The 115,343-nt window shown below is 62.0% G+C and carries 95 protein-coding genes, 1 pseudogene and 1 CRISPR repeat array (2 of these 97 only partly in view); of the genes and pseudogenes, 39 read left to right on the forward strand and 57 right to left on the reverse strand.

What is annotated here, in order from left to right:
• The 4 genes from NUH19_RS02580 to NUH19_RS02595 form a co-directional block, all read right to left on the reverse strand.
• On the reverse strand, nt 1-162 hold the beginning of the coding sequence (locus tag NUH19_RS02580) for an SGNH/GDSL hydrolase family protein (RefSeq protein WP_262315003.1). It extends 495 nt beyond the left edge of the window; only the first 162 of its 657 coding nucleotides appear in the window; its start codon is at nt 160-162; its stop codon lies off the left edge, out of view.
• Between the two features lie 266 nt (nt 163-428).
• Complete coding sequence (locus NUH19_RS02585; protein WP_262315004.1) at nt 429-2,177, reverse strand: extracellular solute-binding protein; 1,749 nt, start codon at nt 2,175-2,177, stop codon at nt 429-431.
• Between the two features lie 71 nt (nt 2,178-2,248).
• Nucleotides 2,249-3,163 carry a carbohydrate ABC transporter permease gene (locus NUH19_RS02590; RefSeq protein WP_262315005.1) on the reverse strand — a complete coding sequence of 305 codons (915 nt, stop codon included), beginning with the start codon at nt 3,161-3,163 and terminating at the stop codon, nt 2,249-2,251.
• A 17-nt stretch (nt 3,164-3,180) separates the two neighbouring features.
• Nucleotides 3,181-4,146, reverse strand: coding sequence for an ABC transporter permease (locus tag NUH19_RS02595; protein ID WP_262315006.1), 966 nt, complete (start codon nt 4,144-4,146; stop codon nt 3,181-3,183).
• Nucleotides 4,147-4,241: 95 nt separating this feature from the next.
• Here NUH19_RS02595 and NUH19_RS02600 point away from each other — a divergent pair, with 95 nt between their 5' ends.
• Nucleotides 4,242-4,853 (forward strand): YesL family protein, encoded by a 612-nt coding sequence (locus NUH19_RS02600; RefSeq protein WP_262315007.1) that lies wholly within the window; start codon nt 4,242-4,244, stop codon nt 4,851-4,853.
• Between the two features lie 83 nt (nt 4,854-4,936).
• Here the strand turns inward: NUH19_RS02600 and NUH19_RS02605 are convergent, their stop codons facing one another.
• The 3 genes from NUH19_RS02605 to NUH19_RS02615 form a co-directional block, all read right to left on the reverse strand.
• The gene (locus NUH19_RS02605) at nt 4,937-7,597 is read right to left on the reverse strand and encodes a glycoside hydrolase family 3 N-terminal domain-containing protein (RefSeq protein ID WP_262315008.1); all 2,661 of its coding nucleotides are present in this window, start codon (nt 7,595-7,597) and stop codon (nt 4,937-4,939) included.
• Nucleotides 7,594-9,114 (reverse strand): glycoside hydrolase family 43 protein, encoded by a 1,521-nt coding sequence (locus tag NUH19_RS02610; RefSeq protein ID WP_262315009.1) that lies wholly within the window; start codon nt 9,112-9,114, stop codon nt 7,594-7,596. Before NUH19_RS02610 ends, NUH19_RS02605 begins: the two co-directional genes overlap by 4 nt.
• Before the next feature lie 215 nt (nt 9,115-9,329).
• Entirely contained in the window at nt 9,330-10,214 is an 885-nt protein-coding gene (locus NUH19_RS02615) for a helix-turn-helix transcriptional regulator (protein ID WP_262315010.1), read from the reverse strand.
• A gap of 128 nt (nt 10,215-10,342) precedes the next feature.
• Between NUH19_RS02615 and NUH19_RS02620 the strand changes: the two genes are divergently transcribed.
• From NUH19_RS02620 to NUH19_RS02655, 8 genes are all read left to right on the forward strand, one after another.
• On the forward strand, nt 10,343-12,340 hold the full coding sequence (locus NUH19_RS02620; protein WP_262315011.1) for a glycoside hydrolase family 31 protein: 1,998 nt from the start codon (nt 10,343-10,345) through the stop codon (nt 12,338-12,340).
• Between the two features lie 196 nt (nt 12,341-12,536).
• A complete protein-coding gene (locus NUH19_RS13100; protein WP_262315012.1) occupies nt 12,537-13,679 on the forward strand; it encodes a GGDEF domain-containing protein in 1,143 nt (380 codons plus the stop codon).
• Between the two features lie 276 nt (nt 13,680-13,955).
• Entirely contained in the window at nt 13,956-14,996 is a 1,041-nt protein-coding gene (locus tag NUH19_RS02630; protein ID WP_262315013.1) for a zinc-binding dehydrogenase, read from the forward strand.
• Nucleotides 14,997-15,176: 180 nt separating this feature from the next.
• Nucleotides 15,177-16,115, forward strand: coding sequence for an ABC transporter ATP-binding protein (locus tag NUH19_RS02635; RefSeq protein ID WP_262315014.1), 939 nt, complete (start codon nt 15,177-15,179; stop codon nt 16,113-16,115).
• On the forward strand, nt 16,108-17,637 hold the full coding sequence (locus NUH19_RS02640) for an ABC transporter permease/substrate-binding protein (protein WP_262315015.1): 1,530 nt from the start codon (nt 16,108-16,110) through the stop codon (nt 17,635-17,637). Before NUH19_RS02635 ends, NUH19_RS02640 begins: the two co-directional genes overlap by 8 nt.
• A gap of 2 nt (nt 17,638-17,639) precedes the next feature.
• Complete coding sequence (locus NUH19_RS02645) at nt 17,640-18,524, forward strand: NAD(P)H-binding protein (RefSeq protein ID WP_262315016.1); 885 nt, start codon at nt 17,640-17,642, stop codon at nt 18,522-18,524.
• Entirely contained in the window at nt 18,521-18,958 is a 438-nt protein-coding gene (locus NUH19_RS02650; RefSeq protein WP_262315017.1) for an Rrf2 family transcriptional regulator, read from the forward strand. The genes NUH19_RS02645 and NUH19_RS02650 overlap by 4 nt, the downstream gene beginning before the upstream one ends.
• 590 nt (nt 18,959-19,548) lie before the next feature.
• Complete coding sequence (locus tag NUH19_RS02655; RefSeq protein WP_262315018.1) at nt 19,549-21,252, forward strand: hypothetical protein; 1,704 nt, start codon at nt 19,549-19,551, stop codon at nt 21,250-21,252.
• 145 nt (nt 21,253-21,397) lie between these two features.
• Here NUH19_RS02655 and NUH19_RS02660 read toward each other — a convergent pair whose 3' ends face one another.
• The 4 genes from NUH19_RS02660 to NUH19_RS02670 form a co-directional block, all read right to left on the reverse strand.
• A complete protein-coding gene (locus tag NUH19_RS02660; RefSeq protein WP_262315163.1) occupies nt 21,398-22,366 on the reverse strand; it encodes a ribose-phosphate diphosphokinase in 969 nt (322 codons plus the stop codon).
• A 667-nt stretch (nt 22,367-23,033) separates the two neighbouring features.
• On the reverse strand, nt 23,034-24,425 hold the full coding sequence (gene glmU, locus NUH19_RS02665; protein WP_262315019.1) for a bifunctional UDP-N-acetylglucosamine diphosphorylase/glucosamine-1-phosphate N-acetyltransferase GlmU: 1,392 nt from the start codon (nt 24,423-24,425) through the stop codon (nt 23,034-23,036).
• A gap of 374 nt (nt 24,426-24,799) precedes the next feature.
• The gene (locus NUH19_RS13150) at nt 24,800-25,189 is read right to left on the reverse strand and encodes a S1 family peptidase (protein ID WP_420844660.1); all 390 of its coding nucleotides are present in this window, start codon (nt 25,187-25,189) and stop codon (nt 24,800-24,802) included.
• 58 nt (nt 25,190-25,247) lie between these two features.
• Nucleotides 25,248-25,511, reverse strand: a complete 264-nt coding sequence (locus NUH19_RS02670; RefSeq protein WP_262315020.1) for a hypothetical protein — start codon at nt 25,509-25,511, stop codon at nt 25,248-25,250.
• 61 nt (nt 25,512-25,572) lie between these two features.
• On the opposite strand from NUH19_RS02670, the gene NUH19_RS02675 reads away from it, so the two are divergent.
• Complete coding sequence (locus NUH19_RS02675) at nt 25,573-26,214, forward strand: toxin Cry1Ac domain D-VI-related protein (protein ID WP_262315021.1); 642 nt, start codon at nt 25,573-25,575, stop codon at nt 26,212-26,214.
• Nucleotides 26,215-26,593: 379 nt separating this feature from the next.
• Here the strand turns inward: NUH19_RS02675 and purR are convergent, their stop codons facing one another.
• From purR to NUH19_RS02725, 10 genes are all read right to left on the reverse strand, one after another.
• Nucleotides 26,594-27,454, reverse strand: a complete 861-nt coding sequence (purR, locus tag NUH19_RS02680) for a pur operon repressor (RefSeq protein ID WP_262315022.1) — start codon at nt 27,452-27,454, stop codon at nt 26,594-26,596.
• Between the two features lie 272 nt (nt 27,455-27,726).
• A complete protein-coding gene (locus tag NUH19_RS02685) occupies nt 27,727-28,602 on the reverse strand; it encodes a cation diffusion facilitator family transporter (protein ID WP_262315023.1) in 876 nt (291 codons plus the stop codon).
• A gap of 234 nt (nt 28,603-28,836) precedes the next feature.
• Nucleotides 28,837-30,036: a DUF2075 domain-containing protein gene (locus NUH19_RS02690; RefSeq protein ID WP_262315164.1), complete on the reverse strand. Its 1,200-nt coding sequence runs from the start codon at nt 30,034-30,036 to the stop codon at nt 28,837-28,839.
• 136 nt (nt 30,037-30,172) lie between these two features.
• The gene (locus tag NUH19_RS02695) at nt 30,173-30,649 is read right to left on the reverse strand and encodes a DUF805 domain-containing protein (RefSeq protein ID WP_262315024.1); all 477 of its coding nucleotides are present in this window, start codon (nt 30,647-30,649) and stop codon (nt 30,173-30,175) included.
• 221 nt (nt 30,650-30,870) lie between these two features.
• Nucleotides 30,871-31,719, reverse strand: a complete 849-nt coding sequence (ispE, locus tag NUH19_RS02700; RefSeq protein WP_262315025.1) for a 4-(cytidine 5'-diphospho)-2-C-methyl-D-erythritol kinase — start codon at nt 31,717-31,719, stop codon at nt 30,871-30,873.
• Between the two features lie 108 nt (nt 31,720-31,827).
• Nucleotides 31,828-32,877, reverse strand: a complete 1,050-nt coding sequence (locus tag NUH19_RS02705) for a Gfo/Idh/MocA family protein (RefSeq protein WP_420844661.1) — start codon at nt 32,875-32,877, stop codon at nt 31,828-31,830.
• 28 nt (nt 32,878-32,905) lie between these two features.
• Nucleotides 32,906-33,886, reverse strand: coding sequence for a sugar phosphate isomerase/epimerase family protein (locus NUH19_RS02710; protein ID WP_262315026.1), 981 nt, complete (start codon nt 33,884-33,886; stop codon nt 32,906-32,908).
• A complete protein-coding gene (locus NUH19_RS02715) occupies nt 33,883-34,632 on the reverse strand; it encodes a sugar phosphate isomerase/epimerase family protein (RefSeq protein WP_262315027.1) in 750 nt (249 codons plus the stop codon). The genes NUH19_RS02710 and NUH19_RS02715 overlap by 4 nt, the downstream gene beginning before the upstream one ends.
• The gene (locus NUH19_RS02720) at nt 34,632-35,348 is read right to left on the reverse strand and encodes a ThuA domain-containing protein (RefSeq protein WP_262315028.1); all 717 of its coding nucleotides are present in this window, start codon (nt 35,346-35,348) and stop codon (nt 34,632-34,634) included. Before NUH19_RS02720 ends, NUH19_RS02715 begins: the two co-directional genes overlap by 1 nt.
• A gap of 504 nt (nt 35,349-35,852) precedes the next feature.
• Complete coding sequence (locus NUH19_RS02725; RefSeq protein ID WP_262315029.1) at nt 35,853-36,920, reverse strand: Gfo/Idh/MocA family protein; 1,068 nt, start codon at nt 36,918-36,920, stop codon at nt 35,853-35,855.
• 113 nt (nt 36,921-37,033) lie between these two features.
• On the opposite strand from NUH19_RS02725, the gene NUH19_RS02730 reads away from it, so the two are divergent.
• Nucleotides 37,034-37,909: an AraC family transcriptional regulator gene (locus tag NUH19_RS02730; protein WP_262315030.1), complete on the forward strand. Its 876-nt coding sequence runs from the start codon at nt 37,034-37,036 to the stop codon at nt 37,907-37,909.
• A 104-nt stretch (nt 37,910-38,013) separates the two neighbouring features.
• Here NUH19_RS02730 and NUH19_RS02735 read toward each other — a convergent pair whose 3' ends face one another.
• The 4 genes from NUH19_RS02735 to NUH19_RS02750 all read right to left on the reverse strand — a co-directional run bounded on the left by NUH19_RS02735 (nt 38,014) and on the right by NUH19_RS02750 (nt 43,849).
• Nucleotides 38,014-38,697, reverse strand: coding sequence for a YczE/YyaS/YitT family protein (locus NUH19_RS02735; protein ID WP_262315031.1), 684 nt, complete (start codon nt 38,695-38,697; stop codon nt 38,014-38,016).
• 272 nt (nt 38,698-38,969) lie between these two features.
• On the reverse strand, nt 38,970-41,246 hold the full coding sequence (locus NUH19_RS02740; protein ID WP_262315032.1) for a glycoside hydrolase family 3 N-terminal domain-containing protein: 2,277 nt from the start codon (nt 41,244-41,246) through the stop codon (nt 38,970-38,972).
• A 94-nt stretch (nt 41,247-41,340) separates the two neighbouring features.
• Nucleotides 41,341-42,747: an ABC transporter substrate-binding protein gene (locus NUH19_RS02745; RefSeq protein WP_262315033.1), complete on the reverse strand. Its 1,407-nt coding sequence runs from the start codon at nt 42,745-42,747 to the stop codon at nt 41,341-41,343.
• A gap of 121 nt (nt 42,748-42,868) precedes the next feature.
• On the reverse strand, nt 42,869-43,849 hold the full coding sequence (locus NUH19_RS02750; protein ID WP_262315034.1) for a sialidase family protein: 981 nt from the start codon (nt 43,847-43,849) through the stop codon (nt 42,869-42,871).
• Nucleotides 43,850-44,245: 396 nt separating this feature from the next.
• Between NUH19_RS02750 and NUH19_RS02755 the strand changes: the two genes are divergently transcribed.
• From NUH19_RS02755 to NUH19_RS02770, 4 genes are all read left to right on the forward strand, one after another.
• The gene (locus NUH19_RS02755; protein WP_262315035.1) at nt 44,246-45,811 is read left to right on the forward strand and encodes a BglG family transcription antiterminator; all 1,566 of its coding nucleotides are present in this window, start codon (nt 44,246-44,248) and stop codon (nt 45,809-45,811) included.
• A 106-nt stretch (nt 45,812-45,917) separates the two neighbouring features.
• Nucleotides 45,918-46,325 carry a MerR family transcriptional regulator gene (locus NUH19_RS02760; protein ID WP_262315036.1) on the forward strand — a complete coding sequence of 136 codons (408 nt, stop codon included), beginning with the start codon at nt 45,918-45,920 and terminating at the stop codon, nt 46,323-46,325.
• Nucleotides 46,318-47,508, forward strand: a complete 1,191-nt coding sequence (locus NUH19_RS02765; RefSeq protein ID WP_262315037.1) for a MalY/PatB family protein — start codon at nt 46,318-46,320, stop codon at nt 47,506-47,508. Before NUH19_RS02760 ends, NUH19_RS02765 begins: the two co-directional genes overlap by 8 nt.
• Nucleotides 47,495-48,352 (forward strand): DUF3737 family protein, encoded by an 858-nt coding sequence (locus tag NUH19_RS02770; protein WP_262315038.1) that lies wholly within the window; start codon nt 47,495-47,497, stop codon nt 48,350-48,352. The genes NUH19_RS02765 and NUH19_RS02770 overlap by 14 nt, the downstream gene beginning before the upstream one ends.
• A 114-nt stretch (nt 48,353-48,466) precedes the next feature.
• Here NUH19_RS02770 and NUH19_RS02775 read toward each other — a convergent pair whose 3' ends face one another.
• The 5 genes from NUH19_RS02775 to NUH19_RS02795 all read right to left on the reverse strand — a co-directional run bounded on the left by NUH19_RS02775 (nt 48,467) and on the right by NUH19_RS02795 (nt 54,524).
• Nucleotides 48,467-49,012, reverse strand: coding sequence for a GNAT family N-acetyltransferase (locus NUH19_RS02775; protein WP_262315039.1), 546 nt, complete (start codon nt 49,010-49,012; stop codon nt 48,467-48,469).
• A 9-nt stretch (nt 49,013-49,021) separates the two neighbouring features.
• Nucleotides 49,022-50,035, reverse strand: a complete 1,014-nt coding sequence (locus NUH19_RS02780) for an aldose epimerase family protein (protein ID WP_262315040.1) — start codon at nt 50,033-50,035, stop codon at nt 49,022-49,024.
• 323 nt (nt 50,036-50,358) lie between these two features.
• Nucleotides 50,359-50,813: direct repeats of the CRISPR family, unit length 28 nt; unit sequence GGATCACCCCCGCACATGCGGGGAACAC.
• Between the two features lie 109 nt (nt 50,814-50,922).
• Nucleotides 50,923-52,077, reverse strand: coding sequence for a PIN/TRAM domain-containing protein (locus tag NUH19_RS02785; protein WP_262315041.1), 1,155 nt, complete (start codon nt 52,075-52,077; stop codon nt 50,923-50,925).
• Nucleotides 52,078-52,506: 429 nt separating this feature from the next.
• Nucleotides 52,507-53,883, reverse strand: coding sequence for a DNA repair protein RadA (radA, locus tag NUH19_RS02790; protein WP_262315042.1), 1,377 nt, complete (start codon nt 53,881-53,883; stop codon nt 52,507-52,509).
• 101 nt (nt 53,884-53,984) lie between these two features.
• Nucleotides 53,985-54,524, reverse strand: a complete 540-nt coding sequence (locus NUH19_RS02795) for a dCTP deaminase/dUTPase family protein (protein ID WP_262315043.1) — start codon at nt 54,522-54,524, stop codon at nt 53,985-53,987.
• Between the two features lie 132 nt (nt 54,525-54,656).
• Between NUH19_RS02795 and NUH19_RS02800 the strand changes: the two genes are divergently transcribed.
• The 3 genes from NUH19_RS02800 (at nt 54,657) to NUH19_RS02810 (ending at nt 57,313) form a co-directional block, all read left to right on the forward strand.
• Nucleotides 54,657-54,944, forward strand: coding sequence for a GNAT family N-acetyltransferase (locus NUH19_RS02800; RefSeq protein WP_262315044.1), 288 nt, complete (start codon nt 54,657-54,659; stop codon nt 54,942-54,944).
• A 190-nt stretch (nt 54,945-55,134) separates the two neighbouring features.
• On the forward strand, nt 55,135-56,475 hold the full coding sequence (locus tag NUH19_RS02805) for a C1 family peptidase (protein WP_262315045.1): 1,341 nt from the start codon (nt 55,135-55,137) through the stop codon (nt 56,473-56,475).
• Nucleotides 56,476-56,734: 259 nt separating this feature from the next.
• A complete protein-coding gene (locus tag NUH19_RS02810) occupies nt 56,735-57,313 on the forward strand; it encodes a hypothetical protein (protein WP_262315046.1) in 579 nt (192 codons plus the stop codon).
• 265 nt (nt 57,314-57,578) lie between these two features.
• On the opposite strand, the gene NUH19_RS02815 is transcribed toward NUH19_RS02810, so the two are convergent.
• The 8 genes from NUH19_RS02815 to NUH19_RS02850 all read right to left on the reverse strand — a co-directional run bounded on the left by NUH19_RS02815 (nt 57,579) and on the right by NUH19_RS02850 (nt 69,383).
• Nucleotides 57,579-58,532 (reverse strand): LacI family DNA-binding transcriptional regulator, encoded by a 954-nt coding sequence (locus NUH19_RS02815; RefSeq protein ID WP_262315047.1) that lies wholly within the window; start codon nt 58,530-58,532, stop codon nt 57,579-57,581.
• A gap of 153 nt (nt 58,533-58,685) precedes the next feature.
• Nucleotides 58,686-59,543, reverse strand: a complete 858-nt coding sequence (locus tag NUH19_RS02820) for a sugar ABC transporter permease (RefSeq protein ID WP_262315048.1) — start codon at nt 59,541-59,543, stop codon at nt 58,686-58,688.
• Between the two features lie 2 nt (nt 59,544-59,545).
• Nucleotides 59,546-60,904 (reverse strand): carbohydrate ABC transporter permease, encoded by a 1,359-nt coding sequence (locus NUH19_RS02825; RefSeq protein ID WP_262315049.1) that lies wholly within the window; start codon nt 60,902-60,904, stop codon nt 59,546-59,548.
• Nucleotides 60,905-61,335: 431 nt separating this feature from the next.
• The gene (locus NUH19_RS02830; protein WP_262315050.1) at nt 61,336-62,571 is read right to left on the reverse strand and encodes an extracellular solute-binding protein; all 1,236 of its coding nucleotides are present in this window, start codon (nt 62,569-62,571) and stop codon (nt 61,336-61,338) included.
• 144 nt (nt 62,572-62,715) lie between these two features.
• The gene (gene pgmB, locus NUH19_RS02835; protein WP_262315051.1) at nt 62,716-63,381 is read right to left on the reverse strand and encodes a beta-phosphoglucomutase; all 666 of its coding nucleotides are present in this window, start codon (nt 63,379-63,381) and stop codon (nt 62,716-62,718) included.
• The gene (locus tag NUH19_RS02840; protein ID WP_262315166.1) at nt 63,374-65,638 is read right to left on the reverse strand and encodes a glycoside hydrolase family 65 protein; all 2,265 of its coding nucleotides are present in this window, start codon (nt 65,636-65,638) and stop codon (nt 63,374-63,376) included. The genes pgmB and NUH19_RS02840 overlap by 8 nt, the downstream gene beginning before the upstream one ends.
• Before the next feature lie 76 nt (nt 65,639-65,714).
• The gene (locus NUH19_RS02845; protein ID WP_262315052.1) at nt 65,715-67,604 is read right to left on the reverse strand and encodes a glycoside hydrolase family 13 protein; all 1,890 of its coding nucleotides are present in this window, start codon (nt 67,602-67,604) and stop codon (nt 65,715-65,717) included.
• 51 nt (nt 67,605-67,655) lie between these two features.
• Nucleotides 67,656-69,383, reverse strand: coding sequence for a glycoside hydrolase family 13 protein (locus NUH19_RS02850; protein ID WP_262315053.1), 1,728 nt, complete (start codon nt 69,381-69,383; stop codon nt 67,656-67,658).
• Between the two features lie 51 nt (nt 69,384-69,434).
• On the opposite strand from NUH19_RS02850, the pseudogene NUH19_RS13155 reads away from it, so the two are divergent.
• A pseudogene (locus NUH19_RS13155) lies at nt 69,435-69,629 on the forward strand (hypothetical protein); the annotation flags it as partial.
• A gap of 3 nt (nt 69,630-69,632) precedes the next feature.
• Here the strand turns inward: NUH19_RS13155 and NUH19_RS02855 are convergent.
• The 3 genes from NUH19_RS02855 to NUH19_RS02865 all read right to left on the reverse strand — a co-directional run bounded on the left by NUH19_RS02855 (nt 69,633) and on the right by NUH19_RS02865 (nt 75,801).
• Entirely contained in the window at nt 69,633-72,155 is a 2,523-nt protein-coding gene (locus NUH19_RS02855; RefSeq protein ID WP_262315054.1) for a cytochrome c-type biogenesis protein CcmH, read from the reverse strand.
• Nucleotides 72,156-72,375: 220 nt separating this feature from the next.
• Entirely contained in the window at nt 72,376-74,895 is a 2,520-nt protein-coding gene (locus tag NUH19_RS02860) for a DUF4381 domain-containing protein (RefSeq protein ID WP_262315055.1), read from the reverse strand.
• A 225-nt stretch (nt 74,896-75,120) separates the two neighbouring features.
• The gene (locus NUH19_RS02865) at nt 75,121-75,801 is read right to left on the reverse strand and encodes a 2,3-bisphosphoglycerate-dependent phosphoglycerate mutase (RefSeq protein WP_262315056.1); all 681 of its coding nucleotides are present in this window, start codon (nt 75,799-75,801) and stop codon (nt 75,121-75,123) included.
• Between the two features lie 147 nt (nt 75,802-75,948).
• On the opposite strand from NUH19_RS02865, the gene NUH19_RS02870 reads away from it, so the two are divergent.
• A complete protein-coding gene (locus tag NUH19_RS02870; RefSeq protein ID WP_262315057.1) occupies nt 75,949-76,752 on the forward strand; it encodes a GHMP family kinase ATP-binding protein in 804 nt (267 codons plus the stop codon).
• A gap of 289 nt (nt 76,753-77,041) precedes the next feature.
• On the opposite strand, the gene NUH19_RS02875 is transcribed toward NUH19_RS02870, so the two are convergent.
• The 4 genes from NUH19_RS02875 to proB form a co-directional block, all read right to left on the reverse strand.
• The gene (locus NUH19_RS02875; protein ID WP_262315058.1) at nt 77,042-77,284 is read right to left on the reverse strand and encodes a hypothetical protein; all 243 of its coding nucleotides are present in this window, start codon (nt 77,282-77,284) and stop codon (nt 77,042-77,044) included.
• A 67-nt stretch (nt 77,285-77,351) separates the two neighbouring features.
• Nucleotides 77,352-77,600: a hypothetical protein gene (locus tag NUH19_RS02880; RefSeq protein ID WP_262315059.1), complete on the reverse strand. Its 249-nt coding sequence runs from the start codon at nt 77,598-77,600 to the stop codon at nt 77,352-77,354.
• 110 nt (nt 77,601-77,710) lie between these two features.
• The gene (locus NUH19_RS02885) at nt 77,711-78,952 is read right to left on the reverse strand and encodes a glutamate-5-semialdehyde dehydrogenase (protein WP_262315060.1); all 1,242 of its coding nucleotides are present in this window, start codon (nt 78,950-78,952) and stop codon (nt 77,711-77,713) included.
• Complete coding sequence (proB, locus tag NUH19_RS02890; RefSeq protein ID WP_262315061.1) at nt 78,949-79,761, reverse strand: glutamate 5-kinase; 813 nt, start codon at nt 79,759-79,761, stop codon at nt 78,949-78,951. The genes NUH19_RS02885 and proB overlap by 4 nt, the downstream gene beginning before the upstream one ends.
• A gap of 282 nt (nt 79,762-80,043) precedes the next feature.
• Between proB and NUH19_RS02895 the strand changes: the two genes are divergently transcribed.
• Both NUH19_RS02895 and NUH19_RS02900 read left to right on the forward strand, forming a co-directional pair.
• Nucleotides 80,044-81,297, forward strand: coding sequence for an MFS transporter (locus NUH19_RS02895; RefSeq protein WP_262315062.1), 1,254 nt, complete (start codon nt 80,044-80,046; stop codon nt 81,295-81,297).
• Nucleotides 81,298-81,454: 157 nt separating this feature from the next.
• Nucleotides 81,455-81,763: a hypothetical protein gene (locus NUH19_RS02900; RefSeq protein WP_262315063.1), complete on the forward strand. Its 309-nt coding sequence runs from the start codon at nt 81,455-81,457 to the stop codon at nt 81,761-81,763.
• A gap of 167 nt (nt 81,764-81,930) precedes the next feature.
• Here the strand turns inward: NUH19_RS02900 and NUH19_RS02905 are convergent, their stop codons facing one another.
• Nucleotides 81,931-82,446, reverse strand: coding sequence for an NUDIX domain-containing protein (locus NUH19_RS02905; protein ID WP_262315064.1), 516 nt, complete (start codon nt 82,444-82,446; stop codon nt 81,931-81,933).
• 96 nt (nt 82,447-82,542) lie between these two features.
• Between NUH19_RS02905 and NUH19_RS02910 the strand changes: the two genes are divergently transcribed.
• Together NUH19_RS02910 and NUH19_RS02915 are read left to right on the forward strand one after the other, a co-directional pair.
• On the forward strand, nt 82,543-83,388 hold the full coding sequence (locus tag NUH19_RS02910) for a metallophosphoesterase family protein (RefSeq protein WP_262315065.1): 846 nt from the start codon (nt 82,543-82,545) through the stop codon (nt 83,386-83,388).
• Entirely contained in the window at nt 83,385-83,699 is a 315-nt protein-coding gene (locus NUH19_RS02915; RefSeq protein WP_262315066.1) for a hypothetical protein, read from the forward strand. The genes NUH19_RS02910 and NUH19_RS02915 overlap by 4 nt, the downstream gene beginning before the upstream one ends.
• A gap of 228 nt (nt 83,700-83,927) precedes the next feature.
• Here NUH19_RS02915 and NUH19_RS02920 read toward each other — a convergent pair whose 3' ends face one another.
• Both NUH19_RS02920 and NUH19_RS02925 read right to left on the reverse strand, forming a co-directional pair.
• A complete protein-coding gene (locus NUH19_RS02920; RefSeq protein WP_262315067.1) occupies nt 83,928-84,644 on the reverse strand; it encodes a hypothetical protein in 717 nt (238 codons plus the stop codon).
• A gap of 2 nt (nt 84,645-84,646) precedes the next feature.
• Entirely contained in the window at nt 84,647-85,405 is a 759-nt protein-coding gene (locus NUH19_RS02925) for a hypothetical protein (protein WP_262315068.1), read from the reverse strand.
• A 689-nt stretch (nt 85,406-86,094) separates the two neighbouring features.
• Here NUH19_RS02925 and NUH19_RS02930 point away from each other — a divergent pair.
• Complete coding sequence (locus NUH19_RS02930) at nt 86,095-89,205, forward strand: alpha-mannosidase (protein WP_262315069.1); 3,111 nt, start codon at nt 86,095-86,097, stop codon at nt 89,203-89,205.
• A gap of 178 nt (nt 89,206-89,383) precedes the next feature.
• On the opposite strand, the gene NUH19_RS02935 is transcribed toward NUH19_RS02930, so the two are convergent.
• The 4 genes from NUH19_RS02935 to NUH19_RS02950 are packed head-to-tail and all read right to left on the reverse strand — an operon-like array spanning nt 89,384 to nt 92,803.
• Nucleotides 89,384-90,457 carry a hypothetical protein gene (locus tag NUH19_RS02935; RefSeq protein ID WP_262315070.1) on the reverse strand — a complete coding sequence of 358 codons (1,074 nt, stop codon included), beginning with the start codon at nt 90,455-90,457 and terminating at the stop codon, nt 89,384-89,386.
• Nucleotides 90,458-90,468: 11 nt separating this feature from the next.
• Nucleotides 90,469-91,596: a hypothetical protein gene (locus NUH19_RS02940; RefSeq protein WP_262315071.1), complete on the reverse strand. Its 1,128-nt coding sequence runs from the start codon at nt 91,594-91,596 to the stop codon at nt 90,469-90,471.
• Nucleotides 91,593-92,285, reverse strand: a complete 693-nt coding sequence (locus NUH19_RS02945) for an ABC transporter ATP-binding protein (RefSeq protein WP_262315072.1) — start codon at nt 92,283-92,285, stop codon at nt 91,593-91,595. The genes NUH19_RS02940 and NUH19_RS02945 overlap by 4 nt, the downstream gene beginning before the upstream one ends.
• Before the next feature lie 53 nt (nt 92,286-92,338).
• Nucleotides 92,339-92,803: a hypothetical protein gene (locus NUH19_RS02950; protein ID WP_262315073.1), complete on the reverse strand. Its 465-nt coding sequence runs from the start codon at nt 92,801-92,803 to the stop codon at nt 92,339-92,341.
• A 718-nt stretch (nt 92,804-93,521) separates the two neighbouring features.
• Between NUH19_RS02950 and NUH19_RS02955 the strand changes: the two genes are divergently transcribed.
• The 7 genes from NUH19_RS02955 (at nt 93,522) to NUH19_RS02985 (ending at nt 98,968) form a co-directional block, all read left to right on the forward strand.
• On the forward strand, nt 93,522-93,968 hold the full coding sequence (locus tag NUH19_RS02955; protein ID WP_262315074.1) for a LytTR family DNA-binding domain-containing protein: 447 nt from the start codon (nt 93,522-93,524) through the stop codon (nt 93,966-93,968).
• Nucleotides 93,968-94,717, forward strand: a complete 750-nt coding sequence (locus NUH19_RS02960; RefSeq protein ID WP_262315075.1) for a LiaF domain-containing protein — start codon at nt 93,968-93,970, stop codon at nt 94,715-94,717. Before NUH19_RS02955 ends, NUH19_RS02960 begins: the two co-directional genes overlap by 1 nt.
• 75 nt (nt 94,718-94,792) lie before the next feature.
• A complete protein-coding gene (locus NUH19_RS02965) occupies nt 94,793-96,319 on the forward strand; it encodes an MFS transporter (RefSeq protein WP_262315076.1) in 1,527 nt (508 codons plus the stop codon).
• A 244-nt stretch (nt 96,320-96,563) separates the two neighbouring features.
• Nucleotides 96,564-96,710 (forward strand): hypothetical protein, encoded by a 147-nt coding sequence (locus NUH19_RS02970; protein ID WP_262315077.1) that lies wholly within the window; start codon nt 96,564-96,566, stop codon nt 96,708-96,710.
• A gap of 109 nt (nt 96,711-96,819) precedes the next feature.
• Nucleotides 96,820-97,494 (forward strand): helix-turn-helix domain-containing protein, encoded by a 675-nt coding sequence (locus NUH19_RS02975; protein ID WP_262315078.1) that lies wholly within the window; start codon nt 96,820-96,822, stop codon nt 97,492-97,494.
• Entirely contained in the window at nt 97,491-98,384 is an 894-nt protein-coding gene (locus NUH19_RS02980) for an IS3 family transposase (RefSeq protein ID WP_262315079.1), read from the forward strand. Before NUH19_RS02975 ends, NUH19_RS02980 begins: the two co-directional genes overlap by 4 nt.
• A 101-nt stretch (nt 98,385-98,485) precedes the next feature.
• Nucleotides 98,486-98,968 (forward strand): hypothetical protein, encoded by a 483-nt coding sequence (locus NUH19_RS02985; RefSeq protein ID WP_262315080.1) that lies wholly within the window; start codon nt 98,486-98,488, stop codon nt 98,966-98,968.
• A 112-nt stretch (nt 98,969-99,080) separates the two neighbouring features.
• On the opposite strand, the gene NUH19_RS02990 is transcribed toward NUH19_RS02985, so the two are convergent.
• Nucleotides 99,081-99,935, reverse strand: a complete 855-nt coding sequence (locus tag NUH19_RS02990; protein WP_262315081.1) for a helix-turn-helix domain-containing protein — start codon at nt 99,933-99,935, stop codon at nt 99,081-99,083.
• Between the two features lie 577 nt (nt 99,936-100,512).
• Between NUH19_RS02990 and NUH19_RS02995 the strand changes: the two genes are divergently transcribed.
• From NUH19_RS02995 to NUH19_RS03015, 5 genes are all read left to right on the forward strand, one after another.
• Nucleotides 100,513-102,495 (forward strand): peptide ABC transporter substrate-binding protein, encoded by a 1,983-nt coding sequence (locus NUH19_RS02995; RefSeq protein WP_262315082.1) that lies wholly within the window; start codon nt 100,513-100,515, stop codon nt 102,493-102,495.
• Between the two features lie 100 nt (nt 102,496-102,595).
• Complete coding sequence (locus NUH19_RS03000; RefSeq protein ID WP_262315083.1) at nt 102,596-104,086, forward strand: ABC transporter permease; 1,491 nt, start codon at nt 102,596-102,598, stop codon at nt 104,084-104,086.
• Between the two features lie 2 nt (nt 104,087-104,088).
• Nucleotides 104,089-105,021, forward strand: coding sequence for an oligopeptide ABC transporter permease OppC (gene oppC, locus NUH19_RS03005; protein WP_262315084.1), 933 nt, complete (start codon nt 104,089-104,091; stop codon nt 105,019-105,021).
• A 34-nt stretch (nt 105,022-105,055) separates the two neighbouring features.
• Nucleotides 105,056-106,126 (forward strand): ABC transporter ATP-binding protein, encoded by a 1,071-nt coding sequence (locus NUH19_RS03010; RefSeq protein ID WP_262315085.1) that lies wholly within the window; start codon nt 105,056-105,058, stop codon nt 106,124-106,126.
• The gene (locus tag NUH19_RS03015) at nt 106,098-107,060 is read left to right on the forward strand and encodes an ATP-binding cassette domain-containing protein (protein WP_420844662.1); all 963 of its coding nucleotides are present in this window, start codon (nt 106,098-106,100) and stop codon (nt 107,058-107,060) included. Before NUH19_RS03010 ends, NUH19_RS03015 begins: the two co-directional genes overlap by 29 nt.
• A 981-nt stretch (nt 107,061-108,041) precedes the next feature.
• Here NUH19_RS03015 and NUH19_RS03020 read toward each other — a convergent pair.
• A complete protein-coding gene (locus NUH19_RS03020; protein WP_262315087.1) occupies nt 108,042-108,809 on the reverse strand; it encodes a CPBP family intramembrane glutamic endopeptidase in 768 nt (255 codons plus the stop codon).
• Nucleotides 108,799-109,659: an AraC family transcriptional regulator gene (locus tag NUH19_RS03025; protein ID WP_262315088.1), complete on the reverse strand. Its 861-nt coding sequence runs from the start codon at nt 109,657-109,659 to the stop codon at nt 108,799-108,801. Before NUH19_RS03025 ends, NUH19_RS03020 begins: the two co-directional genes overlap by 11 nt.
• 124 nt (nt 109,660-109,783) lie before the next feature.
• Between NUH19_RS03025 and NUH19_RS03030 the strand changes: the two genes are divergently transcribed.
• Both NUH19_RS03030 and NUH19_RS03035 read left to right on the forward strand, forming a co-directional pair.
• Nucleotides 109,784-111,292: a glycoside hydrolase family 1 protein gene (locus tag NUH19_RS03030; protein WP_262315089.1), complete on the forward strand. Its 1,509-nt coding sequence runs from the start codon at nt 109,784-109,786 to the stop codon at nt 111,290-111,292.
• The gene (locus NUH19_RS03035; protein WP_262315090.1) at nt 111,285-112,487 is read left to right on the forward strand and encodes a PTS transporter subunit EIIC; all 1,203 of its coding nucleotides are present in this window, start codon (nt 111,285-111,287) and stop codon (nt 112,485-112,487) included. Before NUH19_RS03030 ends, NUH19_RS03035 begins: the two co-directional genes overlap by 8 nt.
• Nucleotides 112,488-112,549: 62 nt before the next feature.
• Here NUH19_RS03035 and uidA read toward each other — a convergent pair whose 3' ends face one another.
• Nucleotides 112,550-114,343 (reverse strand): beta-glucuronidase, encoded by a 1,794-nt coding sequence (gene uidA, locus NUH19_RS03040; RefSeq protein ID WP_262315091.1) that lies wholly within the window; start codon nt 114,341-114,343, stop codon nt 112,550-112,552.
• Nucleotides 114,336-115,343, reverse strand: the final stretch of a protein-coding gene (locus NUH19_RS03045) for a glycoside hydrolase family 95 protein (protein ID WP_262315092.1). The gene runs 1,404 nt beyond the window's last position; 1,008 of the gene's 2,412 nt are visible here — the last part of the coding sequence; its start codon lies beyond the right edge, outside the window — the gene reads right to left on this strand; its stop codon occupies nt 114,336-114,338. The genes uidA and NUH19_RS03045 overlap by 8 nt, the downstream gene beginning before the upstream one ends.

A 115,343-nucleotide genomic window follows, 5' to 3' on the forward strand; every position in this document is an offset into this window, starting at 1 on the left:
CAGCCGCGCGTCCGGGCGGCCGGCGGTCAGGGCCGCGTTGAGCAAGGCGACGTAGCCTTGGCCCCAGGAGTCCCAGCCGGCCGGCTCGGCCTGGTAGTTGCGGCCGGCGTCGGTGACGGAATCGCCGGCGCAGACAATCGTGGCATTTGGTTCAAACAGCATGTTTTTCCCCTCCGTGGCGGCGCCGACCAACATAAAAGGGTGCAAGACCGCACACACCGTCTTGCACCCTATTCATGTCCACACGATCCGTTGTGGCCGTCGGCTCAGCCTATTTGTTCTTGTTGGTGGTCTTAGCGAATCGCGGTGATGCGCTTCACCCGGGTCGCCCGCCTTACGAATAAGGCGGGTCAACCGGATGAGGCGGGTTGCACGACTTTGTGCAACGGCCTCACACCGAAAGTGACTGCGATTCAGAATTCAGGTGGTTACTTTTCTTCCTTGTACTGCTTGATCAGCTTGGCGCGAAGGGCGTTTTTGGCCTTGGAGTTCTTCAGGTCAACCTTGTAGACCTGATCGTAACCCAAGCCCTTGACCGTCTTTTGCATCCCGGCCAGCAGGCTGTTGAACTCGGAATCGCTCTTGGCCATCGCCAGCTTCCAGCTGGTGTTCTTGACCTGGGTGCCGATGGTGCCGCGCATGGTGCTGATCTGAGAGGAATCCTCAGGCGCGGTGTAGGAGACGCCGGCACCGACCAGCAGCTTGTTGTTCTTGGTCAGGTAGTCCATGGAGCTGGTGGCGCCGCCCATGTGCTCGCTCCAGTCCTTGGAGAGCTTGGTGGCGTTGAGCTTCAAGACAGAAGGCCAGGTGACGTAGCCGTACTTGTAGCCGGTCGAAGGATCCTTGTCGTATTGGTTGACCGCGACGAAGTTCAGCGTGGAGATGCCGTCCTTCCAAGTGCCGCCACCGTATTCGGCAGGCATCTTGACGGTGCCGCCTTCAAGGAAGGCCTTCTTACCAAAGGCGGTCAAAACCGGCTTGCCGTTTTGCATCTTCCAGGTCAGGCCCTTGATGCCGGCGGAGTAGCCGGTGGATTGCGCCTGTTGAACCTGGACGCCTTCTGGGCTGTACAGCCAGTTGATGAACTTGACCAACCGCGCCTTGTTCTTGGCCTTGGAACCGATGCCGATGAAGGTGCTGTTGCCGTCTGGCATGGAGCCGACACTGTAAATCTTGGCGTTTTCAAGCGGTGCGAGCTCGAAGCCCTTGCCCGCTGCCGTGTGAGCCGCGGTGTTGTAAGCGCCTTGGCCCTGGAAGGCCCAGTAGGAGAACAGAACCTTGCCGTTTTGGTACTTGGAGTACAGGGTGTCCCAGTTCTGGGTGGTCGATTCAGGGTCAACCAACCCGGCCTGCTTGGCCTTGTTCAGGAAGCGCAGGCCCTTGACGTACTGACTGTTGGAGTCGATGACGCTTTGGTACTTGTTGCCCTTGCTGAGGACGAAGCCCTGGTTGACTTCGTAGCCGTAAAACGCGAGGTTTTGGCCGGCGTTTTGCATGATCGTGGAATCCCAGTCCTTGAACAGGGAGATCGCGTAGATGTCGGTCTTGCCTTCATCCTTACGTGCCTGGGCCTGCATCTTCTTCAAGACGTTGATCAAGTCGTCGGTGTTCTTAATCTTCGGGTAGCCGATTTCCTTGTAAAGATCCCAGCGGATGTATGGCGCCGTGGTTGGTTCCAGGCCTTCGGAAGGCGTGGTCGGCGAGTTGGAGGAGACGCTGGAGTTGATGCCCCAGATGCCCTTCTTGTTGGCGAGCTTGGTGATCGAGTCCGTCGCACCCTTGTACTTCTTCAGGTAGGTCTTGCCGCTCATGTAAGGCGTCATGTCGGTCAACAGGCCGGCCTTGGCCAGCTTGGCGACGTGGTTGGTACCGGTGATGATGATGTCGCCCAAGTTGCCGGCCGCCGTGCGGGTGTCGTACAGCGTGTTGCCGCCGCCGGCCACGTTAGGTGCGACCATGTTGAGCTTGATCTTGAAGTTCTTTTCCACGTACTTTTCGAACCAACCCTTGGGCGTCCCCTGGTAGTTGGCCAGATCATCGTAGACGGTGACGGTCATCATTTTGCCGTCGTCTTTTTCCGCCTTGCTGGTGGTCTTGGAACCCGAGTTGCTGCTGCAGGCAGCCAGAAGCAATGCGCTTGCGGCAACCAACGTGTACAAAACGCGTTTCTTATTCATAATTCTTTAGTCCCCCTCTTTGGCGTGTCGCGCCAAATTTATGAATTAAAAGCGGTGAAACATCATTGCAATCAGCCTTTAACGGCACCAAGCATGATCCCTTTAGTGAAGTAACGCTGGAACATTGGGTAGATGAACATGATCGGCAAGACGACGACGATCGAAACGGTCATGCGAATCGAGGTCGGGGTCTGCGCCGTGGCAACCGCCGCGACGGAGCTCAGGCCACCGCCCGAGTTCTTGACCATGGCGGCCAGCGAGCTGGCCTGGTTGATGTACTGGTACAGCAGGTACTGCAGCGAGTAGAGCTTCTGGTCGGTGATGTAAATCAGCGTGTCTTGGAAGGAATTCCACTGACCAACGGCGGAGAAGATCGCGACGGTCGCCAGGATCGGGGTGCAGCTTGGCAGGATAATCTGCCAGAACACCTGCCAGGTTGAGGCCCCATCCAGCTCGGCCGCCTCTTCAAGCGAACGCGGCAGGCTTTCGATGTAGGTCTTCACCAGGATGATGTTGAACGGCGCCACGATGCCAGGCAGCACGTAAACCCAAAAGGTGTTGGTCAAGGCCAGGTTCTTCATGGTGATGAACATTGGAATCAGGCCGGCGTTGAAGTACATGGTGATGATGACGAAGCGGTACCAGAACTTGCGCTTCCACATTTTCTCACGGGTGAACATGAAGCCCATGAAGGCGGAGGCGAAGACCGTCAGCGCCGTGCCCAGCACGGTTCTGGCGACGGAGACCAACGCCGCGGTGCCCAGGCCGTCGAGCTTGAAGACCTGCACGTAGTTTTCGAACTGGATGTGCTTAGGCCACCAGTTGATCAGGCCGTTGGCCGACAGGTTGTTGGCCGAGATGCTGTTGATGATCAGGTAGTAGAACGGGTAGATGCACAACAGCGTGAAGATGATGAAGAAGATCACGTTGAACACGCGGAACACGCGCTCGCCGCTCGTGACTTCGTTTTTTTCGATATTACTCATGATGTGCTCCTTTCCGACTAGATGATCGACTCGCCACGCGTCTTTTGCGAGACCTTATTCACAATGAACAGCAAGGCCACGGAGACCAGACTCTTGAGCATTGAGATCGCCGTCGCATACGACAGACTGTTTTGGCCCATCCCGACGTTGTAAACGTAGAGGTCGAGGACCTGGATGTGGGTCTGGTTGAACGCGTTTTGGAAGACGAAGTACTGATCCATCCCGTTGTTCAGGAAGTTGGACACGGCCAGCATCAGCATGACGAAGTAGGTCGGCATCAAGGCAGGCACCGTGATGTAGCGAATCAGCTGCAGGCGGTTGGCACCATCGACACGCCCGGCCTCGTAAAGCTCCGGGTCAATGCCGGTGATCGCCGCCAGGTAGATGATCGAACCCCACCCTAGGCCTTTCCAGGTGCTCCACAAAAGCATCTTGAGCCAGACGTGGGAGTCGGAATCCAGGAACTTCAGCGGTTCCGTGATCAGGTGCAGGTTTTGCAGCAGGTCGTTGACCATCCCACCCGAGGAGAACATCGCAAAGGCGATGGAGTAAACCAGCACCCAGGAGATGAAGTTTGGCAGCGTGGTCAGCGTCTGGATGATGTTCTTGAAGTGCTTGTTGCGGATTTCGTTCAGGCCGATGGCGAACAGCACCGGGAAGAACGAGGTGACGATGTTCAACAGGCTCATCGCAAACGTGTTCAACAGCACCTGGAAGATCTGGTGCATCTGCGTCTGGTTTTGAACCATCATCTTGAACCACTGCAGCCCCACAAACTCGCTTTGGGACAGTGGAATAGGTGGCTCATAGTCGAAAAAGGCGTATACCCAGCCGAAAAGTGGTAGGTATGAGAATAATACAACGAGAATCAGGAACGGGGCGAGCAGCAACCACATCTGCTTCCCGCGCTTAGCGGCGGCCTTTTGGTGCCGCTTTTGACGCTCCTTATCTGTGATCGGTTGATCCGCGGTGACGTTTTGCATGATGATCCCCCTCGAAATAAATAGACTTGCCAGGTACGAAATTAGTAGGCTATGATGGACAGCGTTATCACAAATCTAGAAAACAGGTGATTGTTTTGAAGTTTAACCCGAACAGTTCGTTCTTCCGCTTCATGGGTACGTTGGCCAGCTTCGCCTTGCTCAACTGGGTGTTTCTGCTCACGTGCCTGCCGATCTTCACGATCGGGGCCGCCCTCACTGCCATGCACGCGACGCAGCAGCGCTACCTGCGAATCGAGGCGACACCGCTTACAAAAACGTACCTTCAAAACTTTAAGCGAAACTTCTTGCAGGCCACCGGCGCTTGGCTCATCGTGCTGGTGCTAGCCGCCGTGTTCGGCTTCAACATCGCCTTTTGGCGGGGCAATGCCAACCTGCTGGCGACGCCGGTGCTGGTCTTGATGGTGCTGGCCGCCGTGGTGCTGGTGCTGGTGGTCGAACTCGTCATGCCTTTGATCGGCCTGTTCCAAAACACCGTGCGGCAAACCTTCAAGAACGCCGTGCTGATGATCATTCCCAATTTCTTTTGGGTCCTGCTTCTGATTGCGATCGACGGATGCGCGTTCGCCATCTTTTACCTGACTAATATTGGTCGCGCCATGTTCCTGATTTTCGGCTTCGCCTTCTGGCAATACATCAAGGCCTTCGCGTACCGGCGGATCCTGGCCAAATACACCGACGAAATCTGAAAAAAAGCTGTAAGCGCTTCAACATCAAGTATTATAAATCGCTTTCGTTGATTTGTAAATATAATTTACTAACCAATTTGAATTTAGGCCGTAACGCCAGTGTTCATGCGGACTAGTGTTACCGGCACATCGGTGCTCAGCCGCAGCGTTTGGTCTAGCCCACCGGTCAAAGCCAGGCTTATTGGTTGCAACCAACCTGCACCCTCAAACACCGTTTCGGCCGTCTCGTTCCCCGAGGCGGCTTTTAGTTTGCCGCCCTGCTCGGCATACGCCCAAACGGTCACGGCACCGTCAAAGCGCAGGTGATCGTAGGTGACCGAACCGCCGGCTTCAAGCGCCACGGCCTCGTAGTGATCGGCCTTGGTGGTCAAGGTGGCGCCGGTGCTTGCGTCAAAGGCCTTAGCCGCCAGCGGCTGGGCCAGGTCGTAAGGCGCAACGGCCTGCCCGAGGTGCGGCAAGCCCAGCACGGCGGCGTGGTCGAAGGCGTCAAAGCCGACGCTAAGCGTGTAGTCCCCGACCGGGAAAAGCGGCCGGCGGCGCTTGGCGTCGTACCAGGCGAAGTCCCTGAGGTCGGCAGCCAAGGTCAGCTGGGCCGTGGCGCCTGGTTCAAGCGTCAGCTTCTGGAAGGCCACCAGTTGACGGCGGTCGGCGCGGCCGGCCAGGTTGCTTGCGTTCAGGTAGGCCTGCACGGTGTCGGTCACCGCAAAGTCCTCGTGGTTGACGACATCCACGCTGATGGTCAAGGCGGTGCCGGCGCGGTGAACCGCGGCCTCAAGCAGCCGCAGCTTACCGTAAGTCAGGCCGTAGCCGAACGGGTAAGACACCTGGGCGGGGTCGGCATACTGGTAGGTCAGCCGGCGCTTTTCGATGTCGTACTCGCGCATGGACCCACCCTGCCAGGCGGCGTTGTACCAAGTCTGGGCGAGCTTGCCCGTCGGCGGCGTCACGCCGGTCAACACGTTGGCCAGGGCCGTGCCCAGCGACTGGCCGGCGTAACCCACCGTCAGCAAGGCGTCGCAGCGCAGCTTGGAGACGTCGAAGGGGTAGCCGGCGATCAGTACCGCCGCCGTCTTCACCCCGGCGTCATGCACCGCGTCGATCAAGGTCTCCTGGGCCTGGGGCAGCGCGATGTCCGGTCGGTCCTCGGTTTCCCGCGCGATCAGCAGCGGGTGGTTCCCCGCGGCGACCACGGCCTTGGTGTGGCCCGGCAAGGCCGCAAGCACCCGGGTGAGGCCCGGGTCCACCACGGTGATCTGGCCGATGCGCCGGCCGCGCCCACCGGCCTGAAGCGAGTTGCGGTCGCTGGCGGCAAAATCATGCGCCACGGCGAACAGCTGCCCGTCTCCGTCCAGCACAAAGGCCTCGCGGATCACCCAGTCGTAGACCTCGGTGCCGTTGAGTTCAAGCTGACCGTCCTCGGTGAAGCGCAGGTAGCGGTGGCTGGCGCGGTCGCGCAAGAAGACCTGGCCTTGCTGCAGCCGCTCGATTTCGTAGGTCAACCCGCCAAGCCCCGGCTGGGCCGGCACGGCCAGATCAAGCGCCAGCGTCGCAAAGTCGTTGCTGTTGACCACGTCGAGGCGTGAGCCCAAGGCCTTTTGCATGCCCTGGGCCAAGGTCTCGGTGTTTTGCGGCAGGGTCGCGTACCAGTCCCGCACGAAGCGGTCGGCGGCAGGCCCGGTCAAAAGCACCCGGTCTTGGGTCGTCAGCGGCAGCGTCTTGTCGTGGTTTTCAAGCAAGACCGCGCCGCCGGCCGTGACCGCCTGCACCACCGCGTCGCTGGCGGCGGTGCCGATGGTCGCCTGGTCGTACTCGGCGAAGGGCTCGACGTCTTCGAGCTGCCCCAGCCGGGCGCGAACCTTCAGCGTGTTGGTGACGGCCCGGGTGATGTCTTGAACGCTGATCTGGCCCTCGGCCAAGGCGGCGAAAGCGGCGGCCTCGACCTTATCGGGCTCGTCGACGAAGCAGTCGATGCCCTTTTTCAAGGCGTCTGCCAGCGCGTCTTCGAAGCGGTCGTAGTAGTGGTAATCCTCGACGTTCAGGGTCAAGGCGCCGCCGTCGGTCACGATGCAGCCGTCCATCCCCCAGGCCCCCTTGACCGTCGCCAAAAGCTCCGGCGACTGCATCATCGGTACCCCATTGACGCCGTTGTAGCCGGTCATCATCGACTGGGCGTGGTGGTCGCGAAAGGCGAACTTGAAGGGCCGCAGGTAGTACTCGTGCTTCATGTGCGGGGTCAGCGAGTTGGACTCGCTGCCGCGATTGGCCTCGGTGTTGTTGGCCATGAAGTGCTTCGGCGCCGCGGCGACCAGCAGGTAATCGCCGGTGCCTTGCATGCCGTCGATGTAGCCGCCGGCCACGCTGCCGGCCAGCCTCGGATCCTCGCCGTAAGCCTCTTCGTTGCGGCCCCAGCGCGGATCGCGCTCCATGTCGATGGTCGGGGCCCATGGCATCAGCCGTCCCGTTCGGCCGGTGATGTTGTACAGGGCCCGGGCCTCGGTGCCGACCACGTGGCCGGCCTTTTGGGCGAGCTCCGGATCCCAGGTCTGGGCCAGCGTCAGGGGAATCGGCAGGCTGGTCAGGTGGTAGTGCTCGCGATCGACGATGCCGTGAGCCGCCTCGCCGCCGATGTTAAAGGCCCCCAGGTGCAGCCGAGGGATCGGCTTTTGCTGCCGCGACAACAGGCCGATTTTCTCGGCCAAAGTCAGCTTGGCGACCAGCGCCGTGGCCTTGTCTCGTGCGTTCATTGCGCGTCATCCTCCTTAGGAAACGTCAGCGAAAAGTCCGTGAAGGTGATCCAATCGGCATCCGGGGCGTCGGTTTGCTCGGTGAACAAGCCGAGCATCACGCCGGTGAAGTTACCGGCCAGCTCGGACGACAGGTACTGGGCCTGGGCCTCGCCGAGGTCGTAGCGCTTGCCTTGGGCCTCCGCGAAGAAGTGGTAAGTGTAGTTGGTGGTTTCAAGGCTCAGGGTCACCGGACCGGCCGGTAACAGCTGCACGTGATCCAGCGTCGTGGCCGGGCCGACGCGCAGGCGCCGGGCGACTTTCACTTGGTCCCCCACCCGCTCGACGATCGCGTCGTAGTGCTGAGATTCGGTCATGTAGGCCGTCAGCCCCGCGGCGTTGGCCGGGACGTCCACGGTCACTTGCACCGTCGAGAAAAAGGCGCGTTGGCGCATGAACAAGGCGGTCGGGCTGACCTGCGTCTCCTCAAGCAAGGCCTGGTTGGGCCGCATCGCCAGTACGGTCTGGTCGAAGCAGTAACGGTCGTTGTCCGGCTCGCGCAGGGTCACCCATTCGCGGCCGATGGTCGTGTTGTGGAAACTCAGCGGCACCAGCGGTGAGTGCTGCTGCACGTTTTCCAAGCCAGGGGCCGTCATCGTCGCCCGGGTAGTGCCGTGGTCGCCGGCGGTGAACCAGCCGTCTTGGTCGAAGGTGACCGGCGTCAGGTAGGTCTCGCGGCCCATCGTGTGCTGCTGAATCCAGCGGTCCAGCTGCCGAAACGCCAGGTGGATCAGGAACCAGTGGCCGTGGCCGTCGTCGACCAAGTCGGCGTGACCGGTACCTTGAATCTGGTAGCCGCCGAGGTTGCGGTTGGTCAACACCGGATTGTGGGCGTAGTTAACGAATGGGCCGAACGGCGCGTCGCCGCGAGCGTAGACCATCATGTGGCCGTACTCGGTGCCGCCTTCGCTGGCCAGCAGGTAGTAGCGCCCATCAGCCTTGTACAGGTGCGGCCCTTCCAGGTAGCGGCCGCCGGCGCCGGTCCAGATCACCTTGGACGGCGTGAGCTTCTTGCCGGTTGCGATGTCGATTTCGCACTGGGTGATGCCGTGGTTGCCGGCGTCGTCGTCGCCGTTGCTCATGAAGTAGGTCTTGTCGCCTTCAAAGTACAGGGACGGGTCGATACCGCCTTGCTCGACTGGAATCGGGTCGGACCACTCGCCGTGAATATCGTCGGTGTAGACGTAGAAGTTGCCGTTGTGATCGACGTTGGTGGTGACCATGTAAAAGCGCCCGTCGTGGTAGCGCAAAGTCGGGGCGTAGATGCCGCCGCTGGTGTTGGAGCCGCCAAGCGGCAGCTGGCTCGGCCGCGTCAGGACGTGGCCAATCTGCGTCCAGTTCACCAGGTCGTGGCTTTCAAACAGTGGCACCCCGGGAAAGTAGTTGAACGAGCTGTTCACCAGGTAGTAGGTGTCGCCGACGCGAATGGCACTCGGATCCGGGTAAAAGCCCGGCACAACAGGATTTTGATATGTCATCATGGCCTCCTAAAGGTTCGTTCGTATAGCTTACGAACAAGATTCAGGTTCATCATAACGTATTTTGCGGCGAACGCAAGCGCATTCATTTTGGGGCGGCGACACAAAAAACGCGCCCCTTATTGAAGGAACGCGCGAAAAATATTGTGGCAACCGGCCGCCACCGTGCCCGACCCGCACCGGCCGCCACCGGCTTGCGCCAGACATCGCGCGGCTCACCCCTTGTGCTGCGTCGCGGCGCGGTAGGCGCGAGGCGTCTGGTGGCAGCGGCGCAAGAAGAGCTTGTTGAAGTAAGAGATGTTGTTGAAGCCGACCTGCCCGGCGATTTCCCCCACCGCAAGCGACGTGTCGCGCAGCCGGGCCTGGGCCTGCTCGATGCGCTGGTCGTTGAGGTAATCCGTCACCGTCGCCTTGGTCGCAGCCTTGAAAATTCGGCACAGGTGGCTCTTGCTCAGGCTGAATTCGTCGGCCAGCCCCGCCAGCGTCAAGGGCTCCGCGTAATGGGTGCGAATGGTCGCCATCACGGCCTTGGCCAAGTCGACATGGGCGCTTGGCACCGAAGCGGCCGGGGTCACGCCCAGCCGCGCCGCCCACAGCGCCGCCCAGACCAAGTAGAGCTGGGCTTTCACCGCCAGCTCAAAGCCCGGCTGCTCCGCCGTGCCGCTGACGCGAATCGCATCGAGGGCCCGGCGCAGCGCCCGGTAAGCGGCATCGGCCGGGGCGAATCGCACCGGCAGCGTCACCCGCCGCTGCAGCACCGGATCCAAGTAGCGCTGCTGTACCGCGTCGGGGGCCGCCGAGCGGATGAACACCGGGTCAAAGACGATCGCGTAAAAACCAAAGGGGGTGCCGACCGGGGCGGTGATCGCATGGAGCTGATCGGGCAAGAGCAGCGCGATGTCACCCAGGCCAAGCGCCACCGTCTGGCCGTCGACGTGCAGCGCCGCTTCCCCTTCCATCACCACCAGCAGCTCGCACTCCGGGTGCCAGTGGGCCGGCACCCGCTCGCTGCGCAGCGCATCGGTGGTGAATTCATGCACCCGCAGCGGGAACAGCGCGGTACCGTGGGGTTCTTGTTCGCGTAAGGTCAGATTGGGCATGGCGGCCTCCTCGTCAATATCGTGTTAGAAGTGGTCAATTTCATTCAAGTCTCTCGCCACTTCATGCCTTATATTAGCACTATAAGTGATTTCGCGAAATCATCAACGTGTTAATACGGAGGCAAATCATGCAATACACCAACGATAACGGGGCCCTTGTGATCGGCCACCAGAACGAAACACTGCGGCTGGAGGCCTGGGGCCAAGATGCCCTGCGCGTTCGCGTCACCGAGTACCCGACCTTCACGCCCAACGACTGGGCGCTGAGCGAACCGGTGCCGGCTGCCCAGCGCCAAGCCGACATCACCATCGATGAGGCGGCCGGCACCGCCGTGATCGAAAACGGGCGGCTTAAAGCGACGGTCAACGCGGCCGGGGTCCTGAGCTTTTTCAAGGACGGCAAGCTGATCTTGCGCGAGTACTACCGCTCGTACTTTGGCACCGAAAGCGACGAGTCGCGTTGCCTGAAGATCATCGCCCGCGACTGGAAACCGATTGTCGGCGGCGACTACGGGCTGACCTTGCGCTTTGATTCCAACGACGGCGAGAAGATTTTTGGCATGGGCCAGTACCAGCAAAAGTACCTGGACCTCAAAGGCTGCACCCTGGAGCTTGCCCAGCGCAACTCCCAGGTCACCGTACCCTTCGCCGTGTCGAGCCTGGGCTACGGCTTCTTGTGGAACCACCCCGGCGTCGGTTCCGTCACCTTCGGCAAGAACATGACCGAGTGGCACGCGGATGCGACCAAGCAGCTGGACTACTGGCTGACCGTCGCCGATGACCCGGCCCACATCGTCGAGAACTACACGGCCGTGACCGGCCGGGCCCCGGCCGTGCCGGACAAGCTGCTCGGGCTGTGGCAATCGAAGCTGCGCTACCGCACCCAAGACGAGGTGCTGGACGTCGCCCGTAAGTACCAGAAGCTCGGCATTCCGCTGGACATCATCGTCATCGACTTCTTCCACTGGACCCGCCAAGGCGATTGGCACTTCGACCGCGACTACTGGCCGGATCCCAAGGCGATGTGCGACGAGCTGCACGCGATGGGCACCAAGGTCGTCGTCTCCGTCTGGCCATCGGTGGACCGCAAGTCCGAGAACTTCGGCGAGATGTACGACAAGGGCTACCTGATTCGCACCGAACGCGGCTCGATTCAGACCTACGACTTCCAAGGCGACTGCCTGGAGATTGACTGCACCAACCCGGCGGCTCGCAAGTTCATCTGGGAAAAGTGCAAGCAAAACTACTACGATTTTGGCATCGACGCCTTTTGGCTGGACAACGCCGAGCCCGACTACGCGGTCTACGACTACGACAACTACCGCTACTACCTCGGCCCAGCGCTTGAGGTCACCAACATCTACCCGCAGCTGTACGTGCGGGCCTTCGAAGACGGCATCGAGGCCGAGCATCCCGGCCAGCCGCGCCTGCACCTGGTGCGGTCCGGCTGGGCCGGTAGCCAAAAGTACTCGACGTTGATCTGGTCCGGTGACGTGCCGAGCACCTTCGCCGCGCTTGAAGACCAGGTGGCCGCCGGGTTGAACATGGGCCTGGCCGGCATCCCTTGGTGGACCACCGACATCGGCGGCTTCATGACCGACGACGTCAAGGATCCGGGCTTCAAGGAGCTGCTGTTGCGGTGGTTCGAGTTCGCCGTATACACCCCGTTCGTGCGGATGCACGGCGACCGCGGTCCCCACGACATTCCGGCGCTGTCCGACTCCGATCACGGCGGCGGCAGCCTTTACACCGGGCATCCCAACGAGCTGTGGAGCTACGGCGACGACGCCTTTGCCATCATGAAGGACCAGCTGAAGATTCGCGACGGCCTCAAGCCTTACGTCGCCGACCTCTTCAAGCAGGCCACCGCCACCGGTGCCCCGCTGTTGCGGACCATGTTCTACGAGTTCCCGGATGACCCGAAGGCCTGGGAGCTGCAGGACCAGTACATGTTCGGTGCCGACTACCTGGTGGCGCCGGTGCTTCACGCCGGTGAGCGCAGCCGCAGCGTCTACCTGCCGGCCGGTTCTTGGCAAAACGTCGACGACGGCCAGACTTACGCCGGCGGCCAAACCGTCACGGCGGCCGCCCCGCTCGAACGCATTCCGGTGTTCAAGCGCCTGTAACCCGCAGCTTAACGTCTGATTCGCCCCTTCGCCCCCTCGCGAAGGGGTTTTGGCGTGAGCGAAATCTTCTATATAAATAGACACATTGTGTCCGACGCCGCTTGCCCCTGTTATCGCCGGCGTGAATCAAGTAGAATGAAGTTATACAACCGCTGGCGGCCGAATCGGTCGCCGCTTGGGGAAAGCGGGTCGTCACGTGAGCGAAGCCACATGGGTCACCTTGAGTTTTGCGTTCAGCACGGTCACCAACCTGGTGGTGCTGTTCGGTATTTTATCTTTCATCTACTGGATTTGGGGCAACAAGACCCCGCTGGTCGCCAAGTACCACGACCTGCTAGAGATCCTGCTGGCCGCGGCCTACACCGGCTACGCGCTGGTGCTGGCGGCCTTGAACAGCCACTTCACTACACCGCTGCTCGGGCTGCACTGGACCGGGCTGAACCTGCTGGTGGTCGCGATCTTCATCTTCGATCTGCTGTTGGCCAACCGCTGGCAGTTCGCCATCGGGGTGCTGGAGACGCTGGGCTACGCCTGGTTCATGGGCGGCCGACCGACGCCGGCCGTCCTGGCGCTGCTCGCCGGGCTGATTCTGGTGCAGGCCTTCGCCAGTTTTGGCGGCTACCGCTTCTGGCGCAACCACGCGGTGATGCTGGGCAGCCTGGCGCTGGCCGGGGTCCTGGCGATGGGGCTGATGTGGGTGATCGGCGGCAGCCTGGACTTTGCCGGCTTTTGGTCGCGGCAGATCATCGCCTTCGTGGTGATCGCCGTCGGGGCCTACGAGTACTTCCGGATGCTGCTGGTGAGCCAGCTGCGCGTCGAGTCGCAGATCGAGCTGGACGAGCTGACCGGGCTGAAGAATTTTCGCACCTTCGACCACGACATGCACACCCGCTACGCCGGCTACCGCCAAAACGGCACCGGCCTGACGCTACTGGAGCTTGACATCGACTGGTTCAAGCGGATCAACGACACCTACGACCACCTCGTCGGCAACGCGGTGCTCAAGGGCGTCGGCCAGGCCACCGCGGCCTTCGCCCAGGCCCTGCCGCAAACCGCCGCGGCCTACCGGCTGGGCGGCGAGGAGTTTTGCATCGCCGTCACCGCCCTGCCCCAAGACGCAGCGCTTGGGGTCGCCCAGGCGCTGAAGGCCAAGCTCGACGCCTTGACCTTCACGGCAGACGGCGCCGCCTTTTCGATCACGGTGTCCGTCGGCCTCGCCGAGGCGATTCCCGCCGACCTCAACTACCTGGATGTCTACAAGCGCGTCGACCACTTCCTGTACGAGGCCAAACGCGCCGGCCGCGACCGGCTGAACATCGGGGGGCGGATTGTGGCGTGAGCCCACACCCACACCTGAACAACAAGCAAACGCGCCTGACCACAACCGGGGTCAGGCTTTTTGTCGCCGGCCGAAAAAAGCGCAATTGCCGCTTGCCTTAGACCCGCTCCAAGGTGCTATGCTAACGGCAGTCGGTGTGGTGGGGCAAGACACGTCCCCCGCATCCTCGCCGCGCAATGCCGACGCCGGCCGAAGCCCGGTCGGCGCTTCACGACGGCGCGGCGCCGCAACAGCATACCCGCACCATTCCAACACCCAAAACACGGAGGTCGCACGATGAAAGACACCATTTTTGTTAAACCCGGTCAGGTCGCCATTGAGGACGTCGCCAAGCCGACGCTTCAAGCCCCGGACGACGTGATCATTCGCGTCGTTCGGGCCTGCGTCTGCGGCTCCGACCTCTGGGGCTTCCGCGGCCAAGACGACGTGGCCGCCCACTCCCAAAACAGCGGCCACGAGGCGATCGGCGTGGTCGAAGCCGTCGGTGACGCCATCACCACGCTGGTGCCCGGCGACTTCGTAATCGCGCCGTTCACCCACGGCTGCGGCCACTGCGCCGCCTGCCGCGCCGGGTTCGAGGGCGGCTGCCTCAGCCACGCCGACAACTTCAGCGACGGCGCCCAGGCCGAATACATGCGCTACCAGCACGGCGAGTGGTCCCTGATCAAGGTGCCGGGCAAGCCGGAGGACTACAGCGAGGCGATGCTCAAGTCGCTTTTGGCCCTGGCCGACGTGATGGCCACCGGTTACCACGCCGCCCGGGTCGCCCGGGTTCAGGCCGGTGACACCGTGGTGGTCGTCGGCGACGGCGCGGTCGGGCTGTGCGGCGTGATTGCGGCCAAAATGCGCGGCGCCAAGCGCATCATCGCGATGAGCCGCCACGCCGACCGCCAGGCCCTGGCGCAGGAATTCGGCGCCACGGACATCGTCGCCGAACGCGACGACGCCGGGGTCGCTCACGTAATGGCCTTGACCCAAGGCGTTGGCGCCGATGCGGTGCTGGAGTGCGTCGGCACGGAACAAGCCGTCGCCACCGCCGTCAAGTGCGGCCGCCCAGGCGCCACCGTCGGCCGCGTCGGGGTGCCGCACAACCCGAAGATGGACCTGACGCCGCTTTTCTACCGCAACACCAGCATCGCCGGGGGCCCGGCCTCGGTCACCACCTACGACAAAAAGCTGCTGCTGGACGCCGTGCTCAAGGGTGAGATTCACCCAGGCAAGGTCTTCACCAAGTCCTTCAAGCTGGCCGACATCCAGGCCGCCTACGAGGCGATGGACCGCCGCGAGGCCATCAAGTCCTACATCATTGTCGCCTAGCGCCGCAATCGGGGGCTTTTGACCACCACCCACCCACTGCGCCCGACCGCAATCAACGAGATTGCGGTCGGGCGCTTTTTGGGCCGCTTCAACCAGTTATTTTCAAAATAACTTGCAACGCGCGACGTGGGTGTTAATATTAAAACAACAGGTTCGAAAAAGACAAGCGAGGCAGACAACGTGATCGAATTCATCAACATTACCAAGCAATACACCGAAACGGCCGCCCTGCAGGCCGTCAACCTGCGCGTCGACTCGCACGAGCTGTTCGTGCTGGTCGGCCCGTCCGGCAGCGGCAAGACGACGCTGCTCAAAACGGTCAACCGGCTGGTCGTGCCGACCAGCGGCCAAGTGTTGCTCGACGGCGTGGACGTCGCCGCCGGCAACCTGCAGACGCTGCGCCGCCACATCGGCTACGTGCTGCAATCCAGCGCCCTGTTCCCCAACATGACCGTGATGCAAAACGCGGCGGTGCAGCTGGAGGCGCTGGGCTGGCCCAAGGCGAAGATTCGCCCGCGCCTCGAGCACCTCTTGCGGCTGGTGGATCTGGACCCAAAGCTTTACGCCGACCGCCGCCCGGCGCAGCTGTCCGGCGGCGAGGCCCAGCGCGTCGGCATCGTTCGCGCCTTGGCGGCCAACCCGACGCTGATGCTGATGGACGAGCCCTTCTCGGCGCTGGACCCGGTGGCCAAGCGCCAGCTGCAGGCCCTGATTTTGCGGCTGCACCAGCAGCTGGACACCACCATCTTGTTCGTGACGCACGACATGCAAGAGGCGTTGCGGCTGGCCGATCGCATGGCCGTTTTGCACAACGGCCAGCTGCAGCAGGTCGGCGAGCCCCACGCCATCTTGGCGAGACCGGCCAACGCCTTTGTCGCCGACTTCTTCAAGGACGTGAGCGCAAGCGAGCGCGACTTGGCCCAGGTGCTGGCGGCCGGCTTCGGGGTACCGCGCTCAGGCGGCGGCGAGCCCTGGGCCGCTGGCGCTTCGATCTACGATTGGGCGGCGGCGCTGCAGGCGAATCCGACCCTGGTCGTGCAGGTCGCAGGCCGTGAGCTACGGTCCGGCGACCTGATCGGCTACCTGGCCACCCTGGCCAAGGAGGCGGCGCATGCTTAACCAAACGCTAGAATACATTCACGCCAACGGCCACGAGCTGCTCGTCGCCTTGGGCCAGCACGTCGCAGTGGCGCTGATCGCCACGCTCATCACCATCGTCATCGCGATTCCCCTGGCGATTGCCTTGATGAACCACCGCCGCGCCGGCGAGTTCGTGCTGCAGGTCGCAAGCATCATCCAGACCATCCCCAGCCTCGCGATTCTCGGTCTCTTGATCCCCTTCGTCGGCATCGGCACGGTGCCGGCGATCATCGCGCTGGTGCTGTACGCGATCATGCCGGTTTTCCAAAATACATACGCCGGGCTGACCAACATCGACCCGCTGTTGATTGAGGCCGCCGACGCGATGGGGGTCTCCCGCCGCTACAAGCTGCTGCGGGTTCAGCTGCCGCTGGCCGCCCCGATGATCATCTCCGGCATCCGCATCGGGGTCGTGATGATCATCGGTACCGCGACGCTGGCCGCCTTGATCGGCGGCGGCGGCCTGGGGACCTACATCCTGCTGGGGATTCAAAGCAACAACAACGCCGCGCTTTTGATCGGCGCGGTGCTGTCGGCGGCCCTGGCCCTGATCGCCAGCGGCCTGATCAAGCTGCTCGCCCGGGTGAAGCTGCGCCACCTTTTGGCTGGCCTGGCGGCGCTCGTGGTGGTGGGCGGCGGCGCTTACGCCACCGTGGCCCTCACGGCGCCGCGAACCGAGACCATCACGATCGCCGGCAAAATGGGCGGCGAACCGGAGATTTTGATCAACCTGTACCAGGACCTGATTGCGGCCGACCAGCCGCACCTCAAAGTCGTGCTCAAGCGCAACTTCGGCGGCACCAGCTTCTTGTTCAAGGCGCTGAAGGCCAAGCAGATCGACATCTACCCCGAATTCACCGGCACCGTGCTGCAGTCTTTGGTCAAGCACCCCAAGGCGATCAGCCACGACCCGACTCAAGCCTATCAAGACGGCAAGGCGGCGCTTGCCGAACAGTTTGGCATGACGCTCCTGCCGCCGATGGCCTACCAAAACGGCTACGGCCTGACCGTCACCGCCCAGACCGCCGCCCAGTACCACCTCAAGACCATCGCCGACCTGGCCGCGCATCCCGAGCTTCGCGCCGGCTTTGACCCCGATTTTTACCAGCAGTCGGACGGCTACCCCGGCCTGCAAAAGGCCTACCACCTGGCCTTCACGAACGTCAAAACCATGGAGCCCTCGCTGCGCTACCAGGCGCTGGCCCAAGGCGACCTCGACGTCACCGACGCCTACACCACCGACCCGCAGATTCAAAAGTACCACCTAGTGCTGCTCAAGGACACCCAGGCCTTTTTCCCGCCGTACCAAGGGTCGCCGCTGATGCTGACCAGCTTCGCCAAGGCGCATCCGCAGGTGGTGCGAAGCCTCAACCGCCTGAAGGGCCGCATCTCGACGCAAGACATGCAGCGGATGAACTACCAGGTGACCGTCGAGCACCAAAAGGCCGCCACCGTCGCGCGGCGCTACCTAAAGACGCACCACTTACTAAAGGAGGACTGACCATGAACTATCTTGTCACCGGCGCCACCGGCCACCTCGGCTCGCGGGTGGTCGAAAGACTCAGCGAACGCGTTGGCGCAGGCGCCGTCACCGCCGCCGTTCACACCCCGGCCAAGGCGACTGCGCTGGTCGCCCGAGGCGTTCGCGTGGTCGCCTGCGACTACCTGAGCGTCGCTGGCATGACGGCGGCCTTCACGGACCAAGACGTGGTGATCGTCATTCCCAGCAAAACCTACGATCTCGTGCAGCGCATCCAGGAGTTCGAGAACACGATTCAGGCGCTAACCGCCGCCAAGGTCGCGGGGGTCGTGTTCGTCAGCTTTTTTGCCGACCAGGAACGCAACCCCTTCGTCATGTCGCCCTACTACGCGTACGCGCCAAGGCGCCTGGCGACCAGCGGCCTCACCTACGCCGTGGTCAAAAACGCGCTGTACGCCGACCCCTTGGTGCCGTATTTGCCCGAGCTGATTCAGCGCCAGGCGCTGATCTACCCGGTCGGGTCACAGAAGCTCAGCTTCATCACGCTGGCCGACAGCGCCACTGCGATCGCCGCCTTGGCGACCCAGCCGGCCCTGCGCGACCGGGGCCAAAGCTACCTGCTGAGCCAGTCAACCGCGCTGAGCATGCCGGCCTTGGGTCGCATCATGAGTGACGTCACCGGCCGGCCGATCGGGTATCACCCGGTGTCGAACCGCGAGTTTGGCCGCATCTACGCGGCGGAAGGCGACGGGGCGGAGCTCGCCAGCATGTACGCCGCCGGGGCCCTGGGCCTGCTCGGTGGGGTGAGCGCCGATTACCGCCGGCTGACCGGCTACGAGCCGGAAGGCATGGCCGCGTTTTTGACCCGCGAATACCGGCCGCGACCGGCGGGAGGGGACCGCGCATGAAGTATTCGCACAAGCTGAGCGACGCGGTTCACATTCTCGCCTTCGTCGAGATCTACGCCGGCACCGACCTGTCCAGCACCGCGATTGCCAGAAGCGTCGAGGCCAACCCCAGCGCGGTGCGGCAGCTGATGGCCAAGCTGGTCAAGGCCGGCCTGCTCAACAGTCAGCCGGGCAAGGTCGCCCCGACGCTGGCCAAGCCACCGGCCGCCATCACCCTGCTGGACGTCTACCGCGCCGTCGAAGGCCGCCCCGACCTGCTGCACATCGACCCCAAGACCAACCCGCTGTGCCGCGTCGGCGGCAACATCCAAGACACACTCACCGGCCTTTACGCTTCGGTGCAGCGAGACGCCGAGGCCAGCATGGCCACGCACACGCTGGCCGAGATCATCGCAGACCTCCTCAAGCGCGACGCACAGAAGCGGCGCAAGTAGCAGCACCCGGCCGGATTGCGGCCGGGTGCTTTTGGGTTGCCTTGGGCCAATCAAAAAACGCCCGGCGCAACCGTGACGTTGCGCCGGACGCGCCGAAGCCACCCAGCGACGGGCGCTCGGCGGCTAAGGCTTGCTGATTGGTGATTGACGCTGGTTTCGCCCCCGCGAGCCGGCACAGGTCGACTCGTGGTACATGCTGGTACAAGCTCCCTGTCAGTTCGGCACCGCAGCTACCTCGCGTTGCGAGTAGGCACCGGACTGTGCGGCAGGAAGATGGTGGTCCACACCCTGGTGGTCGGTCCCAATCGGAGGGGACCGTTGCGCGAAAACGTCGGCGTTGTTGCCTGGTACGGCATGGCATGAGTGGGGGTACTGGAGATGCTTATGCTCCGGACCTTCCCCCTAAGCAGTAGAGACACAATCGCTGCGGCCGCAGTGATTTCCCTGCCCGTTGACAATCATCTGAAGCTAGTGTAAGCCCTGCCATTTGAACCGTCAACTTTAAAGCTCACGCGTTCTCCTCAGGCAGATTTCGTTACATTTTGGCCGCTGCCGGTTATACTGGCGAAAACGGGAAGGTCGGTGCTTCAATGACACAATTACCCCTGCGATTAACTGCAACGATTATCGGTGGCTACTCCGGTTCCTTACTCACACCTTCATTCGAACCGGTACAACGCCCCTGGCTGGCCGTTCGAGTCTCCGCGATTACACTGGCAAATGATGCCGTGTTCGAAATCTCGGCGACGCCAGCATATCTCGCCTTTCAACCCACCGCCGCCCCCTTAGGCCTGCTGTGGCGAACCGGGGACCAGCTGCAGATTACCAGCACCCTTGAAATGTGGCGCGAACTCCCGACCGTCGCCGCATTGACTGCCATTCGTCGAATCGTCGACTCGGCACGACTAACCACTGGCCGTGCAGCCGCCAACTGGTTAACGTGGGTTCAGGAGCCGGCACGGCGACGCACGATTGCCGACCTCGTCACGGACTATCAAGCCGGGCGGCTATCCTTCGCCGTTTTTCAGGAACGCGTCGCGGCCTTAGCCCGACCGCTACCGTCAAAAATTCGCCTCCAGCTCGCCCATGTTCAGCAGGCCCAAATCGCCTTGATGCGCCAGGTCTACGCCGAACTCGACGCCTTGGCGCCGGAACACTTGGTGATCGCCGCACCGACCCAGCTGCGGCTGCTTCAAGCGGCGCCACCGGACGAGCGGCCGGCGTATCCCGTCGACTCGGCCAGGCTGGCCGATCCGGCCTACCAGGCGGCGCTGCTCGCGACCATCACCCCAGCCGCCGACACCGATCCCGGCCTGCCGCTGGATCCCCCGAGTACCGCACCGTCGCCGCTCACGCCGTACCGCATCCGGCTTCGCACCACTGTGGCGCAGACCCGGCCGCGGTCGCAGCGCCAGCGGCTTGAGGTCACGGTTGACCGCGCGACCACCGCTTTAGTGCTCGATGACCGCGACCACCCCCACGCCCAAGACGGCCTGCTGGCGACGGTCGCGGCCGCCACCGCGGTGGAAAAATTCAACGCGCAGGAAGAAAGCTTCAGCGGCGACCTGCACCTCCAGCCACACGTCCCGGTGCTGCTGGTCTTTGACGCCGCCTTGATTCGCCTGCAGCTCAGCCTGGGCTGGCAGGGCAGCCTGACCGGTCGGCTCCGGCTGGTTCGCGTGATCGCGGCCAAGCGCGTCTCCGACCTGCGCCACGCCCGGGCGGCGGCGGTGGCCAAAATCACCGCGCTGACCCGGCGGCAGGCCAAACAGGTCGCGGCGGCCACCGCTCGCCTCAAGTCGGCGCAGCAGGCAGCCACGTCAACTGCCGGCCAAGCGGCCAGGTCGGCCACCGGCCAGGCAATCACGTCAATCGCCGGCCAAGCAGCCGCGTCGGCCACCGACCAGGCGGCCACGTCAACTGCCGGTCAGGCCGCGGTCCGGGCAGCGGCGGGTCGGGCCGTCGCCTTCCAGGCCCCCCTGACCGAGCTGGCCAAGCAGCTACAAACCGGCCGCCTGCCCTTCGCCGCCTACCAGACCCAGGTCGCGACGCTGCTGGGCGAGAATACCAAGCTGGCCAACGCGCGTCAGGCCGCGTGGAACCGCTACGTGAGCAGCCGCGAGGCGCTGACGCGGCCGGTCTACCTGTTGTCCGGCGTTTCCGCTCATCAGTTCACAGCCGGTGGCGCGATGATGCGCCAGTTGACCATCGAACCCGCCGGCCTGAGCCGGGCGAGCTACCGCCACCAGCTGTTCGCGCAGTGGCAGGCCAACGCGCAACACGCGGTGTGGTGAGCGGCCGGTGGCACCGGCCGGCGACCCAGCGACTGCGCATCCACGGGGCAGCGCGGTCGGCCAAGCGGCAAGCGAGCCGTTTTCGCTCACAACCAAAACACCCCGCATTCCAGCGACTGGAATGCGGGGTGTTGGCTTGTCTGGCTTACTTGGTGAAGCGGTTTTCGAACAGCGGGGAAACCGGCTTGTTCTCCTGGATGCGGGTGATCGCGCGACCCATCAGGGGGCCGACGGAGACGATGACCAGCTTGTCCATCTTTTTCTCTTCCGGCAGGTTGATTGAGTCGGTCACGACGACCTGCGAAATCACGGAGTTTTCGAGGCGTTCGACGGCCGGGCCGGAGAAAATCGCGTGGGTCGCGGCGACCAGCACCTCGGTGGCACCGGCGTTCTTCAGCGCCTGGGCGGCCAGGGTGATCGTGCCGGCGGTGTCGATCATGTCGTCGATGATGATGCAGCGCTTGCCGTCAACCTTCCCGACGATGTTCATGACCTCGGCGACGTTCGGCCGCGGCCGGCGCTTGTCGATGATGGCAATCGGCGCCTTGAGGAATTCCGCCAGCTTTCGGGCCCGGGTCACGCCGCCGTGGTCAGGGGAAACCACTACGGTATCGGCGTTGGCGTAGCCGTTGCGGATGAAGTAATCCGCCAGAAGCGGCGCCCCCATCAAGTGGTCAACCGGAATGTCGAAGAAGCCCTGAATCTGGGCGGCATGCAGGTCCAGCGCCAAGACGCGGTCGGCGCCGGCGCGTTCGAGCATGTTGGCGACCAGCTTGGCCGTGATCGGCTCGCGCGACCGCGCCTTGCGATCCTGACGGGCGTAACCGTAGTAAGGCATGACCACGCTGATGGTGTGGGCGGAGGCCCGGCGCAGCGCGTCGATCATGATCAACAGCTCCATCAGGTTGTCGTTGACCGGGGCTGAGGTGGACTGGATCAGGTAGATATCGTCCCCACGGATACTTTCTTCGATGTTGATCTGAATTTCGCCGTCGCTGAACCGGTTCACGGATGACTTCCCGAGTTCAACGCCAACTTCGGCCGCAATTTTTTCAGCCAGCGGCTTGTTCGAGTTCAAGGCAAAAATCTTCAACTTTGGGTCAGAGTAAGGCATGGTTTCCTCCATGATGTTTTGAATGAGTGCCATCAAAATAGCCGCAAATCCCCAGGCGGCCGCGGCGGCCAGTCGGATTCTGGGCATTGATACCTTGATTATAACAGAGATTACGCCTTTTGCGGGTTTTTCCCGCAGGCTGCGTGAAAAACCACCGCTGTGTCACCACCGGGCGGCAAACTGTGTTCGCCAGCCCATGGCGTGACGTACCCACCGGTCGCGGGTCGGAGGGTTTTCAGAAAACATTTTAGGCGATGGCCCCCGGCGATCAATCCAGACGTTTCAGCGACACGGCACCCACTCTGATCCGCCGGCGCCAAGCCCGGGCCGGAGCCCGTCCCGCTAACTGCGCGGCCATCCGCTCTGGTTTCGTCGAGCTCCTGGCCGCAACGCGGGAGCGGTTAGCTACGCCGCGTCACTTGAGGCCAAGCCCGGGCCTCAAGCGCCACGACTAGGCTACCCGTCCCGCTAACTGCGCGGCCATCCGCTCTGGTTTTGCTCTGGTCTCGTCGAGCTACGCCAGGCAACACGGAAGCGCATAGCTACGCCGCGTCACTTGAGGCCAAGCCCGGGCCCCAAGTGCCACGGCTAGGCTACGCGTTCCGCTAAACCCGCCTGGCTTCGCTCTGGTTCCAAAAAGGCCGCGGTTCTCCGCGGCCTCACCTTGTCACTTATTCCATTCGGCGTCGTCGGCCAGGGCCGTGCGGGACCAGAAGTCTTCCTTGTTGACCTGCCGGGCCCGGGCGATGCCCATCGCGTGGAACGGCACATCGTCGGTGATGGTCGAGCCGGCGGCCACGAAGCTGTGGTCGGCCAAGGCGACCGGGGCGATGATGTTCGAGTTGCTGCCGACGAAGCTGTGGTCGCCGACGGTGGTGTGCCACTTCTTGACGCCGTCGTAGTTGACGAAGACCACGCCGCAGCCGACGTTGATGTCGGATCCCAGCGTCGCATCCCCGACGTAGGTCAGGTGGCCGACCTTGGTGCGAGGGCCAATCGTCGCCTTTTTGATTTCGACAAAATTGCCCAGATGCGCGTCTTCGCCGATGTCCGACTGCGGCCGCAGGTGGGAGTTCGGGCCGATGTCTGCGCCCTTGTGCATCACCGATTCCTCGATGGTCGAGCTGGTGACGGTGACGCCGTCTTCAAGCGTCGAGTCGACGATCTTGGAGTGGGCCCCGATCACGCAGTCTTCGCCGATCACGGTGTGGCCGATCAGCTGAACGCCGGGCTCGACGGTGGTGTCGGCGCCGATCACGACGTCGGCGTCGATGTAGGTCGTCGCCGGGTCGATCAGCTTCACGCCGTTTTGCATGTGGCGGCGGTTGATCCGCGCCTGCATCACGCGGGTCGCCTCGGCCAGCGCGACGCGGTCGTTGACGCCGATGGACTCGCTGAAGTCGGGCATCTTGTAGGCCGCGATCACGGCGCCTTCGCGCTTGAGGATTTCGATCACGTCGGTCAAGTAGTACTCACCCTGGGCGTTGTCGTTTTTCATCTGGTGCAGGGCCTCGAACAGGCGCTTGTTGTCGAAGCAGAAAACGCCGGTGTTGATCTCTGTCACCTGCGCCTCTTCGTGCGTCGCGTCCTTTTGCTCCACGATGCGCTGCACGGTGCCCAGGTCGTTGCGAATGATGCGGCCGTAGCCGGTCGGGTCCGGCGCCTGCGCCGTCAGAATCGTCGCCGCGGCGCCCTTGTCTTGGTGGTAGGCGAAGAGCTTCTCAAAGGTCTCGGCGGTCAACAGCGGCGTGTCGCCGGACACAATCAGGGTCACCCCGTCCTTGCCGCCAAGCATCGGCTCCGCCTGAAGCGCCGCGTGGCCGGTGCCCAGCTGCTTCTCCTGCAGCGCGTACTGGCTGCGGTTGCCCAGGCTTGCCCGCACCGCGTCGGCGTCGTGGCCGATCACGGTGACGACCTCCGTCGGGTGCATTTTCTCGACTTCGGTCAGCACGTGGTCCACCATGGTCTTGCCGCACAGGGTCTGCAGCACCTTGTGAACCTTCGACTTCATCCGCGTCCCCTTGCCCGCGGCCAGAATGATCGTGTATTTTTCTGCCATAATCTGCTCCTTTGGTTTGCTTACCTGAACACTATAAGGCGGATCCGCTGAACTTGCAATTCACCGTACCATTAACTTAATTGTAAATAAAAAGGTGCGTTCCCCGCACCTTTTTGCGCTTATACCGTTTGCCGCTTCGCCAGGTCGGCGAAATGCGCCGCGTTTTGGGCCAGGTAGTTGCCGGCCACCGCGTGAAGCGTGTTGGCCTTGGTGTCGACCTCGTCGACGCGAATCAGGCTGTGGTACCCAGTCTTCTCGTATCAGAGCCTAAAGTAGAACCGCTGACTCACAAACTGGATAGTAGTCACATCATCAAATGCGCGTATAAAAAAACGTCTGTATCTCAGCGAGACGCGGAATCAGAAATCACCGGTCTATATCGAAAATAGGAAGGTGTATACGTTAGAGGTAATCCTTCGAAATCCCCAGCGGCACTCTACTAAAGTTGTTTTATCGTGCCATTCATACGAGTTAATCCCAATGACGTGATTTTCTGCATTCAGTAGCGGCCCACCAGACATGCCATGATGAGCTCGAATACTATCAGATTCGTAAAAATTCAGGGAATTGTATTTTGAGGTGTCCTCAGTTGCCGGCACAATACTGCCAGTTGATTCTTTGAGCATCCAGCTGTCTCCATAAGGATCACCAGGGTATCCTAACGAGCGAGCACTAGATGACCCGCTGAGATTTGCTTGACTCACTGTGAGTACTTCTGGTACATTGCCTACTGGTGTAGACAGGTCAGCGGTTGCAAAGTCCAAAGCCGAATCCGCTGAGCTCTTCCAACCCGTCGGTATCGATGTACGCGTTTGATTTGCCCTAGAGCATTTTCTTGTACTGGCTCACTGCGTAGGCCGTAATTGGTCCCTCATAATTTGGATATGCATACTGATACTGCCGAGCAATTTCATGGTACGTCTGGGTCGCCGACATTTGCGGCGAGAACTTGGCAGCGTTTTTCGGTAGCGTGACGGTTTGGTAGCTCACTTGGTTATCGGTCTCGGCGACCTGAACGGTTTTCGATTCGGCCAGAACGCCCTCGACAAGAGTTGCAAGCAGAACCACTTTGAACGAATTTCTCATAGTAAGGTTCCTCCTTTTGAACTGAGTTGGCACTAGCCAGCAGGAAATCAAGGTGTGGATTATGAAAACAGCTAAAGGGTTACTATTACTTGGCCTAACTGGCGTGTTTTTTGCCGTTACTGGCTGCGATCAGACGCAGAATTCGTTTGTGAACACCATTCAAGAAAGTCGCCAAATTTTTCATCAGGTCAGAACCGAGCCAGTAACCTCGAAATCGATTATTAATCAGCTTTGGAATCTTGAACAACTTGATCGCAAAGCACTATCTACAAAGCAGAAGCGTCGTCTAGAAGCGACGCGAAATCAGCTTCTCTATTCCCTAGACGTTTCCAGACTAAGGTCACTAGAAAGCCGGATGATGAATTCATCATTTGACAGTCACTGGGTTCCACGAACTCAACGTTCAAGCGCGTATTTTGAGGCGATTAGCCTGCAGAAACTGATTGCGGCACAAAACTATCCGCAACCAGAACTATCACTGTCTGGCAAAAAACTTCAAGAGCGGTACCGGGTTCTCCTGAAAGTCGAACCACTATTTACTGACCCGTCCTCAACCGCGGTGAAGAAAACGACCTCTAAATCAGACATTGACGACGCATTCGAAGCCGTAGGTACACTTCCTGACTCTCGCTTTAAAAGCTGGTGCATAAGCCGAGTGCAGTGGGCCTATAGGCAGCTCACAACAACGAAAACATCATCATAATAAGAAAACGTCTCACTGATAGATACAAATTGCGTTCGACGTACGTAGCCGACCGCTGCGCTCACCCCCTGTTAACGATTCGTATTCATATGGTTAACGGGAGGTGAGCGCAGCGGTTGATGGTCAAGTTTACGCTGAGGCTAATCAATACGCAGTCCTCACTGACAGATACATCTACTGAGACAGCCCCAGATTTGACCAATAATCCAAATCTGGGGTTTTGCTTTGGTCAGAATTCGCGCGACATTTTCGCATGGGCATCAGGGCAAGCAAAAAGGGCAAGCCCCCAGTTGAATACCGAAGACTTGCCCTTTAAGGGGCCGCATAACCGAATGAGTTAATTGTCCAGGCTCATTGGTGTACCGCACCCTTTTTGCGCTTATACCGTTTGCCGCTTCGCCAGGTCGGCGAAATGCGCCGCGTTTTGGGCCAGGTAGTTGCCGGCCACCGCGTGAAGCGTGTTGGCCTTGGTGTCGACCTCGTCGACGCGAATCAGGCTGGTGTAGTCGGTCACCATGCGGTCGCCCGAGAAGTTGCCCTCGGCGAACACGGAGATGCCGACCAGGTTGGCGTCGAACTCCGCGATCAGGCTGCGCATCCCGTTGACGGTGCCGCCGCCCTTCATGAAGTCGTCGACGATCAGGACCCGCGATCCGGCCGGCAGGCTGCGCTTGCTCAGCTCCATTTTCTCAATGCGAGCGGAGCTGGCCGACACGTAGTTCACGCTGACGGTCGAGCCCTCGGTGATCTTGGAGTCGCGCCGCACGATCACGAACGGCACGTTCAGGTACTGGCTGACGCTTTGGGCGATCGGAATGCCCTTGGTCGCGACGGTCATCACGGCGTCGACATGCGCCCCCAGGTACTGGGTGGCGATCAGGCGGCCGATCTGGCGCAGCACATCCGGGGTCCCGAGCAGGTCAGACAGGTACACGTAGCCGCCGGGCAAAAGGCGATCGGTTTCGCAAAGCCGCGTCGCCATGTCCGTGATGAAGCCCGTCGCCTCGTGCTCGCCGATGGTCGGGATGAACCGCACCCCGCCGGCCGCACCGGGCACCGTCTCAAGGATGCCGGTTTCGCGCTGGGCGAAGGTGTGGCGAACGATCGCCAGGTCCTCTGAGATCGAGGACTTGGCCGAGTCGTAGCGTTTTGAGAAAAAGGTCAGCGGCACCAGCGTGTGGGGCCGCTCCATCAGGTAGCGTGTCATGTCGATCAGGCGGTTACTGCGCCGAACTTTCATAGTGTTATCTCCCAACTCCGAATATTTGGATTATCGTGCTAACTATTGCACCAATCTTCAACATTATACGGGATTGTTCCGTGAATTTCGAGATATTTCGGCCAATTTCTCGCAATTGTTCGCAACTATCGGGCAAATTCCGGATTTTGCCCGGCGGCTCGTTCCGCTTTCGCCGGTATCCAGACAACATGTGTCCGGCCGACGCCGGTCGCCCGGTCGCTGGCGCAACAAAAAAAGGCCGGCGCCGGCCTTTTCACTCACGCGCTTCGCCCTCAGTACGGGTTGTCCGTCGCCTGCAGCGGCTGGTAGTCGCCGTACTCCACCTGAATCGTCACATGCGCGATGTCGAAGGTGTGGCGCAGCTTGTGGCCCAGCTGCTCGAGGAACTGGTCGTTGTTGCAAGACGTCGTGCGGGTGACATGCACCGTCAGCGCGACGTCGGTGGTGCTCAGGGCCCAGACGTGCAGGTCGTGGCAGCCGACCACCGTCGGGAAGCCGTCGATCAGCGCGTGAACCTTGGCCAAGTCGATGGCCTTGGGCACCGCCGCCATCGCCAGGTTGACCGCGTCCTTGAGCAGCCCCCAGGTGCTGACCAGGACCACCAGCGCGACCAGAATCGACACCAGCGGATCAAGCCAGGTCCAGCCCGTCAGCAGGTACAATCCGCCGGCGATGACCACGCCCAAAGAGACCCCGGCGTCGGCCGCCATGTGCAAAAAAGCGCCGCGAATGTTGAGGTCGTGCGACTGCCCGGCGTGAAACATCAGGGCCGTCACCCCGTTGACCAAGATGCCGACGCCGGCCACCGCCATCACGATGCCGCCTTGAATCGGCTCGGCGTGAGCGAAGCGGCCGGCCGCCTCGACGATGATCGCGCCCATCGCGACCAGCAGGAACACCGCGTTGATCAAAGCCGCCAGAATCGAGGAGCTCTTGTAGCCATAGGTGCGTTTGAGCGTCGGCTGGCGGCAAGACAGCCAGTCGGCGAACCACGCGATGCCAAGCCCCAGCACATCGCTCAAGTTGTGCATCGCATCGGCCACCAGCGCGATCGACCCGACCGCCACCCCGAAGGCCACCTCCGCCACAATGTAGCCGGCGTTGAGCACGATGCCCCACCGAAACGCCTGACTTGGTTGATGCTTCATAGCGACTCCTCCTTCGCCGGTGCCGAACTGCGGCGGTAGCGGGTCTCCCCAGACCGGCCGCCGGCAAGCCAATGCCCGGCGTCGCCACCGCAGTATTCTGCACCTTGTATTCACCACCATTGTGCCGGGCATCACAAGGAAAGTCAACCGCCGCTGCGGTGTACACCGCCAACCGGAAGCCGGCTGAAGGCGGCAGCGCCCAGCACCAGCTGTCCCCCACGGACGCTCAGCGCCTCATTCGGCCGCCGCGTGACCCAGCGCCAAAAGCCTCCGGCGTAGCGCCGGGTCGGTGGCGAACAGGCCAAGCCCCAGCCGACCGCGCTTCATCAAGATGTTGGCGACGTTTCGCACAATCGCCTGCTTGGCCGCCGCGTCGTCCGGCAGGTCGGCCCGGCGGCGAAAGGCCGTCTGGTCCTCGAAGCGCGACGGGTCGACCAAGACGCGGTCGCTTGTCGCGTCGTAGCCAAAGCTGGGCCCCAAGATCACGCCGGCGTAATTGAGGTCAAAGCCCTGAATGGTGTACACCGACCCGACCTCGTGCAGCGTCTCCGGCCGGCTGGCCCAGGGCCGGTCGGTGAAGTTGATGTGGTCCCAAGGCAGCCGCAGCGTTCCGGCCTGCACGAACCAGTCCTTGGCGCCGAAGACCCGGAAGGGAAAATCGGTGGTCGCAAGCAGCCGCGACAACCCCACCCGCCGGTCCTGCGCCGCAATCCAATCGGCCAGCGGCCGCCCATCGGCGAACACCCGCACCCCGCGGCTCGGCAGCGGCCGCAGCACGCCTTGATTGAACGCGTTGATCCAGTCGCTGACGCCGGGGCTTTGCACCCGCAGCTGCCCGGCCAGCCGCCGGCGAACCACCGCGTGGCCGGCCAACGCCCGGTCCAGCGTCGCCTGGGTCCAGCGCGACTTGAGCTTGACCACCTGGCCAAAGTCCACCACCAAAACGACCACGGCGGCCACGCCCAAAAGCGCCGTCACCTGGTCGCCACCCCGGAAGTTATTGAAGGGGTCGGGCTGACTCAACAGCAGCTGGGCCTCATCGACGAACACGACGTCGAGCCGCTCGCCCTTTTTGGCCAGCCGATTCAGCAGGGGCGTGGGCTTTTCGCAGTCGGCCTTGTGCAGCAGCGGGTCTTGGGCGGCAAGGGCCCAGTAGACCTTGAGCATCTCGTTGTGGTTGACCACCAGCTTGTTTTGCATCCCGAACCACGCGTCGCCGCGGCGCCGGGCCCGGTGCTGTAAGGCGGCAAAAACGGCGGCCAGCACCGCGCTTTTGCCCGACCCGGCATCGCCTGCCAGCACGAACACCGCGGCCTGCTTGTCGCCGCGATGCGTCGCGATGAAGTCAAGCAGCGCCGCCTGAACGCCTTTTTGGGCCGGCGTCAGGCTCGCCTCGGCCGGCAGCTGAAAGGTTGACGCACTCAAATCCATGATGGGACTCCTTTCCGGTCAACCGCGGGGTCAAAGGCCCCGCGGTTGCGCATTCAAAGAGGCGCCTGCCACGCAGTGCGAAGCGGCCACAGCGCTTCCACTGCCTGACAAGCGCCCAAGTTCGGCGTCACCAGTCACGTTAATCGATGGCGCCTTGACGCCGCTTGACCGCGGTCTTAACGCAATCCGTCGGCAACAAGGTGATGACAAGATCGATCAGAAAAAGAATCTGTTGAATCAACGACCCGTTGCCTAAACCGCTGAACACAATCGTCGCGGCGAACCAAACCCAAAACAGCCAGCCGGGAAGCCCGGTATCGCGGTAGCGCCGCTCGTGCAAGGCCAGCACCGGTATGATGCAGGCCACCGCCAGCAACGCGAAGGCGCCAACCACCACCCCAACAATGCTTCCCGTGATGAGAGAACCCGCACCTGCGGGGATCCCCGTCCTCATCAAGAGCACCGGTAGGCCGTTGACGAAGCCTTCAAACACCAGGAACATCAGAACCAGCCAAAGCGTGGTCAACCAGTAGGTCAAGCGGGTACTGCGGCCGCCAAAGTCGCACCCATGTATAAACAGCTCACGCGGTTGCCTCAAGAAGAACATCACCATCATCCCCTCACATTGCTTAGCCAACGGGCAATTAGATACTGCCAGCGATAATTGTACGCCCCCCAGGAGATTAACAAGCCAAACAGGCGAGCGGTGGTAGGCTCAGCGTTTTCATTGCATCCCTTTTGAAGGAATCGTTCGCCCAAGGCTCAGGCCAGGCGACTTCTCACGCGCTCACCCCGCCGATCAAAAACCGCCGCCCGCTACCGGCACGGCGGTTGGGCTCACCCCAACGGGCGAACCAAGTAGACCTCGTGGCAAAAGCCCTTCATGCTGTTGTACACCCGGGCGGCGCGGCTTTGCTGCTCGCACAAGGCGAACACCGTGGGGCCGGAGCCCGACATCTGCGCGACCGTCGCGCCGTACTTCAAGAAGCGGTGCTTGAGCTCGGTGATCTCCGGGTGGCGGCTGGCGGTCAGCTGCTCGAGGCTGTTGCACATGCCGCTGGCCATCTGGGCGAAGTCGCGCCGCGCGATGCCCTCAAGCACCATGCCGGTGTCCGGCCGCGGCAGTGGCTGCGTGTAGTCGATCGCGTTCAGGATGCTCGGCGTCGACACCGACACCTTGGGCTTGGCCAGCACCACCCAGCAGTTGGGCAGCGGCCCGAGCGGCTGGACGACCTCGCCGCGCCCTCGCACCAGCGCGGTTTGCGAGTAGACGCAAAACGGCACGTCGGAGTCGACGGTCAGGCCGATGGCCGCCAGCTTGGCTTGGCTGAAGCCTAGGTGCCACAGGTCGTTGAGCCCCCGCAGCACCGCGGCCGCGTCGGAGGAGCCGCCGCCCAGCCCCGCGGCCACCGGGATGTGTTTTTCGATGTGAATCTTGGCGCCGGCCGTCACCCCGGCCGCCTTGGCCAGCGCCCTGGCCGCCTGGTAGGCCAGGTTGCGCGGGTCCTCGGGCAAAAACCCGCTGTCCGTGGTCACCTGCAGGGCCGTGGCCGGCTGGATGTGGACGTAATCGGCCAGGTCAACCGCGGTCATGACCATCCGCCACTCGTGTTCGCCGTCTTGGTGGCGGTACAGCGCGTCTAAGCTGAGGTTGATCTTGGCTGGCGCCTTTTGGACGATTTCCATAACTACCACCAGTCTCTTTTTTCTTTACATTATACGGGTTTTTGGCCGAAAATACACGCTCGCCGCAACCAAAAAACGCCCACCGCATGCGGCAGGCGTCCTTGTGGGCTATTCGAATGGCTGGGTCTGATGGGTTGCGGCGGCCTTGAAAATCACCGTGATCAGGCGCAGGACCCGCAGCACCTCGGCGTTTTGCACGATGCGCTCACTTTTCCCATTGAGCACCTCTGCGACGTTCTCGTAGAAGCTTGGCTCAAGCGGCACCCCGGCCGGGAGCGGTTCGCGGCGAATCGCGGCCTCAGTCGGCGGCGCCATGGTCTTGGTCAGCCCGACGCCGGCCTGAATCGGCTCCGGGGCCGAGGTGTCGATGCCGGTGGCGACGACCACCTCACCGCTCAGGTCCCAGTCGGTGATCTGCGCCGTGCCTTGTGCCCCCTTGACGTACCAGCGCGGCAGCTTGATGAAGTTGGTCGTGCCGACCTCGACCACCGCGGTGATGCCGGAGGCCCAAGTCAAGGTCGCGGTGAAGCCGTCGTCGCAGTCGTTGCCCAGCACCTGGCTGGTCTCGGCCGACACCCGCACGATCGGCCCGTCCAGCAGGTACAAAAGTTGATCCAGCAGGTGAACGCCCCAGTCGAGGATCATGCCGCCGCCGTACCGCTTGTAGTGGCGCCAGTCGCCGGGGATGCCGTTGGCGCCGTGGACGCGCGACTCGATGCGAAAGACCTCGCCGGCCTGTTGCTGCTTAACCAGCGCCGTCACGATGCGAAAATCGGGATCCCACCGGCGGTTTTGGTGAACGAAGAACTCGCGGCCGACGCGCTTGGCCACGGCCAGCACCTCCTCAAGCTCCTCCGGCGACATCATCGCCGGCTTCTCGCTCAGCACGTTCTTGCCGGCCTCAAGCGCCTGAATGGCCAGCGGCTTGTGGCGGTCGTTCGGCGTGGCGACCAGCACCAGGTCGATGTCCGGATCCGCCAGCAGCGCTTCGTAGCTGTCATACGCCTTGAAGCCGTCTGCAACGATCGCTTCCTGGCGCTTGGGGTCGATGTCGTAGGCCCCCTTGAGTGCGACGTTGGGTTCGGCCGCGATCAGGTTCCGGGCGTGGTGCGAGCCCATGCCGCCGTAGCCGACGATGCCCATGATGATTTTTTTCACGAGATTACTCCTTTGTTGATTGAACGCATTAAATCGTGTCGCCGGTCCACCAGGTCGCCCCGGGGGTCTCTTCGATCAGGCAGGACTTGAGGTTGGCGACGGCGCGGTGCAGCCCCTCGTCGACGGACATCAGCGGGTCCTCGTGCTCGATGGAGACCACGTAATCGTAGCCGTACAGGCGCAGGGCAGAAATCATGTCACGCCAGTCCTTGAGCCCGTGGCCGTAGCCGACCGTGCGGAAGGTCCAAGCGCGGGTCTTCAGCGACTCGTAAGGCTGCATGTCGGTCAGGCCATGCATGTTGATGTTGTCTTGATCCAGGTAGGTGTCCTTGGCGTGGAAGTGGTGCAACGCGCCGGCCGCCCCCAAAATCTTGATTGCGGCGACCGGGTCGATGCCCTGCCACCACATGTGACTCGGGTCGAGGTTGCAGCCGATGGCCGAACCGGTGGCGTCGCGCAGCTTCAGCATCGTGTAAGGCGTGTGGCAGAGGAACCCGCCGTGCAGCTCGATGCCGATCTTGATCCCCGCGGCCGTGGCGACGTCGTTGATGCCCTTCCAGTAGGGAATCAGGCGCTTTTCCCACTGGAACTCGTAGGAATCGCGGTACTCCGTCGGCCAGGCGATGGTCGGCCAGTTGACCTGGGTGTCGGTTTCGTTGCCACCCGAGACGCCCGAGAACTCGTTGACCACCGGCACGTTCATCAACTCGGCCAGCTTGATGGTTTTGCGCAAGGTCTCGTCGGCCTGCTTCGCCACTGCCGGCAGCGGCGAGATCGGGTTGTTGTGGCAGCTCAAAGCCGAGATGGTCAGCCCATGCGCCTCGACCTTGGCCAGGTACTCGTGGCGCTTGTCGGCGCTAGCCAGCAAGGCATCCGGATCCAGATGCGCGGTGCCGGGGTTACCGCCGGCGCCGATTTCGATCGCCTGCAGGCCCAGGCTCTGGGCCTTGTCCAGCATGTCATCGAAGGACAGCGCGTTGAAAACCGGGGTGAAAACACCTAACTTCATCGTTCAACCTCCTTGATCAGATTGTTGAGGTACGTCGCGTTCTTGGCCGCGGCGACCAGCGGCTCGTCTTGGGCGAAGGCCTCCTGCTCGACCACCAGCCACTCGATGCCGTGAGCCTTGGCGAACTCGGTGTACTGGCGCAGCGGCAGGTCGCCGGTGCCCAGCTCGACGCTTTGGCGCTCGCCGTCCAACGTCTTGAGGTCCTTCATGTGCAGCATCGCGACGCGGTCTTGGTGAGCCTCAAGCCAGGCCATCACGTCGATGCCGGCGTAGGCCAGCCAGTAGACGTCGACCTCGAACTTCACGTGCGTGGTCGCCTGGTACATGCGATCCAGCAGGTCGACGCCCGGGAAGGTCATGAACTCGTGGCCGTGGTTGTGGTAGATCAGCTCGTAGCCCAGACCGTGGGCCTTTTGCCCCGCCTCCTCCAGCAAGGCGAAGGCGTGATCCCACGCCTCAATCGTGTCAAAGGCCGCCCAAGGCACGATCAGGCGCCGGTTGCCCAGCGGCCGCTCGTAGGCGATTACGGCCTCAAGGTGTTCGACCAGCTGCTCGTAGTTCAGGTGGGAGCCGGCAATTTGCATCCCCGCGTCCTTGACCGTCGCCCGCAGCGCCTCGGCCGGTTGATCGAAGTAGCCGGCGAATTCGACGCCTTGGTAGCCCATTTTGGCCACCTGCTCGATGGTGGTGATCGGTGCCTGCTGCATCGCGGCGCCGATGCTGTAAAGCTGCAATCCGGATTTCATCAGTCTAAGTCCTCCAATGGCTGGTAGTGATCAAACACGCGCGGCCGCGGGTCGTCCGGGGCACACCACCGCACCGCGTTTTGAATCACGCGCTGCACCTCCGGCAGGTAGTAGCTGCGGAAGGTTTCGTGGCCCGGCTGGAAGTAGAAAATTTTGCCGTTGCCGCGGTGGTAGGTCATGCCGCTGCGGAACACTTCGCCGCCCGGGAACCAGGAGATGAAGATCAGGTCGTCCGGTGTCGGCACGTCGAACTGCTCGCCGTACATCTCCTCTTGCGGCAGCTCAATGTGGTCGGGAATGCCGGCGGCAATCGGGTGGCTCGGCTTAACGTTCCAGATTCGCGCGTGGTGGCCGTCTTCGCGCCACTTCAGGTTGCAGGTGGTGCCCATCAGCTTCTTGAAAATCTTGGAGAAGTGCCCGGAGTGCAGCACGATCAGCCCCATGCCGGCCATCACGCGGTTGTAGACCCGGTCGACCGTGGCGTCTTGGACGTCGCCATGCGCCATGTGGCCCCACCACAGCAGGACGTCGGTGTCGTCGAGCACGCTTTGCGGCAGCCCGTTGTCCGGCTCGTCCAAAGTCGCGGTGCGAACCTGCACGTCCGGCGCCTCGAGGAAGCTCGCCAGCTGCTTGTGAATGCCTTCGGGGTAGACGGCCTGCACCGCCGGCTCCGACTTCTCGTGCCGAAATTCGTTCCAGATTGTGACTTTAATCAATGTGTTTTCCTCCAATTCAATTAACGCAAGGGGGCGAGCGTCCTGGATTGTGTTGAAAGTCCGGGCTCCGGCCCGTGCCGACCAATGCTCCGGCTCCGGGCCGGGGCGGCGGAACGCGTGGGGCTCTCTGGAGCCCGTGCCGGTCTCCAGACCCGCCCTTGCTGTAAGCCGGCAAATCCGGCCGACTAACAGCAATTTCACGCTGGCTCGCCTCGGCCCTCCGCCTTCGCAGTGATCGGCCCGCGCCTCCGCCCTACACAGCGGTCAAACTGAAATCCGCTGCCGTTCGATGCGCGTATGACGAGATGGTTGGGTTGAGCTGCCACCCGGACTAACCTAGGCCACCCGTTCCGCTATGGGTGCCTCGTGCCACGCTCTCATCGTCGGGCTACGACGGGCAACGCGGAAGCGCATAGCTACGCCGCGTCGCCCGGGGCCAAACCCGGGCCCCAAGCGCCACGGCTAGGCTATGCGTTCCGCTAACTGCGCCCGGCTCCGCCCTGGTTAGAACACCACCGGTTGGCCGGTCTTGGCCGACTTGTAGATGGCCTCGAGAATCTGGGTGACCACCAGGGCCTGCTCAGGGCGTACCAGTGGTTCGGTGTCGTTTTCGACCGCCGCAATCCACTGCCGGGCCTCGGTCAGGGCCGGGTCGTCGCCGGCGCCGTCGAAGAAGGCCACGCCGCCGGTGCTCAGGTCGATTTCCTTTTGGTACAGGGTCGAGTGGTCCTCGCCGTTGATGGTCAGGCCGTGGTCCATGTCGGCACCGCCCTTGTTGCCGCACAGCGTGGTCTTGGCCTCCTTGACGTCCAGGGTGTTCAAGGCCCAGCTGGATTCAAGGAAAATCGTCGCGCCGTTCTTCATCTTGACGAAGCCGAACGCGGAGTCTTCGACCGTGAACTTCTTGGGATCCCACGGGCCCCAGGCGTTGGCGGAGTTCGGGTTGTCGCCCAGCTCGCGGTAGGTCTGGCCGAGCACCATCGCCGGCTCGTAGTTGTTCATCATCCACAAGGTGAGGTCCAGCGCATGGGTGCCGATGTCGATCAGCGGACCGCCGCCTTGCGCCTCGTGGTCTAGGAAAACGCCCCAGGTCGGCACGGCACGGCGCCGCACCGCATGGGCCTTGGCGAAGTAAATGTCGCCGAGCTGCCCTTCCTCGCAGGCCTCGTGCAGGTACAAGGAGTCCTTGCGGCAGCGGTTCTGGTAGCCGATGGTCAGCTTCTTGCCGGTGCGACGGGCTGCGTCCAGCATCGCCTTGGCCTCGGCCGCGGTTTTGGCCATTGGCTTTTCGCACATGACGTGGCAGCCGGCCTCAAGCGCCGCGATGGTCAGCGGGGCGTGGGCGGCGTTGGGGGTCAGCACGTGAACGACGTCGAGGTCCTCCTTCAAAAGCTCGCGGTAGTCGGTGAACACCTTAGCGCCGGGAACGCCGTACTCCGCCGCGGCCTTTTCGGCGCGTTCGGGAATCAGATCACAAAAGGCCACCAGGTCAACGTCCAGTTGGTGCAGGGAAGGCAAATGCTTGCCGTTGGCGATGCCGCCACAGCCGATGATGCCAATTTTTAATGTCAATTCCGTTCATCTCCTCGATTGTTTTAATCGAGTTCATTATAATGTGAAGGTGAAGCGCTTTCCTCCCCGGTGCTTGACGCTATTTTCCCGAAAAATGACCTTTGGAGGTCGCCATGTCCACTTACATCGAGATTCCCCCCTGGCACGAACCCCTGACCTTCCGCGCTTTCCCCGACCTGGGACTGGGCCCGGTCGCGCCGCACCGGCACAAAGAAATCGAGATCATCCAGGCCGTCGCCGGCGCGATTCGCATCGGGGTCGCCGGCCGGGTGGTGCAGCTCAACGCCGGCGACATTTTCCTGATTGCCAGCGGTCAGCCGCACTACTTCCTGCCGGCACCCAACTCGCTGAGAAACGTCTACCAGTTCGACCTCGGCGTGTTCGACACCCAGGCGATGCAGCGGTCGGTCTCGGACCTCGCGCGGCTGTTCACCACCCGCCGCCCCTGCAGCCAGGACTGGCCCAGAGCGACGGTGGCGGCGTTCAACCGGGTACTCAACGCCTTGTTCGCCGCCGCCCAGGACCCGCTGAACCGCCTGGCGGTGCTGGGTCACCTCTACCTGTTGCTGGACCTATTGGACCAGGCGGTGCCGCCTTGCGCCGCCCCGGCCGGCGACGACGGCGCGGCGCTGCGGGCTAAAACCGCGATGCAGCAGCTCAACACGATTTACGATTACATCGATGACCACTACGAATCGGAGATCACGCTGACCGGCATCGCCAGCGTCTTGGGCTTCAACCCGCAGTACTTCGCGCGATTTTTCAAGAAAAACACCGGCACCACCTTCGGCCGCTTTTTGACTGACTACCGCCTGATGAAGGCCTGCTTCCTGCTGGTCGACTCGGACGACCCGATGCCGATCGTCGCGGCCACCTGCGGCTTCGGCAGCGTCAAGACCTTCCACCACGCCTTCAAGGCCTACATGGGCGTGGCCCCGTTGAGCTACCGCCACCGCATGCACCAGGCGGCCACCGACGCGCAGGCGTAAGCCACCTGTCAGGCCGGGGCCACCCCAATGACCGCTCGCTGCCAAGCCACACCAAAAACGCTGGCCTCCCGTCATTTCGGGAAGCCAGCGTTTGGTGTGAGTGATTAATCCTGCCGGTTGACGATGACACCGTCGATGTGGCGATGCTTTAGGGCCGGGAAGATGTGCAAGTCGGCCCAGCCGACGATCGAGCCCTGGCAGATCAGCGCGAAGGCCGTGCCGAGGTTGACCGCCCACACGCGGTGCGTGAAGACGGCCGACAGCGCGATCAGGGTCAGCGGAATCAGGTAGGTCCCCCACTGCGCCAGCACTGCGCGGCCCTTGAAGAACTTGAACCGCACAATCTGCATCATGTCATCGTTAGGGTGAACCATGATGTTGACGCGCTGGTACAAAGACACCGCGACGCCGACCAGGCTGATGCCGGCAAAATCCAGCAGCACCCGGGCCCATAGCGGCAGGCTCTGCACCGGCGTCAGCTGAATCAGCCGCGTTGCCCCTTGCACCAGGTAGGAGAACGGCGTCATGAACACCAGATTGCCCACAACCCGCCGCCACTGCAGCTTGCCGATGATCAAGGCGTTGGTGATGATCACCGCCGCCCCCATCAGCATCATCATGTTTCCGAGCGACATCCCCGTGGCGTGGCTCAGGTTCACCGAGCTGGCCGTCCAAAGCGCCGATCCCAGGTTCAGGCAGACGGTCAACCCGTTGCCCAGCGCGTTCAGCGTGATTGACAGCAGCAAAAATCCCGCCAGCTGCCAGCCCCGCCAATCCCTTGTGTCCATCACTTGCATCCTTTCTGGGCGACCGGTCCACACCAGTCGCCTTACACGGGTAGCTTACCACGAAGTCGGCGGCGACCCAAGGCCCAATGTCAGCGTTTTCTCGGTGGTGGACCGGACCAATCGTGCTCGCGCCGCCGCCGGTCGCCGGGGCCGGCGCCGCACATTTTAGCCCACTCTTTCGCCGCAGGAACGATAGGTCTGGCGCCGACGCGGTGGTCGCGGCATTCAAAAACGGCAACCAGCCCCTAGGTTGGTTGCCGTTTTCGGCGTCTTTAGGCGAGCTTGATGGTCGCCTGCTGCGCGGCCGTCGCCGTTTCGAAGGTGATGGTGGTCGGCAGTGCCGGGTGCATGTGGGCATCGGTGTAGGCCAGCTCGGCGTTGGTCACGGTCAGGGCGACCGTGGTGGTGGCCCCGGCCAGCACCTTGACGCGGGTGAAGGCGGCCAGGCGCTTCTCCTGCGGTAGCGCCGTGGTGCCGCGCTGCTTCATGAACACGATGACCGGTACTATCGCCGGCTCGCCGCCTGGGTTGGTGACGGTGGCGGTCACGGTCGCCTGGCTGCCGTCGTAAGCGGCAGTCAGGCCGGTGACTGCGGCCTGCGAGTAGCTCAGGCCGGTGCCAAAGGCCAGAAGCGGCGCCCCGCTTTCGTCGAAGTAGTTGTCGTTTTTGGCGACGTGTCGCTGGTAGTAGTACACCGGCAGCTGCCCGACGTTTTGTGGGTAGCTGATCGGCAGCCGGCCGGTCGGCTCGGTCGCACCGAACAGCAGATCCGCCACCGCCTGGGGGCCGCACTGGCCCGGGTACCAGGCGACAAGCACCGCGTCGGCCAGCTGCATGACTTCGCGGATGTCGTAGGGCCGCCCCTGCACCATCACCGCGACAATCGGCTTGCCGGTGGCGTGAAGGGCGCGAAGCAGCCGCAGCTGGTCGCCGCCCAGGGTGAGGCTGGCGACGTCCATGTTCTCGCCGGTGTCGGTGTTGGCCTTGACGCCGCCGCTTTCCAAGGCGCCGTTGCTGAGAAACTGCATGTCAAAATCGCGGGCACTGGACCCGCCGAGCGTCAGCACGATCACCGAAGCCTTGGCCGCTGCGGCCAGCGCCTCTTGGATCAGGTGGTCGTCGGGCTCAACAACCCGCACGGCCGAGCCCAGCGCCGTCGTGACGCTGCCGGCGTAGTCGTTCAGCGCCTGAGGCAGCGTCCGGTAATGCTCGGGCAGCTGCGGTCCGGTGTAGTCCCCCAGCCAGTGGTAAATGTTTTGGACGTGCGGCCCGATGGCGGCGACTTCGGCGCCGCGGGTCAGCGGCAGCAGGCCGCGGTTTTGGACCAGCGTCACGCTTTCTTGGGCCAGCACCAGGTTGTTCGCCCTGGCCGTCTTCGCCAAGGCCTTAAAGTCGGCTTCAGTGGTTTCGGCCACGTAAGGGTGATCGAACAGCCCAAGCGCAAACTTGGTGGCCAAAACCCGCGCGACGGCGGCGTCGAGGTCGGCCAGCACGTTGTCGTCGGCCTCAATCGCGGCTTCAATCTGCGTGTAGACGTCGTCCCACAGGCTGAGGTCGACGCCGGCGTGAAGCGCCTTGGCCGCGGCCACCGCGACGCTGCCGTACAGGTCGGTCAGCCGATCAAGCGCGGTGCCGTCGGCCATGATCAGCCCCTGGAAGTGGTGCTGACCGCGCAGCTGCGCCGTCAATAGCTCGCGGTTGGCGTGGCACGGCACCCCGTCGATGTCGTTGTAGGCCGCCATCACGCCGATCGCGTGCCGCACGGAATCCAGCAGCGGTGCGTAGACATCGGCGAACTCCCGGGCCCCCATCGGCACGGTGCCGGAGTTGTGGCCGCCCAGCGCCTCGCCCTGGCCGATCAGGTGCTTGATCACCACGCCCATGTGGCTTGCGGCGTCTTTGGCCACCGGCCGGTCCCAGAAGTCGTCTTGAATCAGGTCGCCTTGGAAGCCGGCGATCACGGCCCGGGTGTAGGCGTTAGTCAGCGTTGGGCTTTCGCCGAAGGTCTCTTCGGCGCGGCCCCAGCGCGGATCTTTCATCAGGTCCAGCGTGGAGACCAAGGCGAGGTTGACCCCCTTGGCGCGAAGCTCCTGGCGCTGCAGCGACGCGCTTTGCTCGATCAAGGCCGGGTCGAAGGTGTTGCCCTTGGCCAGGTTGGTCGGGTAGACGGTCGCATCAAGCGCCTGGTGGCCGTGCGGCGCCTCCTCGACGATTAGCGTCGGGATGCCCAGCCGCGAGTGGTCGATCACGTAGCGCTGAATCAGGTTGGCGAGCTTAGCCGACTCCCAGGCCCGAACGCCGGTCTGATAATCCTTTTGGCTCCAGGGATCGGCGCGAAAAACGCCGTACAACGCGCCAAGCCCCGCCCCCCAGGCAACGTGTTGCTTGAAGTCTGCGGTCAAGCCGAACCCGTCTTCGGTGCGTTCGTAGCTCTGCCAACCGTACAGGTGCTGGTTGACCTGGCCGATTTTCTCCTGCGTGTTCATGCGGCCCAGCAGGTCCTTGACCCGGGCGCGGATGGTCAACGTTGGCTTTTGGTATGGAAACATTGTGTTCCTCCTTCATAGCTGCAAAAACACCGCGTTCACCGCCATAAGTCGGTCAACGCAGTGTTTTCGTGTAGGATGTTCAGATTAGCTCAGACTACTTCTTTTCGGCAAGCCACTTGTCGTACTGCTTTTGCAGCAACTTTTGAACCTTGTCGTAACCCGCGGCCTTGAGTTCTTTGTTCATCTTGGCGATGGTTGGCAGCGGATCGGCGGTCCCGGTGTTCAGGATGTCGTTGTACTTACTCATGACGTTGGTGATGTTGGACATTTCGGTCTTCACAGACGTCGTGTCAGGCATGAAGCCCAGCGCTGCGGATTCCGCAGTGTTCTTGATGGATTCATCACGCTGCTTGACCTGCGCATCGGTGACGGTGTTCTTGGTGTAAAGCAGCTTGTTGTTACCGGTCATCCAAGCACCGTAGTAGGTGTCGGCCTGGTAGCCCTTGAGCGTCTTAACCTTGCCCTTGGCCTTGTCGGTGAACTGCCACTGCTTGCCCTGGATGCCCCAGACCATGGTGTTCAAAAGCTTCTTGTTGGTGTTGATCGCGTTCAGCACCTGAACGGCTTCCTTCTTGTGCTTGGAAGTCTTGGAAACCACGTAAACCGCCATTTGGGCATCGGATGAAGACTTGTAAGGCTTGGCGATGTTGATCGTCGTGATCGGCTTGCCCATCGCGGCCGTTTCAAGCGCGGAGTTGCCGTAGTCGTAAGGGCCAACGGCTTCAGTCCGCAGGAACCAGGTGTCGTCCGGCAGGTTGTAAACCGTGGTGGACGTTGCGGCATCCTTGGCGATGTAGCCGGCCTGGTACCATTCGTGCATGGTCTTCAGGTTCTTTTGGAGCTGCTTGGTGTTGTACTGGTTGATGACCTTGTTGCTCTTGCCGCTTTGGTCAATGGCAAAAGGCAGGGTGTTGGACAGTGGGAACTCGTAGCCTGGGTCGATGGTGATGTAACCCTTAGACACGGCGAACGGGGTGACCGAAGGGTTGGCCTTGTGGAACTTGGCCAGCAATGGGGTCACGTCCTGCAGGGACTTCACGCCCTTGGTGGAGATGTTGTCCTTCTTCAGGAAGTTGCCGTTCAGGGTAACCGTCTGGTTGATGAAGGAGTTCGCGTTGGTTGGGAAGCCGTAAATCTTACCGTTCCAGGAAATCCCTTGCCAGTACGAAGGGTCCACGTTGTCGTAGGCCTTCTTGGCGTACTTCTTGATCAGGCTGGTCAGGTCGGCGTAGGCCCCGGTTTGCACGGTTGCCTGGTACTGCTGAGCAAAGGCCAGGTCGAACGGATCACCGGAAGTCAGCATCACGTTGAACTTGGACTGGTAATCGCCCCAGCTGATCGGCACGATCTTCAGTTCAATGTTCGGGTACTGCTTTTGAATCTGCTTGTTGATGAGCTTGGTCATCTCAGTGTTGTTCTTCAGCTTGTTGCCGGGCCGGTACATCGTGACCACGGTCTTTGCCTGAGAACCGCTACCACTCTTCCCACATGCAGCTGCCATCAGGCCAACTGCGCAAAGCGATGCGGCCAAAGCCAAACCTTTCGTCCACTTACGCATCATAATTCCTCCCTAGAGTTTACCAAGTTACAAGCGGCCCAAACCGCTTGCAGTCGAGATGTTGTCAAAGCGTCGCCGCGATCCGCAGGTGCCAAAACGCGATGGTCGCCCGTTTCCAACTGTACGTGACGTACACGTCTTGGCCGCTGGCCACAATTGCCGGATAAGAGAACTCCGCTGCCACGATGTTCTTATCCGCCGGCACGTGGTCGAGCCACAGCAACGGGTCAAAATGCCGCCCGTCGTCGGTAGACGTCGCCAGAACCATCGGCGTCCGGGCCGCCCAGTTGCCGCTCACCGGATTGTGGGCGAGCACCAGGGTCCCGTCGGCCAGCCGCGCCACGTCGATGCCGCAGTTGTTGTTCGGCACGTCCAACGCGTAGGCCTGGGCCCAGGTGCGGCCGTCGTCCTTGGAGTCGCTGCGAAAAACGTAGCCCTCCGAGCTGCGCATCAGCATATGCACCGTGCCATCCGCCGACTGCCAAAGCGTCGGCTGAATGATGCCGGTGCCTTGCAGGCGGAAGCGGTCGAGCGGCACATTCGCTGAGCGCTGCCAGGTCGTGCCGTCGAAGCGATCGACAAAGCAGTTCCACTCGCCAGCCTCGGTCGAGGCCGGCGCCAGCAGGTCGCCGCTTTGCAGCCGCAGGCACTTGTTTTTGACCGGGCCGCGGCCGCCATGGTCGCCGGCCACTAGCTCACGTGGTTCAGACCACGTGGCGCCGCCGTCGCGTGATTGAATGACCAGCGTCTGCCAGGTGGGAATCTCGGCGCCACGCTTGTAAAACAGCGTGATCAGACCGTTCTCCGCCAACAGCACCGGGTTCCAACACGCGACCGGCGCATCGGCTACCTTGCGTGGTGCAGACCACTGATGGTCCTGCAGGGTGGCAAACCAGATGGCCACGTCTGCGTGGCCTTCCTCGCTGCCACCGAACCAGGCGACGCCGATCACGCCGGGCGCCAGGACGGCAACCGTCGAGGCGTGGCACTGACCTGCGGGGTGCGGTGCAAAAACGTGCTCGTGCTCCAGAACTTGGACCTGCATAATGCCTCCGCTGCCGCGAATCACTCGCGACACTTGTTCAACATCTTCCTCATGTCGGCAACGCGCAGGCGTCGCACGACTTGAGTACTCTTTATTTTTATGCCCAAACGGCGCGTAACTCAACCGAAAGTGCTTTCACATTTTGTGGCACCGCCAACATAATTCGTTAATATATTTTACAAACTAGCTTGAGACTAGATTTACAGACGGATTGGTCTACGCCATTCGCCGCGGCCGCCGGCGACCGTGCGTGGCGAGAACGTCGAAATTGGTTTAGTCCAATATTTGGCTAGCCAAAACTTGTCCACACAGGTGGTTGAACGCGGCCTCCTCCCGCTTTGTCCGTTGTTGTATAATGAGGTATCTTCTCATTTGAGGCCACGAAAGGAGGTCGCCATGCTCGACGCCAAACAGATTCTGATCATCGACGCGCTGATCCAGTCGCCAACGCAGGGCAAGGCCCAGCTCCAGTCGGCCCTGGATCTAACCGGACGCCAGGTCGATTACGCCATCGAGAAGCTCAACCAGCTGCTGGCCGGCCAGAAGCTGCCGCAGCTGGCCGCAGACGGCCCGGCCGTCACGCTGGCCCCCCAGGCCTACCGCTACCTCCTGGACCTGCGCACCACCGACCGCCTGATTCGCCTGGACACCTACGCCCTGAACGCCGACGAACGCCAGCTGTTTTTGACCTTGATGCTGGCCTGCCACGGCGAGTACCTGGCCTTGGTTCACCTGACCGACGCCTTGCAGGTTAGCCAATCGACCATTTCCAAGGACCTCAAGGCCTTGAGCGCAAGCCTCAAGTCAAGCCACCTGAGCATCTCCTACGACCGGCAAAACGGCTACCGCCTGACCGGCTCCGAACGTAACATCCGCGCCTTTTTGATGGACGTGATCGTTCACGCCAGCGCCAGGCACCAAACCGGGCTGCTGCGGCTGTTCGCCAAGCTGATTCAGCCGCTGGACCGCCTGGCCAACCTGCGACTATTGCGCGACCTCGCCGGCGACCACGGCATCCCCTTCACCGAACACCGGCTGCTTGAGCTCAACGACCTGCTGCTGTTTTTGGTTGGGCGGCTGCGCCTGGCGCCGAACTACCTGCCGCGCGGCGTCGACGGCGCCGCCTTGGTTGACCTGCCCGAGCACCGCTTCGCCCAGGCGCTGCTGGCGGCGCTTGGCATCACCCAACCGGTGGCCGTGCAGTACGTCACCTTGCTGGTGTTGTGCCTGGCCAGCGGCACCGCGGCTCGCGGTCGCATCGACGACCAGCTGCGGCCGCTGGCGACCCACCTGGTGCGGCGCTATGCCGCCATCACAATGACCCACTTCGCGGATGAGGCGGCGGTGGTCGCGCAGCTGTACTCGCATTTTCGCGGAATGTACTTTCGGTTGCGCTTCAACTACCCGGTCGCCAACCCGCTGACGGCCCAGGTCAAGGCCGCCTACCCCAAGGCTTTCGCCGCGGTGGCGTCGGTCTGCTCGGACCGCACCGAAGTCGGACTAGTGCCGCCGGCCGAGGTCGCCTACCTGACCATGCACCTGGTCGCGGCCAGCCGCGGCGTAACCGCACCGCGGCCGACCCAGCCGACCGCCGCGTTCTACTGCCCCAGCGGCCTGGGCGTCGGGCAGCTGGCCCTGCGCATGCTGACCACGCTGTTTCCCAACCTGACCTTTCGCGCCTTCACCAGCCTGCCGGCGCTTGAGGCCGCGAGCTTCGACCTGATCTTCACCACGTCTTACACCAGCCGCCTGTACCTCTTGAACAAGCCGTGCTTCGTGGTCAGCCCGTTGATGGCCGCGGCCGACAAGCACGAGCTGGTGCAACACGTCAACGCTCACCTGGCCGCCACCGTCGCGGCGGCGCCGAGCCTTGATGCGATCATGGCCGTGATCGCCGACACCGTCCCCGACCCGGCGCTGGTCGCCAGGCTGCGTCAGAAGCTTCGCACCAGCCTGTTTTGACCCACTCGCCCCTGTACAGGGGTGTTTTTTTGCAGAAAATGGCCGAACGGGGTTGCCTTAAAGTCCCCTCCAAGGTTTAGGATAGAGGAGAAACGGAGGCGACATCATGAACATTCAAGCCGTGGCCGACACGCTGGCCGTGTCGGCCGACACCCTACGTTACTGGGAACGCGTCGGCGTGATTCCGCCGGTGCCGAGAACGGCGGCCGGCTACCGCACGTACGGCCCCGCCGAGCTCGACTGGTGTAACTTCGCCAAGTGCATGCGAAACGCCGGCGTCTCCATTGAGGCGCTGTGCGACTACATCGCGCTGTACCAGGCCGGGCCGCAAACCGCAGCCGCTCGCAAGCAGCTGCTCCAGACGCAGCTGACCGTCATCGCGGCCAGGCTGCAGGCGGTGCAAGGCACCTACGACCGGCTGGCCGCCAAGATCGAACACTACGACGAAGCCGACCTGAACCCCTTCGCCCATCACACCCAAAACACTCAGGGAGGCACAATCCAGCATGTATGATTTCACCAGCACCATTGACCGGCGCCACACGGATTCCATCAAGTGGTCGGGCGAGCCCGGCGAGCTGCCGATGTGGATCGCCGACATGGACTTTCAGGTCGCACCGGAGATTCAACAGGCGATGCAAGACAAGGTCGCTCAGGGCGTGTTCGGCTACGAGGAGCCTCACGCCGACTACTTTCAGGCCGTCAGCGACTGGTACGCCCAGGAACACCACGCCACGCTTGACGCCGACTGGCTGCTTTTTGCCACCGGTGTGATTCCGGCCCTGTCGGCCACCCTGCGCCGCGTCACCAACGTCGGCGACAGCGTGGTGGTCACCGCGCCAGTGTACAACATGTTCTACAACTCCATCGAAAACTCCGGCCGCCACACGCTCAGCTCCGATCTCGTGTACGACCCGGCTGCCCACACCTACGCAATCGACTTTGCAGACCTCGCGGCCAAGCTCGCGCAGCCGTTGACCACCGCGATGGTGCTGTGCAACCCGCACAACCCGGTCGGTCGCATCTGGACGCGAGCCGAGCTGACCCGCATCGCCACGCTGTGCTCGCAAAACGGCGTCACCCTGGTGGCCGACGAGATCCACGGCGACCTGCGGCTGGGGACGACGGATTACGTGCCGACGTTCAGTCTACCGGCCGCCCTGCGCGACCGCCTGGTGGTGCTGTGCTCGCCGAGCAAGACCTTCAACGTCGCGGCGCTTCACGCGGCCACGGTGATCGTGCCCAACCCGCAGCTTCGCGCCATCGTCGCCCGGGGCCTGGGCACCGACGAGGTCAACGAGCCCAACCTGCTGGCGATTCCCGGCACCATCGCCGCTTACACTCAAGGTCACGCGTGGCTTGCCGCCTTGCGCGAGAAGCTGCAGGCCAACCTGGCGCTGGTCCAAAAGCGGCTGAGTGAGGCCGAGCTGCCGATCGCGCTTGTGAAGCCGGATGCGACCTACCTGCTGTGGCTGGACACCAGTGCCATCAGCCACGACTCGACTGGCCTGGCCGCCTTTTTGCTCGCAGACACCGGCCTCAAGGTCAGCGCCGGGGCCGACTACCGCGGCAACGGCCGAGACTTCCTGCGGCTGAACATCGCCTGCCCGACCCCGCTGCTCGAAGACGGGCTGGCCCGGCTGACGCGGGGGCTGCACGACTGCCAACAACGAAAGGATGCACATGACCAACTATAACCAACAATACTTCACCGGCGAACGCGCGTTGTTTGCGACGCACGACGCCACCATCACCGATTCCACCTTCGCGGCCGGCGAGTCGCCGCTCAAGGAAAGCGCCAACCTCACGCTGCGCCACGATGTGTTCAAGTACAAGTACCCGCTGTGGTACAGCCAGCACGTTCGGGTGAGCGATTCGATTTTCGAAACCATGAGCCGCTCCGGCATCTGGTACACCGACGACATCACCATCACCGACTCGACCATCCAGGCCCCCAAGCAGTTCCGCCGCAGCGGCCACATCACGCTGCACAACGTTCATTTGGCCGACGCCCAGGAGACGCTGTGGCACTGCCACGACATCGTGCTCGACCACGTCCAAGCCAGCGGCGACTACTTCGGCGCCAACAGCGAGAACATTCGCGTCTCCCACCTCGATCTGGTCGGCAACTACGCCTTTGATGGTGCCAAGAACGTCGAGGTGCATGACGCCACCTTCGTGACCAAGGACGCCTTTTGGAACTGCGAGAACGTCACGATCTACGACTCGACCATCAACGGCGAGTACCTCGCGTGGAACACCAAGAACCTCACCTTGATCAACTGCACCATCGAATCCGACCAGGGCCTGTGCTACATCGACGGGCTGCGGCTGGTCAACTGCAAGCTGCTTCGCACCGACCTGGCCTTCGAGTACTGCCGGGACATCGACGCCGAGGTGGTCAGCCACATCGATTCGGTCAAAAACCCGATTTCCGGTCGCATCATCGCCGATTCGATTGGCGAGCTGATTCAAGACGACCCCCACCTCGACAAGCGGCTGGTCACGATTCAGGAACGCCACAGCCGCGCGGCCTCGTAGCCGCGCCGAGGCGGTCCTAACGCACTCATGACGCCACCACCTGTCCCCATGCCAAACCAAAGAAGCCCCCACGCGCCGTAATCATGCGTGTGGGGGCTTCTTTGCCAGCGCAATTCAATTGTCGGACGGTGCCTGTAACGCCTGCCACTCGGCTCGCGTCAGGCCGACGCGGCACAGGTCGCGCAGCTCACCGCGCAGCAGGAACCCGCACCGCGCCGTGCCCTCCGGCTTCATCCCCAACCGGGCCAGGACGCGGCGGGAGGGGTCGTTGCCCTGCACGTACTCCGCGAAGACGTACGGCGCCTTTTCGCTGGTGAACAGGTAATCAAGCTCTAGCCGCAGGGCCTCGGTCGCGTAGCCGTGGTGCCAAAAATCGGGGTGAAACAGGTAGCCGCACTCCCAAGTGCCGATCCACTGCTTGCTGGCCGTCATCACGCCGATCAGCCGCTCGGTGGTTGGCAGAATTACCGCGAGGCTGCCGGCGTTTGGGGGCAGGTAAAACTTGGCGAAGCTGCCAATCGCCTCTTCTGTGGTCTGCGGCCGCTGGTAGCCGAACGCCCCCCAAGCCATCGCACCTTGGCTTTGCACCAGGGCCAGGTAGCCGGGCCAGTCCTCCGGCCGCGGGCTGCGCAGAATCAATCGCTCGCTTGTCGCTTCCATGGGGGTCGCCTAGTACGTGAACGCGTAGCGAATCTGCTCGTGGCGCGAGGTGCCGGCGGCCAAAGTGGCCTGGGTGAGGCCTGGGTCAACCAGCCCCGCGGCGCTGGTCTGCGCCTCCATCGCGATGCCGACGTGTGGCCGCGACTGGTGGTGCAAAAAGTGCAGCTCGTCGCCGAAGTGGTTGGAGGTGAACACGACCACCGCGTTGCGAGCGGAGTACATCGTCACCTGGCGCTGGCCCTGGCTCAAAACGGCCACCGGCTCGGTGGCGGCGTGGTCGTCAATGGCGAACACGTCGTCCAACCCGGCTTCCGGAATCGTCTGCAGCTCGCGCAGTGCCGGCCCGAGCTGCCGCGGCTCGCGAAAATCGTAAGGCGTGTCGGCGTTGGCCACCACGGCGCCGGTCAGCACCTTGGACGGCTCAAGTTCGTAGTGGCTGGCCGCGGCCAGTCGCAGCGTGTGATTTTCAATCGTGTCGTCGGCTGCGTTCAGGTTCCAGTAGACGTGGTTGGTCGGGTTGAACACGGTCGTCTGGTCCGTGGCGCCGGTGAAGTCGATCACCACCTCGTCGGCGGCGGTCAGCGTGTAGGTCACGCTGACGTCAAGTGTCCCGGGGAAGCCGTCGGTCTCGGGCGTCACGGTGCGAGTGAAGGTCACGTGGTCTGCGGCGGCATCTGCCTTGAAAAACAGCGTGCTGAAGCCGTGGGGACCGCCGTGCAGCGTCGTCGTGCCTTCGTTGGCCGGCACCGCCACCGGTTGGCCATCCAACACCAGCTGACCGGCGCCAATGCGGCCGGCGAAACGCCCAATGGCCTTGCCGAAGTAGCCATCCGGCTTCGCGTAGCCGGCCAAGTCGGTGTTCAAAATCAGGTTCTGGTGCGACCCGTCTGGCGTCGGCACATTCAGCGCATGCCAAGTGGCGCCGTAATCCAGCACCGTGAGTTGCACCCCGTTGCGATTCTCAATGGTGTAAGCCGTGACCGCGTGGCCGGCGACCTCACCGAACTTATCTGTTGTCAGCATGATTGACCTCCATGAGTAATGTCTCACCGGTAGCTTACCACGATGGCGGCGCTTTCCCAAGTTGCCGCGTTGTGACATCGCGGCAGGTTCGTGAGGAAAACCGGCAAAAAAACACCGCCACGGCGGCCGGTGACCGGAGTGGCGGTGGAAGTGGCGCCTGCTTATCGAATTAGCCTTGAGGTTAGGCGACCGGTCGTCGATTGCGCCGGCCACTCTCCACCGCCAAGGTACTTGTATTATTGTATTCCGGAATACAATAATACAAAGGCCCCCGCAGAGGCGGGGAACACTCTGGCACTGACACCTGGCCTGACCACATCGGAGAATCACCCTCGCGTATGCGGGGAACACCCGTCGTGGGTGTCACCATTGTGGACGATGTAAGGATCACCCCCGCACATGCGGGGAACACAGCTGGGCCACGGTGCGGTCGATGCCCGCGATGGGATCACCCCCGCGCATACGGGGAACACCTTTGGCTTGCCAAGCTCTGGCGCTTCTTCCAGGGATCACCCCCGCGCATACGGGGAACACAAGTGCTTAGGTACTGTTCTGTCTTCATCTGTGGGATCACCCCCGCACATGCGGGGAACACCGTGAGGAAAACGTCGATAGCGACGGCATCAAGGGATCACCCCCGCACATGCGGGGAACACAACTCAGCTGTGGTTTGGCAACGAAAAGCTGGAGGATCACCCCCGCACATGCGGGGAACACCACCCAGGCGGACCCGACAAGTGCTTCGGCGTAGGATCACCCCCGCACATGCGGGGAACACACTTAACAAATCCCACCACACCGGCATTCGCTCTTCTCTATTTTAGCATTTTGCGTCAACTGGTGTTCGCTAAAACGCCCCGCAATCATCGCGATTGCGGGGCGTTGGCTTACTTGCGGGTCGGCTTCTTGCCGGCTGGCTTGGGATCTGGATTCTGTTCGCGAAGCGACTTTTGCTGATGGGCCGGCTTGGCGAAAATCATGCGGCCGGCCGCCGTCTGGATGGCGCTTGTGACCACCACGTCGAGCGGCTTGTTGATGTAGAACTGGCCGTCTTCGACCACGACCATCGTGCCGTCCTCGAGGTAGGCGACGCCTTGCTGACGCTCGGTCCCCGACTTGATGACGGTGACGGTCAGGCCCTCGCCCGGAATCAGGTCCGGCTTCAAGGCGTTGGCCAGCGCATTGATGTTCAGCACCGGCACGTTTTGGAACTGGGCGACCTTGTTGAGGTTGTAGTCGTTGGTGATGACCACGCCGTCCAGCAGCTTGGCGAGCTTCAGGAGCTTGGAGTCGACCTCGGTCATGTCCTCGAAGTCACCGTCGTACATCTCGACGTGGATGTCCGGGTCGGCCTTCATCTGGTTAATGATATCAAGCCCTCGGCGACCGCGACCGCGCTTCAAGGCGTCGGCGGAATCGGAGATCAGCTGCAGCTCATGCACCACGAAGGTCGGCACCAAAAGCGTTCCTTCGATGAAGCCGATTTTGGCGATGCTTTGCACCCGGCCGTCGATGATGACGCTGGTGTCCAGCAGCTTGAACTTGCGATAGTTTTCACCGGCGCGACGCTCCAGCACCTCGCCGGATTCCGGCTCAGGCTTTTTGCCTCGAGCATTGAACAGCTTGCGCCACTCGTCGCGGCGGGTCGTCCCGGTGCGAAAACCCAGGTAGCCCAAGACGAGCATCAAGACGATGGAAACGACGGTCCCCCATGGCCCGGGAAGATTGGATGTGGTGATTGAAATAAGGGCTGCTAACACCAGGCCAACGATGGTACCTAAGCTCCCGAAAAGCAGGTAGCTCGGCGATTGATTGCTGAGGTAGGTCTCGACCGCCTTGAGCTGCCGCAAGATCCAGCCGGCGGAAAGCTCGGCGAGAATCAGGAAAATCAAGGCGCCGAGCAGGGCATCGACGATTGGGTTGGTCAGCCAGGTCACGTTTTCGACGTTGAAAAGATCCCACAACGCTGGCAAAACCCCAAGCCCGAGGCCGACTCCGACCAGAGCGAAGATAATAGAAATAATGCGTTTCTTAGTATTCATGGAATTCCTCCTTTCAAGAGAGGGTGGAACGCGGCGAATTTAGCGGGACGGCTAGCCTAGCCGTGGTGCTTGGGACCCGGGCTTGGTCCCGAGTGCCGCAGCGTAGCTAGCCGCTCCCGCGTTGCCGCGTGGAACCCGTTTAGAGGGTGGAACCGAGCGCCTTTAGCGGAACGCATAGCTTAGCCGTGGCAGTCGAGGCCTGGGCTTGGCCTCGAGTGACGCTGCGTAGCTATGCGCTTCCGCGTTGCTCGGTGGAACCCGTTTAGAGGGTGGAACGCGGCGAATTTAGCGGGACGGCTAGCCTAGCCGTGGTGCTTAGGACCCGGGCTTGGCCCCGAGTACCGCGGCGTAGCTAGCCGCTCCCGCGTTACCTCACATTCCACCCTGGTTTGCGGCCTAACTCGCTCGAAGTGCGGCCGCGGATCGACGTCAGTCGCGGCCGCCCAGGACCTTTTGGAGGGCCTCGCCGACGCTTGTGACGCCTATCACTTTGATTTTATCACGGGCAGTGAAGCCCTGCAGGTTATTCTTGGGCACAAAGATGCGGGTGAAGCCGAGCTTGGCGGCCTCCTTGATGCGGTCCTCGATGCGGTTGACGCGCCGCACCTCGCCGGTCAGCCCGATTTCGCCGACGAAGCAGTCGGTCGGCGGAATCTCCTTGTCGCGGTAGGAACTGGCAATCGCCATCGCCATCGCGAGGTCGATGGCCGGCTCGTCCAGCCGCACCCCGCCGGTCGCCTTGAGGTAGGCGTCTTGATTTTGCAGCATCAGGTTGGCGCGTTTTTCCAAAACGGCGATGATCAGGCTGACGCGGTTGTGGTCCAGACCGGAGCTGGTTCGCTTGGCGTTGCCGTACATCGTCGGCGTCATCAGCGCCTGCAGCTCGACTAGAATCGGCCGGGTGCCTTCCATTGATACGACCACAGCGGAGCCGGTCGCCCCTTCCAGCCGCTCGTCGAGGAAAATCTCGCTGGGGTTGGCGACCTCCGCCAGACCCGACTCGTGCATCTCGAAAATGCCGATCTCGTTGGTCGAGCCGAAGCGGTTCTTGACCGACCGCAGCATCCGGTAGGTGTGGTGCATGTCACCCTCGAAGTACAAGACGGTGTCGACCATGTGCTCGAGGATTTTCGGCCCGGCAATCGCGCCTTCCTTGGTGACGTGGCCGACGATGAAAATCGTGATCTGGTTGGTTTTGGCGATGCGCATCAGCTCGGCCGTCACCTCGCGAATCTGGGCGACGGAGCCGACCGCAGACGACATGTCCGGGACGTTCATCGTCTGGACGGAGTCGATGATCACGTAATCCGGCGCCATGTCGGCAATCGCCGCGGTGATGCTCGGCATGTCGGTTTCGGGGTACAGGTACATCCCCGAGTCGCCGACGCCCAGCCGATTGGCCCGCATCTTAATCTGGCTGGCACTTTCCTCCCCCGACACGTACAAGACCTTGCCGCCGGCCTTGGCCAAAAAGCCGGAGACCTGGGTCAAAAGCGTCGACTTGCCGATGCCGGGGTCGCCGCCGATCAGGATCAAAGAACCCGGCACGATGCCGCCGCCCAGCACCCGGTTGAGCTCGGACAGCTCGGTTTCCACGCGCTTTTCCTTCTTGAACTGCACGGCATCGATGCGTTCCGGCCGCACCCGGCTGCCACCGGTGGTGGTGCGAGGCGCCGGCTTGGGGCCGCTGCTCAGCGTCTCTTCGACCAGTGAGTTCCACGTGCCGCAGTTCGGGCAGCGCCCGAGGTAGCCTGCGGAGATGTACCCGCAGTTCTGGCAGACGTACTGTGTTTTGGCTTTAGCCATGTGTCGACCTCCTAAAAAAATCGAATCGGGTGTGATGCCGCTGGCGCAAACACCTGGTGCCTGAAGCGGCCTCGGTTCGCTAAGCTGCGCGGCTTCGCCGGCTAAAACTTCGTCGAGCCGAAGCCGCCGGTGCGGGTGTTGGTGTTACCCAGGTCGCCGTCGGCCAAAAGGTATGGCATGAAGATGCCCTGACCGATGCGTTCGCCCTGCTGAATCACGACGTCCTTGGGCGAGAGGTTCACCATCTGAATGAAGATTTCGCCCTCGTTGTTGTCGTTGTTGTAGTAATCCGCGTCGATCACGCCGATGCCGTTGGGGATGATCAGGCCGCGCTTGAGCGGGTTGCTGGAGCGGTTGGCCAGAATCAACACCTCGTTGGGCTGCATGTAGGCCTTGACGCCGGTCGGCACCAGAAGCGGCTTGAGAATCTTGCCGGCGCGTTTGAAGTCGCTGTCGGTCAGCGGGTGCTCGTTTTTGATCAGGCGAAACAGGCGGATGAAGTCGTAGCGCCAGACACTTTTGAGCACGAAATCCTCACGGGCGAAAAAATCGTAGCCGGCGGCGTTTTGGGTCTGCCGCTCCGGCAGCTTGACGCCGGCGTCGGCGAACTCGGAAACAATTTCAAATCCTCTGGTGTGCATGTTTTCCTCCATAATGGTGTGCTTTTGGTCGCGTATCATTTTACCACGCCGCACCCGGCGAGTTCTGGTTCTTGAAAGAATTATAGCGAATTGTTACGATTACGTTGAACGACAATAAAGGAGGAAATGAGCATGGCATTCCAACACACGCCCAACCGCTACTTCATGACAGATGACGCCGGCAAGCTGGTCGCCGAGGTGACCTACCCGGACATCGACGACGGCCGCGCCTTCGTCATCGATCACACCTTCGTCGATCCATCGCTGCGCGGCCAGGGCATCGCGGCCAAGCTGGTTCGTGCCGTGGTCGACGAGGCCCGGACCAGCGGCAAAACCATCGAGCCGCTGTGTACCTACGCGAGACACGCCTTTGACACCACGCCGGAATACGCCGACGTGCTGCGGCCGACCGGCGAGTAGCCCGGGGGTGTGCGGGGCCGCACCGCAAACGCGTAATCAGGCAGCCCCTGGTGGCCACCCGCAAGCGGCACCCTGCCGCCGGTTAATGAGAATTGGCTGAGCGGCGGGGGTTTTTCGTTTTCATTAAGTGTGATACACTGGTCAGGTCTGTTAAAGATATCATCGATTTCTAATCAAAGGAGTGACTCTAATGTCTAAGGCTATTTCTGCTGAGAACATTTCCCAGTACCAATCCGCCCTTGAAAACACGCCGGCTAGCGACGTGCTTCAGCGCGGTGTGATGAACAACGGCATCTTGAAGTCTGCTGAAAGCACCCTGCCACAAACCACGATGGAGCAAACCTTCTCCATCGACCTTGAAACCGGCGCGGTTGCCAACCAGAAGCAGTCCGGCCGTTGCTGGATGTTCGCGGCGCTGAACACCATGCGCCACCAGATTCAGGCCCAGTTCAAGATCAAGGACTTCGAGCTGTCCCAAAACTACACGTTCTTCTGGGACAAGTTCGAAAAGTCCAACTACTTCTACGAGAACGTCATCAAGACGGCGACGGAAGACATCGATTCCCGCAAGGTGGCCTGGCTGATGGCCAACCCTCAGGGCGATGGCGGTCAGTGGGACATGCTGACGGCTCTGATCGACAAGTACGGCATCGTGCCGAAGTACGTGATGCCTGAAACCTTCTCCTCCAGCGCCTCCAACCAGATGAACGCGGTGCTGAACCAGAAGCTGCGCAAGGACGCGGTCACGCTGCGCGGCCTGGTCGCTGCCGGCAAATCCGCCGACGAAATCGAAGAAGCCAAGTCCAAGATGCTCTCCGACGACTACCGCATTTTGGCTTACTCCCTGGGGACCCCACCGACCAAGTTCGACTTCGAATATCGCGACGATGACAAGGAATACCACATCGACCGCGACCTGACCCCGAAGACCTTCTTTGAGAAGTACATCGGCTGGAACACGGACGACTACCAATCCGTCATCAACGCGCCAACCGCCGACAAGCCTTACAACCACCTCTACACGGTTGAAATGCTGGGCAACGTCATCGGCGGCCGCGAAGTTCGCCACCTGAACCTCGCGATCGACGACTTCAAGCAGATTGCCATCAAGCAGCTTGAAGCAGGCGAAACGGTCTGGTTCGGCTCCGATGTCGGCAAGGAATCCGACGGCAAGCTCGGCATCCTCGACACCGCGCTGTACGACAAGAACGCGCTGTTCGCCTCCGACTTCGACATGACCAAGGCAGAACGCCTGGACTACGGTCAAAGCCTGATGACCCATGCCATGGTCATCACCGGCGTTGACATCGTCGACGGCAAGCCAACCAAGTGGAAGATCGAAAACTCCTGGGGCGACAAGGCCGGCCAAAAGGGCTACTTCGTCGCTTCCGACGACTGGTTCGACAACTACGTCTACCAGGTCGTTGTGAACAAGAAGTACCTGCCAGCTGCCATCCAGGACACGATCAAGGCCGAATACGACCAGCCGACCGTCCTGAAGCCATGGGACCCGATGGGCGCCTTGGCCTAAGTTTCACCGAAGCACTCGCCAGAAGGCGGGTGCTTTTTTGGTCCCACCGACAGATTACGCCAAGGGTGAGCGACCGCCCCAATTATTTGCAAAACCGTGTGTCGCCGGCCGTGCTGCGTGTTATTATGTACCCATTGCGTCGCGTTACCGCACCGCAGGGCCGCTATTTTATTACATATCTGCAAGAATTGCAGTGTTTTTTATCCGGCGGTGCCGCAACGCGCGTGAGCAAAATTTCTGGTGTCTGGGAGGTTCCAACATGAATTCTGATCTATGTCCCTACTGCGGCTGCGTGGTGGGTTCCGGCCCCAAGGGTTGCCCCATCTGCGGCAAGTACTACGCCAACGCGCAGCCCAGCAACGCCGGCGGTGCCGGTGACGCCCTCGGTGGCCTGATTGGCAACGCGCTTGGCCCGATTGTGGTCATCCTGATTGCGGCGGCCGCGCTGCCGGTGGTGATTTTCAATCCCTTGGTCACGGGCCTGTTGATGTTCAAGTCGCGGCTGTTCAACTTCAGCCGCGTCGGCCGCTGGCTCGCCTTCCTGGGCTCGTTCGTCTACACGGCCTGGATCATCTACCTGTTCATCGGCGGCGTCGCGCATCCCGAGTGGTTCAACCCGACCTTCAACCCCACGCTGCTGGCCACGCAAAAGGTGCTGATCTACGGCATCGGGGCGGTCTTTGGCGCCGAAATTCTCTACCGCGCCTTTCGCCTGCACGACTTTCGCCGCGGCTTCATCCACCTGGCCGGCTGCTACGCCTTACTCGTCGCGATCAGCGCCTCGACGACCCTTTTGTTTTACGCCTTCAAGTGGGGCATCTTCCAGCAAGTGCAGTGATTGCACCAAAACGCCTCGGTGAGGCGGCCGCCCGTCAGCACGACAGGCCCGGTCGCCTCACCGAGGCGCTTTTGGCATTCTCACCGGAAGGCCGCAGCGGCGACCATGGCGCGGTCGTGGCACCCGCCGTGATCACCGTGAACGCCACGGTCTGGTGACCACACTTAGGTTGCGGCGACTCCCGCCAACTGAGGTGAGCTCTGCCGGAGCTGCGGCGACCCGCACCTAGTTGCGCCGACCCCCAGCGCCTGGCGACCCCCACCGGCTAGCTACGCGTCGTGCCCCGCGCCACCAGCGTCGGGGTCAGCAGCACCTCGCCTTGCTGGGCCCCGCTTTGGCCGATTTTGGCCAACAACATCCGTGCGAGGTGTTCGCCCAGGTCCGGCACCTGCTGCTGAACGGTGGTGAGCTTGGGGTTGGAGACCTGATCCAAGAAGACGCCGTCGAAGCCGATGACGCCAAAGTCGGCCGGAATCCGGCCGCCCTGGGCCGCGATTGCCCGGACCACGCCGATGGCCAGGCGGTCGGAGGCGCAGATGAAGCAGGTGTTGCGGGCGAACTTGCGCCAGTTCTCGGCGATGAACTGCTGCGAGGCGTGGCTGTGGTTGGGCATGCGGTGAATCCGCGGCACTTGGCGATGTTTTTGCAGCGTGTTGATGTAGCCGGCCTCGCGGGAGTACTCGAAGGGCTCCTTGACGTCGATGCCGATGAAAATGATCGACTGGTAGTTTTTGGCCAGCGCGTATTCCGTCGCCTGCTGGGTCCCCAGCTTGTTGTCGGTGTCGATGAAGTCGTAGCCGTAGCGGTTCTCGCCGAACAGCACCAACGGTTTTTGCAGCTGGTCCAGCCACGGCTGGTCCTTGGTTCGCGCCCCGGTGATCAGGAACCCATCGGCGTTGCCGACGCACAGCCGATTGCGGTCGGTCACCAGCTGCAAAGCGTACTGCTGGCGGTCCAGCCCCTTGGCGATGCCGAACAGCAGGCTCATGTAGTAGGGCTCGGTGGTGTCGACGTCCTCGAGAATCAGGAACTTCACCACGTTGGTGCGATTCTGCGCCAGCGCCTTGGCCGCGCTGTTGGGCCGGTAATCCAGCGTCTTCATCGCGGCCTCGACCAGGCCGCGCAGCTCGGCGGTCACCTGCTCGGGGTGATTAATCACCCGCGACACCGTCATTTTGGACACATTCGCCTGCTTAGCCACATCCGATAGCGTAACCATCCCATCACTCCCTATACCAATTCTCATTCCATTGTAGCACGTCCGGTCGGCCCGGCCCAATCTGCGAACCGCCACCACTTTGTCAAGCAAAAGACGTCTGAGTCGGCTCGTGGTCGCCACTCAGACGCCTTTTTCACTTGATTAGTGGGATGATCAGCCTTTATCCGCCCCGGCGGTGATGCCGTTGACGTAGAACTTCTGCATGATGACAAAGAGTATTGTGATCGGAATGGCGATGATCACACACCCGGCGATGAACTGGGTGAAGTACGTGGTCGACGCCCCGCGGGTGCTGTGCAGCATGTTGTACAGGCCGTACGCGATGGTGTAGTCCTTGGCGTTGCCCGACGAGCTCAGGATGATGCCCGAGAAAATGAAATCGATCCACGGCCCGATGAACGCGGTCAAGGCCGTGTAGACGATAATCGGCCGCGACATCGGCAGCCCGATGTGCAGGAACACCTGCCACTTGGTCGCCCCGTCCATGATTGCGGCCTCATCGATGGCCACGGGAATCGTGTCAAAGAACCCCTTGGCGATGTAGAACCCAAGCCCCGCCCCGCCGACGTAGACCAGGATCAGGCCGCCGAGGTTCAGCATGTTGAAGTTCTTCAGGATGTAGTACAAGGCGATCATCGACATGAAGCCCGGGAACATCCCCAGCACCAGCGCAATCTGCAGGAACGGCTTGCGGAAGTGGAAGCGCAGCCGCGACAACGCGTAGGCCACACAGATGGTGACAAAGGTCGACAGCACCGTGGTGATCAACGACACGAACAGGGTGTTTCGAATCCAGTAGACGAACGGGAACTGGTCGCTGCTGAAAATGCCGATGTAATTTTGCAGCGTGAACTGCTCCGGCCAGATGGTCGAGACGAACCCGGTGTCGTTGTACGAAAAGCTCGCCAGGATGATCCAGACGATGGGGAAAATCCAGACCACCGCCAGCAGGATCAGCAGTGCGTAACGCAGAATCAGAGACAGACGCCTTTTGGCACGATAGGAATTCATGGTTAACCCTCCTTAAACGCGTTGGTTCGCCGGTACGCGATCAACGAGAATGTGGCACTCAGGATGAAGATCAGGATGCCCAGCACCGCCGAGGCGTTGTAGCGCTGCGTCTGCCCGAAGACCAAGTTGTACAGCCAGGTCACCAAGAGGTCGGTGTCGCCGGCGCCGTTGTAGTTGTTGTTCATCGGGTAGCCGCCGGTCAGCAGGTAGATCACGTTGAAGTTGTTGATGTTGCCGATGAACTGCTGAATCAAGGCCGGCGACATCACGAACAGAATCTGCGGGAAGGTGATCGAGCGGAAAACCTGAAAGGCCGAGGCCCCGTCCATTCGCGCCGCCTCAATCTGGTCTTGCGGCAGGTTCTGGATGATCGCCGTCGACACCAGCATCGACACGGGAATCCCAATCCACATGTTGACCACGATGACCGTGATTCGCGCAACCAGCGAGCTGGCCGAGGCGCCGATGAAGTTGATTGGGCTTGAGATCAGATGCCAGTTCATCAGCAAGTTGTTCAGGGGTCCTTGCAGGTCCAGGAACTGCGCCATCATCAGAAGCGACACGAACTGCGGCACGGCATAGACGATGACGAAAATCGTTCGCCAGAACCCTTTGTGCCGAATGCCCTTGGACTCGATCAGCATCGCCAAAAGCACCCCGAAGAAGAACGTGGTCGCCGTGGCCGCCACCGCCCAGACCAGCGTCCAGCCCAGCACCGGGAAGAAGGTGCCGGCCAGGTCGCCGGTCAGCACGTTGCCGAACGCCTTGAAGCCGGTCCAGGAAAAGCCGATCGGGTGCTTGCCGTCGTAGTTGGTGAAGGCCATGGAGATCATGTACAGGGTCGGCAGGATAGTGAACAACACGATGCCGATGATGGGAATCGCCAGCAAGGTGCTGTGCAGCCGCGAGTCCAGCAGGCTGTGCAACTCCTCGCGGTTGGTCGGCACCGGCTCGCCCAGCTTGATCTGGGTGTAGAGCTTTTTGACCGAGCGCAGGTTGGCGACGTACAGTCCGATCATGCCCAGTACGATCAAGACGGCCAGCACCCCGAACAGCAGGATGACCACGGAATTGTCCGGCAGCTTAGTCAGATAGACCCCCTGGGCCTCATCGAACACGACCTGCTTGGACTTGATCTCGCCGAGGTTACTGAGCATCATCAAGGCGCTGATACCGCTGGCGATGAACCACGCGATGAAGGCCACTTGGATGCCCAAAAAGGCGAGGCCCTTGGCCCATTGCTTGTGAACCAGCTGGGCGAGGCCCATGACGATGAATGATAGCTTGAAGCTGGCGTCGCCCTTCTGCCACACTTCCCCGTAGGTCACGGCATTCGGTGACTTGCTCTTGTGTCTAAACATATTTCTCCCTCCAATTGACCATGATGGGCCGGTGTGGCGCAAACAGGTGGTTGTCCAAAGCGCCTACCATGACGCCGCTCACCGCGGGTGAGCGGCGCGAGCTAGGAGCTTGGCGCAAAACGGGTGGCGCGGATGAGGCGGTGGTGCGGTATCGCTGGTCGGTCGGCTGAACGCTCGGCTCCGCCCTGGTTCGTCGGGCTACTCCGAGCATCGCGGTAGCGCATAGCTTGGGCTGTCACTTGGGGCGAAGGTCACGCCCCAAGCGCCACCCTACGCTGTGCGTCCCGCTAAACGCTCGGCTACGCCCTGGTTTTCGTCGGGCTACGCTGAGCATCGGCGACACGTCCAGCTAAGGCCGTCACTTGGGCCAAGTTCGGCCCAAGCGCCACCCTTGCGCTTGCCGGCCGCCTAAACGCTCGGCTCCGCCCTGGTTACTTCGAAATTGCATCCACGAAGGTCTGCAGCTTGTCGGCGTATTGGGCAGGCTTGATCGAGCCGTTGTAGGCGCCGTTGATCAGCGGTGCGGAGAGGTTCCAGAAGGTCGCCATCTGGGTCATTTTCGGCATGATGGTCGAGTAGCCGGTTTCGCTCATCGTGATCACGGCCTTGGCCACGGGGTCGGCGGCGACGGTTGCATCGGCCTGGGCCGACTTGTCAACCGGGATGGCGCCGGAGTTCTTGTAAATCACCAGCTGGGAGGCCTTGTTGGTCACGAATTCGGCCAGGGTCGCCGCGGCCTTCTGGTTCTTAGTTGCGGTGTGAGAGTTGACGGCGAAGCACCCGATGCCCAGGAAGGCCTGCATCTGGACTTCCTGGCCGCCGACGTTGATGGTCGGGTAAGGCGCCACGGCGAAGTTCTCACCGAGGATCTTCTTGATGTTGGCGGCGTCCCACGGGCCATCGAGGATCGCCGCGGCGTTGCCGGACTTCAGTTGGTTCAAGGCGTTGCTGGTTTGCATCACGCCCTTGTTGGCCTTTTGCTGGGCGAACCAGGTCATCGCGGCCACGCCCTTGTCAGAGTTGACGTCGGTGCCCTTCAGCGTCTCGCCGTCCTTGCCGTACAGGTAGGTGCCGGCCGATAGGAACACGGGGTAGAAATTGTAGGCGTTGGTGAAGTCGGTGGCCAAAACGCCCTTCTTAGTCATGGCGTCCCAGGACTTCACGTCGTCTGCGGTGAGCTTGGACTTGTTGTAGTACACGGTCTGGGCCTGCTGCGAGGTCGGGTACCCGTACATCTTGCCGTTCCAGGTCACGCCGTCTGCAGCGGCCTGAACCATGTCGGCCTTGACTGTTTTCTCAGCGGTCGGCGACAGCGGGTTGATGTAGCCCTGATCGGCCATCGAGCCCAGCTGGTCGTTCGGGACCTCGAAGACGTCGGCCGCCTTGCTCGGGTCCTTGCCGACGTCGGTCTTGGCGTTGGCGGAGCCGTTCGGGCTTTGGGTGACGGTGACCTTGACCTTCGGGTACTTCTTGTTGAAGTCCTGCACGATTGTCTTGTAGTACGGGACCTTGGTGGTGTCGACCCACAGCTTGACCGTTCCCGAAACCGCCTGGGTGGTGGTTTTCTTGGTCGTGTTTGTGGTCGTGCTGCCCTTCCCGCAGGCAACCAGGGCAACCGTGGCTGCCAGCGTGACGGTACCCAACAGAACTTTCTTCCATGAACTCATAAGTGATTCCTCCCCAATTATTGGATGATGGCCGAGCCAACGTGCCGCCGTCACAGGTTCGCGAGTCGCCCGGCGACGACAACGGCTCGCAAGTTAACTCCCTTAACTTAAGTGTCGCATGATGAACCAGGTGAAGTAAAACAATCAGCTCACCGACTTGCCAAAGGCGGTGCGAATCGCCGCCAGGTCCAGTGCGGCGGTGCTTGGCACCACCAGGTCGGCTTGGTGCAGCACCGCCGCATCGCCGATGCCGACGGCGAACTGCCCGGCGGCCTTGATCGCCGCCACGCCGGCACTGGCGTCTTCGAAGCTGACCACCTCCCGGGCGGCCAAGCCCAACAGCGCCTGGGCCTTGACGAAAATCTCGGGGTCCGGCTTGCCGCGGTGCAGCGTCGCTGGGTCGACCACGCCGGTGAAGTCAGCGGCAATCGACAGCCGCTCCAGAATCGCCGGCGCGTTCTTGGACGCCGAGGCGATCGCCATGGTCAACCCGCTGGCCTTGGCCTGGGCCAGCAGCCGCGGAATGCCCGGCAGCAGGTCCTTGGGCGTCAGATGCGCGATGGCCTGGCGGTAGCGGTCGTTCTTGGTCGCCGCAAACGCGGCGCGTTCGGCTGGCGCGTAGTCCTGCGGTGGTCCGTAGCTGAGCACGATCGTCAGCGATTCCTCCCGCGAGCGGCCACGCAGCGCGTCACCGGCCGCGGCCGGCAGCGTGATGCCGAGGTCTTGGGCCACCGAGCCCCAGGCCGCCAGGTGCAGCCGGGCGGTGTCGGCCAACACGCCATCGAGGTCAAAGATCAAGCCTTTAAGCATCGGCCACCTCCCGGGTCAGGTGCCGCACCTGACCGGCGACTTCGACCGTCAGCGGTTCGCCGGCCATAAGCGTCACCGTGGTGCCACTCGCGGCCACCGCGACGGCCAGCTGGCGGCCGCGGTAGGTCAAGGCGAAGCGGTACCCCTGCCAGTGCTTGGGCAAGAATGGCTTGAAGCTCAGGCGACCGCCGGTGTAGCGCATCCCGGCGAAGCCCTGAACGATTGCCAGCCAGCCGCCGGACATCGAGGTGATGTGCAGCCCGTCTTCGGTGTCGTGGTTGTAGTTGTCCAGATCCAGCCGGGCGGTGCGGGCGTAAAGTTCGACGGCCTTATCCGCCTTGCCCAGCTCGGCGGCCAGAATCGCGTGAATCGAGGCCGACAGCGAGCTTTCATGCACCGTCAGCGGCTCGTAGAAGTCGAAGTTCGCCTCTTTTTGCTCGCGGGTGAAGCGGTCGTTCAGGAAGTACAGGCCCTGCAGCACGTCGGCCTGCTTGATGAACGGCGACCGCAGGATGCGGTCCCAGGACCAGTGCTGGTTGATCGGCCGCTCCGCCGCCGGAATGGTGCTGGCCGGGCGCAAGTCCTTATCCAGGAACGTGTCGTGCTGAACGAAGATGCCAAGGTCATGATCGACCGGGTAGTACATGCGGTCTTGAATGTCTTGCCACCGCGCCTTCTCGTCGTCGCTCACGCCAAGCGCCGCGACCACATCCGCGTCGGCCAGCGGCAGCCGGCTGAGCGTGTACTCCAGGCACCAGGCCGCCATGCGGTTGGTGTACCAGTTGTTGTTCACGTTGTTCTCGTATTCGTTGGGGCCGGTGACGCCGTGAATCATGTACAGGCCGCGCCGCTTGGAAAAATGCACCCGGTCGGCCCAAAAGCGGCTGATGCCGACCAGCACCTCGATGCCGTCGCGGTTGACGTAGCGCTCGTCGCCGGTGTAGGCGGTGTACTGGTAAATCGCAAAGGCCACCGCGGCGTTGCGATGCAGCTCTTCGAAGGTGATCTCCCATTCGTTGTGGCACTCGATGCCGTTGAAGGTCACCATCGGGAACAACGCGCCGGCCAGCCCCTGCTGCTGGGCGTTGTGATACGCCCCAGGCAGCTGGTCGTGGCGGTACTGCAAAAGCGCCCGGGTGACGCTTGGCGGCGTCACCGCCAGGTACATCGGCACCACGTAGGCCTCGGTGTCCCAGTAGGTCGCCCCGCCGTACTTCTCACCGGTGAAGCCCTTGGGCCCGACGTTGAGCCGGGTATCTTCGCCGTAGTAGGTCATGAACAGCTGGGCGATGCTGAAGCGGATGCCTTGCTGCGCCGCCACGTCGCCGTCGATCACCACGTCGCTGGTCGCCCAGCGCTTGGCCCAGGCCGCGGTGTGTTCGGCCAGGGCCTGCGCGAAGCTTACGGCTTGGACCTGGGTCATCAAAGCGGCGGCTTGGGCCGGCTGATCCGCCGAGGCGACGTCGCGACTGGTCAGGACCACGACGTTTTTCTCCAGGCTCGCCGCCTCGCCGGTGGCCAGCGGGATGCTGACGACCTCCTGGAGGCTGCCCGGGGCCGTGGTGCGAACCCCTTGCACCGGCTGGCCGTCCAGGCGCAGCGCCTGCCGGTACAGCACGGTGAACTGCGGAACGCCGAAGGGATTGGGCCGCGTCTGCAGCTGGATGGTGCCTTGGGCGGCGTCTTCTGCCAGCGGCTGCCAGAAGCGGTCCGCGTAGTTGCTGTCCTCGTTGGTCACGTTGCCGTCGAGTCCGGCGGCGACTGCGACCGTCGCGGCGCCTGCCAGGCACTCGGCCTCAAGGCTCAGGTAGGCGGCCTCTTTGATGGCGATGCTGACGAAGCGCCGGAAGGTCAGGCGAACCGTCGCCCCGGCCACCGCCACGGTGAACTGCCGGGTCAACAGTCCTTGGTGCAGGTCCAAGTCCAGCGTGAAATCACGGTGCGGCACCTTCGCCAGGTCGATGGCGTGGTCGTTGATGGTGACGCGCAGGTCGGCGAAGCGCGGCGCGTTGATCGCCTTGCCAAAATACTCGGGGTAGCCGTTCTTCCACCACCCCACCCGAGTCTTGTCCGGGAACCAGACGCCGGCCAGGTAGGTCCCGGACAGCGAGTCGCCGGAGTACCCTTCCTCGAAGTTCCCGCGCATCCCCATGTAGCCGTTGCCGATGGCGGTCAGGCTTTCGGCCAGGCGCATATTCGCCCGGTCCAGGTGGTGCGTGGTCAGGCGCCAAGGCGCGATGTCAAACAATCGGTTGATCACAGGTTCGCTCATATTCTTCACTCCGTTTCGCTTTACACTTATCAGTTTAGCGGGGTGAAACCGTTTTTACAATTCATCGGTCCCTGTTACCGCTATCAGAATCGGTCTGGACCTCAAGGACGAAGCCGCCCGGCAGCAGCTGATCGGCGACCGTGGCCTGGCTCAGCGCCGCCCGGCCGCTCACCGGCTGCGGTGCCGTCGTCGTGTTGAACCAGCCGGTGAGCTGGGTGGTGCCCAGCCGCCGGGTGACCCGAAGCAGCCCGGTCGCGGTGACTTCAAGCGCGGTGCTGCCCTGGGCCAACACCGCGGCGTGTTGCCGGCGGAAGGCGACCAAGGCAGCGACGTGCTGCCAGGTGCTTGCGTGAAGCTGGGTCCAGTCCATCGGCTTGCGGTCGTCCGGATCGTCGGCCCCGGTCATTCCCATCTCCGTGCCGTAGTACAGGCACGGGCTGCCCGGCTGCAGGAAGGTGAAGGCCAGCGCCTGCAGGGCCAGGTCCAGGTTGCCACCGGCCACCGTCAAGAGGCGCTTGGTGTCGTGGGAGTCCAGCATGTTGAGCATCATCGTGTTGGTCTGGTCGCGGTATTTCATCAGCTGGTCCTGCAGCCTTTCGCACAGCTGGCTTGCCGTCGCCCGGTGGGTGAGAAAATGGTCCTCGATCTGCTGGGTGTAGGCGTAGTTCATCACGCCGTCGAACTCCAGGCCGTTGAGCCAGGGCTGCGCCGAGTGCCAGACCTCGCCGAGGATGTAAAAGTCCGGCTTGATGGCGACCAAGGCCGCCTTGAACCGGCGCCAGAAGTGGTGGTCGACCTCGTTGGCGACGTCCAGCCGCCACGCGTCGATGTCGAACTGCTTCACCCAGTACGTCGCGATCTCAAGCAGGAAGTCCTGAACGGCCGGGTTGGCGGTGTTGAGCTTGGGCATGTTGGAACCAAAGGCGAACGTGTCAAACTGCGGCGTTCCTTCGCCTTGCGTCGGGTCGCGGTACGGCGCAAGCGGCCAGTCGTGAATGTGAAACCAGTCGGCAAAGCGCGACTCGGGACCATTTTGCAACACGTCTTGCCACTGCAGGGACTGGGCCCCCAGGTGGTTGAACACGGCGTCTAGCATCACCCGCATGCCACGGGCATGGGCCGCGTGGACCAACTGGGCAAATAACGCCTTGTCGCCGAAATCCGGGTCAATCTCGAAGTAGTCGATGGTGTCGTACTTGTGGTTGGACGTCGCCTTGAACACCGGGCAAAAGTACAGCCCGTTGACCCCCAGTTCGACCAGGTCGTCGAGGTGATCCAACACGCCTTGCAGGTCGCCGCCGTAGTAATCGTCGCGGCCCGGGTGGTCTTCCGGTCGCCACGGCAGGGTGCCGGCCGGGTCGTTGGTCTTGTCCCCGTTGGCGAAGCGTTCTGGGAAAATCTGGTACCACACGGTGTCTTGGACCCAGGCCGGGACCCGGACGCGGTCGCTGGCGTGGAAGTACGGCACCCGAAAGTAATTGCCCATGTCCTGGCGGGTGGCCTCACCCACCGATCGTGGTCCCCGGTCGCCGAACGCGACGGCGCCGCTCGCATCGCTGACCTCAAAGAGGTACTGCAGCCTGGCGTATGGCGCCGTCAGCGCGACGCCCCAGTATGCGTGGCTTTCGCCCTCGCCGAGGCGCCGCAGCGGCAGCGTCTGGTAGCCGAACCGCGTCGGCCCCTGCGCCGCCGGGGCCTGGGCGGTCGGGGCGACGGTCGCGGGGTCTACCGCGGCGTCTGCGGTGGTGCTAGCGGCCGCGTTGGTGGTTGCCGTGGCGGCCGCCGCTTCCGAACCGGCCGCGGCGTCTGGCACCTGCCAGTACGGGTCGCCGAACACGACCCGCACGGCGGTGACGTCCTTGGCGGTGCGAAGGCGCAGCCGCAGCGTCGAATCATTGATCAGGAAGCAGTCCTCACTTTCGGGCCGGTGAGCAATGGCAGCAATGTTCATGGTTAAGTCTCCTTTGTGGGATCGTTTTGGGGCGTTCAGGTCAACCGCCGGCTAGCGCGTCGTCAGCACCACGCCGGCGTGGGGGCCAAGCTTCAGCGTGTCGCCGTGGCGCGTGACCACGCCGGCGGTCAGCTGGCGGGCCATCCCGGCCAGCGGCAGCTGCAGCACGGCCGGGGCGGCACTCAGGTTGACCGCCACCAGCGCCTGCCGGTCGGCCAACGTGCGGCGGTAAGCGTAAATCGTGTCGGCGGTTGACAGCAGCTGGTAGTTGCCGGTGGCAAACAGCGGCTGCTTCTTCAGCGCAATCAGGTCGTGGTAGAAAAACAGCAGGCTGGTCGGGTCCTGATCCTGCTCGGCCGCGGTGGCGCCAGCGGCGGCCCGGCCGGTCAGCCACGGGGTGCCGGTCGTGAAGCCGGCGGCCACCGGTGCGGTCGATTGTGCGGTCGCACCAATCGCCGCGGCCGCGCCGTCAGCATCGGCGGCTTCAGCGCCGGCGATCCCGGCGTCGCCCCAGGGCATCGGGCCCCGGGCCGGCAGCTTGTGGGTGCGGTTGACCCAGGCCAGCGCCTCTTCCGTCGTGCCGCCGGCCGCCTCGACTTGGGCCACGAAGGCGGTGACGGTCGCGTCGGCGAAGGCCGCGGGGTCGGGCAACTGCAAGTTTTGCATCCCCAGCTCCTCGCCGTAGTAGATAATCGGAATGCCGCGCTGCAGGTACATCAGCATGGCCAGGCTGCGAGCCTGAATCGGGTCATGCGCCACCCGCGTCGCCAGCCGTGCCATGTCGTGGTTGCTCCAGTACAGCGTCGGTGGCGCAACCAGCGTCTGCTGCCAGGTTGCCTGAACCCTTTTGAACGCCAGCCAATCCATCTCGCGGGGCTGGTAGGCCGCCGGCAGCTGCGGATTCGACACCGGCCGGTCCGTGAAGTAGCGGAAGGTCACCACGCTGTCCATCAGCTGACTGGACTTGGCGGTGTAGGCCGCCGCCAGGTCGACGCTGGCGCTGGCCGCCTCGCCGAGCAACAGCGCGTCCGGGTAGTCGGCCTTGATGTGCTGGCAAAACGGCTGCAGCCAGTCTTGCACCTGCGGTCGGTTGGCGAAAAACGGCTCGGCAATCACCGGTTCGTCGTCTCCGGCCGCCGTCGGCCAGTCCTGCTCAAGCGGCGCCTTGGCGATGTGGATGAACGCGTCTAGCCGCAGCCCGTCGATGCCCTTGGCCAGCCAAAAGTCGGCGACGTCTTGCATCGCGTGTCGCACCTCGGGATTGGCCCAGTTGAGGTCGGGCATCCGCCGGTCGAACAGGTGAAAGTACGACTGCCCGGAGCCGGCGGGGTCTTCGGCCCACACCGAGCCGCCGAAGAAGCTGCCCCAGTTGTTGGGTCGCCGGTTGTTTTGCCCCGCGAAAATGTAATAGTCGCGGTACAGCGAATCGGCCGAGTGAATCGCGTCTTGGAACCAAGGGTGCTGATCGGAAGTGTGATTCATCACGAAATCCAGAATCACCCGCAACCCCGCGGCGTGAAGCGCGGCGACCAGCGCCTCCAGGTCGGCCATCGTCCCCATCTGCGGGTCGACGGCGTAGTAGTTGGCGACATCGTAGCCATTGTCGACCTGCGGCGAGGTGAAAATCGGGTTGAGCCACACCGCGGTCACCCCCAGCGCCTTGAGGTAGGGAATTCGCAGGCGAATGCCGTTGAGGTCGCCGACCCCGTCGCCGTTAGAATCCTGAAAGGACTTGGGGTAAATCTGATAAATGATGGCCTGATCGGACCAAGTCGTCATGGGGATACCTCCTGTTCATGTGCGTGAGCCTGAAGCCGCGGCTTCTCTTACCTATACCAGCGTATGGGAATCCGCCGAGCGGCACAAGCATTCGGCCGCTGTTACCGGTCCCAATCGTGCGGTCGCGGCCTGATACCGTTAACAGACGGGCGGTTGCACGGCTGGTCCAGGGTCGCCGAGAACACGCCAAAAAGGGCCAGCCGGTGGCGACCCGGTTGGCCCAATTCGGTGATGATGTTCAGTTAGCGGCTAAAAGCCCGGGTACTTTTTGAATTCGGCGGCGTCGTCACCCAGCGTGAAGCTGAGCACCATCTTGTGATCGCCGGCATACTTGTCGTCGCCGGTCCAGTGCCAAGTCCAATTGAAGTTCCCGAACGTGATTTGACCATTCACGATTTTGAACGGCACGTCCCAGTCCTCGAAGTGCAGCGTGTTGCCGCTGATGGTGTAGGGCTCGTTTTCGACCATCGCGTTGCGACCCAGCCACCCGACGCGCATCTGGTGATCATCGAGGAAGTAGCCGAAGGGCCAGTAAACATTCAGGGTGTATGGCGCCCGGTCCTCGGCATACGCCTTGGCGAAGGGTTCGCCGTCGAACTGCTCGGGCATCATCTGGAAGGACTTGCCGACCAGCTGCTTGGTGAGGCCATCGGCGTTCGACGCGGTCTTGTCTGCCTTGTCGGCGGTGGCCTTTTTCTTGGTGCCGGTCTTGCCGTCGAGCTTGAATAGCTGGTACTTGAACTCAAGCTCCTTGGATTCCACTTTTTTGCCGTGCCAAAGCATTGGCAGTTCGCTTTCGGCCTTGCCGGTCAGCAGCACGTCGCCTTCGATTGACCCGGCCGCCGCCAAGGCGAAGTGCGGCACCACCTTGCCCTTGGCGAAGGTGAAGGTCCCGTCGGCCTCGAATTGAAGCCCCGCGAACGCGTCGAGGTCGGCCGGCGACACCGACTGGAGGATCATCAGCTTGGTTTTGGCGCGGAAGCCCAGCTGCGCGGTTCCCTTCGCCTCGACTTTGCCTGAGGACGTGATGTCGGTTTTGCTTTGATGCTTGAACTTCTTGCCGGTTTGGAAGGTCAGCGAGCCGTTTCGGGCGATCTCGAATTTGTACGTGCCGGTGAGCTCACCGCTCAAGTCGAGCACCAAGTTGACCGGCAGCTCGACGCTGACGCCCCAGACTGGCGTGGGAAAGCGCAGGGTGCCGACCGGCAGACCTTCCGCCAGGCTCCCAAAAAACGAGTCCTTAGGTGCGTCCTTGGTGTCGCCGGCCAGCTTCACCTCTATCGTGTTGCCGAAGGTCACGGTATCGGCCAGCTTAGTCTTGGTCTTGTGGGTAATAAAGTTGGTGTGAACCGAGAAGTTGACCTCCCCCGAGGCCGCCATCTCGTCGCTGACGCTAAACCCGGTATCGCTGTCGTCGTCGCCGTCCTTCTTATCTTTAGTCGCAGCCTTGGCGGCCTTCTTGTTCGGGTACTTGTACTCGAAGCTGAATTTTTGCGCCTCCACCACCTTGGCCTGGGCGTCAAACACGGTTCCCGCGTGTGACCACCCGGTGTGTTCCAGCCCGACGCCTTGCGCCGGCTGGCCCGACACGGTGACGCCCGGCGCCGGGACGAACACGGCCTGGTCAGCCGACACCGTGGTTGGCGGCGCATCCACTGTCGCGACCACCGCGTCGACCTTCGCATCGGTCACGGTCAAAACGGTCTGGGTCGCCTGGACCGCAACGCCGGTCACCCGCACCGCGGCGCCGCCGTAGTTGTAGCCGAACGGCGGCAGGTACAAGCAGTCGCCGACGCGGTAATCGGCCGTCGTGTCGTTGACGATCACCCGGGCATGGGCCGGGTCGATGCGGTAGCCGGCCGTCGTCTGCAGCGCGGCCGCGGTGGTTTTCAACACCAGGGTGCCGCCGTTTTTGGTCAGCGCCTGGCCGAGCCGCAGCTTGCCAGTGGCCGCCTTCACCTTGTAGGTGTTGCGACCGCCCGGCGTCAGGTTCGCATCAAGGCCGGCGCCGCTGATGCGGTAGCGGTGCGACTTGACCAGGCGGGTCGCCAGGACGCCATTTTGCAGCGGCACGGTTCGCTTGGTGGCCGCGTCGCGGTCGCTCACCGTCACCCGGGCAAGTTTGTCGCCGCTCACCCGGGCGGTGAACGGGACCAGCACCGTTTTGGCCACCGTATCGTAGCGAATCTGGGTGGCCACCGCGTAGACCTTGCCGTCGCGGGTGAACCGCACCTGGCTGTGCATAGACTCGGTCGCCGTCACCGGCCGGTTCAAAACCAGCGCCAGACCGCCGCCGGTCAACCCAATCAGCACAATGGCCGTCGCCGCGCGGCGCCGCCGCAGCAGCCAAAACGCGCCGCCTGCGCCGAGCACCACCACGAAGGCGCCGGCCGCAAGCCACCAGGTCGCGTGGCCGGCGTAGTGAACCGTGGCGCCGGGCTCGGCCACCGTCACCTTGCCGGAGCCCGGCGCCACCGTGAAGGCCAGCCGCCGCTGGCCGCTCAGCCCGAAGCGCTTGATGCGCCAGGTCAGCTTGCCGCTTTGGCCGGCCAGCGCCTTGGGCAGCGTCGCGGTCACCCGCACGTTGCGGTAGTCGCGGTTGCTGTTGTTTTTCAAAATCAAATCGTAGCCGTTGGCCGTCGCGTTCTTGACGATGGCCGTCTGCAGCGGCGCGGTGGCCGCCGCCACCGGCTGCGGTCGCCAGGCCAGGCCGACCACGGTTGCGACCAGCGCCACCAGGGCCACCAAGGCCGCGCGTGTTCCTCGTTTCATCATCCAATCCCCCTACTTCAACTCCGTTTGACGCATCAAAAAAGCCAATCCGCGAAAATGGGGCCGCCGCGCTGTTTTGCGCGACCGGTGACCCCTTTTCCAAAGATTGGCTCAACGATTCTGACACGCACTGGGTAAAACGTTAGCACAGTCGGCCACACGCGCCAACCGGGAGGCTCAATCGTGACTAACGGAAGTAGTTAACGACCCCATTCGGCGGTCAGGGCTTCTCAAAGCCCGGAATCTGCTGAATCTGGGCGGTGTCGTCGGAAAGGGTGAAGGACAACGTCACCTTGTACGTCTTCGTGGCATCAGCACGACTCTGGACCACATTCTGGAACGTGATCTGCCCATTCGTCACGGTGAACGGAATGGCGTAGGCGACACCCTGCTGGTCCTTGAAGCGCAGCCGGTTGCCGGTGGTCGTGTAGGTCACCGTTGCCACCGGGAAGTTCCCGCTGTAGTAGCTGACCTTCATCCGGTGGTCGTCGATGAAATAACCGAACGGGTACAGCACTTTCGTCACCCACCCCGGCGCAAAATCCTGCGGAAAGACGACCTGCGGGTCCTTGCCGTCGATCTGCTCGAGCCTCATCATAAACGATTTGCCCGGCAGCAGCTTACGCGGATCGTTGGCCGCAGCCTCCGCCCTTTTCTTGGCGGCTGCTTCGGCTTTTTTCTTTGCGTCGACTTTTTTCTTTTTGTCTGCCTTCTTTTTCGCCGCTGCCTTCTTCTCTCGTTCCTCCTTGGTGCTGTACTTGAAGAGTCGCAGCTTCCATTTTAATTTCTCGCTTTCCAGCGGTTTCCCACCCCAGAACTTCGGTAACTTACTCTCCGCCTTCGTACTTGAAACGAAACTACCTTCGATTGAGTAATCATTGGTACTACTATTTGTTAGTGTGACCAAATCCTTGGAAAATCCAAATTTTGCGTGGCCTTCTACCTCAAAGCCAAAAGTTCCGTCGAGATCAACTGGTGAAAGCTTCTCTAGCACCATTAATTCTGGATTGACGTTTTCCCCCACGGTGAGAGTGCCCTTGATATCAGCCGAGCCTTCACAGGTGGGTGTTATCTTACGCGTCAAGCTGGCCTCACCCTCCTCTGAAATTTCAGCAGTCGCACTTTGCGTAACGGCCAACTTAACGCTTGCTTTCAAACTGCCGTCGAATTTAACAAAAATTCTCAGTGGCGCATGAACGCTGATGCCTGGTAGCGGCACTTTGAAGTATATGTTACCAATTTCAATACCGTCCGTTAGCTTTTTTAGTGCCTTAATATCCTTTGTGCTCCCCTTAATTTCAAGACTCGACTCGTTACTAAACTCAAGTTTTTCAGAGAGGCTGGCACTATTTTTATGTGTCAAAAAGTTAATGTGGGCCTCAGCCTCAAGTTTGCCAGAGAATTCAAATTCATTACTGAGACTGATTTTACTATCTTCTCCGCGTTCTTTTGACCACTCGATTGAGACCTTTTTTGCGCCAACTGCCTCAAAGGCGGGATTAATAGATCCAAATCTCGTCTTCTCCATCCCCACCCCGGCCACGGGCTGACCGGACACCTTGACGCCGGGGGCCGGAACGAACATGGCTTGGGCGACCGACACTTCAGTCTTGGGCGCATCCACCGTCGCGACCACCGCGTCGACCTTGGCGTCGGTGACGGTCAGGCTCGTCTGGGTGGCCTGGGCATCGACGGCCGTGACGCGAACCGCGGCGCCGCCGTAGTTGTAGCCGAACGGCGGCAAGTACAGGCAGTCGCCGACGCGGTAATCGCCGGTCACGCCGGCGACGATCACGCGCGAATGGGCCGGGTCGATGCGGTAGCCGGCCGCCGTTTGCAGATCGGCCGCGGTGGTTTTTAACACCATCGTGCCGCCGTTTTTGGCAATGGCTTCGCCCAATTGCAGCCGGCCGGTCGCCGCCTTCACCTTGTAGGTGTTGCGGCCGCCGGGCGTCAGGGTAGCGTCAAGGCCGGCGCCGCTGATGCGGTAGCGGTGCGACTTGACCAGCCGGGTCGCCAGGACCCCGCCTCGCAGCGCGACGGTTCGCTTGGTGCCGCCGTCGCGGTCGCTCACGGTCACGCGAGCAGGCGCTTCGCCGCTCACCCGGGCGGTGAACGGGACCAGCCGGGTCGCACCGACCGCGTCGTAGCGAATCGCCGTGGTCACGGTGTAGACCTGACCATTGCGGGTAAAACGGGCCTGCCCGTGCGTTTCATCCGTCGCGGCCACCGGCTGCAGCAGCGTCAGCGCCAGGCCACCGCCGGCCACGCCGATCAAAAGCAGCGCCAGCGCCGCCTTGTGCCGCCGCCAGAGCAAAAAGGTCCCGGTGCCGCCGATCAGCACCACCAGGGCGCCAGCCGCCACCCACCAGGCCTGAAACCGCGCGTATTGGACCTGCACCGCCTTGGTCGCCACGGTGACTCGGCCCGACTGCGGATGAACCGTGAACGGCAGCCGCCGCTGGCCGCTCAGCCCGAATTTGGCGACGCGCCAGGTCAGCTTACCGCTTTGGCCGGCCAGCGCCTTGGGCAGCGTTGCGGTCACCGTCACGTTGCGGTAGTCGCGGTCGCTGTTGTTCTTCAAAATCAAATCGTAGCCGTTGGCCTCACCGTTCTTCACAATCACGGTTTGCAGCGGCTGCCCCGCGGCCGCCACCGGCTGCGGTCGCCAGGCAAACCCGACCACCAACGCGAGCAGCGCCACCAGCTCCATCAAGGTGGCTTGCAGTCTGTGTAACATGTCTCAACCTCCATTGCCGATTTTGCAATCGGCCGCCCTCACCATTTTGGCGCAAAAAAATAGCCAACCCCCAAAATAGTCATCGCCACGCGCGTTACGAATATGCAACTCGCGGCCTGTGATAATTATTTCATGTGATTAGCTAATCGATTTTCACAAATCTCGTGTTATAACGATTATATTTTAACCCCGCTATAACGAAACCGCAACCAAAAAGTGGCCGCATCAATGCGTCGGCAGCACCCGCTTGCTCAGGATGTTCAGCCCGGCGTCCAGCTTGTAGACGATCGGCTGGGCGTTGGCGACCTCGACCCCGTCGATGGCCGCGTCGCTGATGCCCTCCAAGTACTTAATCAGGGCCCGCAGCGTCGAGCCATGGGCGACCACCAGCTGCGGTTGCCCGGCGATCAGCCGCGGGGCAATCTCATCCACCCAGTACGGCACCAGCCGGGCCTCGGCGTCCTGCAGACTTTCGCCCCGCGGCACGATGGCCCGGGGAAAGCCGGCGTAGCGCCGGCCGCCCTGGGCATGGGCCAACAGCGGCGGCAGGTCGCAGTAGCTGCGGCGCCAGGCCGCCACTTGGCTGGCCCCGAACAGGTCGCGGGTTCGCTGCTTGTTCAGGCCGCGCAAGGCGCCGTAGTGGCGTTCGTTGAGCCGCCAGGACTTGGTGATCGGCAGCCAGTTTTGGCCGATCGCGTCCTGCACCAGGTAGGCCGTCGCGATGGCGCGTTGCAAAACCGAGGTGTGAACGTGGCCGAACTGGATGCCGGTCGCGGCCAAAGCGGCGCCGGCGGCCTGGGCCTGGGCCACGCCCTTGGCGGTGAGCGGGACATCCGACCAGCCGGTGTAGGTGTTCGTGAAGTTGGCGGTGCTTTCTCCGTGCCGGAGCAGAACTAATTCGACCATGTGGCGACCTTTCGCGAGCGTTGCGACGCCCGGTTTTCTTAGCTTCCATTATACCCTGATTCAAATTTTTTTGAAAATGGGTGGAAAATGAGATAACGGTTAGATATACTTAGTTACATCTAATCGAATTCTGGGAGCGTGTTGTCTATGAAAATCTGGGTCCCCGGGACGGTCACGTCCCTGGTGCAGCCGGCGTTCGCCTTCGCGATCGACCGCGGGGTGACCGTGACGGTCGGACCGGCTTGGTACGAGTGGGAGGTCGCACACGCCGACCCCACCCTGCCGCACGATGAGTCCAATCTCATCGTCGCCGTCGCGCAGACGGTGGCGCCGGGGCTGGAGCCGCACCAGCTGTCGGTCGCCTCGACGCTGCCGACCGGCATGGGCCTGGGCAGCTCCCTGGCCGCCACGCTGGCCGGCGTCAGCCTGGCCAGCGCCTTGGGCGACCACCCCTTGAGCGAAAACGAACAGATCGCCCACACCGCCTTTTTCGAGCCGGACGAGTTGGCCATTCGCACCGCCTTGGCCGGCGGCGGCCTGCAACAGGGCGAAACCGGCACCGCCCCGTTGAGCATCGCCGGGCTGCAAGGCGCCGTCTACCTGCCGACCCAAGTGCCGGCCGTGGCGGTGCCGGCGCGACCGACGCTCGCGCCACCGGCCATCGCCGACCTGCTGGCGGCGATGCAGCGGTGCGACGGCACCTGGTTGCGGCGGCATTTTCCCCTAGAGGCGCAGGTCACGGCCAGCTACTACCCCCACGCGGAAATGGTCTCCCGGGCGGTGGTCGCCACCGGCGGCTTCGCTTGCTTCGCCTCGGGCAACGGCCCGGCCCTGATCTGCTTGGCCCCGGCCGCGCTGCCCGACTTCCTGGTGCGGCTGCGCGAACGCCTGACGGCCGGCACGGTCCTGCCGCTAACAATCAGCGAGGAAGGGCTGAGTATCAGAGCGTGAGCCCGAGCGCCCTTAGCGGGACGGGTAGCCTAGCCGTGAGGGTGGGGCGGGGTTGTGCCCCGACCGCGCGGCGTAGCTAGCCGCTCCCGCGTTGCTCGGGGGAACGCGTTTAGAGCGTGAGCCCGAGCGCCCTTAGCGGGACGGCTAGCGCAGGGTCCGGCTTGGACCGCGAGCCCGTTGCTGAATTCAGGACATGAACGCAAACACCCGCGACGCGGAACTGAAGCTGCTGCTTCGGTCTCGCATCGCGGGTGTTTTGGGCTGGCGCGGTCGCCGTTGGGAATCAGCCCTACTTGGCGTCGTCCGGCTTCGGGGGCTGAACGGCCTTGCCGTTTTGGGTCATGTGCTTGTAGTTCACAACGGTCTTGTGCTTCAGGTCCTCGACGACCTCGGCATCCGCGTTGTCGAACTTGTCGATGGTCAGCATCGCGGAGTTGGCGTACAACTTCTCGATGGTGCCGGTGAAGGACAGCGGCACGTTCGCGCTTTTCTTGACGTCGACCGTCGATCCTACTGTAATTTCTTGTGCCATGTTTTCCCCCGTATCTTTGCCTAAGTGTCGCAACTGTTCTTATTATACCACAACGGGGGCAAGACACTCAGCTGGCGGAGATGATCGGCGCCGTTGCCGGCTCGGGCTGGCCCGGCACCAGCACCTCCATGCGTCTGTTGGCGATCACCGTCATGTGCAAAAGCTCACGCGCATTCATGCGGTCCTTGGGGTCGAACTCGTCGATCTGCACCAGGCAGGAGTTCTCGTAGCACTTGGTCACCGTGCCGATGAAGTCGTGTTCCATGTTGCCGTTCGCCTGGCACTTGACGACGGCCCCCTTCGTGATGTTGGTCATGTGAAAGCCCTCCCAATATTTTGATAACTAGAGTATATCAAAATCCGGGTTATGGTAAAAATAATTTTTAACTTTTTATTTTAAAGAAGTTGGTTATCGCAACGATTGGTTCAGCCGCGAATCTGACCGCTGCCGCGAATCGCGTACTTGATGGTGGTCAGCTGCGCCAACCCCATCGGCCCCCGGGCATGCAGCTTCTGGGTGCTGATGCCGATCTCCGCCCCGAAGCCAAACTCCGCGCCGTCCGTGAAGCGCGTCGAGGCGTTGACGTAGACACAGGCGGCGTCGACTTCGTTCAGGAACCGCTCGCTGGCCGCGTAGTCGTTGGTGACGATGGCTTCGGAGTGGCGGGTGCCGTGGCGGTTGATGTGGGCGATTGCATGGTTCAGGTCCGGTACCACCTTCACGGCCATGATCAAGTCGTTGTACTCCGTCTCCCAATCCGCTTCCGTCGCCGGCGTCATCGCCGGCCACAGGGCGCAGGCGGCCGCGTCACCGCGCAGCGCCACGCCATGCTCGGTCAGGGCCTGGGCCAACCTAGGCACCGCCTTTTTCGCAATCGCCTCATGCACCAACAGCTTCTCGGCGGCGTTGCAGACGCTGGGCCGTTGCACCTTGGCGTTGACCACGATGCGCTCGGCCATCGCGAGGTCGGCGGCCGCGTCGACGTAGATGTGGCAGTTGCCGGCGCCGGTTTCGATCACCGGCACGGTCGCCTCTTGCACCACCGCCTGAATCAGCCGGGCGGAGCCGCGCGGAATCAGCACGTCCAAGTAGCCGTTCAGGTGCATCAGGGCCGTGGCGCTGGCGCGGCTGGGGTCTCCCACCAGCTGCACCGCGGTCTGCGGCAACCCGCAGGACGCAAGCGCCGCCTGCAGCACCGCGGCCAGCGCTTGGTTGGTCAAAAGCGCCTCGTGACCGCCGCGCAGAATCACCGCGTTACCGCTTTTGAGCGTTAGGGCCGCGGCGTCGACGGTCACGTTCGGCCGCGCCTCGCAGATCATCCCGATCACGCCCAGCGGCACCCGGCGCGGCTGAATCTCGAGGCCGGCGTGGGTCACCCAGCCGGCGTCCAATCGCGCGGTGGGATCCGGCAGCGCCGCCACTGCCCGGACCCCGGCGGCCATGTCGGCGATTCGCGCTTCGCTCAGGCGCAGCCGGTCCAAGAACTTGGTCGGCGCCGTCGCGGCCGCCGCCAGGTCCTGCGCGTTGGCGGCCAAAATGGCCGGCGTCGCGGCCTCGAGCTGCGCCGCCATCGCGAGCAGCGCCGCGTTTTTGTCGTCGGTGGTCAATTGGGCCAGCTGCGTCGCCGCGGCTCGGGCGGCCTGACCCATGGTGGTTAAGTTCGTCATTTCACGTCCTCCTTTTCGGCTGGGGCGAACCAGGTGCCGATGGCCTCGCCGGCCACCACCTGCAGCAGCACCCGCGGATCCGCGCCGCTGCACAGCACCATCTGCTTGCCGGCGTCAAGCATCGTGGCCGCGGCCTTCAGCTTGGTCACCATGCCGCCGGTGCCAAAACGGCTGCCGGTGCCGCCGGCCCGTTCGATCTGCGCTTGGGACACCGCGGTCACCCGCGGAATGCGCGAGGCCGCCGGGTCGCTGCGCGGATCCGCGGTGTACAGGCCGTCGATGTCGGACATCACGATCAACAAGTCGGCGTCGATCTGCGTGGCCACCAGCGCCGACAGCTGGTCGTTGTCACCGAAGGTCGTGCGGTGGTCGAGCTCATCGACGGCGACCGAGTCGTTCTCGTTGATCACGGGAATCGCCCGGGCGGCGAGCAGCGCGTCGATGGTATCCAGCACGTGCTGGCGCGACAGCGGGTAATCGAACACATCGTGCGTCAAAAGCAGCTGGGCGGCCTGGGCGTCGTAGTCGGCGAATCGCTGCGAGTACAGGCGCATCAGCTCGCTTTGGCCGATCGCCGCAAGCGCCTGTTGGGCGGCGATGGCGGCCGGCCGCTCGCTGAGGTGCAGGCGGTTGAGCCCGACCCCGATGGCCCCGGAGGTCACCAGCACGACGGCCAGCCCCTGGTTGGTCAAGGCGGCCAAGGCGTAGGCCAGGCGGTCGATGGTTTGCAGATTGATGGTGCCGGAGGGGTGAATCAGGCTGCTGGTGCCGATTTTGACCACCACCCGGCGGCAGTTGAGAACACGCATGAGCGACTCCTTTTTGCGCAAAAAAGCCCGCTTTGATCGAGACACCCAAGCGGGCGGTACCATTCTCGTTCAAAGCTAGGCTTTGCGCTTTTTAATTGCGGATTAAACTGAGGGCTTGGCTAGGATTCGGCATCGTACACGGTGTTTCCAGCTTCCCACCGCTCTCTGGGTACGCCTACTTGGGCCAAGAAATTATCTGAATTGTAGCCGGCCAAGTGGCGAATGTCAAGCGGGGTTGGGCCTGATATAATGAAGTGAGACACAACACTTGGAGGTCCAACCATGAGCCCACTGCCCCACTGGCGTCGCAACATCAACCTGTTTCTCGGCGGCCAATTGCTCTCCGGCATCACGACCATGATCGTCCAGTACGCGATCATCTGGTACCTGACCAAGCAGACCGGCTCGGCCACGATATTGAGCCTCGCCACGCTGGTCGGGATGCTGCCGATGGTGCTGCTCAGCCCGTTTGTCGGCGGCTTCATCGACCGCACCCACAAAAAACGCCTGCTGATCGGCGCCGATTGGGTGGTCGCCGCCTTCGCCCTGGCGCTATTTTTCGTCGGTCACGATCAGTTTCCCCTGTGGCTGGTTTTTGTCAGCCTGGCGATGCGGGCCATCGCCCAAACCTTCCAGATGCCGACGATTCAGTCGCTGATGCCGACGCTGGTGCCGGAGGTCGAGCTCACCCGCATCAACGGGCAGCTCGGCATGGTGCAGTCGGCCAACATGCTGATTGCGCCGGCGCTTGGCGCATTCTTGTTCAGCCTCGTCGACATTCGCTGGCTGATCCTGCTGGACGTGCTGGGGGCGGCGCTTGGCACCTTGATGCTGCTGCCGGTTCGCATCCCCCACCGCCCGGCCGCGGATGCCGGCACCCCGGTTTGGCAAGACACCAAGGCCGGCTTCACCATGCTGCGGCGCCGGCGCGGCCTCTGGGCAATCACGGTGCTTGGCATGGCCTTCACGCTGGTGTTCATGCCGGCGGCGAGCCTGTACCCGCTGATGACCATGCAGCACTTCCACGGCAGCGTCGCGCAGGCCGGCCTGATCGAAGTCGTCTACTCCGCCGGCATGCTCCTCGGCGGCGCCGTCATCGGGCTGTTCGGCAGGTGGCGCGACCGGATGCGGCCGATTATCTTCGCCTACCTGATTTTGGGCGTCACCATCGGCGCCAGCGGCCTGTTGCCCGGCACCCAAAAGGCCTTCTGGTGGTTCGTCGGGCTCAACGCGCTGGCCGGCGTCGGGACGCCGTTCTTCAACACCCTGTTGATGGCGATGATCCAGCAGAGCTTCCCGCCCGAACGGCTCGGCCGCGTCCTCGGCGTGTTGAACGCCTTGATGAGCCTGACCGGCCCGGTCGGCCTGATTTTCGCCGGGCCGCTGGCGGATCGCTTCGGCGTGGCGACCCTCTTCGTGATTGCCGGCGTCGGCACCCTCGTCTGCGGCGCCGCGACCTGGCTGTTGCCGGCCACCCGCACCTACGACCAGCGCCTGCAGGCCGAAACCCAGCAGACGACGACGCAACCGAACTGACCAAGGGCCGCCGACCGCGGCCTTTTTTGGTCCCAGGCCGCGGCCGGCGGCTTGCCACAATTGATCGGTGAAAAACCCGTCGCACCGGGCTTGCAAGCAGATTGCTTGACGCTCACGCCGGCGCCTGTTAGACTCTGGCGCAAAAGGAGGGAGTGCGATGACAAAAGTTGAAACCCTGCTCTTCGCCGCCGGGGCCTTGGTGCTTGGCCTGCAGCTCATGCTGGCCGTGCTTGGGGCCGGCGAGCACCGGGCGCTGACCGCTCGTCTGGCCGGGTACGTCCTGGCGCAGGCCGCGGCGGTGGTCGCCAACGGCTTTTTGATTGCCGCGTTCTTGCAAAACCACGACTTTGAAACCGGCCAGGTCACCACCACCGGCCGCTTCGACCTGCTGGCCTTGGCCAGCCTCGCGCTGTTCATCGGCGGCCTGCTGACGTACGGCCACCGCGAACCGCAGCGGCCGCACTAGGTCGCCGGACCCGATTGCACGGCCGCCCCGGACGCCAGGCGGTCGCTTCATCAGGCCACCACAAAACAGTCAGGGTCTGTCAAATCCGGCCAATTCGGATTTGGCAGACCCTTGTGTGTCGTCGCAGCCGCTGCGGGTAACGGCCGCCGTGGCCTTGGCGCCTGCGGCTAGCGGCCGGCCTGCGCCCAGGCCGCTTCCAGCACCGCTTGCCACCCACCGTGGTCCGGTCGGGTCAGCCGCGCCACCGCGACCGCTGGGGGGACCAGTGCGGTGGCGGCCACCTCCGCCGTCTGCAGGTGAAGTGGCCCACGCAACAAGTTGGGCAGCACCACCGCAAAGCTCTGTTCGACCCAGTCGCGGTACCAGGTGGTGGCAAAGCAGTCGGCCGCGGTCAGCGGCACGGTCAGCCCGAGCTCCTCTTGCAGCTCGCGGGTGGCCGCCGCGGCGCCAGTTTCGCCGCGCAGCGCCGAGCCACCGGCGGCGACGTCCCAAGTGTCGGGCTGATTGAGCTTCTGGTGACCGCGCCGCTGGATCAAAACCCGCCCGTCCGGTGCGAACACCCACACCGCGACGGTCAGGTGAAAAAAGCCGGCCGGCATCGCGTCACCACGCCGCTGGGTGCCGCAGACGCGCCAGTCGCGGTCGTACAGGTCCCACAGTTCATCGAGTTTGTCTGTCGTCATGGGCCCACCTCCTGCTCGCCATTGTACCCCAGACTTTACCTGCCGCCAAAATAGTGTAGGATAAAGGCATCGCATGTATTCAAAGGAGTGTTAAGGATGGCTGATACAACGCAACGCATTGCCTTACTCGCCGATGTTCACGGCAACCAGACCGCGCTAGAGGCCGTTTTGGCGGATGCCGACGCGCAAGGCGTCACCGCCACCTGGTTTTTGGGGGACCTGTTTTTGCCCGGGCCAAGCGCCGCGGGGCTGGTCGCGCTGCTTGAGGCCCGGCACCCAGGCGTGTGGCTCAACGGCAACTGGGAAGGCGCGATGCTCGAAATCGCCGACGGCACCCAGCCGCTGACCGGCCCGACCGTGGTGTACCTGGCGATGCTGACCCAATACGCCCAGCGTCAGCTCTCAGCCGCCCAGTGGCAGCAAGTCGCGGCGCGGCCCTTCGTCACCACCCGCCGGGTCAACGGCCTGACCATCGTCGCCGCCCACAACTCGCGGCTGGCCCCGGACGGCCGCTCGCTTTACCCGAGTCAGCCGCAGCCGGCCTTCGACGCGCTGGCCGGCGATGCCGACCTCGCCGTTTACGGTCACACGCACCAGCAGCTCATGCGCCCAAGCTCACAAGGTCAGCTGATTGTGAACCCCGGCGCAGTCGGCCAGCCGTACAGCCCGTGGCCGCAGTTTTTCAAGGACCAACGCGCCCATTACGCCATCCTCACCATCGACCCCGCCGGGCGGCTCGACGTCGCTTTTCGCAAGGTGCCTTACGATATTTCCCGGGAAATCGCCCGGGCCGAGGCCGCCAATCTGCCTTACGCCGACTTGTATCGCCACCTGCGCGAAACCGGTGAGACCATCACCCACGACCAGGCCCTGCTCGGTCGCATCAATCGCGAGCGGGGCTACGACCGGGCCGCCCAGGCGGCGTTCGGTGACCGATCATGACCTACCAGGAGCTGGCCGAGCAGCTGGCGGATTCGCTGATGGGCGATTTTCCCATGTGCGAGATCTACGCGTCGCTGGCGATCGATCCGGTGGACAAAACCGACCCGGCCGCGACGCTGACCGTCGTCCATGAGCCGCCGCAGTTTGCCACCTACCTCATCCTGCTTGGCGAGACGGTCGGCTGGAGCTGGGACACCGGTGCCATCGACATGCAACTCAAACACGCCACCAGCGACCCGGCCAAAACCAAGCGCGTGGTGGCCGCGCTCATCCGCCGCTTCGTGGCCAAAACCGAGGGCCAACCAACCTGACGCGCCTGTCGCCTCCCTGAAATCCGGGGAGGCGGCAGGCGCGTCGTTCGTTGAAGCGACGCCGCGAGTTGCAGGCCAGAGGGGCGGCCGCAGATGCCGACAAGGCCGTCTCGGGTCAAGGCCGCAAGCCGGGGCAAGACCGCGAACCAATTCATGGCCGCAAACCGGGTCAAGGCCGCAGACCGCCGGCAAAACGCGGGGCGACGAGGTGCGACCCCCCACCGAGGATTACGGCTGCGCATCCTCGGCATTGCGCAGCCAAGCGCCAAAGAGCCGCTCAAGGTAAGTTGGATCGGTCAACCGCTCGCGGTCGATGCGCAGCGGCGGCGCCGCGCTGGTGCTGGCCGGCGGCGTCAGCAACACCGGATCCCAGATAGCCGACAGCAGCCGCGCGTGAGGGGCCAGACGTCGGTGTTGCCTGGCCATCACCGCGCGTTGAGCCGCCTGAAGCGCGACAAAATCTGCGGCCGCGGGGTCGGCGACCCAGGCCGCGGCACGTTTTTGATAGTCTGCAAACGGCAGGCGGCCGGCCGCAAGCTGCGCGTCCAGCGCGTCCAGCCCCGGGGCAAAGCCGTGACGCCGCTGCCACCGGCCGCTGAGGTGGCTCACCCGGCGCAAGTTTTCATTCTGCAGCCGCAGCGCCACCCCCGCGTAATCCGGATCTAGCCGGTTGAGCAGTGCCAGCGTCCCACCGACCTGAAGCTCATCGCCCGGATTGACCCGGGCGGCTGCCAGCGTCGCGGTGAACGGCAGCAAAAGCGTGGTGCTGACCGTCAGCCCATCGTCTTGGGTGGCCGTTTCACCGCTTGCGGTCACGCTTTCCACCGCCGTGATCAGGCACGGCGCCTTGAACACATCGCCGGTCGGTCTCAGCGCGATCACCAAACTGCCGCCGGTCACCGTTAGGGTGGCCGTCACCTGGTTCTTGGGCTGCTTGGTTGCCATGGTCACCGCCTCCCCTCGGTCGTCTCGCTTGGCACCGGCGTCGCGATGCCGTGCTGCTTGCGGTAGGCCGCCTGGCGCATGATGCGCCCCAACACCATGCGCTGGTAGTTGGGATCTCGCGCCAGCGCGTGATCGCTCACCGTGGTTTTGGGGTAAACCGCGTCGTGGCCACCCAGCTGCAACCGATGCACCTCGCGCGGGGCCTGCACCAAGGGCAGCGACGGGGCAATCGCCTCGAGGTTGCGCGTCAGCTCGGCCTGAAGCGCGTTTTGCCGTTGAACCAGCGACTCCCGCGGCACGATGTCTTGCCACCGCGCCATCAGCGCCAGCTCCCGCTTCACGAACTGGTCGAAAGTGAGCTCATCGGCCAAAAATGCCGCGGTCAGCCGGCGCCAGGCCGGCGACTTGGGGTGACGCTTGGCAAGGCCGCTGGCCGTCGCCACGATATGCGTCCTTGTGCGATGCCTCAGAGTTTGAACGCGCCGCATGGCATTCCCGACCAGTTTCAGTTGCACAAATCCCATCTCGCCGGTCGCCCAGAATTCATCCCCGACGCCCCAGGCCACTGGTGCGAGCGTAAACGCTGAAGTGAAGGCAACGAAGCCAACTTCATCGGTTTCCAGTCTCGTCTTGCCCTCCCCGTCCAGAAGTGCCAAAAAACGGACTTCGAGTAACTGAATGGGCTGCAATTTCACAGTATCAATAATGGCCTCACCCGAATAGCCGCCGGTGACCAAGGCCCGAAAGAATGTTTTCGTCATCTCCTCACCTCCCCAATTATTATATTTCAAATAATCACATTTGTAATTTAATATGCCTGAAGCATTGGAAATTAGTTGCCTATATGTACCATTTACATAACTTTTACATTTTAGAAGCAGGAAAATCACTTGCAATATAATCAAACCAATGATAAACTACAAGCATGGGTGATCCATGTTCGGCGACGGCCCAGCCAATTTCCTCATCCTCATCTGATGAACGTCGACCTATGTCGACCACGTCCGCGGCGTGAGTGTCTAGCGACGAAGAAATTCGCGTAAAAGAAAACAGCTTAACTGGTTTGAGTCCAGAAATTGGCTGAGTCGTCGAGCCCCATCCCCTCTCGCATACGTGCCACACACCTCGCCGGCTTTGCCGTGCCGTGGTGTGTGTCTAAAAACCAAGGCGCCTCCAACCGGTTGACCCGGCTGGAGGCGTTTGTGTGCCCAAATTTCCGTTCCCGCCTCACGGAACTGGGCGAGGCTTACCCGCGAGAACGCCACGCCCCCCGGAAATCTCATATTCTCCTTATTGCGGCTAAGTCGTTCGCCCCCTGCAGACAGTTGCCTACCCAGCGCAAATTCTATGATTCATAGACAAATTTTGTCCTCAGTTCATTGTTTATGGATGAAAATTCGGCTATAATCTGGTGAAAATAAGGCGTGTGATGCGCCGCGAGGAGGACAAAATGCCTTACCAGGGAAACGATTCAATCGAGATCTTTAACGCCAGAAAAGCGCGGCAGCAGTTGCGGCTGTTGGGCGCCGCCCGTTACACCGGCTTCACCGACCTGTCGGGCCTGCGCATGTGGCACGACACCCGGGCCGACCACCGCACCGTGCCGACCGAGGCCGAGGCCGACTGGCAGGACGCCGCCATCGGCACCCAGTGGGAGGGCCGCGACCAGTACTTTTGGCTACAGTTCCCGCTGCACTTGGACCCGACGACCGCGGAACGCGCGGTGGTGCGGCTGGATCTGGGCCGCACCGGCGACGGTTACAACGACGGCTATGAAGGGCTGGCCTACATCAACGGCGAGCGTTACCAGGCCGTCGACACCAACCACGAGGAGCTGTTCTTGGATCCGGCCGAGTTCGGCGGCGACAATGTCGTGTCGGTTCTGATGTGGTCCGGGCTTGAGGGTGGCGGGCCCAAGAAAATTCAGTACTACGCAATCAAAACCGCGGCGGTGGGGCCGGAACGCAAGCCGATTCGCGACGCCTACACCTACCTGTGGAACATCATCGACCTGATTCCGGAGCTGGCCGACGACGAGCCGCTCAAGTACGATTACGTGCGGCTGGTTCGCAACACCTTCAAGCGCTTCTTCTGGGCCACCGCCGACACGGCCGCGATTACGGCGGCCTGCACCGCCGCCTTGGCCGAAATCCACGCGTTCACCAAGGCCCACGCCGGGCAGAAGCTCGGGTTTGACGTCGCGGCCATCGGGCAGACCCACATCGACGTGGCCTGGCTGTGGCGCTATCGCCACACCGCCGAAAAGGCCACGCGCTCCTTCACCACGGCGCTGCGCCTGCTCAAGGAGTTCCCGGAGTTCAAGTTCTTCTACTCCACGCCGCAGGTTCACGACTTCATCGAGCAACGCGCCCCTGAGCTGTTCGCCCAAATCAAAGACTACGCCAAGGACGGCCGCTGGGAGGCCGACGGCGGCACCTGGGTTGAGCCCGACACCAACCTGCCGAGCGGCGAATCCCTGACCCGTCAGTTCCTGTACGGATCGACTTATTTTAACGATAAACTCAATGCCAAGCAGACCGTGCTGTGGCTGCCGGACGTGTTCGGCTACTCCTACGCGCTGCCGCAGATTATGAAGGGTTTTGGCATCAATCACTTCGTCACGTCCAAAATCTCCTGGAACGACACCAACCGCGCCCCGCACGACACCTTCGTCTGGCGCGGTCTGGACGGCTCGGAGGTGCTGACCTACTTTTTGACCACCACCGAGGTCACCTACGATTACAGCAAGCCCGAGATGTTCAAATACACCTACAACGGCGAGATCACGCCGCGGGTCATCCTGCAATCCTACCGCGCCTACAAGGATAAGCAGCTCAACCACCGCATCATGATGCCTTACGGGTTCGGCGACGGCGGCGGCGGCGCGACCCGCGAGATGGTCGAAAACATTCGCGTGATTAACGAGCTGCCGGGGATGCCGCGCATTCACAACGAACGCGTCGACGACTTTTTCGACACCTTGGAGGACCAGGTCGCCCAAAACGGCGAGCAGTACCCGGTTTGGGCCGGCGAACTGTACCTGGAGTACCACCGCGGCACCTACACGTCGCAGGCGTTCGTCAAACGCGCCAACCGCAAGCTGGAGTTTGCGCTCAAGAACCTGGAGCTGGCTCGCACGACCCAGCGCGTCTTTGACGGCGTCGCCTACCCTAAGGCAGACCTGAACCGCACCTGGGAAATTCTGATGAAGACGCAGTTCCACGACGTCTTGCCGGGTTCTGCGATTCAGGAAACCTACGAAGATGTCCACGCCGACGTCGCGACCATGACCCAGACCATCACCGACCTAACCCCGGCCGGCGGCACCGCGCTGACGCTGACCAACCCAAGCGGCACCCTGGCGACCGGTGAGGCCGTCATCAAAGAGCCGCGCGAGGGCCGCTTCGCCCTGGCCGACGGCACCCCGCTGACGGCAATTCGCCAAGCGCAAGGCTACCGCCTGATCAACGTGCCGCTGGCGCCGCTGGCCAGCGCCCAGCTTTCCTTCACCCCGGCAACCTTGAGCAGCCAAGCGCTTGCCGGCGACAGCATCGAATCCGCCCACTACCTGGTGGCGTGGAACGCCGCCGGCCAGCTGACCCGCGTCTTTGACAAGGACAACCAGCGCGAAGTTTTGCTGCCGGGCCACGTCGGCAATCGCCTGACCATCTACGAGGACCGGCCGATGAACTTCGACAACTGGAACATCGACGAGGACTACGTGGCCAAGTCGGTCGACCTGACCGCCGCAAGCATCCAAAGCGTTCGGCAGGACGCCGCCACCGTGGTCACCTTCACCTACCGCTTCGACCGCTCAACGGTCACCCAGAAGCTGATTTTGGCCGACGACAGCCGCCGCATCGATTTTGACACCGTCGCCGACTGGCACGAACAGGAGCTCTTGCTTCGGACCGCGTTTGATCTGAACATCCGCACCGATTTTGCCACCTACGACATTCAGTACGGCAACCTGCGCCGCCCGATCAACCAAAACACCAGCTGGGACACCGCGCGGTTCGAGGTGGTCGGCCACAAGTGGGCCGATCTGTCGCAGCCGGACTACGGCGTCGCCTTGCTGAACGACTGCAAGTACGGCTACGCGGCCCTCGACCAGACCTTGTCGTTGTCCTTGATCAAGGCCGGCACCTACCCGGACACCACGGCCGACCAGGGAGAACACCGCTTCACGTACAGCCTGTTCGCCCATGCCGGTGATTTTGCCCAAGGTGAGGTTGAACAGCAGGCGATGCTGCTCAACGCACCGCTGGCCGTCAGCCAAACCGACGCCAAACTCCCGCAGCTCTTCACGCTGAGCGAGGCGGCAGACGTTGAGGTCGACGCCATTAAGCTTGCGGAGGATCAGACCCGCGTCATTTTGCGCCTGCACGAGTTCACCGGCGTCGACACGACGCTCACGGTGACCCCGCACTTCGCGGCCAAGGCGGTTGGCCTGACCCGCCTGGATGAAACACCGCTTCAGGCGCTGACCCCGGCGGCAGACGGCAGCGTGACGCTGACCGCCACGCCGTACCAGGTTTTGACCATCGCCTTCACGCTTTAACCACAGGTGGTTGCGGCTGACAGCCACAACCACCGGCCATCACACCGCAAAAGCGACCACTCCCCCGGCCGCCTTCGCGGTGCGAGGGTCGCCAAAAAGGCTCAACTCCTGCAACTTGCAAGAGCTGAGCCTTTTTTTGTCCTCGTCACGCAACATCGTGGTGAAAGTGAACGCGACCTCACCGCCACCGCCTGCGGCTCACCAGCAGGGTCGCCACGCCGCCCAGCGCCGCGGCGGCCCCGAGCATCAGGACCAGCGCCTGGGGCAGCGGCAGCAGCACGCTTCCCCACTCGGCGGCCTCAAGCGGCGGCACGCTCAGCGTCAGGTCAATGGGGATGCTGATGTCCACGTAATTGGGCAGCCAGTACAGCGCCAGGTGCGAGAAGTTCGCGCTTTGAAACACCGTGGTCTGGCTGAGCAGCAGCACCGCCAACAGCACCGCCAACACGCTGGTGAACTTCGCCGTCAGACACCGCACCAGCCCGGCCACCGCGCATAGCAGCGCCGTCCAGGCCGCAACCATCGCCAGATACGCGGCGAGCGCCTGCCACAGCGGGTAGGTGCCGGTGATCCTGCTGGCCACCGGGTAGTTCAGGTGGCCGACCCCGCCGCGAGCCGCCAGGTAGGCGAACACGATGGCGTTGGCCGCCAAAAAGCTGCCGAAGGTCCATAGAAAGCTCCAGGCCAGCCGCCGCCAGAAAATCCCGATTTTGGCGCGTGGCACCAAGGCGATCAGGTCCTCCTGCCGCGGCGTCAACGCGCTCAAGGCGTCGGCGATGCCAAAGGCCAGCACCACTAACAGCCACAACGTCTTGGGCCGCGGCAGCGCGTTCAAGGCCGGCTTGTGTGGCGCGTAGAAGGACACCATCGGAATGTGGCGCTTGACCAGCGCATCCAACACCGGATCGGCGCTGCCGCCCAGCTTGCGGTACTTGGCCAGCGCCAAAGTGTAGGCCCAAGTGTCGTTTTGGGCCGCGGCTTTTTGCAGCTGTCGGGCCGCCTTGAGCGAGTCCGTGGCGTTTTGCGTGATTGACGCACCCGGGTCGGCCTTAATCGTCTGCTTGAGATCCTTGATGGTCGTCGCCGTCACGCTGAAGGACAGCTCCCTGACCAGCGCCGCGTGGTTGGTTTTTTGGATGCTGACCGATTTTTGAACCAGCGGTACGGCCAGCAGCACGACCAAAAGCAGCGGCACCAGCCAAAGTTGCCAGCGGCGGCGCAAAAACCGCCCCTGAAACCGAAATTCTCCCATTGCCGTCCTCCTCACAGCCGCTGGCGGCGATTCGCCCAGCAGCCACCAAGCGCCACCAGCAACACGCCGCACCCGGCCATCAAGGCGGCGGCGGCCGGCAGCCGCAGCGGCAGCGCGTAGCCGCTCGCCGGCAAAATCACCCTGGGCAGATCCAGGTAGCTCATCGGCAGCCACCCGAGGCCGCTGGCACTGCCGACCAGCACCAGCGCAACCAGGGCCAAAAGCGACACCATCAGCTGCCGCGTGAGCAGCTGGATAACCGTGGCCAGCCCGACCGTCAGCAGAAAGGCCGCCACCAGCCAGCAAGTCGCCTGCACAATGAACGCACCGGCTGACATCAGCGCCGCGTGGCTGCCGTCCGGTGAGTAAACCAGCGGGTACTGCCACCCGACCGTACCGGCCAGGAGAATCGAGCCGCCAAGCGCCGCGGCGACCGCCAACACGATCGCCACGCTGCCGTAGCCGCCGACCAACGCGGCCCGGCGCCAGTAAATCCCCCCTTTGGCGACCGGTGCCAGATCAAGCAGCGCCCTGGCGCCGCCGCGCTTGTCGGCTAGGATGAACAACCCGGCCCAAAAGCAAAACAGCACCGCAAACCAGCTGCTGGGGGTGTCGGTGGCCAGGCTCCGCGCTAGGCTCAACGCGCCGGGCAGCCGGCGTTCGCGGCTGTAGTACTGGGTGCGATGCGCCTTTTGGTTGGCGACAAGCTCCGTCACGCGCTTTTTTAGCGTCAGCACGTCCATGTCGGCGTGGCCGTGCCCGGCCGCGGCCTGGCGCAGGAAGTAGCGGTCCATCGTAAGCTCCGCTCGCACCAGCGCCGCGCGGTTGTCGTACTCGTCCAGCCGCACCATGCGGTTCAACGCGTCGGTCGCATCCACCGCGCTTTCCATCTGCTTGACGCTGGGATTGGTCAAAACCGGCCGCGGCTTGGGCTGCTGGCGCCAGGTGTTCAGCACCTCGCCGTAGCGGTAGCGTAGCGAATACATCGCGGAAAACTCCGGCATGTTGCTCATCGTCGTGGTTTCACGCACCCGCTGGAAGTTGCCCCACAAAAGCATCACCAACAGGCAAAACGGCAGCACCCACCAGGCGCGGCCGCGAAACACGCGCCAGCAGGCGAAGCGCCACCCCGCCGTCACCAATCCGCCTCCTGAACGCCGTACAGCGCGTCGTAGGTGGCGTCCAGGTCGATGCTCGCGGCGTCGAACACCTGCAAGCGCGTATCCTTGAGGAAAAACACGCGGTCGGCCATCGCCGTCACGTTGCCCAGCTGGTGCGACGACATGATGATGCCCTTGCCGCGCTGTTTGAGCTTGGTAAAAATTTGCGTGAACAGGCGAATGCTGGTCGGATCCAGCCCGTTGAGCGGCTCGTCGAACAGCAAGTAGCGGGCATCGGCGATCATGTACAGCCCCAAAAGCACGTGCTGGCGCATCCCCAACGACATCCGGCCGACGCGCTTATCCGCGTAGGCCGTCATGTGCAAGGCGCTGAGCACCGCGTCGATGCCGACGTCTGAGTTCCAGGCGGCCTTCACATAGGCGAAGTGCTCCCGGGCCGTCAGGGTGGGCAATAACCCCTGTCCGTCCTCAAGGAAGAACAGGCCGTGCAAAAACGCGCGGCGCTGACGCCTGGCATCGGCGCCGTCCAGGGTCACCGTGCCGGCCTGAGGCGTCAAAAGCCCGGTCAGGTTGCGCAGCAGGGTGCTTTTGCCCGTGCCGTTGGGCGCCACCAACCCGACGATTTCGCCGGGGGCGAGCTCAAAGCCGATGTCGGTCAAAACGGGATGGTGCCGAAAGCCGAAGCGTAAATTCTCGCAGGTCAGCATTTTCTCACTGCTCCTTCATTTTTACTCATTAAGGATCCAAACCGCGAACGCTTTCATCCCATCGTTCGGTGCGGTCGGGCGACGTCCTTGGCCACCAGCTGCTGCCAAAAAACGCCGACCGCCATCATGCCCCAGGCCATGTAGAATCGCGCCATCAGGTTCTCGCTGTAAGGCGGCAGCAGCGGCACCGCGGCCGCCACCGCGATCACGAGCCCCGCGTAGGCGCGAACCGGCATCCCCTTACTATTATGAAAAATCCAGATTCCCACTCCCACCCCGGCGAGCAAAAGCAGCCACATCCAGGGTGCATGAAGCGCGGTCAAATTGCCCTGCAGCCGGTTGAGTCCCCAAGTCGTGTAGTTGGCGTGTCGCGCCCGGTACGCCGGGTCGTTGGTCGCCGCCAGCCGGTAGAAGTGAAGCTTGAAAAACAGCAGCGTTCCCGCGACATACACCAGCGCATAGGCCGCCGCCAAGTACCGGTGAACGACGTAACGCCGCCACGTCGAATCGTGCCTCATTGCATCTCCCCCTCGTGGTATGATTGGGTTAAGAATAGCAGGACGCTCAGCGAAATGCCAGCGTTCTCACAGATTTAATCCAAAAATGAAGCGCTTTCTTCTATTAAATAGGTGCAATCCCCAAAGACCACTTGCGCATTGTTTTGGACCGCTCGCGCAGGAATTCTTCCGTACCCCGGACTCAAGGTGTGTAATAGACCATGCAGGCAGGAACTCAACGACTGATTGAGTACAATTGCTTCGGTCTCTGCTAGACTAAGCATTGAACAGGCGCCGCCCTGCGACTTGCGGCCGCCTCTGAGCCACCCCCTCTCTCTTGGCTCAGCGGTGACCGCAAATCGCAGACCGCGCCGCCGCACTCGATTCGCGCCGCGCCGTTCTTTCTATACAGAATCACCCCAAGCCCCAGCGCTAGGCTACCCGCCCCGCTAAGTTCGCGCCGCTTTGCCCTCTCACCAAACGGGCGCCGCGCCGCAACGCGGGGGCGGCTAGCTACGCCGCGGCCCTCGAGCCAAGTCCAGGCCCAAGCGCCACGGCTCGGCTACCTGTCCCGCTAAACCCGCGCTTTTCCGCCCTCTCACCAAACGGGCTACGCCGAGCATCGCCGGCGCGTCTAGCTTGGGCGGGGCATTGGGCCAGGTTCGGGCCCATTGTCCCGCCCCGCGCTAGCCGGTCGGCTAAACGCTCGGCTCCGCCCTCTCACGAAAGGAGGCTCGCCATGAAAATCCAATTTGTTCCGGATCCCGCCGCAACGGACGTCACCGTGGTCATCCACGGGCGACCCGACGACCCGGCCGTGGCGCGTCTCCAGGAGCTGCTGGCGCCGCAACCCGCGACCATCGCCTGCTACAAGCGCGGCACCGAGTACTACCTGCCGCTTGAACAGGTGTTGTTTATCGAAACCGAATCAAGACAGCTGCAGATTCACACCACCGACGAGATTTACACCAGCAAAAAAACGCTGCGCGAGACCCTGGACGCGCTGCCGCACAGCTTCCTGCAGGTCGCCAAGTCGACGGTGGTGAACCTGACGCAGGTCGCCGCGGTCAACCGCTCGATTTCCAACTGCGAGGTGTCGTTTCACCGCTCGCACAAGCAGGTCTTCGCCTCCCGCCGCAACGCCAAGCAACTGTTAGAACGCCTAGATGAAATGAGGAATGCGTGATGAACGTGAAAACCAGTTTGAGCCGCCTGTTTTGGGGCCTGTTCTTCCTGACCAGCGCCGGGGTCCTAGTCGCCAGCAAAATGGGCTGGCTGAGCTTTTCCATCGGTTTTTGGCCGTGGCTGTTGAGCCTGATCTTGGGCGCCGCCGCCTTGAAGGGCCTCTTCGATCTCTCCGCCCCGGTGGTCGTGTTCGCCCTGGCCTTTCTCGGCATGGTCTGGGCCAAGCCGCTGGGCATTGAGCCGCTGGTGCCATGGACGCTTCTGGGTGGCGCCACGCTGCTCAGCATCGGGCTGTCCTTGATCCTGGCGCCGCTGCACAAAAAGCACCACCCGAGCTTCACTTTCGTCTCCAAGGGCGGCCGCAAAATCGAAATCGGCGACGACCACCGCTTCACCGACAGCACCACCACCACGCACGACGACCAAGTCGACGTCAACGTTCGCATGGGCAGCGCGGTGCGGTACATCCAATCCGATCACTTCGAACACGCCAGCATCCGCGTCTCCATGGGCGACGCCAAGGTTTACTTCGACGAGGCCAAGATCACGGCCGACCAGGCGACCATCGACATTCAGGGCTCCATGGGCGACGTCAGCCTGTACGTGCCGCGCGACTGGCGCATCGAATCCCACCTCAACGCCTTCATCGGCGACCTGGAGGAAAAGGGCGTGACGCCGACCGGCACCGGCCCGACGGTTTACCTGACCGGCGACTTCAAAATCGGCGACGTCACGATCCATTACATCTAATTAAAAGTAAGGACACACCTCACTTGGGGTGGGGTGTGTTTTTTTTACCCAAAAATCGCACCTCAGGAGGCAATCATGCGCAAGTTATCTGCACAAACCATCAAGATTCTGATCATCCGCTTCGCCGGCACCTTCGGCTCAGGCATGTTGTCGTTCGCCATCGGCCTGTACATCCTGCAACGCACCGGCTCGGCGCTGGGCATGGGCATCAGCCTGATCACCGGACCCTTGGTATCGCTGTGCCTGACGCCGGTGCTTGGCTACATCGTCGACACCAAGAACCACCGCGCGATCATGGTATTGGCGCAGCTGGGGACCACCCTGGGGCTGATCGCCTTCGCCGCCGCCTTCGCCCTGTGGCCGGCCGCCTACTACCAGGAGCTGATCGCCCTGATCGTGCTGCTGCAGATCACCGACAGCTTCCTGAGCACCACCCTGACCGCCAGCCTGGTGCAGCTTTTCGCCAAAACGGAACTGCAAAGCGTCAACTCGCTGAACCAGTCGCTGCAGTCCCTGGCCAGCTTCCTGGCCCCGGTGATCGGCGCGTTGGTCTACACGCTGGTGGCCATCGGCAGCTTCGCCTTGATCGAGGTCGGCTTCGAGCTGATCGCCTTGGTCGGCATCCTGACGCTGAACTTCCACGCGGTGCCAGCCGCTGCCAGCGAAGCGGCGGCCGAGTCAATGACCGCCGCCGCAACCGGCAAAGCGCCGGCCGAACCGACCGCCGAACCAGCGGCGACCGGGGAACCGACCGCCGCCACCGCCACCGCAGCCGACGCTGAGGGCGCCACGGCCAACACGGCCGACGCAGCCGTGACGATTGAGGCGGCAACGGCCCCCGCTGCGGCCACCACCGCCGCGGCCGCAGAAGCGGCGTCTGAGGCCGCCTCCGAACCAGCCGCCACCACCGCCAAGCCCAGCCTCTGGCGCAACTTCGCCGAAGGGTTTCACTTTCTGCTCGACCGGCCGATTTTCCTGCTGTTGACGGCGACCGGCGCCGCCATCAACTTCTTCTTCGCCGCCCTCAACGTCGGGCTGCCTTACGTCCTGGTCCACACGCTGCACCTGTCCAACACCCAGTACGGCTGGACCGACTCGGCCTTTGCCGTCGGGATGTTTCTCGGTGGCCTGCTGCTGTCGCAGATCACGCTGCGCCACCACCCGATTGACGTGTCCTACGCCTTCTTGCTCGGCCTGTCGCTTCTGATGGGCGTCCTCGGGCTGCCAACTTTGACCGGCTGGGGCAACGGCGTCAACACCGGATTTTACCTCGTGCTGAACGCGCTTCAGGGCATTTTGCTGGTGTTCGTCAACACGCCGCTCAGCACCTACATGCAGCAGCTGATTCCCGCCAACATGCAGGGCCGCGTGTTCTCGCTGCAATCCGCGTTGTCGATGATGCTGATGCCGCTGGGGACGCTGCTTTACGGCGTGTTGTTCGACCACGTCGCCGCCTTTTGGCTGATGACCGGCACCGGCGTCATCCTGATTGCGCTGGTGCTGGCCGCGATGGCCGCGATGCGCAAGTTCCACCTGCTGGCCGGGCTGCCGACGTTCGCGCCGGACGCGGCCGAGGCACCGGCGGCCAGCGAGGAAGGCTGAGCCAGCAGACTCCGAACGACTATCCCTTGCCTTTGACAACGTCACCTCACCAGCTTGTCACCGTTTACGAAGCGGTGACTTTTTTGGTTTTAGGAAATGCTCCGATCCCGGCGCTATGCGATTCTGGCCCTTGTATTTTCACGTCTGCAACTCGCCGTCGATTCTCGTTGGCGGCACGGCCGGATGCGCTTACACTAATCTTGTTGAGGGCCTCGACAAAACAATCAAGGGAAAACATATTGCCATGAAACTTAAACTTATCGCCTTAGTTGCCACCATCGCCATCGGTTTCGCTGCGTCTGCGGTTGCGCCAGTCAGCGCCAGCACCCAGGAAGTTCAGCCATTCTACGATCAGCTCTGGGCTGCCTACCACAATGGCGGTGGCAACTGATTGCCAGTTACTGCGACGCCAAAAAAGAGTCGTTCAAAGTGCAATAATCCCTTTGTGGTTGTCAGATGAAATACTATAATTCATCTGGCAATCACGGAGGGATTTTTGTATGCCCAGATCAAAATATACGGTGGAAGAGAAGTTGGCCTTCTTGGCAGAATTCAGGCACTCTAATCTTGGGCCCAAGAGATTTGAGCGCGAGCACGGACTCAGTGAGCATAGCGTAGAGCGTTGGCAGGCACGATACGAACGCGATGGACTTGAGGGCCTTAGTGAAGCTAAGCAGAATAACCATTATTCGTCAGCGCTGAAATTAGCTATGGTTCTAGCCTATCAAAATGGCGAAGGAACGCTTAATGAGCTGGCTCTTCAGTATGGCCTTCGTTCAGAAGCGGACCTCTGCAGATGGATTTCCAAGTATAATGAGGACAAGACTTTGACGGCATCGCCGATCAGAAAACAGGTCCCCACTATGAGCCGGAAGACAACCTTTGAAGAGCGAATTGAAGTGGTCGAGTATGTGACCAAAGACAAGCATTCCTACGCCGAAGCTGCGGATCATTTCCAAGTTTCCTATCAGCAAGCCCGTTCCTGGGTACTCAAGGCCAAGGATGGCGGCTATGAGGCTCTCGTTGATAATCGTGGCCACCACAAGGCTCAAGCCGATCTGACGGAGAACGAAAAACTACGTTTGGAAGTACGTAGGCTCAAGGCTGAGCTGGCCGATAAAGAGCTGGTAGAAGCCTTCCTAAAAAAACTGCAGGAACTTCAGCGCAGGGGGTGAACAGAAGACATCGGCTGGCCTACATCGCAATAAGTGAAGTCAGTCAAGGCAGGCACGGCGCCACGGCGACGCTATTAAGGCTAATTGGTGTGAGCCGTCAAGCATACTACAAAGGCCTAAAATGCGTCGAGACAGCGTGGAAACAACACGACGCCAAGCTCAAGGAAAGAACGCAGTATTGGTACGACTTCCATCATCAAGGGATTGGCGCGGGTAACCTACTCGTTGCCCTTCAGCATGACCCTGAGGTGACCTTTTCGGTCACCTTCAAAATGATCAAGCGGGTGCAAAGAGAGCTCGGCATTCACTGCAAGATTAGAGTTAAAAAACGGAATCATCGCAAGGAACGCGAGCAGCACATACTCGACAACGTGCTCAACCAGAATTTTGAAGTTGATGGTCCCAACCAAGTATGGCTGTCGGACTCCACGGAATTAAAGTATGGCTTGAATGGTGAACATAGCGTGCGATTGAGCGGTGTCCTCGACCTGTTCGGACGTCGTCTACTAGCTTTTAAACTCAGCGATACCGAGACCGCAGTTGCGGAGATTCAAGTTTTTCAGCGAGCCTTCGCGGTAGCTGGGGACGTTCATCCGATGGCGCATACCGACCGTGGTTCAGCGTACACGGCGGGATCATTTAACCACTTCCTAGAGCTTCACAACGTGAAGCGTAGTATGTCCCGTCCAGGCACACCCTATGACAACGCGCCGATGGAGCGCTGGTGGAATGAATTCAAGCTGCGGTGGATGGGTCGGCACCCAATGGCTAAGACGTATCAAGAGCTCGTGAAGCTGGTGGAAAAAGGTGTTGAGTACTTCAATCGCCATAATCGTTCGGCACAAAGAAACGGCCTCACCCCAGATGAATACTGGGATAAAGCCGTTTAGAAACAGACGAAACATTATATTATTTCATCCGTCAACTTGACAGGGCCTAGTGCAAAGTGAACGACTCCTTTTCGGTACTCTTTGGGAAAGAAGGCCTTGCCATGCATGTCTCACAACACACTCACGATTGGATCTACCGTCATTTAGCCTGGGTTTACGGCATTCTTTACGCCCTAGGCTTCGGCTGGTTCTATCACACGAAATACTACCGGCTCGAGGCGTCGCTTGACGTCTATTACCGCGTCCGGCACAATACGGCGGAGTGGGGCCTCAGCCGCTTTCACGGCAACCTGTTGATGCTTCACTCACCGCTGATGATTGCGCTGCTTGTGCTGGGGGTGGTCGCAGGCATCATCATCTTCGTGAATTCGCGCTTCGATGCGCTACGTGCTTGGCCCGGCCTGATCATCGCACTTGGTGCCGCCGTGCCGCTGATGCCGCCTTACACGGAAAATCTGGTGGCGCGAATCTACTGCTCATTCGGGCTCGTCGCCTTTGGCATCTGGGGCCAGCTGATTGTCGGCCGGTCGCTGCCGAAGCGAAGCAATGTCAAGAAGCGTTGGCAGCGCGGCTTTGCACGATAGACATCTTGCGTTTACCGCTTGCGTGGCACGTTTTCAGTCAACATCGCACCTCATCCTGCTAGCACAAGCCAATGAAGCATTTCATTCAACATCTACGCGCCTGGTGTGCCGGCTAGATGTCTGGTAACGCAATACGCATTGACTCAATCCACCTGAGCTCTTCATCTGCGAACTCAGTTGCGCCAATGAGTCTCATAGCCGAGATCAACTGCGCAATCTGCTCAAGTGCATGACCTTCGCCATAGAATCTAAAATGTAGCGCTAATTCCAATAGCTTCATGCGGTGTTTTATGAACACCGTATTTTTTCTGACCGGTATGCCCCTAAGTACCCCAAGCATTAGGTCAACCAACGCCTTATCATGGTGCTGATCAGCGATATATGCGGCGTTAAACAGGGCGGCCATTAACGACTCCTCATATACGCTGTTTTGATCACGACTGTACTCAACCGCAGCCCGCCGAATCAGTGTTTGCATCGGCTTTGAAGGCAAATAGTTGATGGCCAAGACGAGAATATCATACTCGAACTGGTACCAAGGCTGTGGCCTCAACATCAGCTCTAGGAATTCCTCGACTTGGTTTGAGTCTGTGAAGCGAGAGGAGAAGTCAGTAGATTGCCACCCGACAGCCGTCAACCAAATCAAGCGGCCAATGTAATCCTGACGGTTCTGGTATTGGGTGACAATCCCATCTAAAGCTTTCGAGTCTTCTTTTCTCGCGGCTCGCTCGAAGGCAGCCCAGACTTCCGGATAAGGTGTCGTTGTATCCAAATGACCCAGAACCTCAGCAACCGTACAGCCCAATTCGTTAAGTACCTGTGAAAGATCTCCCAACGTGAGAGACGATTGCCCGTTTTCAACGCGCGACAGGGTACTAATGCTGACCGGTGCATCAATCTCCTTAAACAAAATACCTCGTCGCTGCCTAATCTTTCGAATGACATTACCCAATTCGGTCGTATTCAACAACTAATCCTCCAATCATATCCAAGTATCAAGCACAGTTCTCCGCCACACTATCACGAAAGGAGGGCTCTCACAATGCGCAAAATTCAATTTCACCTGATTATGCTTGCGCTTACGTTGTTCACAGGTGTAACTGTCATCCTAACGCCACACAACACAACCGGAAGCGGTTCTACCGGAACGAACAACGTGATCATTACGCGTGTCCAGCCTTGAAAAGTGCAGAAATAAACGCCATTGCGACCGCAACTTTCATTTTGCGTCAGATGCAATGGCGTTTTTTCCTAAGCACTTGCTAAGAAACTTAATTTTCCCCGGCCACCGTCTCGCCACGGTCGAACAATTGTCTGCGAATTGCGAACACAAATAAGAATTTGTGTGTGGATGGTCACAATTTCGTCAAACTCGGAAAAAAACTTTGCCCCAGGAATGCCCATTTGACAGCACATGAGAAAATTATTTGAAATTTCTTCGCAGATTCAGTTGACACCAAATTCTCATGGACTTATAATTTGAACAATTCTTAAATGACCCGGCAATCAATGCCACGTCAAAAAATTGTTTGGAGGTTTGCAATTTGGATACTAAAAAGAAATCTGGACTGCTCGCTGTCGGTCTTGTATGTGCAGTAGCACTGGCAGCATGTGGGGGCAAGAGCAGTAACGGTGACTCCGCGAAGAAGTCGGCCGCACCTACAACTTATAAGTACGTTTACTCAACCGACCCGGACACGTTCGACTACACAATCACCTCTCGTGCGACGAACTCCGATCAGCTGCAAAACTGGGAAGATGGCCTTCTTGAGACCAACCAGTACGGTCAGCTCGAAGGCGCCTTGGCGAAGTCCTACGACGTCTCCAAGGACGGCAAGACCTACACCTTCCACCTGCGCAAGGGTGTTAAGTGGTCCGACAGCGAAGGCAACACGGTGGCCGACGTGACCGCCCAGGACTTCGTCACCGGCCTGAAGCACGCGGTTGACGGCAAGTCCGAAACCCTGTACGTCGTTCAAGACTCCATCAAGGGTCTGGCCGACTACATCTCCGGCAAGGACAAGAACTTCGACGATGTCGGCGTCAAGGCCGTTGACAAGTACACCGTTCAATACACCTTGAACCAGGCTGAATCCTACTTCCCATCCAAGACCACGTACGGTGTTATGTACCCAGTCTACGCGAAGTTCCTGAAGCAACAGGGCAAGAACTTCGGGAAGGCTTCCGCCGACGCCATCCTGTACAACGGGGCTTACATCCTGAAGAACTTCACCGCGAAGTCCGTCATCGAGTTCAAGGCTAACCCGAACTACTGGGACAAGAAGAACGTTCACGTTCAAGACGTTAAGTTGACCTTCAACGACGGCTCCGATCCGGATGGCCTGTACAAGTCCTTCAAGAAGGGCGAATTCAGTACCGCCCGTGTCTACCCTGCTAACCCGTCTTACAAGACGGTTCAAAAGCAGGACGGCAACAACATCGTGTGGTCCGACCAAGGCGCCGCGACCTACAACATGACGTTCAACCTGAACCGCAAGTCCTACCACGACACCAGCAAGACGACCAGCGCTCAGAAGTCCGCAACCAAGGCTGCGATCCTGAACAAGAACTTCCGTCTCGCCGTGCAGTTCGCGCTTGACAAGGGCGCCTACAACGCGCAGACCAACGGTAAGGCTGCGGCCACCAAGGCCCTGCGTAACACCTGGACCCCTTACAACTTCGTCAACGTGGACGGCAAGGCTTACGGCGATGTCGTTTCCGCCGACACCAAGGCCCTGAACAAGGAAGCCTTCGGCGACATCGACTACACCGATGGTAACAACTCGACCTACAACGCCTCCAAGGCCAAGACCTACTTCGCCAAGGCGATCAAGGAACTCGGCTCCAAGGTTAGCCTGCCAATCCACTTGGATTACCCAACGCTTGAAACCTCTTCAGGTCTGGTCAACTCCGCGAAGTCCATCAAGGAATCCATCGAAGCATCCCTGGGCAAGAAGAACGTCGTCGTTGACGTTCAGATGCTGAACCTCGACAAGTACAACGCCGCAACCTACGCCGCTACCGCCGGCAAGGCTTCCGACTTCGACCTGTCCACCGCTTCCGGCTGGTCCCCTGACTACCAAGACCCATCGACCTACCTGGATGTCTACAAGCCATCCACCGGTTCTTCTCTGATCACCCTGGGCCTGGATGCCGAATCCTCAGGCAACGCAACGGCCGAGACCAAGTCCGTCGAAAAGACGGTTGGTCTGGACAAGCTTGAGAGCCAGCTCGACAAGGCTGAGGCCATCACGACAGACGTTAACGCCCGTTACGAAGCCTTCGCTAAGGCCGAAGCAACGTTCAACGACTCCGCCGTTCAGATTCCGCTGGTTTCCGATGGTGGTACCCCATCTGTCACGAAGGTTGTGCCTTACACCCGTGCTTACAGCTGGAGCGGTTCCGTTGCCCCAACCTTCAAGTTCATGAAGCTTCAAAAGAAGACCGTTACGACCAAGCAATTCAACAAGGCGAAAGCCGCATGGCAAGCAAAGCGTACGGAAATCGCAAAGGAAAACCAAAACTAAGTTCAAGGGTAGTATAATGAGAACTTAGAAGTGCGTTGAAGGGTTGGCACTTTCGGGTGACCAGCCCTTTTTCTTCTGAAAAAGAGAGAGAGGACTTTATATGAAGAAATATCTGTTTTTCCGGATCCTGCGCTCGCTTGTGAGTATCTTCTTGGTGACCACGCTTTCGTACATCATCATTTACTCACTGGTTCCCCGAAGCGATGTGCTCAAGGACGACCCGAACATCCGCAAGCTGCTTGCGACCCCCGATAAGTACATCGACTACCAGAACAATGCGTTCCAGAAGATGAACTATATCGAGTACAAGGACACCAAGTCTTTGATCGCCGCAGTGAAGAAGGACGATAAGAAGACCGCCACCACCGCCCACACCGCCGCCAACAAGGCGCTGTTCGATGCCTGGGCCAAGAAGACGGGCTACACCATCCAGCGCTTCAAGCGCAGCAAGGACTACTACGCCACGCGCGAGTTGTCGATCTTTGAGCGTCTCGGCCGCTTCTACGGTCGCCTGATCCAGATTGACACGCCTTGGGCCATTCACGACAAGTCCAACCCCGGCCTCAAGCGCTACCTGAAGATTCAAAAGGATCCGCTGGTCGGCTGGGCCTTGGTCGGCTCCGGCACCAAGTACCGCTACCAGATCTACTTCAACGACAAGTTCCCGTACATTCACCAGAACTTCCTGAAGTTCGACCTCGGGATCTCCTACCCGACCTACGCCGGCAACCAGGTCAGCCAGGTCATCGGTGGTGGTCAGGGCCAGACCGTGGCCAAGCAGTACAAGATCAACGGCCAGACCTTGAACCTGTCCAACAACGTCTACACCCGCGCCTACCAGAAGAAGAGTCAGCGCGACGAAATGACCTACGACCGCTTCAAGGATGATTACACCAGCACCACCTCGACCATGAGCGATCCGTCGATGATCGGCACCTCGTTCCGTGCCGGCATGATCGCGCTGGTCATCCAGTACCTGATTGCCATTCCAATGGCCATTTTGATGGCGCGTTACAAGGGCCGCCTGTTCGACCGCATCGGCACCGCCATCGTCACCGCCTTCATCGCGATTCCTTCTTTGGCCTTCATCTTCGCGTTCCGCTACGTCGGGGCCAACGGCTTCGGCCTGCCGGGCCTGTTCCCGACTTACGGCGCCGGTGACATCCGCTCCTGGATTCTGCCGTCCGTCATCCTCGGGTTGCTCGGGGTCTCCGGGCTGGTCATCTGGTTCCGTCGTTACATGATCGACCAGCAGCAGTCCGATTACGTCAACTTCGCCCGGGCCAAGGGCCTGAACGAAGGCGAAATCTACCGCAAGCACATTTTCAAGAACGCGTCGATCCCGATTGTCAACGGGATTCCAGGCTCGATCATCGGCTTGATCGGCGGCGCCACCATCACCGAGCAAGTCTTCGCGATGCCCGGGATGGGCAAAATGTTGCCGACCTCGATTCTCGCCCACAACAACACGGTCGTCATCGCCTTGGTCTTCATCTTCACGACCATCGGGGTGCTGTCCGTCCTGCTGGGTGACCTGTTGATGGTCGTCGTCGATCCACGCATCAAACTTACAACGTCAGGAGATGATTAGTGATGGAAAATCCAGAGATCAAAGATTCCGATTTCAAGCTGGTCAAGCTGGATGAAGAGGCAAGCGAAAAAATCGACACGCCGAAGTACTCGTACTGGCGCTCGGTTGGCCGCCAATTCTTCTCCAATAAGATCACGATCATCGTCTTGGTTGTCATGGTTGTTGTGCTTTTGATGTCCTTCATCCAGCCGATGTTTTCCGGCTACAGCCTGACCGACGTGACCGGCGTGAACGACCTGTCCCGCCGCTTCAAGTGGCCGTCCATGCAGTACTGGTTCGGGACCGACAAGGATGGTAAGTCGCTGTTTGACGCCATCTGGGCCGGGGCTCGCACCTCGATTTCCATCGGGGTCATCAGTACCTTGATCACCATGGTCATCGGCGTTTTGGTCGGCGCCATCTGGGGCGTCTCCAAGAAGGTCGACCGCGTGATGCTGGAAGTCTACAACGTCATCAGTAACGTCCCAAGCCTTCTGATTGTCATCGTGCTGTCTTACACCTTCGGCTCCGGCTTCTGGAACCTGATTTTCGCCATGACCGTCACCAGCTGGATTGGGACCGCGTACTTCATCCGTGTTCAGGTCATGATCATGCGTGACCGCGAGTACAACATCGCCTCCCGGACCCTCGGGACGCCGACGGTGCGGATGATTTTCCGCAACATCCTGCCTTACCTGACCTCGGTTGTCGTGACCAACGCGTCGACCACGCTGCCCGGCTTCATCTCCTACGAAGTGTTCCTGTCCTTCCTGGGCGTTGGGCTGAGCCAAAACGTGCCGTCTTTGGGCCGTCTGATTTCCGATTACGCGCCATACATCACCAGCTACCCTTACTTGTTCTGGCTGCCGGTTCTGGTCTTGGCTTTGATCACCATTTCGCTTTACGTGGTTGGTCAGAACCTGGCCGACGCATCCGATCCACGGACGCACCGTTAAGCTTTGCAGTCAAATAATCTAGGGAGGTAATACTATGGCAGACGACGTAATTCTCAAAGTTGACGACGTGTCCGTGAACTTCAAGGTTCGCGGCAAGGTTCTCAAAGCGATCCACCATGTTTCCATGGAGCTGCACGAAGGCGAAATCTTCGCCCTCGTTGGCGAGTCCGGCTCCGGCAAGTCCGTGTTCACCAAGACCTTCACCGGGATGCTGGAAGGCAACGGTGACATCGTCGGTGGCACCATCGACTACCGCGGCAAGCACCTGGAAACCCTCAAGAAGGACAAGGACTGGGAAGGCATCCGCGGCAAGCAGATCGCCACGATTTTCCAGGACCCGATGACCTCGCTGGACCCGATCAAGACGATCGGCTCCCAGATTTCCGAAGTCATCATCAAGCACCAAGGCAAGGGCAAAAAGGAAGCCAAGAGCATGGCCATCGACCTGATGGACAAGGTCGGTATCCCGAACGCCAAGAACCGCTACGACGAGTACCCATTCGAGTACTCCGGCGGCATGCGCCAGCGCATCGTCATCGCGGTCGCCTTGGCCTGCCACCCGGACATCCTGATCTGCGATGAGCCGACCACCGCGCTTGACGTGACCATCCAGGCCCAGATTCTGGAGCTGATCCGCGAGCTGCAGGCGGAATACAAGTTCACGACGATCTTCATCACCCACGACCTCGGCGTTGTCGCCTCGATCGCGGATCGCATCGCCGTAATGTACTCCGGGCGCATCATCGAAGTCGGCACCTGCGACGAAATTTTCTATGACCCGAAGCACCCGTACACATGGAGTCTCCTCTCTTCACTGCCGCAACTGGCAACCCGCGGCGGTCAACTCTACTCCATTCCGGGTACCCCACCGTCACTGTACAAAGACATCGTGGGCGACGCCTTCGCGCCGCGCGACCCGTGGGCGATGGCGGTCGACTTCAAGGCCGACCCGCCGATGTTCAAGGTCTCCGACACGCACTACGCCAAGACCTGGCTCCTGGATCCCCGGGCGCCTAAGGTTGAAAAGCCTGAACTGATTCAAAACCTGCACGAGAAGCTTTTGGCAAACACGACTTATGGGAAGGGTGAGCACGTTGACGACTGAAAAAGAAGTTCTCCTATCGCTCCGTGACCTGGAGATCACCTTCGGCAAGTTCGTCGCCGTCCAAGATGTCAACTTCGACATCTACAAGGGCGAAACGTTCTCGCTTGTCGGTGAATCCGGCTCCGGTAAAACTACCATCGGCCGCGCGGTTTTGGGCATCAACCCGACCAGCAACGGCACCATCACCTTCGAGGGCCAACAGATCAACGGCGGCCTGAAGGGCAAGGCCAAGCACGAACTGGAACGCAAAATCCAGATGATTTTCCAGGACCCAACCGCCTCCTTGAACGAACGCGCGACGGTCGATTACATCATCTCCGAGGGCCTGTACAACTACGGCCTGTTCGAGAACGAAGAAGACCGCATCAACAAGGTCCGCACCATGCTCGAGGAAGTCGGGCTGCTGCCGGAGCAGCTGTACCGCTACCCGCACGAATTCTCGGGCGGCCAGCGTCAGCGCATCGGCATCGCCCGGGCCTTGATCATGAAGCCCGACTTGGTGGTCGCCGACGAGCCGATCTCCGCCTTGGACGTCTCCATTCGCGCCCAGGTCCTGAACCTGCTGAAGAAGTTCCAGCGTGAATCCCAGCTGACCTACCTCTTCATCGCCCACGACCTATCCGTCGTTCGCTTCATCTCCGATCGCATCGCCGTCATTCGCTCCGGCCGCATCGTGGAGCTGGCGGAGACCGAAGAGCTGTTCCGCCACCCGATCCACCCCTACACGCAGTCGCTGCTGTCGGCCGTGCCGGTGCCGGATCCGCAGATTGCCCGGCACATCAAGCCGATCGTCTACGACCCAACCCAGCACCACTACGAAACCGACAAGCCGAAGTTCGTCGAGCTGCTCCCGGGCCACTTCGTCTACTGCAACGCACCGGAAGAAGCCGCCTACCGCAAGCAGCTGGCGGCCGAGGGCAAGACCCAGGCGTAACCCACCGAGGACAACCCACACCCAAGTGCGTGAGTTGAAATCCCGCTGCACTGGAAGCAAACGCGAAACGCGCGATGTACCAGTGCGTGAGTTGAAGTCCCGCTGTGCTGGAAGCAAACGCGAAACGCGCGATGTGACCAGTGCGTGAGTTGAAATTTCCGTCACGCCTTGGCGCGACCACCGGCCGGCGGTGGGCCCCCTCACCGCCGCCTAACCTTCAAACACCGCGTGCGACCGAGCCCCCTCGGCCACACGCCGGGCCCCGCAGGAATGCGGGGCTTTTTTGTGTGGTCCAAGCGGCGCCGAGCGGGAATAGCCGGACACGTCGGGTGGGGTTGGGCCTTGAGCCGAGTACCGGTGCGTCGTTAGCCACTTCCGCGCTGTGCGGCTACGAACCACCTAACCAAAAACGTCGCGTGATAACGTGGCTTGGCTATCAGGTGACAGACAAACATGTTCATGCTAGAATGAGGGTACAGAAAAACGCGGTGCTGCCAACACCGCGGGATACACATATCCTCGTACGACCGTTTTGGAACGGTGGCGAGTCAGGCGACAAAGAAAACCGCGAGACTTCGGGAAAAGTTTAGCGCGGTTTTTCTTTGTCCTATTTTGGTTCCCCGGGGTTCCGGGACGCCGTCTTCCAAGTCGCGGCCGCGATCAGAAGCGTCGCCAGCGTTCCGCCTAGCTCGCTGATGGCATGCGAGTTGGCGGTTAGCCAGTTCCAGACGGTGCCAATCAATGCACACCAGTCGCTTACGTACAAGATGGACACACCTTTGGTCGGATTGCTGATCGGATGATGTTGCCACCATTCGGTCACCTCCTTTCGTCGGTTGGACCACCGCTCTTCACTTTCGTACTGGCGTCATTGTATCATGCATCATAAAGTTTTGTACATGAACCCATCGTTGCCTCGTTTTCTAAACAAAAAAGGCCCAGACGGCCGCCGCAGTGATCCGTCCGTGCCGTTACTTCCGCTCAGTCTCCCCGCAGCCCCAGTGCCGCCAGCGCGGCGTCCTTGGGGGTCCTCAAAAGCACCACCCAGGCCGCGGCGGCGACGAGCAGGTCCAGCGCCAGCATCACGCCGTACAGCGTCCCCGACTGCGGACCGCCGCCGGCCGCGTTGAAGACGGTCGCCACATCGACGACGGCATGCAAGGCGATGCCCCACAGCAGGCTGCCGGTTTTCAGGTACACGGCCGCGTAGGCGAAGCTGAAGGCCAGGGCCGCGACCCCTTGGGCCAAGATGGCGTAGCCGGACATCCCGGTCAAAGACATCACAAGCGTCATGCAGGCCTCCACGATGCCGCCGATCAACACCGCGTACCACAGCCGGTCCCGGCGCAGCATGCTGGGCAAGAGCAGGCCGCGAAACAGTCCTTCGCGCAAGGCGGCCCCGACCAGGCTGTACAAAACGGTCCCGGCCGCCACCGCCGCGGTTTGCTGCACCGCCCCCCAGCGCGTGGTCGCCGCCAGGATCACTGCGACGCCAAGCGCCGGCAGGCTCAGCCACCCCGCCGTGCGGCCGTCGTGCCAGGCCAGCCGCCAGCTCACGGAAAGCGTCAGCCAGTTGAACAGGCCCAGCGCCAACAGCGCCACCACCTCGGCCAGGGTCGCCGCCCAGATGGTCTCGCCCAGCCCGTAGCCCAAGAGGCCACCGGCGATCGTGAACACCAGATACACCAAGACACAGACCAGTGCGGCCCAGCCGCCGCGGTGGTTCGCCACAAACTGCTTATATTTCATCGTTATTCTCCTTGGACGCGCGTTTGGCGCGGTATTGAGTGGGGGCTTGCCCGAACGCCCGGGTGAAGCTGCGGGAAAAGGCCAGCGGGTCGACGTAGCCGACCGCCTGGGCGATCTGCTGCACGGGAAAGCTCGTGCGAGCCAGCAGGTCGGCCCCTTTTTGTAGCCTGAGGCCGACCAGGTACTGCTGCGGCGACACCCCGATGCCGTCCTTGAACAGCCGGTACAAGTAGCCGCGCGACAGGTTCAGGTGCCCGGCGACGTCGACGACGCTCAGCGGCCGGTCGTAGTTGGCCTCAAGGAACGCCTGGGCCTGGCGCAAGTAACGCGCCTGGCGCGGCAGCGGCGTCACCTGCTGCGGGTGTTCCCGGGCCAGCCAGTACAGCAGCCGGTAGAGCTCACCGGTCAAAAGCAGGTCGTGATCGGCGTCAGCCGGCGCCTGGGCCAGCGCCATCAAGGCATGCAGCTGCTTGACGAACTGGGAGTCGGGGTCGCAGTGCAGGTAATTGGCGGTGGTCAACGCGCTGCGGCCCAAGTACGAGGTGACCTTGGTGCCGCTCATGCCCAGCCAAAAATATTCCCACGGGTTGGTGGCGTCGGGCCAATAGGCGGTCGGCACGTTGGGCGGCAGCAGGAAGCAGTCGCCCGGCCCCAGTACGACGGTGTGGCCGTTGCAGGCGAAGCTGCCCTTGCCGCGCAGCACGTAATGAATCACCGCGTTGCCCTTGAGCATCTGCCCGTTGGACGTCGCGTTGGGCCCATGCGCCAGGCCGCAGAAGTCGAAGTTCAGATCCATCTGCGTGGCGGCGTAGGCCTTGAAAAAAAGTTCGTCCGGTCGCAGCTTGACCATCCGACTCGCCTGCCCTTCTCAGTACATTTTGCCATGTCCACAGCACATTGGACACTTCTATTCTACCCGTTGTGCCGCTATGATGAAAGGGTATTCAGCAATCATACGCAGGAGGAATGACAAGATGACTGAACTTCCAAAGGGATTTCTGTGGGGCAACTCGGTGTCGAGCATGCAGACCGAAGGCGCCTGGAACGAAGACGGCAAGGGCCCGTCCGTATATGACATTCGACCATCAAGTGAGCATCAGTCCGACTGGAAGGTCGCGACCGACAGCTACCACCGCTACCGCGAGGACTTCGACTACATGAAGGACCTCGGCATGACCTGCTACCGGTTCCAGATTTCCTGGAGTCGCGTTTGCCCGGACGGCGACGGCGCCTTCAACGAGGCCGGCATCGCCTTTTACGACCGCTTCATCGACGACCTGCTGGCCCGGGGCATCCAGCCGATGATCTGCCTGTATCACTTCGACATGCCGCTGCACCTCGCCCAGGCCTACCACGGCTTCGCCGACCGCCACGTGATGGACGCCTTCGTGCGGTTCGGCAAGGAGATGATGGACCGCTTCGCCAACAAGGTGAAATACTGGCTGACCTTCAACGAGCAAAACCTCTACCACATGGGCGCGTTCGGGGCCGCCGGCGACCTCGACGGCGACTACAACGTGCATCAGCTGTACTTCATCGAACACCACATCATGATGGCCCACGCGCGGCTGGCCAACTACCTTCACGCGACCTACAAGCAGGCGCAGATCGGTGGGATGCTGGCCTACATGCTGTACTACCCAGCGACTGCCAAGCCGCACGACGCCTTCGTCGCCCGGAAGCAAGACGAGTTTTTGAACCAGAACCTGCTGCAGCTGTTCTCAACCGGTACCTACTCCAACGAGGTGCTGGCCGAGATGCGCCAGTTCGGCATCGACGACGTGTTCCAACCCGGCGACCTCGAGGAGCTCTCGCACCTGAGAAGCGACTACATCGCCTTCAGCTACTACTACTCCAACGTCTTGAACGGTGACAAAATCACGCCGGACATGCCGGTGTATCAGTACCACGACGTCGGCACCGAGGCCAACCCCTACCTCAAGGCGACCGCCGAGTGGCACTGGCAGATCGACCCGCTCGGCTTCCGCTACTGCATCGACCAGATTTACAGCAAGACCCACCTGCCCGTTTTCCCAATCGAAAACGGCATCGGCGTAATCGAGGAATGGGACGGCCAGCACCCGATTCAAGACGACTACCGCGTGGTTTACCACCGCGCCCACATTCAAGCGATGAAAGACGCGATACAATACGAGGGCATCCCGATCCTCGGCTACCTGGGCTGGGGCCTGATCGACATCCTCAGCTCGCAAGGCGACATGCGCAAGCGCTACGGGCTGGTCTACGTCAACCGCACCAACCACGACCTGCGCGACCTCAGCCGCAGCCCCAAGAAGAGCTACGCCTGGTTTAAGCGGGTGATCGCGACCAACGGCCGAGATTTATCGGATCTAACGCCTAGCGAGGCAGCCGTTGGCGGCGCCGCTCTTTCGAATCTAACGCCTGGGGAGGCAGCCGTTGACGGCGCCGCGCGGCCGGGCGAGACCACCGAGCCGGCGGATGGAACCGCGCGTCATGACTGACCGCAGTCTGGAGGGCCGGGTGGTCGCCTTCTCCGGCTGGCTGGACCACCACCCGCTGCCCCAGGCCTTTCGCAGCGCGACCTGGCCGCTGAACCCAATCACACTGGCGCTGAGCGTCTTGGTGCTGGCCACGCTTGGGCTCAACGCGCTGGGGGCGGCCACCGCGCTGGCCGCCCCGCTGCACCAAGGCGTCGCTAGGCTGCTGGCGCTGACCGGGCCGCTGGCCGCCGCCTTGGCCGCCAAAAGCCTGGCGGAGACCTGGCACGAGGACGCCTTGATGAGCGCCGTCGCCGCCTTCGGCCTGGCTTACCTCAACCAGCTGGCCGCCCCGCAAGCGGCCGGGCTGGGCATTTTGACCGGCATCGCCGCGGGGCTCGCGTTTGGCCTGCTCAACCACGGCCTGAGCCTGGTTGCGATGCGGCTTCGGCTGCCGGCCGGCGCCGTGCCGCCCAACGCGCTGGCCTTCTTGCAGGGGCTGATCGCGCCGCTGGCGACGGTGCTGGCGACCGCCGGGGTCAGCCTGCTGACCTGGCAAATCGCCGGCACCACCTGGTGGCAGCTGGGGGCGACCTGGCTGGACCGGCCGCTTCTGTGGGTCACCACTAGCATCGGCGGCTACCTGCTCTTGTACAGCTTCGCCAACCTGGTTTACACCCGCGGCATTCACCAAGGCGTGATCTCCGGCACCCTGACGGAGCCGTTCATCACGATTGCGCTGGCGGAGAACCTCGCGGCCTGGGCGAACGGCCAGCCGCTGACCCACACGGTGACCACCGCCTGGCAAGTCAGCTTCACCCAGCTGGGCGGCAGCGGTGCCACCCTGGCGCTGGTCTTGGCCACCCTGGTCGCCAGGCAGCCGCGGCTGCGCGAGCTCGGCCGCGTCGCGCTGCCGGCCGGGATTTTTGAAATCAACGAACCGATCATTTTCGGCTACCCGATCGTCCAAAACCGCGCGATGACCATCCCCTTCCTGCTGGTACCGGTGGTCAACGGCCTGGTGGCCTACGCGGCGACCGCAGCCGGCTGGATCGCCCCGACGATGATTGCGCTGCCGTGGATCACCCCGCCGGTCCTCAGCGGCTTTCTGGCCACCGGTGGCGACTGGCGAGCCGCGGCCTTGCAGCTGGTGCTTTTGCCAATCGGCGCCTTGATCTACCTGCCGTTCATGCACCTGGCCGCCACGGCCACCGATTGATCACACCAAAAAGCAGCCTGGTTCCGCAATCCTTTCGCGGAGCCAGGCTGCTTTGTTGTGGCCTAGCGCTTGTACCCGAAGTCCGGCACGGCCGCCCAGCGGTCCTTGAAGTAATGCGCCGCCATCTTGGGCCGGCGGTCGCGGGTGAACAGCCCCTTCTTGTTGCCGTCGACGCGCAGGGTGCCTTGGATCGTGGCGAAATCCGCGAAGTTCCAGGCCTGCTCGCCGATCACGAACGGGTAGCGGTCCAGCACCGCGTTGAGGCGCCGGTAGTAAGCGACTTGGAACTCCTCGTCGAACATCCCGGGCACGACGTTGTGCAGCCCGGCAATCGTGTCGGCGCCGTACTCCGTCAGCATCACCGGCTTGTGCTGGGCCGCCCACCAGTCGAGCTCGACCGCCAGCGCATCGCAGGCGGCATCGAGGTCGCCGGACAGGTTGTACCAGCCGTAGTAGCGGTTCAGGCAGACCACGTCCATCGTGCGGGTGGTCAGGTCTTTTTGGTAGTCGTTGGGGTAGCTGACGCCGGTCACCGGTCGGCTCGCCGGGTCGCTGACATGCGCGAGCTCGTACAGGCGGTGAAAATAATCCCGGGCGAGCGTCGGGTGCTGATCCAGCGCCGCCTCGTTGGCCAAGGACCACATCACGACGCTCGGGTGGTTCTTGTCGCGGGCGATCATGTCCTGCAGCGTCTTGGCGTGGTTGGCGTAGATTGCCGGGTCGCGGTAGGCCCGGCCGTCTTGGCCCCACCCAAGCCCCACCGCCGGCACCTCGTCGATAATCACGATGCCGGCACGGTCGCACAGGTCGTACATCTCCTCGGCGTAGGGGTAGTGGCTGGTGCGAAAGGAGTTGGCGTTCAGCCAGTGGATCAAGTCGACGTCCAGCACGTTTTGGCAGTCGTCCTCACCGCGGCCGTGAACCGCCGCGTCCTCGTGCTTGCCAAAGCCCTTGAAGTAAAAGGGCTCGCCGTTGATCAAGAGCTTGGTGCCGCTGACTTGGACGGTGCGAACCCCGACGGCCAGCTGGTAGCGGTCGGCTGCGGCCGTCACCGTCACCTGGTACAGGTACGGCTTGCCCGGGGCCCAGAGGTGGGCGTTTTGCAGCCGCAGCACCCCATTGGGCCCCGTCGCCTTGGCGCAGATCACGCCGGCCTGGTCCTGGACCGTCACGCTGACCGCAGTCGCCCCGCTGGTGGTGACCGAGTAGCGCAAAAGCCCGGTGGTGCCGTCAAGCGATGGCGTCACGGCGACGTCTTGAATGTAGGTCTGCGGCGTGGTGTACAGGCAGACCGGCCGGTGGATGCCGGCGAAGTTGAAAAAGTCGAAGTTCGGCCGGTTGAACGGGGCTCGCCGCGCCTCGGCGACGTCGATGCTCGGCACCCCGGACGGCTGGTAGGCCGCCTGGGCCTCCGCCGGGCTGGTGCCCACCGGCAGCGTCGTGAAGTCGATGCGGTTGTCCACCGCCACGGTCAAAAGCGCCCCTTCCGGCAGCGGCAGCCGCGCGGTGAGCTCGAACTCGAAGGGCAAAAACCCGCCGCGGTGCTCCCCGAGCAACTCGCCGTTCAAGAAGACCTGCGCCCGGTGCGTGACGCCGCCGAAGCGCAGCCACACCCGCTGGGTCAAAAAGGCGCTAGGCACGGTCAGCCGGGTCTGATACACCGCCCAGCCGTAGTGGTCGCGGTAGGCCGCCGTTGCTTTTTGGCTGTTGTACGAACCCGGCACCGCCATCGGCGTCGGGTCCGGCAGCGGGTGGCGAACCCAGGCCGAATCGAAGGTCTCACCGGCCAACTGAAAGTCCCAGACGCTGGGCAAGCTCAGCACCGTTCGCGCCTTGTTGGCCTCTGGCTTAAGCATCGGCCACCTCCTGCAGCGTCGCCTTCGCCGCATCGTACACCAGCGTCTTGGTCTGTCCGGCCTCAAGCGTCACCTCAAGCGCCGCGCCTTGGTAGGCCACGGTGCGGGTGACGTCGCGCGTGGCCGACAACGTCGCTTGGGTCAGCTCGCCGTTGCGCCACACCAGCGCGTAGTCGATGCCGGCCGCCGAACGCAGGCCGTGGCAGTCACCGTCCCGCCAGCTGGGCAAGAGCACCGGCAGCAGCTCGTCGACGCCGCGGTGGCCCTGCAACAAGGTCTCGGCCAGCCCGGCGGCCCAACCCATCACCGCGTCGATCTGCAGCGTCTCTTCGGTGAAGAAGTTGGCGCCAAGCCCCGCATGCAGCGACGCCTCGTTGAGGTAGCAGGCCGTGCGGTCCTTGAACCGCGCGTTCAAACACAGGTTCCAGGCACTCGGCCACTGGCCGGTCGCCGCGCCGTTGCGCTGGCGGCGGTCCAGCGACGCCTTGGCCGCGGCCATCAGCTTGGGGTCGTGGGTCAACACGCTGCCGGGGTATGCCCCGACCAGGTGGGACACGTGCCCCATCCCCGGGGTACACTCGGCGAAGTCTTGCTCCCACTCCTGCAGCTGGCCGTAGCGGCCGATCTGAAAGCTCGGCAAATGTGCCGCGACGGTCGCGACCGCCGGCAGCTCGGGCTGGTTCAGGTCGCGGCAGGCGGCCTGATAGTCGTCAATCAGCTCGCGAATCAGGCTGAGGTCCATGGTCGAAATCTTGGACACCGCGGCAAGCGCCGGGTGATCCGGCGAAAAGCGGCTGGTCTGGCGGATCTGCTCGAGGTCTTCGGCGTTGTCACGCACCGTGTGGCCCGGCAGCACGAACTTGTTTTCCGGCGACAAAGACGGCGCCGTGACGTAGGCACCAAGCGCGTCGTCCCACACCACGAAGTCGCAGACGAACTGCATCGCCCCGGTCAAGACCGGCATCATTTTGGCCAAAAAGGCGCCGTCCTTCGTGTAGGT

Origin of the sequence: Lacticaseibacillus parakribbianus (assembly GCF_025490915.1) — a bacterium.
In the GTDB taxonomy this organism is placed as follows: domain Bacteria; phylum Bacillota; class Bacilli; order Lactobacillales; family Lactobacillaceae; genus Lacticaseibacillus; species Lacticaseibacillus parakribbianus.

Excerpts from the sequence above, each read along its gene's own strand:
- NUH19_RS02945 (WP_262315072.1), bottom strand. The coding sequence starts at position 92,285 with ATGCTGACCTGCGAGAATTTACGCTTCGGCTTTCGGCACCATCCCGTT.
- NUH19_RS02585 (WP_262315004.1), bottom strand. The coding sequence starts at position 2,177 with ATGAATAAGAAACGCGTTTTGTACACGTTGGTTGCCGCAAGCGCATTG.
- NUH19_RS02975 (WP_262315078.1), top strand. The coding sequence starts at position 96,820 with ATGCCCAGATCAAAATATACGGTGGAAGAGAAGTTGGCCTTCTTGGCA.
- NUH19_RS02780 (WP_262315040.1), bottom strand. The coding sequence starts at position 50,035 with ATGCTGACAACAGATAAGTTCGGTGAGGTCGCCGGCCACGCGGTCACG.
- NUH19_RS03035 (WP_262315090.1), top strand. The coding sequence starts at position 111,285 with ATGACTGACCGCAGTCTGGAGGGCCGGGTGGTCGCCTTCTCCGGCTGG.
- NUH19_RS02760 (WP_262315036.1), top strand. The coding sequence starts at position 45,918 with ATGAACATTCAAGCCGTGGCCGACACGCTGGCCGTGTCGGCCGACACC.
- NUH19_RS02670 (WP_262315020.1), bottom strand. The coding sequence starts at position 25,511 with ATGAGAAATTCGTTCAAAGTGGTTCTGCTTGCAACTCTTGTCGAGGGC.
- NUH19_RS02905 (WP_262315064.1), bottom strand. The coding sequence starts at position 82,446 with ATGACGACAGACAAACTCGATGAACTGTGGGACCTGTACGACCGCGAC.
- NUH19_RS02735 (WP_262315031.1), bottom strand. The coding sequence starts at position 38,697 with ATGGACACAAGGGATTGGCGGGGCTGGCAGCTGGCGGGATTTTTGCTG.
- NUH19_RS02860 (WP_262315055.1), bottom strand. The coding sequence starts at position 74,895 with ATGTTACACAGACTGCAAGCCACCTTGATGGAGCTGGTGGCGCTGCTC.
- NUH19_RS02880 (WP_262315059.1), bottom strand. The coding sequence starts at position 77,600 with ATGACCAACATCACGAAGGGGGCCGTCGTCAAGTGCCAGGCGAACGGC.
- NUH19_RS02775 (WP_262315039.1), bottom strand. The coding sequence starts at position 49,012 with ATGGAAGCGACAAGCGAGCGATTGATTCTGCGCAGCCCGCGGCCGGAG.
- NUH19_RS02855 (WP_262315054.1), bottom strand. The coding sequence starts at position 72,155 with ATGAAACGAGGAACACGCGCGGCCTTGGTGGCCCTGGTGGCGCTGGTC.
- NUH19_RS02950 (WP_262315073.1), bottom strand. The coding sequence starts at position 92,803 with ATGAGGCACGATTCGACGTGGCGGCGTTACGTCGTTCACCGGTACTTG.
- uidA (WP_262315091.1), bottom strand. The coding sequence starts at position 114,343 with ATGCTTAAGCCAGAGGCCAACAAGGCGCGAACGGTGCTGAGCTTGCCC.
- NUH19_RS02965 (WP_262315076.1), top strand. The coding sequence starts at position 94,793 with ATGCGCAAGTTATCTGCACAAACCATCAAGATTCTGATCATCCGCTTC.
- NUH19_RS02925 (WP_262315068.1), bottom strand. The coding sequence starts at position 85,405 with ATGACGAAAACATTCTTTCGGGCCTTGGTCACCGGCGGCTATTCGGGT.
- NUH19_RS02865 (WP_262315056.1), bottom strand. The coding sequence starts at position 75,801 with ATGGTCGAATTAGTTCTGCTCCGGCACGGAGAAAGCACCGCCAACTTC.
- NUH19_RS02815 (WP_262315047.1), bottom strand. The coding sequence starts at position 58,532 with ATGGTTACGCTATCGGATGTGGCTAAGCAGGCGAATGTGTCCAAAATG.
- NUH19_RS02920 (WP_262315067.1), bottom strand. The coding sequence starts at position 84,644 with ATGGCAACCAAGCAGCCCAAGAACCAGGTGACGGCCACCCTAACGGTG.
- NUH19_RS02740 (WP_262315032.1), bottom strand. The coding sequence starts at position 41,246 with ATGTTTCCATACCAAAAGCCAACGTTGACCATCCGCGCCCGGGTCAAG.
- ispE (WP_262315025.1), bottom strand. The coding sequence starts at position 31,719 with ATGGAAATCGTCCAAAAGGCGCCAGCCAAGATCAACCTCAGCTTAGAC.
- proB (WP_262315061.1), bottom strand. The coding sequence starts at position 79,761 with ATGCGTGTTCTCAACTGCCGCCGGGTGGTGGTCAAAATCGGCACCAGC.
- NUH19_RS03020 (WP_262315087.1), bottom strand. The coding sequence starts at position 108,809 with ATGAAATATAAGCAGTTTGTGGCGAACCACCGCGGCGGCTGGGCCGCA.
- NUH19_RS02715 (WP_262315027.1), bottom strand. The coding sequence starts at position 34,632 with ATGAAATCCGGATTGCAGCTTTACAGCATCGGCGCCGCGATGCAGCAG.
- NUH19_RS02655 (WP_262315018.1), top strand. The coding sequence starts at position 19,549 with ATGACACAATTACCCCTGCGATTAACTGCAACGATTATCGGTGGCTAC.
- NUH19_RS02710 (WP_262315026.1), bottom strand. The coding sequence starts at position 33,886 with ATGAAGTTAGGTGTTTTCACCCCGGTTTTCAACGCGCTGTCCTTCGAT.
- NUH19_RS03025 (WP_262315088.1), bottom strand. The coding sequence starts at position 109,659 with ATGGTCAAGCTGCGACCGGACGAACTTTTTTTCAAGGCCTACGCCGCC.
- NUH19_RS02800 (WP_262315044.1), top strand. The coding sequence starts at position 54,657 with ATGGCATTCCAACACACGCCCAACCGCTACTTCATGACAGATGACGCC.
- NUH19_RS02845 (WP_262315052.1), bottom strand. The coding sequence starts at position 67,604 with ATGAACATTGCTGCCATTGCTCACCGGCCCGAAAGTGAGGACTGCTTC.
- NUH19_RS02750 (WP_262315034.1), bottom strand. The coding sequence starts at position 43,849 with ATGCAGGTCCAAGTTCTGGAGCACGAGCACGTTTTTGCACCGCACCCC.
- glmU (WP_262315019.1), bottom strand. The coding sequence starts at position 24,425 with ATGGCAGAAAAATACACGATCATTCTGGCCGCGGGCAAGGGGACGCGG.
- NUH19_RS02630 (WP_262315013.1), top strand. The coding sequence starts at position 13,956 with ATGAAAGACACCATTTTTGTTAAACCCGGTCAGGTCGCCATTGAGGAC.
- NUH19_RS03010 (WP_262315085.1), top strand. The coding sequence starts at position 105,056 with ATGGCAGACGACGTAATTCTCAAAGTTGACGACGTGTCCGTGAACTTC.
- NUH19_RS02820 (WP_262315048.1), bottom strand. The coding sequence starts at position 59,543 with ATGAATTCCTATCGTGCCAAAAGGCGTCTGTCTCTGATTCTGCGTTAC.
- NUH19_RS02755 (WP_262315035.1), top strand. The coding sequence starts at position 44,246 with ATGCTCGACGCCAAACAGATTCTGATCATCGACGCGCTGATCCAGTCG.
- NUH19_RS02985 (WP_262315080.1), top strand. The coding sequence starts at position 98,486 with ATGCATGTCTCACAACACACTCACGATTGGATCTACCGTCATTTAGCC.
- NUH19_RS02675 (WP_262315021.1), top strand. The coding sequence starts at position 25,573 with ATGAAAACAGCTAAAGGGTTACTATTACTTGGCCTAACTGGCGTGTTT.
- NUH19_RS03015 (WP_420844662.1), top strand. The coding sequence starts at position 106,098 with ATGGGAAGGGTGAGCACGTTGACGACTGAAAAAGAAGTTCTCCTATCG.
- NUH19_RS02770 (WP_262315038.1), top strand. The coding sequence starts at position 47,495 with ATGACCAACTATAACCAACAATACTTCACCGGCGAACGCGCGTTGTTT.
- oppC (WP_262315084.1), top strand. The coding sequence starts at position 104,089 with ATGGAAAATCCAGAGATCAAAGATTCCGATTTCAAGCTGGTCAAGCTG.
- pgmB (WP_262315051.1), bottom strand. The coding sequence starts at position 63,381 with ATGCTTAAAGGCTTGATCTTTGACCTCGATGGCGTGTTGGCCGACACC.
- NUH19_RS02685 (WP_262315023.1), bottom strand. The coding sequence starts at position 28,602 with ATGAAGCATCAACCAAGTCAGGCGTTTCGGTGGGGCATCGTGCTCAAC.
- NUH19_RS02660 (WP_262315163.1), bottom strand. The coding sequence starts at position 22,366 with ATGCCTTACTCTGACCCAAAGTTGAAGATTTTTGCCTTGAACTCGAAC.
- NUH19_RS02595 (WP_262315006.1), bottom strand. The coding sequence starts at position 4,146 with ATGCAAAACGTCACCGCGGATCAACCGATCACAGATAAGGAGCGTCAA.
- NUH19_RS03030 (WP_262315089.1), top strand. The coding sequence starts at position 109,784 with ATGACTGAACTTCCAAAGGGATTTCTGTGGGGCAACTCGGTGTCGAGC.
- NUH19_RS02620 (WP_262315011.1), top strand. The coding sequence starts at position 10,343 with ATGCAATACACCAACGATAACGGGGCCCTTGTGATCGGCCACCAGAAC.
- NUH19_RS02590 (WP_262315005.1), bottom strand. The coding sequence starts at position 3,163 with ATGAGTAATATCGAAAAAAACGAAGTCACGAGCGGCGAGCGCGTGTTC.
- NUH19_RS02610 (WP_262315009.1), bottom strand. The coding sequence starts at position 9,114 with ATGACATATCAAAATCCTGTTGTGCCGGGCTTTTACCCGGATCCGAGT.
- NUH19_RS02955 (WP_262315074.1), top strand. The coding sequence starts at position 93,522 with ATGAAAATCCAATTTGTTCCGGATCCCGCCGCAACGGACGTCACCGTG.
- NUH19_RS02900 (WP_262315063.1), top strand. The coding sequence starts at position 81,455 with ATGACAAAAGTTGAAACCCTGCTCTTCGCCGCCGGGGCCTTGGTGCTT.
- NUH19_RS03000 (WP_262315083.1), top strand. The coding sequence starts at position 102,596 with ATGAAGAAATATCTGTTTTTCCGGATCCTGCGCTCGCTTGTGAGTATC.
- NUH19_RS02645 (WP_262315016.1), top strand. The coding sequence starts at position 17,640 with ATGAACTATCTTGTCACCGGCGCCACCGGCCACCTCGGCTCGCGGGTG.
- NUH19_RS02650 (WP_262315017.1), top strand. The coding sequence starts at position 18,521 with ATGAAGTATTCGCACAAGCTGAGCGACGCGGTTCACATTCTCGCCTTC.
- NUH19_RS02970 (WP_262315077.1), top strand. The coding sequence starts at position 96,564 with ATGAAACTTAAACTTATCGCCTTAGTTGCCACCATCGCCATCGGTTTC.
- NUH19_RS02605 (WP_262315008.1), bottom strand. The coding sequence starts at position 7,597 with ATGAACGCACGAGACAAGGCCACGGCGCTGGTCGCCAAGCTGACTTTG.
- NUH19_RS02935 (WP_262315070.1), bottom strand. The coding sequence starts at position 90,457 with ATGGGAGAATTTCGGTTTCAGGGGCGGTTTTTGCGCCGCCGCTGGCAA.
- NUH19_RS02795 (WP_262315043.1), bottom strand. The coding sequence starts at position 54,524 with ATGCACACCAGAGGATTTGAAATTGTTTCCGAGTTCGCCGACGCCGGC.
- NUH19_RS02910 (WP_262315065.1), top strand. The coding sequence starts at position 82,543 with ATGGCTGATACAACGCAACGCATTGCCTTACTCGCCGATGTTCACGGC.
- NUH19_RS02915 (WP_262315066.1), top strand. The coding sequence starts at position 83,385 with ATGACCTACCAGGAGCTGGCCGAGCAGCTGGCGGATTCGCTGATGGGC.
- NUH19_RS02745 (WP_262315033.1), bottom strand. The coding sequence starts at position 42,747 with ATGGCAGCTGCATGTGGGAAGAGTGGTAGCGGTTCTCAGGCAAAGACC.
- NUH19_RS02875 (WP_262315058.1), bottom strand. The coding sequence starts at position 77,284 with ATGGCACAAGAAATTACAGTAGGATCGACGGTCGACGTCAAGAAAAGC.
- NUH19_RS02930 (WP_262315069.1), top strand. The coding sequence starts at position 86,095 with ATGCCTTACCAGGGAAACGATTCAATCGAGATCTTTAACGCCAGAAAA.
- NUH19_RS02640 (WP_262315015.1), top strand. The coding sequence starts at position 16,108 with ATGCTTAACCAAACGCTAGAATACATTCACGCCAACGGCCACGAGCTG.
- radA (WP_262315042.1), bottom strand. The coding sequence starts at position 53,883 with ATGGCTAAAGCCAAAACACAGTACGTCTGCCAGAACTGCGGGTACATC.
- NUH19_RS02960 (WP_262315075.1), top strand. The coding sequence starts at position 93,968 with ATGAACGTGAAAACCAGTTTGAGCCGCCTGTTTTGGGGCCTGTTCTTC.
- purR (WP_262315022.1), bottom strand. The coding sequence starts at position 27,454 with ATGAAAGTTCGGCGCAGTAACCGCCTGATCGACATGACACGCTACCTG.
- NUH19_RS02825 (WP_262315049.1), bottom strand. The coding sequence starts at position 60,904 with ATGTTTAGACACAAGAGCAAGTCACCGAATGCCGTGACCTACGGGGAA.
- NUH19_RS02785 (WP_262315041.1), bottom strand. The coding sequence starts at position 52,077 with ATGAATACTAAGAAACGCATTATTTCTATTATCTTCGCTCTGGTCGGA.
- NUH19_RS02830 (WP_262315050.1), bottom strand. The coding sequence starts at position 62,571 with ATGAGTTCATGGAAGAAAGTTCTGTTGGGTACCGTCACGCTGGCAGCC.
- NUH19_RS02885 (WP_262315060.1), bottom strand. The coding sequence starts at position 78,952 with ATGACGAACTTAACCACCATGGGTCAGGCCGCCCGAGCCGCGGCGACG.
- NUH19_RS02695 (WP_262315024.1), bottom strand. The coding sequence starts at position 30,649 with ATGATGGTGATGTTCTTCTTGAGGCAACCGCGTGAGCTGTTTATACAT.
- NUH19_RS02765 (WP_262315037.1), top strand. The coding sequence starts at position 46,318 with ATGTATGATTTCACCAGCACCATTGACCGGCGCCACACGGATTCCATC.
- NUH19_RS02870 (WP_262315057.1), top strand. The coding sequence starts at position 75,949 with ATGAAAATCTGGGTCCCCGGGACGGTCACGTCCCTGGTGCAGCCGGCG.
- NUH19_RS02850 (WP_262315053.1), bottom strand. The coding sequence starts at position 69,383 with ATGACGACTTGGTCCGATCAGGCCATCATTTATCAGATTTACCCCAAG.
- NUH19_RS02615 (WP_262315010.1), bottom strand. The coding sequence starts at position 10,214 with ATGCCCAATCTGACCTTACGCGAACAAGAACCCCACGGTACCGCGCTG.
- NUH19_RS02810 (WP_262315046.1), top strand. The coding sequence starts at position 56,735 with ATGAATTCTGATCTATGTCCCTACTGCGGCTGCGTGGTGGGTTCCGGC.
- NUH19_RS02730 (WP_262315030.1), top strand. The coding sequence starts at position 37,034 with ATGTCCACTTACATCGAGATTCCCCCCTGGCACGAACCCCTGACCTTC.
- NUH19_RS02895 (WP_262315062.1), top strand. The coding sequence starts at position 80,044 with ATGAGCCCACTGCCCCACTGGCGTCGCAACATCAACCTGTTTCTCGGC.
- NUH19_RS02805 (WP_262315045.1), top strand. The coding sequence starts at position 55,135 with ATGTCTAAGGCTATTTCTGCTGAGAACATTTCCCAGTACCAATCCGCC.